A 110,636-nucleotide genomic window follows, 5' to 3' on the forward strand; every position below is an offset into this window, starting at 1 on the left:
CCGGAGCCGTCGTCGAGGACCTCCACGACCGCGTCGCCGCCCTCGCGCGCCACGGTCACCTCGATGCGCGACTCGGCGTGCCGCTCGGCGTTGCCCAGCAGGTTGCCGAGCACCCGGCTCAGCCGCACCGGGTTGGCGCGCACGACCACGCCGGGCTCCAGCCGCGTCCTGATCGGCACGTCGCCGGCCCGCAGGCCGACCTCCCGGCGGACGAGGCCGGCGAGGTCGACCGGCTCCACGGGCTTCGGGGTGCGGGCGTCGAGCCGGGACAGCTCCAGCAGGTCGGCGACGATGTCGTTCAGGCGCCGCGTGTCGCGGAGCGCGGCGCGGACCGCCGGCTTCCAGTCGGCGTCGTCCGGCTCGCCGAGGGCGACCTCCAGCCGCGTCTGGAGGCCCGCGATCGGGTTGCGCAGGTCGTGGGAGGCGTCGGAGACGAAGCGGCGCTCCCGGTTCACCGCCTCCTCCAGCCGGTCCAGGGTGGCGTTGACCGTCTCGGCGAGGCTCTGGATCCCCCCGGCGGCCCGCGGGACGGGCACCCGGTGGTCCAGGCCCCGGGCGTCCAGGTCGGCCATCTCGGAGCGGATGATGTCGACCGGGACGAACGCCTGCCCGATCGTGTGCCACGTCCACCACGCGATCAGGCTGAGCAGGGCGACCAGCAGGCCGAAGAGGGCGACGGGCAGCAGCCACACGTTCAGCAGGCCGGGCAGCGGCGCCGCGGCGATGACCATGACGTCCGGGCCCCACGGGGACGTGCGGATGCGGAGGCCGAACGCCCACACGCACCCCCTGGGGAAACGGGGGCAGACCCGCTGGTCGATCAGCAGTTCGCCCCTCGCCAGGTCGGCGGTCGCGAGCGCGCGACGTCCGCGGATCGCGTCGCTGGCGGCCACGACCCTTCCCCCCGGGGTGACCACCTGCACCAACTGCGCCTCGTTCGGGCGGACGTCGATGACGCCGGGGTTCCGGCCCCTGGAGAGGTCGAACGCGATCCGTTCGGCGGTCCGCTCCGTCTGGCGGCCGACCCTGTTCTCCGCCCAGTCCCGCGCCAGCAGCAGCATCAGGACCAGCGCCAGCACCAGGATCAGCGCGGACACCGCGACGGTGATGAGCGTCGCGCGTCCCCGCACCGAGAAGAGCAGCGGCGTGCCCCAGAGTCGGGCTTGACGCCGCTTCCCCATCGTCACAGTGGATTCCCGGAACCGTCCACACCGTCACTCTAAGTGACGTGACGTGAGATGCTCGCACCGCGTGCGGCGACGGTAGAGGCGCCATGAACAGGACAAGGGCCGCGATCCGTACTTCGAGGGTGACGGGCAGCCTTCCGGACGTGAGGGCGGCCGGGACGGGGAGGCGGTGCTGTGGTCGGGACGCGGGACCGTGTGGTGATCGGCGAGATCACGTTGCCGGGCGTGCGGCGGTCGGTCGGGTGCGCGCGGGGCTTCGTCCGGAACGCGGCGGCCGGTCATCCCGCCCTGGACGACATGGTGCTGGTGGTGAGCGAGACGGTCGCGAACGCGATCGCGCACACGGCGTCCGGGCTGGAGGGCGGGCTGGTGAGGGTCGCCGTCCTGGCCGGGCACGGCGCGTACAGGCTTGAGGTCGCCGACCAGGGCGCGGCCGGCGGGCGCCCCCGTGTGAAAGGCGGGGACGCCGACGAGCAGGCGGGGGAGGGCGCCGAGTCGGGACGCGGGATGCGGATCGTCGAGGCGCTCGCGTCGCGGTGGGGATTCCGCGCGGACGGCGTCCGGATGGTGGTGTGGGCGGAGTTCCCGGCCGGGGAGGCCCTGCCCGCCCCGGCGGCGCCGCAGGCCCCGGCCGCCGCGGTGCAGCGGGGCCGGGGCCGGGGGACGCCGGTCAGCGGCCCCGGTTGAGCTGCCGGGTCGGCATCTGCCGGGCGTTGCGGCGGTTGTTCGCGAAATTCGCCGACCTGAAGTCGGAGTTCTTCCGCCTGCCCTTCTTCCGGGATCTGGCGAAGGGGTCGCTGTTCATTTCCTGATTCATGGCACGCATGAAGGAATCACCTCCGGGCACGTCTGAATTCGGCCGTGAAAGGCCGCGAGAAGGTGTGGCAGGGCGCGCCGCGTCGCCGCAGGACACATGCGTGCCATGCGGAAGAGGGGCGCGATGGAGAGAGACGGGAGCGGGCCCGCGGCAACGCCGGGGGCGGCTCAACCGGAGAAGTATCAAAGCTTCATGCGGAACATTCAGCCATAACCCCGAGCGGTGTGTCAACCATTAATTCCCGCGGGCGTGAACTCGAAGGCGGGGGAGCGGCGATACATGGCGGGAGGGCTTCATGAAGCTGCTTGCTTGGATCGCCGTCGCTGCGGCCGCGGTGATGGTGACGGGCGGCCTGTCCGCGTACGGGTACTACTGGCGGCTGCAGAACGCCGTCCGGCATGAGGACGCGGACCGGTTGATCGGGGGAGACCGGCCCAGGAAGCTCAACGGCGCGATCAACATCTTCGTGCTGGGGTCGGACACGCGCGAGGGCGCCAACGCCCAGTACGGGCGGGGCCTGCGGGGCAAGCCGCCCGCGTCCGACACGATGGTGCTGCTGCACCTGTCGCCGGGCGGCGGCCAGGCGATCGCCGTCAGTTTCCCCCGCGACCTGATGGTGTCCATCCCGGCGTGCACCCGCCGGGACGGGACGAAGGCGCCGGGCAGCGCGGTCGCCCTGCTGAACGAGGCGATCGGCCGCGCGGGCCCCACGTGCACGGTCCACACCGTCGAGCGGCTCACGAAAATCCGCATCGACCATTTCGTCCAGGTGGACTTCACGGGCTTCAAGCGGATCGCGACGGCGGTCGGCGGGGTGCCCGTGTGCGTGACGGCCGACGTCCACGACAAGGACTCCGGGCTCACCCTCGCCAAGGGCAGTCACCGGTTGAAGGGCGAGGACGCCCTGGCCTACGTCCGCAGCCGCAAGGGCTTCGGAGACGGCAGCGACACCGAGCGCATCCGGCGGCAGCAGCACTTCTTCGGCGCGCTCGCCAAGGAGGCGATGAGCGCGGGCGTCCTCACCGATCCGGGCCGCCTGAACGCGCTGCTCAGGTCGACGGCCGAGTCGCTGACGACCGACAGGGGGCTGTCCGTCGCGGAGATGCTGAAGATCGCCCAGGGCATGCGCGACCTCGACGCGGGGAAGCTGCGCTTCGTCACCGTGCCGTCCGCGCCGTACCCGCTGGATCGCAACCGCGTGGCGCTCACCCGGCCCGCCGCGGACGAGTTCTTCGACGCGCTCCGCAAGGACGTGGTGGCGCCGGCTCCGGCGAAGGCCCCGGCCGTCCGGCCCGGGAAGGTGCGGGTGTTCAACGCGTCCGGGGTCGAGGGCCGCGCCGCGCAGGTGGCGGCGCAGCTCGGGGACGCCGGCTGGCAGGTCGCCGGGGTCGGCGACCTCCCTTCCCGTCCGCGGGCCACCGGCGTCCGCTACGGGACGGGCGCGGAGGCGCAGGCGAGGGCGCTCGCGGCCCTCCTGCCCGGCGCCCGGGTCGCGCCGCGCGCCGGGACGGCCCCCGGCGTCGTCGACCTCGTCATCGGGACGGGGTTCACCCGCGTCCGGACTTCCGGCGGCGTCCCGGTCCAGCGCGGCGAGAGCCGGGCGAGCGACGAAGGGTGCGAGCGGGTGGCGTGATGTGTGGGGTGCCCGTCGTGGACGCCATGGGGACCCCGGTGCCAGCCTGGAGCCATGCGCGTCGCCTTCGTGATCTATGACGGCTTCCAGATCCTGGACCTGACACCATCGCCGGCCTGGCCGAACGTTCCGGTCTCAGCACGCGGCACCTGCAACGCCGGTTCACCGCCGAGCTGGGCGTCCCGCCCGCCGCGTATGTGGAGCGCGTGCGGATCGAGGCGGCCCGGCGGGCGCTGGCGGAGGGGGACGAGCCGGTCGAGACGCTGCGCCGGGCGTTCCACCGGCATGTCGGCGTCGCGCCGTCGGACTACCGGGTTCGGTTCAGAGGAACGAGGGAGTACGCATGACCACGTATGGGCTGCTGGTGTTCGAGGACGCCGAGGAACTGGACTTCGTGGGCCCGTGGGAGGTGTTCACGGCATCGGCCATGGTGCGCGACCAGGGTGACAAAGCGGTGCTGGTCGCCGAACGGACGGAGCCCGTCCGCTGCAACAAGGGCATGAGGGTCGTGCCAGACCACACCTTGGACGACCACCCCGCGCTGGACGTCCTCCTGGTTCCCGGCGGGCGCGGCGCCAGGGAGACGCAGGTGAACAACCCGTCCGTCACCGGCTGGATAGCGAAGGTCGCCGAACAGGCCGATTGGGTGACGAGCGTATGCACCGGGTCTTTCCTGCTGCACGCCGCAGGTCCGGCCAAGGGACGCAGGGTCGCGACCCACTGGGCTTCCGAGGACGCTCTGGAGGCCCGCGGGAACGTGACCGTCGTCCGGGACGCGCGCTACGTCGTCGACGGCGACCTCGTCACGAGCCAAGGCGTGTCGGCCGGGATCGACATGGCCCTCTGGCTGGTCGGACGCATCCACGGCCGGGACCACGCGCGCGAGGTTCGCCGCTACATCCAGTACGAGCCCGCGCCCCCGTACCTGGCGGACGAGTAGAGGGCCGGGACGACCCGATCGGAACGAACATTCAGCCATACCGGTGATGATCTTCGCTTATCGGCATAATCACCCGAATGGCGATGTCGCTTCCGGTGCGGTTCCGCAGCGATGGGGTGCGGGTGGCGGTAGAAACCGACCCCCTGCACGCCCCGCTGCGCGACTTTCTCATCAACGACCTGGGCGAGGACGTCTCCGCGATAGCGCGCGCCCAGGGACGGCTGAGCGACGGCGCGGTCCGTCCCTGGCAGGAGCAGTACCGCTACCACCGCCTCGACTTCGACGGCACGACCGTGCACGTGCGCGACGTCGCCGGATGGGCGTCCTGCGACCTCGACCCGGCCGTCCTGCGACGGTGCCTGGACGAGTACCTCCACCAGGTCGGCGCCCTCAAGAGCCGCCGCAGCCTGGAGCGCGAACTCGGCGGGCAGGGCAACGGCGAGCCGATGGCGGCGTCCCTCGCCCTCGGGTCGGTGTCCCGGCGGACGCAGGGATGGGGCCTCGTCCAGACCCCGCGCGCCGTGCTGGAGGATCTGGCCGGGCTGACCCCGCACCCCGACGCCTGCCTCCCGCACGGCGTCATGGAGACCGGCTCCGGCGCCTGCTGGGCCGACCTCGCCGTCCTGGACGAGGCGGGCAAGCGCCTCCGCGGCGGCACCAAGACCTTCATGCCGAAGGGCGTCGAGGTGGAACGCGTCATGGGCGAACTGGGAAACGCCCTGACCCGGGCCCGCTTCCTCGACGGGATCCCCGGGGCGTGGGCGGGCACGGTGGCGGGGGTGCCGGTGCACGGCTATGTCGATCCGGATGCCGTCCTGCGGCTGCCCTGCCGGCCCATCGAGATCGGCGGCGTCGTCCGGCGCGTCCGGGTGTTCTTCCCCGAACTCGCCGATTCCGGTGTCGACCTGGCGGCCGCCGCGTCCAGTGCGAGCGCGTTCACGCCCTCGGTGCACGGACCACGGCACGTCCTCACGGCGTTCCTGCTCCACGACGTGCAGAGCCACCGCCACCATCTGGAGGTCGTCCGCGCGGCACGTCCCGGCTGGGAGCACACGGGGAACGCCTGCCACATCCGCATGGACGTCCAGACCGTCCGCCTGGAGCATCTCTGGCTGCCAGGACACACCTGCGAGCTGCCGACAGGCGAGTTCGCGAGCGTCCTCTACGAATACGAACGCCTGACGGCCCCTTGAGCCCGGCGGCGACCCGGCCTAGGAGAGCGCGGCGACGAGCGTGTCGGTGAGGGCCGCGCCGGCCATGCCGTCCGGGTCCCGTTCCGGGTCGTAGATGGCCACGTGCAGGCCGACCGCGCGCGGGCTCGCCGCCAGCGTCCGCAGGACGGAGGTCAGCTCCTCGAACGACAGGCCGTCCGGGTTGGGGGAGTCGACGGCCGGCATGACGCTCTTGTCGAGGATGTCGGCGTCCAGGTGGATCCAGTACCCCTCGATCGGGGCGGCCTCCAGATGCGCCCGGGCCCCCTCGGCGGCCGCGTCCGCGCCGTGCTCGCGGATGTACTCGATCGGGAAGCGCCGCACGCGCGAGGCCTCGAAGGCGTCCAGGTCGAACAGCTCGAAGTCCTCCGGTTCCCGCTGGACGCCGATGTGCGCGACGTGCTCCTCCTCCACGTAGGGGCGCAGCCCCCCGGCGTCGGTGAGGGCGGCGGGGCCGTGCCCGGTGACGAGGCCGAGCGCCGTCCCGCCGGCGACCAGCCGGCCCGCGGCGGCCGCGGGGTCGCGCCGCGGCGAGTAGTCGTCGTGCCCGTCCAGGTGCGCCAGCCCGTACACGCCGCGGCGGCGCAGCGCGAGCATCGGGCCGAGCAGGATGCCGCAGTCGCCGCCGAGCACGACCGGGAAGTCGCCGCGGTCCAGCACCTCGCCGACGCAGGCCGCGAGCCGCTCGGTGTAGTCGACGAGGCCGGGGCCGTTCAGGTAGCCGGTCTCGTGGTCCGGGCCGAACACGTAGGGCGGCGGGTCCACCCGGCCCGCGTCCTCGGCCCGCAGGCGGCCGACGACGCCGTGGCCGCGCAGCGCGCGGGCCAGCCGCCGCACGCCGGGCTCGTGCCCCTCGCGCGGCGGACGGAGCCCCAGGTTGGACGGTGCGTCGAGCACTGCGATCATTCTTGCAATCTAGAACACCGGAACACCCCGGCACATCGCCGGGCAGCCGGAACATCGGGAAAAGCCGGAACATCGGTGAACGGCCGGAACAACGGGAAGGTGTTCGATGACCGCATCGGGACGACTCGTCGACCGCCTCCTCGGTCTCCCGGAGTCGCCGTCCCCCCGCGTCGAGTCGGCGCGGAACCTGCGGGTGCCCATGCCGGACGGCGTCGTGCTCGTCGCCGACCTGCACCGGCCGCGCGGCGCGGGACCGCTGCCCGTCGTGCTGATGCGCACCCCGTACGGCAAGCGGCAGGCCGTGGTACGGCTGTTCACCGGGGTCCTGGTCCGGCGCGGGTTCCAGGTCGTCGTGCAGGACGTGCGCGGCGTCTTCGGCTCCGGCGGCGAGTTCCAAGCCTTCCACAACGAGAGGGACGACGGCCTGGCGACGCTCACGTGGCTCCGCGCGCAGCCCTGGTGCGACGGCAGGGTGGCGATGGTCGGCGCCAGCTACCTCGGGTTCACCGAGTGGGCCGTCGCGCCCTACGCGGACCCGCCGCTCACCGCGATGGGGGCGGGCATCACCGCGTCCGAGTTCGCCAGTTCGTTCTACCCCGGTGGTGCGCTCGCCCTGCACAACACGCTCGTCTGGTCATCGTTGATGGGGACGCAGGAGGAGAGAAGGCGGCCCTTCCACAACAGGCGCGTGAAGCACGCGATGCGGCACCTGCCGGTAGGGGAGGCCGACCTGGCGGCCATCGGCCGTCCCGAATCGTTCCTGCGCGAGGTCGCGGCCCATGCCGAGGCGGGCGACGACTTCTGGAAGGCCACCGACCACAGCGCCGCCGTTCCCGCGACCACCACGCCCACCACGATGGTCACGGGCTGGTGGGACCTCTTCCTGCGCGGCCAGCTCAGGGACTTCGCCGCCCTGCACGCGAAGGGACGGCAGGTCCGCATCACCATCGGGCCCTGGGGGCACGATGCCAAAGCCCTTCGCGCGACGCTCCACGACCAGGTCTCCTGGCTGAACGCCCACCTGAACGGTGACAAGGCCCAACTCCGCAGGGCGCCGGTAAGGCTGCACCTGCAACAGGCCAACACCTGGCTGGACTTCGACCAATGGCCCCCGCCCGAAACCAAGCCCACGCCGCTCTACCTCTCCCACGGCCTCGTTTGGGACGAGCCTGACGCGGCCCCTGCCACGTTCACCTACGACCCCTTCGACCCGACCCCGAACGTCGGCGGCCCGCTCCTGTCACCGGGCAAGGGACGGCAGCGCGACAACGCCCCACTCGAACGCCGCGACGACACGGTCGTCCTCACCGGCGCGCCGCTGCCGGAGGACCTCGACGTGATCGGACCCGTCTCGGCGACGATCCACGTGCGCACCAGCACCGGGCGAGGCGACCTGTTCGTCCGGCTCTGCGACGTCGACCGGAGCGGCGTCTCCCGCAACGTCACCGACGGCATCCTGCGCATCACGTCCACCGGGACCGTGCGCGCCGAGATCGAGATGCATCCGACCGCGTACCGCTTCCGGCGCGGCCACCGCCTGCGCGTCATGCTCGCGGGCGGCGCGTTCCCCCGATTCGCCCGCAACCACGGGACTCGGGAGCCCGCCGGGCAGGCCGTCGCGTCCCGCCGCACCCGCTTCGAGATCCTCCGCGACGCCGCCCACCCCTCCGCCGTCCACCTCCCTCTCTGGAGACCCTGAGCCGGGCGAGGGGCCGGGACCGCCTGACCGCCGCCCAGCGCGCCGAACGCTCAGCGTGTTCCGCTCATCGCACACGGTGGCCCACTCGTCGACAAGGCCGGGCAAAGCCCCGATGTGCCGACGACCCTCTCGCTACGTTCTTCACATCCGCCGAACGGCCGGCGCGAGCCGCTTCGGGGGGGAGCGGCCGGTTCTGCGTCCGTGCCGGGACCGCGACGGCGGAACGGGGGGAGAGGGGTCACTCGGGGGGAGTGGCCCCTCCGTCCGTTTTCAGGCTCTGAACCGGCAGCAGGCGGGCGCACCCCCCGGCGTGTCGGGAGCCGCGAGGTCCGGCGGCGCGGGGCGGGCGGCCGCCGAATAAATGGGGATCTCCCCTCGCGGGTCTCGCAGCGTCTTGTCGCCAATTCAGGTAAAGGAATCTTCACTTCCGTCCCAGCCATCCCGCTCAACGCTTCAAGGGAACTTAGATCGTTGGGTCCGGCGGACGTTTCCGATTTGACGGAGAACGGTGGCTCTGAGGGCTCGGACGGAAAAATTGACTCCCAGGGGTTCGACTTCCGGGCACGGCTGCGGAATGGTCTCCCGCATGGATTCAAGAATTCGAGCCGCCGGCAGGGCGTCGGGCCCCGTCAAGTGGCTGCTGGCCTTTCTCGGCGCCCGCGAGAAGGCCCTGCGCACGCACTCCGGGAACGCCTCCGGCCCGGCCGAGTGGCTGCTGGTCTTCCTGGAGGTCGAACGCGCCGGGCTCGCGGCCCGGCGGCGCCCCGCCGCCCTGCCGTCCCGGCGCGGCAGGACCGAGGAGCCACCGTTCGGCCGGCTGTCCGCCCGCAGCGCGTAAAGGAAGATCATGACCATCGAGATGCTCCTCGCCGCCCTCATCGGCGGCGCGATCGGCTTCGCCGAGCTCGTCGCGCGCTACCGCGACCGGCCCGCCGCGGCCCTGCTCTCCCCGGGCGGGCTGCTGTTCGTCTTCGTCAACGCCAGCGCGTCGACCGTCGCGCTGATCGCGGTTACCGCCTCCGGCTGGACGTTCGGGCTGCCTCCCACCACGCCCCCGGCGAGCCTCGTGGTCGTCCGGGTCATCGCCGCCGGACTCGGCTCCGCGGCGGTGCTGCGCATGTCGTTCGCCCCCGCGCAGGGCCGCGGCGCCGGCACCGGCCCCGTCGCCCTCCTCAACGGCATCCTGCGGATCGCCGACAGCGAGCTCGAACGCAAACGCGCGCTCAGCCGGCTGTCGCACGACGACCTGGCGGGGCTGTCGTTCGAACGCGACCACGCGGCCCTCGCGGAGCTGTGCTGCCACCTCATGCGGGAGTTCGACCTCGCCGAGGCGCAACGGCTCGGCGGCCTGGCGGCCGAGCTGAGCGGCCGCGAGGACCTCACCGACGCCGACAAGCTCGACTGCTGGGGGCTGGAGCTGGCGCGGCTCGTCGGCGAGCGCGCCCTCCGGCAGGCGGCCCGGCGGCTGCGGGACCGGCCCCGCGCAGAGGCCCGCCCGGCGGCCGAACCCGACCAGCGCCCCGCCGCCCCGGCGCCCGAGCACGACTACCTGGCCGAGACCGCGCCGCGACCCTCGGTCGCCAAGACCTCCCGCCTCGCGCCGAGCGCGAACGGCAGGACGGAACGCAAATCCTTCAGCGACGCCTGACGCCCCGTGAGGTACCGGTGCGCCCCCTGGCCGGGCGCACCGGTATTTTCTCCGGCGCGCCGCTATCTCGGCCGGACGGAAAGGGCCGCCTCGGAATCGTCGCGCGCCTCCAGCGCCGCCGCGATGCGGTGCAGCGCCTCCGCCACGGAGACGAGCGCCTGCACCTGCGCGGCGGCCATGAGATTCCCCGGCGAGGGATCGGCGGCCTGGGCCTCCGCGGCCGCCTCGCAGGCCTGCTGGTTCCACCAATGCACGTGCCGATTCTATTCGGTGCACGAATGCGGCCCATTGCGCCGCGCCGCCCCGCCGCCGGCACGGAAAAGGCTTTGCCGGCACCGGAATTGAAAGGACCCCGCCGTGACCACCGAACCCCGCGCCGCCCCGTCCGCCGGCCCTCCGCGCTGGACCGGGAAGCCGGTGCGGGGACTGACCGCCGCGGAACTCGCCGAGGCCCTCGAATACCTGGAAAGGCACCGCCCCGACGACGACGTCCTCGGCCGGGCCCTCGCCGGCGAGTTCGCCAGCCGGACGGCCGCCGCCGAGTTCGCCCGCCGCGCCGCCGCCGGCCGCGGACCGGCCGCCGGAGGGCCCCGGCCCGCCTCGCCGGATCTCGACGGGCCGCGCCGCCCGCCCCTGACGTCGCCGCCGGGACGCCCGCGAACCTCGCAGTGAGCCGGAACGCCCGGAAGGGGGCCCGCGCACGCACGGGGCCGTGGGGCCGAGCGTCACTTCCGTGACTCCGGGTATGGAAGCGCCATGGACGTACGGCTGCGCAGGGTCTACGAGGAGCCGTCGGCCGACGACGGCGCGCGGATCCTGGTCGACAGGGTGTGGCCCCGGGGCCTGTCGAAGGACAAGGCCCGCCTGGACGAGTGGGAGAAGGACGTCGCCCCCTCCACCGAACTCCGCAAGTGGTACGGCCACGACGCCGCCAGGTTCGAGGAGTTCACCCGCCGCTACGACGCCGAACTGGCCGAGCCGGAACGCGCCGCGGCCCTCGACCACCTGCGGGAACTCGCCCGGAAGGGCACGGTCACCCTGCTCACGGCGACCAAGGAGATCGACCGCAGCCAGGCGGCCGTCATCGCCGCCCGCCTCCGCGACTCCTCCTGACCGGCCCTCTTTCACGAAGCAGGGACCCGGCGGCGACGCCGGGCCCCTGCGACTGCCTCAGCCGCCGTCGAAGACGCGGACGTAGCGGCCCTCGACGATGCGGTTGTAGATGGCGGGACCTGTGAGGTAGCCGACGAGGCCGGCGGCCGCGGTGGCCCCGTCGATGACACCGGTGTCGATGGCGACAGCACCGATGATGCCGCTGCCGACGATGAACAGCGTGCTGATGGCATGGGCTCGGCGGACGGCCCGGTAGATCGCCTCCCTGGTCCGGGCGCTGATCCTGCGCTGGAACCAGAGGAGCTGCAAGGCCCCGATATGGCCGAGAGCGGCGCTGACGGCGAAGGCGAGGGTGCCGTCGATGCCGCGGCCGGCCCCGGTGAGGGCCTCGACGAGGACGCTGACGAGGATGCCGGCGGTGGTGCCGGCGACGCCTCCGGCGAGGCAAGCGGCGCCGAGGGCCGGTAAGGACACGCGTCTGCGCATGGCTGTCTTCTCCTTTTGGTTTGTGGTGGCGCCCTTGCCGGCGCGCCGTTACGGGCTTCGTGTCAGACCGTGTCGAGTCCGGGCGGTGAGGCATGCACCGCCAGAGCGGCGGCCGGAAGAGGCCCGCGTTCCCGCCATGAGGACGCGGCCCCGGCGCCGGCGGCGAGGGGTGCTGCGGCGGGGCGTCCTGGTGGAGTCCGGGACGGGTTCTAGAGTGAGGGGGTCTCAAGGAAGGATCCTCACCATGCCCCTCGCCTCACGCCTGCCGGCCCCGCCCGAGACCATGGCGGTCCTGGAGGAGACCTACGCGGGGGTGCTGCGCCGCGATCCCGGCGAGGCCGAGTTCCACCAGGCCGTGCACGAGGTGCTGGAGTCGCTCGGCCCGGTGCTGGCCGCCCGGCCGGGCCTCGCCACCGCCAAGCTGGTCGAGCGGGTGATCGAGCCGGAGCGCCAGATCATGTTCCGCGTCCCGTGGCAGGACGACAACGGCGAGATCCACGTCAACCGCGGCTTCCGCGTCGAGTACAACGGCGCGCTCGGGCCGTACAAGGGCGGGCTCCGCTTCCACCCCACGGTGAACCTCGGCATCGTCAAGTTCCTCGGCTTCGAGCAGATCTTCAAGAACGCGCTCACCGGGCTCGGTATCGGCGGCGGCAAGGGCGGCAGCGACTTCGACCCGCACGGACGCTCCGACGCGGAGGTCATGCGCTTCTGCCAGTCGTTCATGACCGAGCTGCACCGCCACGTCGGCGAGCACACCGACGTCCCGGCCGGTGACATCGGCGTCGGCGCCCGCGAGATCGGCTACCTGTTCGGCCAGTACCGCCGCGTCACGAACCGGTGGGAGGCCGGGATGCTGACCGGCAAGGGCATGCTGTGGGGCGGCTCCGCGGTCCGGACCGAGGCGACCGGCTACGGCAACGTGATGTTCACGGCCGAGATGCTGCGCCGCCGCGGCGAGGACCTGGACGGCCAGCAGATCGTCGTCTCCGGCTCCGGAAACGTCGCGATCTACACGATCGAGAAGGCGCAGCAGCTCGGCGCCAACGTCATCACCGTCTCCGACTCCGGCGGCTACGTCGTGGACGAGAAGGGCATCGACCTCGACCTGATCAAGCAGGTGAAGGAGGTCGACCGGGGCCGCGTCTCCGACTACGCCGACCTGCGCGGCTCCTCCGCCCGGTTCGTCCCGGGCGGCCGGGTGTGGGACGTCCCCGCCGACATCGCGCTGCCGTCGGCGACGCAGAACGAGCTCGACGCCGACGCCGCCGCGATCCTCGTCCGCAACGGCGTGAAGGCCGTGTCGGAGGGCGCCAACATGCCGACCACCCCCGACGCCGTGCGCGTCCTCCAGGAGGCGGGCGTCGCCTTCGGTCCCGGCAAGGCCGCCAACGCGGGCGGCGTCGCGGTGAGCGCACTGGAGATGCGGCAGAACGCGAGCCGCTCCTCCTGGCGCTTCTCCCAGGTGGAGGAGGAGCTGCTGGCCATCATGACGAGCATCCACGACACCTGCTACGAGACCGCCGACCGGTACGGCGCCCCCGGCGACTACGTGGTCGGCGCCAACATCGCCGGCTTCGAGCGCGTGGCCGACGCGATGCTCGCCCAGGGCCTCATCTAGGGAGCCACGGCCGCCCGGAGGCGCCCGCCGCCTCCGGGGCGGTCGTCTCCCGGCCCGCCGGAGGGCTCAGGGGCGCCGGTCCTGGGCATGGACGGAGAGTGACCGCGCGATCGCGAAGAGCCCGCTTCCGGCCCCTGGCCCGGGTGGCGGTGCGCATGACGCTGATCACGGTGGCTCTGATCGCCGTCTACTTCACGGCCCCGTTGAACAGGTCGTTCACGGTGGTGACGGGCGTGGTGCTGACCACGGCGCTGCTCTCCCTGGGAGTGCTCGTCGCGTGGCAGGCGAGGTCGATCGCGCGCTCGCGCTCCCCGAGGCTCCGCGCCGTCGAGGCCCTCGGGACGACCGTCGCGCTGTTCCTTCTGGTGTTCGCCTCCAGCTACCGCCTGATGAGCCACGACACGCCGCCCGGATTCTCCGAGCCCCTGACGCACATCGACGCCCTGTTCTTCACCATCACGATCTTCACTTCGGTCGGTTTCAGCGACATCGTCCCCGTCTCGCAGACGGCCCGCGCCCTGACGGCCGTCCAGATGCTCGGCGACCTGGCCTTCCTGGGCATCGTCGCCAAGGTCTTCCTTGAGGCGATGCAACGAGGCGTCGAACGCAAGACGGACGAATCCCCCGAGGGCGGCGAAGACCTCTGAGAGCCGCGGCGAAGGCTCCGTGAGCCCGCCGCCGGACGCCTTCACTGGCTCGGGGCCAGCCACGTGAGCCGGAGCTCGCGGGCCGTCCGCGCTGCCAGCTCGTTCAGCTGGTCGGCCTCGGCGCCCGGGGGAAGCTCGGAGGCGTACGCGGCCGCCGCTGCCGCGGTCTGGGGACGTGCGCCGAGCGCGGCGCGCAGGTGGTACGACCTGCGCAGCTGGTCGAGCCCGGTGCCGTCGCCCTCCTCCAGCGCCAGGGCCCCCAGGTGCCGGATCGCGTAGGACTCCAGCAGGAGGTCCGCGTCCTTCAGCGCGGAATCGAGGGCCTCGGTGTAGCGCGCCTTCGCCCGTTCCGAGTCGTCGTCGAACTTCTCGATGACGATGCCCGTCCAGAACGTCGCCCAGCTCGTGACGCGTTCGTCCTCCAGCGAGGCGGAGAACCCGGCACGCGCCCGCGCCTCGTCGTCGGGGCGGGGGTCGAGCTCGAAGAGCAGGCGGGTGTAGGCGAGCTGCGCGTCGTAGAAACCCCCGAGCGCAGGATCGTCCTGGGACAGCGCGGCGACGGCGTCCTCGGCCTCGGCCGCCTTGTCGAGCCGCCAGAAGAACCTGTCCGTCAGAACCTCCGCCCGGAGCGCCACCGTCTCGGCCGCCGGTGATTCCAGCGCCAGATCCCAGAGCCCGGCACGCGTCAACGACCGCGCGGCGCTCGCGGCGCCGTCAATGTAGGTGGTGTTCAGGTTCATGCCGCCTACTATGGGGATCGGCAAGGTAGGTAGTCAAGGTCCGTATGTCACCTACATCACCGCACCGCCATCGCGGGGGCCGGAGATCGCAACCGCCGTGGAGGCGGGATCGTTGGAGGAACGTGGCACTCATCGGCTTCATGACGATCCCCGGACTCGTTCTCGGACTGGTCGCCTTCGCCGCCCTCGATCGCGCGGGCCTGTGGGCGAACCGCAGGTTCCGCCTGCCCTGGAGAAGGGACGAGGTGGGGCGGCCGATCTCGGCGATCGCCGTCGGGGAACTCGACGCCTTCTTCCACGGCACGCACCGCCACCAGCAGGAGCAGCGCCGTTCCTCCCTGATGCTGCGGGACGAGGAGAACGACGGCGCGCCCCCGCGAAGCCGCGTCGATCTCGACGCCGGAACCGCCGTCGTGCGGCGTCCGCTCGACTCCGCCTGAGCGACCGCCGCTTCGGCCGGGCGGGGGTCAGCGGCCCTGTGGCGCGGGCCAGGCGGCGAGGGCCAGTTCGGCGATCTCGGTCAGCTCGGCCGCTGAGGCTCCGTCGCAGGCGCGCTGCGACATGCCCTGGATGACGGCGGCGAAGTACGAGGCCAGGGCGCCGGGATCCGTCGCGGCGGGCAGCTCGCCGGCCTGCCGGGCCGCCTGGAGGCGGGACCGGAAGACCTCCAGGTTCCTGTTCCGCAGATCGCGCAGGAAGGCCGCCACCTCGGCGTCCTGCGGGGTGACGTTGGTGGCCGCGCTGATCGTCAGGCAGCCGGCCGGGTGGGACGGGTCGGCGTAGTTGGCGGCCGCCTCGCGCAGGATCCGGGCGAAGGCGCCGTAGGCGGTGGGCTCCTCGTCGAGGGCCACGCCCATGAAGGCGCCCGCGGGGGATCGCCCGTAGCTGTGCACCACCTCCTCGAACAGCGACTTCTTGTCGCCGAAGGCCGCGTAGAGGCTGCCGGGCCTGATGCCCATCGCCTCGGTCAGCTCGCCGACGGAGGTGGCCTCGTAGCCGCGCTCCCAGAACAGCCGTGTGGCCGCGGTCAGCGCCGCGTCGCGGTCGAACGCCCTCGGCCGCCCTCGCTTCACCCGTGTGTCGCTCACCCCCACATTCTAGAGCGAACGCTCAAGAAGTCGTGCTACCTTCTTTTTTGAGTCATCGCTCAAGAATGTGGAGAGGGGTTCGCGACCATGGACGCACGCGCTCTTGAGGGCAAGGTCGCGCTGGTCACCGGTGGGAGCCGCGGCATCGGACGGGCCATCGCGCAACGCCTCGGCCGGGACGGAGCGGCCGTCGCCGTCGCCTATGCCCGCGACGAGGCGGCCGCGAACGAGGTGGTCGAGCGCATCCGCAAGGACGGCGGCCGAGCCTTCGCCCTGCGGGAGGAACTGGGGCGCCACGGCGACGCGGCCCGGCTGTGGGAGGCCTTCGACGCCCAGGCGGCCGAGCACGCGCCGGGCGGGGGCGTCGACATCATCGTCAACAACGCCGGCATCGGCCGCAGCTCCGACCTGGCCTCGCTGACCGAGCGCGAGTTCGACGAGGTCTTCGCCGTGAACGTCCGCGCACCGTTCTTCATCGTCCAGCAGGGGCTGCCGCGGCTGCGCGACGGGGGCCGGATCATCAACATCTCCAGCGGCGTGTCCCGCATCGCCATGCCGGAGATCATGGCTTACGGCGCCACCAAGGGCGCGCTCGACAACTTCACGCTCAACCTCGCCAAGGAACTGGGCCCCCGGGGCATCACGGCGAACTCGGTCGCGCCCGGCATCATCGACACCGACGTCAACGCGGGCTGGCTGCGCGGCGATCCGCAGGCCGAGGCCCGCGCGGCGTCGCTGGCCGCGCTCGGCCGGGTCGGACGGCCCGAGGACGTGGCCGACGTCGTGGCCTTCCTCGCCTCCGACGACGCGCGCTGGGTGACCGGACGGGTGATCGACGCGACGGGCGGGTCCTGCCTGTGAGCCCTCCGCCGGAGACGCGGCTCGACACCGCCCGGATCCGGGCGGCCCGCCGGGTGATCGACCCGGTCTTCCTCGACAGCCCCCAGTACCGCTGCGAGGCGCTGGAGCCCGACCTCGGGTGCGCGGTGACCGTCAAGCTGGAGACGGCGAACCCGGTCCGCAGCTTCAAGGGCCGCGGCACCGAGCTCGTCGCCGCCCTGCTCGACGAGAACGGTCCGCGCGCGGCGGTGTGCGCCAGCGCGGGCAACCTCGGCCAGGCCCTCGCCTGGTCCGGGCGCGCCCGGGGCCTCGACGTCACCGTCGTGGCCTCCCGCTTCGCGCCCGCGGCCAAGCTCGACCGCATCCGCGCGCTGGACGCGCGGCTGGAGCTGGTGGACGGCGACTTCGACACGGCGCGCGAGCGGGCGGCGGCCATCGCGCGGCACGACGGCGTCCGGCTGGTCGAGGACAGCCTGGACATCGAGACCTGCGAGGGCGCGGCGACCATCGGCCTGGAACTGGTGGAGGCCGCGCCGCCGTTCGACGCCGTTCTGATCGCTCTCGGCGGCGGGGCGATGGCCACCGGCGTCGGACACGTGCTCAGGACGCTCGCGCCCGGGGTCGAGGTGATCTGCGTCCAGCCGGCGGGCGCGCCGGCGATGACGCGTTCCTGGCACCGGCGGCGCGTCGTCACGACCGAGTCGACCGACACCATCGCCGACGGCGTCGCCGGACGGCGTCCCATCCCGGACGTCCTGGACGACCTCCTCCTGGTCGCCGACGACGCCGTCCTGGTCGAGGAGGCGTCGATCGTCGCCGGAATGCGGGGGCTCTTCGAGCATGCCGGTCTCGTGGTCGAGCCGTCGGCCGCGCTCGGCGTCGCGGCGATCCTCGAAGACCGCGACCGCTTCGCCGGCCGGCACGTCGTCACCATCGTGTGCGGCGGCAACGTCGACCCGGACGCCCATCGCCGCTGGGTCGGCGCGACCCCCGGCCCCGGGCCGTGACGTCCGCGGCCGGGGCCGCCGGGCCGGCGCGGCGGTCAGTCCCTCCGCAGCCAGGCGAGCATGATCTCCACCTCGCTGAACCGCCAGCCCTCCGGCGTGCGCGCGACGTCGTCGGTGAAGACGGTGGCCGCGTCCTCGTGCCGCGCCTTATACGGCATCTCGTTGGCGATGCCAACGAAACAGTGCCGGGGAAACCCGGAACGGCCGGAGCCGCCGGCCGCGAACCCTTCGAGGAGAACGGCGCATGACGCTTCAACGGATGGACCACATCGGCATCGTCGTCGACGACCTCGACGCCGCCGTCGCGTTCTTCACCGAACTCGGCATGGAGGCGGGAGGAAGAATGCCGGTCCAGGGGCAGTGGGTGGACCACGTCGTCGGGCTCGACGGCGTCGAGGTCGAGATCGTGATGATGCGGACCCCGGACGGCCACGGCGCCGTCGAGCTGACGAAGTTCCACGCGCCGGAGCCGATCGGACGGGAGGAGGAGGCGCCCCCGAACACGCTCGGCCTGCGCCGCGTCATGTTCGCCGTGGACGACATCAGGGACACCGTCGACCGCCTGCGCGCCCACGGCGGCGAACTCATCGGCGAGATCGACCGGTTCGAGGACCTCTTCCTGCTCTGCTATCTCCGCGGCCCGGCGGGCATCATCGTCGCCCTGGCCGAACAACTGAGGTGACGCCCGCCGAAGGCCGGTGGCCGGGCCGCTGACCCGCCCCGCCCGGCGGGTCAGCGGCGGGTGAGGCGGACGATGGGGTACTGGCGGTCCGACTTGCTCTGGTACTTCGCGTAGCGGGGCTGGGCGGCGGTGATGCGCTCCCACGCCTCGTCGCGGTCGGCGCCGTCGAGGCGGTGCGGCGTCACCGGCACCGCGCCGCCGCCGGCGGGCTCGATCGTCGCCCGCTCGGGATGCGCCATGAGGTTGGCGTACCAGTCCGGGTCCTGGCCGCCGCCGCCGGACGCGACGACCAGCCAGGCGTCGTCGCCGTCGGGGAACCACGACACGGGCGTCTCGCGCGCCCGCCCGCTCCGGCGGCCCACCGTGTTCAGGACCAGGACGTCCATGCCCATGAACGTCCCGCGGCCGCGCCGGATCTTGCGCGTGATGCGGGCGTTCATCGTCTGCTGCAACCACCGTGACACGGCCCCGGGCTTCCCGCTCCTGCGGGCTTTCACCTGCTGATTCTGTGCCATCGCCTGCCTCCGGTCGGCGGTGCTGGTATCCGTTGACTTCACGCTAGGCGCGGCCCGGTCAAGGGCGCTTCTCGATTCCTGACCGCTTGCCGCGGGACGGTTGGCGTGAGGGTTTCCTGGGGCATGCCATGGGCAGGGGGATGTCCGTTGTTATGACGTGTCCTTCGACTACCGGGGGGTTTTCGGAGATGACCGCGGGATGGTACGGGCCGGGGGGATCGGATCCGTTCGAGGAGATGCTCGCCCGCTTCTTCGGGTCGCGCGCGCAACGGCGGCCCATGGAGCGGATCAGCATCGCGCGGCTGATGAGCGAGCCCGCGCGGGAACTCGTGCGGGACGCGGCCGCGCAGGCGGCGCAGTGGGGCAGCGACGATCTGGACACCGATCACCTGCTGTGGGCGGCGACGCGCCAGCAGGGGACCCGGCAGTGGATGGTGCGGGCCGGTGCCGACCCGGACAAGATCCGGGACGAGATCGAGGACCACGCGCGGCGCGGAGAGCCCCGGGAGGTCCCGCCCGAGCTGACCCCGTCCGCCAAGCGGGCGCTGCTCGACTCGCACCAGGTGTCGCGGGCGCTCGGATCGTCCTACATCGGGCCCGAGCACCTGCTGTTCGCGCTGGCGCTGGACCGCGGGTCGAGCGCGGGACGGATCCTCGACCACGAGCACGTCACGCCCGACTCGCTGCAGCAGGCGGCGTCCGGCGGAGGCTCCGGGCAGCCGCCGGCCGGCGGCGGGCAGCCGAGCGGGACGCCCACGCTGGACGAGTTCGGACGCGACCTCACCGCCCTCGCCCGCGAGGGGCGCATCGACCCGGTGATCGGACGCGAGGACCAGATCGAGGAGACGGTCGAGGTCCTCTCGCGGCGCACCAAGAACAACCCGGTGCTGATCGGAGACCCGGGGGTCGGCAAGACCGCGATCGCCGAGGGGCTGGCCCAGCGGATCGTGGACGACGAGGTCCCCGAGACGCTGCGCGGCAAGCGCATCGTCCAGATCGACCTGGGCGGCGTCGTCGCGGGCACCCGCTACCGGGGCGACTTCGAGGAGCGGCTGAAGAAGCTCGTGGACGAGATCCGCGAGCACGCCGAGGGCCTGGTCGTGTTCATCGACGAGATCCACACGATCGTGGGCGCGGGCAGCGCGGAGGGCGCGATGTCGGCGGGGAACATGCTGAAGCCCCCGCTCGCCCGCGGCGAGCTGCACGTGGTCGGCGCGACGACGATCGACGAGTACCGCCGCAACATCGAGAAGGACGCGGCGCTGGAGCGGCGCTTCCAGCCGATCCTCGTGCCGGAGCCGAGCGCGGACGACAGCATCGAGATCCTGCGGGGCCTCCGCGACCGGTACGAGGCGCACCACCAGGTGCGCTTCACCGACGAGGCGCTCGTCGCGGCCGTCGACCTGTCCAGCCGCTACCTGACCGACCGGTTCCTTCCGGACAAGGCGATCGACCTCATCGACCAGGCGGGCGCCCGCGTCCGCCTGCGCAGCACGCGCAACGGCGGGCGCCGCGAGCTGGAGCAGCGCCTCGACCAGCGGCGCCGGGAGAAGGACCAGGCCGTCGCCGACGAGGACTACGAGCGCGCCTGCGAGCTGCGCGACGAGGTCTCCCGGCTGGAGAAGGACCTCACCGAGACGCGCGGGAACGGCGCGCCGGCCACGGTCCCGGAGGTGACCACGGAGGACATCGCCGAGGTGGTCTCCCGGATCTCCGGCGTCCCCGTCACCCAGCTCACCCAGGCCGAGCGGGAGCGCCTGGCGGACCTGGAGGGCCACCTGCACCAGCGCGTGGTCGGGCAGGAGGAGGCGGTCGCGGCGGTGGCGCGGGCCGTGCGGCGGTCCCGCGCCGGGATGGGCGATCCGAACCGGCCGATCGGCGGGTTCCTGTTCCTCGGCCCGACCGGCGTCGGCAAGACCGAACTGGCGAAGGCGCTGGCGGAGGCCCTGTTCGGCAGCCAGGACCGGATGATCCGGTTCGACATGAGCGAGTTCCAGGAGCGGCACACCGTCAGCCGCCTGATGGGCGCTCCGCCCGGATACGTCGGCTACGAGGAGGCGGGGCAGCTCACCGACGCCGTCCGCCGCCAGCCGTACTCGGTGATCCTGCTGGACGAGATCGAGAAGGCGCACCAGGACGTGTTCAACGTCCTGCTCCAGCTCCTCGACGACGGCCGCCTCACCGACGCGCAGGGCCGCACGGTCGACTTCCGCAACACCGTCGTGATCATGACGAGCAACCTTGGCTCGGAACTGATCACCGGCACGACCGAGATCGGCTTCGGCGCGTCCGGCGACGGCGGCGGCGCGCTGCGCGACCGGATCATGCGGCGGCTGCGCGAGTCGTTCCGGCCCGAGTTCCTCAACCGGATCGACGAGATCATCGTCTTCCGGCGGCTGGAGCAGGGCCAGCTCCGCCAGATCACCGACCTGCTGCTGGACGAGACGCGCCGCCGCCTGCGCGCCCAGGACGTCTCCGTCTCCTTCAGCACCGAGGCCGTGGACTGGCTCGCCGAGCGCGGCTACCAGCCCGAGTTCGGCGCCCGTCCGCTGCGCCGCACGATCCAGCGGGAGGTGGACGACCGGCTCTCCGACCTGCTCCTGTCCGGCGACCTGGGCCCCGGCGGACACGTCGACGTGTCCGTGGTGAACGGCGGCCTCCAGTTCGACGTCGCGACTCGGTAAGGTCTACAGTCCTCCTATAACCCTTACTGACGCGGGTGCGGGAGGACGTGTGCTCATTCCGATGGCCGACTACGCGGCGGGCGTCGAGGTCGCGAACGACCTCGTCGCCACGTCGCCGGACGTGCGGGGGGCCGAGGCGCTCTCCGGACCCGGCGACCTGGCCGCGCTGCTCTCCGGATACGACTTCGCCGCCTATGACGTGGTGCCCCTTGAGCCCGCCGCCGGCGGGGCCGGGGCGCCGAGCGCGGAGGACGTGGAGAAGGTCCGCTTCCTGCGCCGCGAGGTGCGGGCCGTGCTGGAGTCCGGGACGGAGGACGAGGCGGTGGAGCGCGCGGCGATGCTGGCCGGGCACGTCGGGCTCGCGCCGGTGCTGCGCCGCGACCCCTCCGGCCGGTGGCAGTGGCACGTCCCGACGGCGCGGGACGCGTCCCTCGTCGCCGAACTGGCCGCCGTCGTCGGCGTCTCGCTGCTCGGCCTCGTCAGGGCGCTCGGCCACGGCCGTTTCCGCGCGTGCGCCGCCCCCGGCTGCGGCGGAGTGTTCGCCGACGCCAGCCGCGCCGGGCGCCGCCGCTACTGCATGCCCGAGGTGTGCGGGAACAGGGTCAACGTCGCCAACCACCGCGCGCGCCGCCGGGCGGTGACCCGATGACGCTCGACGGTGCGATCCCGCTTCCCGACGGGACCCTGATCCGCGGGCGCGGCCTGCGGCGACCGCTCCCCGACGGGCCCATGCCCGACTTCGGGCTCTACCTGGGCTCCGGCCGCCTCCGCCGCAGGCACGCGCCGGAGCTGGACTGGCCGTCCGCATGGATCGACTGGCCGGACTTCCTGCTGCCCCGTGACCGGGACGAGGCCGTGCGGCAGATCCGCGCCCTGCACGAACGGGCCCGCTCCGGCGCCGCCGTCGAGGTCGCCTGCGGAGGCGGCGTCGGCCGCACCGGAACGGTCATCGCGTGCCTGGCCGTCCTGTCCGGGACGGCCCCGTCCGAGGCCGTCGCCTGGACGCGTCAGCACCATCATCCCCGCGCCGTCGAAACCCCCTGGCAGCGCCGCTGGGTCATGGCCTTCCCGTCCTGAACCGCCGGTCCAGGACGGGAACGCCTCCGGCTCGCCGGGGGGTCAGCCCGCGTCGAGGATCAGCTTCGCGGCGTGCTCGCCGATCATCATGCTGGGGGCGTTGGTGTTGCCGCCGATGATGCTCGGCATGATCGACGCGTCCGCCACGCGGAGGCCCTCGACGCCCCGCACGCGCAGCCTGGGGTCGACGACGGCCCGCTCGTCGGCGCCCATCCGGCACGACCCCACCGGGTGGTAGACGGTCGTGGCGCGGTTCGGCAGCTCCCTGGCCAGCGCCTTCCGGTCGGCGTACCGCGGCCCGGGGGAGAGCTCCTCCTTGACGTCCCCGGCGATGGCCTGGTTCGCCATGACCTCGCGGACGAGCTCCATGCCGTCCAGCAGCAGCCGGGCGTCGTCGGGCTCGGTGAGGTATCCGGGGTCGATGACCGGCGCGGCGGACGGGTCCGCCGAGCCCAGCCGGAGCGTGCCGCGGCTCTTCGGGTAGATCAGCGTCGGCATGATCGTGAGCGCGGAGCGCTTGTCGACGGCGTGCCGCACCGGCGCGTCCTGGTTCGGGAACGGGTACGACCACGGCAACGCGTGCAACTGGATGTCGGGGATGGCGCCCGCCTGCCCGCTGCGGACGAAGCCGACCGCCTCGAACACGCTGCGGGCCACCCACGTCCCGCCCCGCGTCCACTCCTTGGCGACGCCCCTGGCGAAGTAGGGCGCGGTGCCCTTGTGGCGGGCCGTGTCCATGACGAACGTCATCGGCACGAACATGTGGTCGTGCAGGTTGTCGCCCACGGGAAGGTCGGCGCGCACCTCGATGCCGTGGTCCTTCAGGTGGGCGGCCGGGCCGACGCCGGACAGCATCAGCAGGTGCGGGGAGCCGAACGCCCCCGCCGAGAGGACGACCTCCCGGGACGCCCGGATCGTCGCGGTGCCCTTCTTGCCGGCGACCTCGACGCCCGTGGCCCGCCCCTTCTCGATCACGACCCGCCGCACGGTCACGTTCGTCAGGACCGTCAGGTTCGCCAGGCCGTGGTCGTCCAGGTAGCCGACGGACGAGCTGTAGCGCAGGCCGTCCGCGACGCTCTGCTGGAAGACCCCCACGCCCTCCTGCTCGGCGCCGTTGTAGTCGTCGTTGCGCTTGACGCCCGCCGTCTGGACGACCGCCTCGATGAACGCTTCGGAGGCGGGAGTGAGGTCACGCTGCCGTGTCACCTGGATGGGGCCACCTGAACCACGCAGGTCGGAAGCCCCGTCCTCCCAGTTCTCCAACCGCCGGTAGCTGTCGAGGACGTCGTCGAAGCCCCACCCGGTGCAGCCCTCGGCGGCCCAGTCGTCGTAGTTCCTGCGGTGGCCGCGCACGAACAGCATGCCGTTGATCGACCCCGAACCCCCGAGGACGCGCCCCCTGACCTGCGGGATCTTCCGGTCGAGCGCGTTCTTCTGCGGGGCGCTGTAGAAGCCCCAGTCCAGCCGCTTCTTCAGCTGCGGGACGTTGTGGAAGACGGCGATCAGCCCCGGCTTGCGGACCAGCGGCGTGCGGTCCGGACCGCCCGCCTCCACCAGGACGACGCTCGCCCCGGACTCGGCCAGCCGCTTGGCCAGCACGCAGCCGGCGCTGCCGGCCCCCACCACGACGTAATCAGCGCTCCGGTCCATGTGTTCCTCTCAGCGGACGCCGTGCAGCGAGGCGACCGCTAACGAGGGCCCGCGCCTGGCCCTTGTCGGCGCCGCCGTCCCGGCCGGACGCGGGAGTTCCCGCCGGTCGGGCGACAGAAATGGGTGGCCCGATCGTAGAAGGGCGGGGACGGGCCTCCAAGTGGTGTCCCGGTGACCGGAACCTCACCGTCGCCGACGCCCTTTCCCGGGCCTCCGGCGGTCCGTTGGCAGAAGTCGCCGACCCCAGGCGTCCGGTTGCGGGGAATGGTGCCGAATCTCCCGACCGGAATCGGGTGGTTCGCTTCCCTGCCTGCACTGGTCCGGCCGGGCCGCCGCGGCGCCGTTCCGGCTGTTTCCGGCGGGCTCTTGCCCGCGATCGGGCACGGGGTTAGCGTTCGCTCAATCCGATAGGAAAGTTTCCTATCCGATGGAGTGTTCATGCCCCGCCCCCGCGCCCCGCCACCGCGTTCGTCGACTGCTCCCCCCGCGGCAGGCCCTGCCGCGACGACGTCCCATGACCACCCCCATCACGCGAGGACCCCCGCATGGAAACCACCCCCCGCACGAAGAAGACCCCCCGCACGAAGCGCTCGCGCAGAATCGCCGCCGTCACGGCGGGCGTCGGAATCGCCCCCCTCGTCGCCGTGGTGATCCCGGCGACCTCGGCCTGGGCCCACGGGTACGTGTCGGCGCCGATGAGCCGGCAGGCCCAGTGCGCGCAGCGCATCGTCCAGTGCGGCTCCATCCAGTGGGAGCCGCAGAGCGTCGAGGGCCCGAAGGGCCTGCGCAGCTGCAGCGGAGGCAACGCGCGGTTCGCCGAGCTCGACGACGACGGCAAGGGCTGGAGGGCCACGACGGTCGGCCAGACGGTGACCTTCACCTGGACGTTCACCGCCCGGCACCGCACGTCGAACTACGAGTACTACGTCGGCGGCAGGCGCGTCGCCGTGGTCGACGGCAACAACCAGCAGCCCCCGTCCACCGTCTCGCACTCGGTCAACCTCGGCGGCGTCACCGGGCGGCAGAAGGTGCTGGCGATCTGGAACATCGCCGACACGGCGAACGCCTTCTACGCCTGCGTCGACGTGAACGTCCAGTGACGCCGGCACGCAAGGCGCGGCGCGTCCCCCTGCCGGCGGGCGCCCGGCTGACCGGTGCGCTCCTGCTCGCGGCGGGGACGCTGTCGGCCGTCCTGCCGGCGGCGCCCGCCTCCGCCGCGGCCTGCGCGGCGGCGTGGAGCTCCTCCGCCGTCTACACCGGCGGCGCCGCGGTGTCCTACAACGGGCACAACTGGTCGGCGAAGTGGTGGACGCAGAACGAGACCCCGGGCCGCGCCGACGTGTGGGCCGACAAGGGAGCCTGCGGGTCGTCCGACCCCGGCGATCCGCCCGGCCAGGGCGGGTTCGTGGTGAGCGAGTCGCAGTTCAACCAGATGTTCCCGAGCCGCAACTCGTTCTACGGCTACAGCGGTCTGACCGCGGCCATGGCCGCGTTCCCCGCGTTCGCCGCCACCGGAAGCGACACGGTGAAGAAGCAGGAGGCCGCCGCCTTCCTGGCCAACGTCAACCACGAGACCGGCGGGCTGGTCTACATCGTCGAGCAGAACACTGGGAACTACCCGCACTACTGCGACGCGAGCCAGCCTTACGGGTGCCCGGCGGGGCAGGCGGCCTACTACGGGCGCGGTCCCATCCAGCTGAGCTGGAACTTCAACTACAAGGCGGCGGGCGACGCCCTCGGCATCGACCTGCTGAACAACCCGTGGCTCGTGGAGCGGGACGCGTCGGTCTCGTGGCGGACCGGGCTCTGGTACTGGATGACCCAGAACGGCCCGGGCACCATGACCGGCCACAGCGCCATGGTCAACGGCCGCGGGTTCGGCGAGACGATCCGCAGCATCAACGGCGCCCTGGAATGCGACGGCCGGAATCCGGCCCAGGTGCAGAGCCGGGTGAACGCCTACCAGCGCTTCACCCAGATCCTCGGCGTCCCCGCGGGGAGCAACCTGACCTGCTGAAACGACCCCGCACGCAGGACACGGCCCGCCGGTGAGACCCAGCCCGCCGTCGGCCGGGACCCCTGACGGCGGCCCGCGCCCGGAACCCCGGGTGCGGGCCGTCCGCCGTGCCCGGATCCGCGAAGGCTGGTGGGCCGTGCGGTGAAAGAGTTGTTGACGGCCGTGGCGGGCCCGGTCACTCGTAGGGGTCGCCGGGCCTGCCGATCCGCTGGAGGGACCGCCCGCGCAGCGTCTGGACGACGGTCGCCCGCCGCCCGGTCGCGGGCGGCACCCACACCCCGTCGACCCGCACCCACGTGTCGGCGGGCGGTCGCGGCAGGCCCCGCACGATGACGGGGAACGGGATGGCGTCGCCCGCGCAGCACGCGACCTTCAGGCGGGTGAGGCGCCAGCCGCGCTCGCCCTTCGCCGGCGGGGTCACGAAGCCCGTCAGCCGCACCGGGACCCCTTCGAACGAGGCGGGGTCGCCGGTCTGCGCCAGGTAGGCGCGTCCGATGAACTCGCCCATGCTCATCGGGACGGGCGCCCCCGTCCTCGGCAGCGGGGCGAAGCCCTCGGCGGGGGACGGCGGGGACGGTGCGGCGCGACCGGCGCCGCGCGCGGCGGTGAACGAGCCGAGCGCGGGCGGCGCGATCACGAAGATCGCCAGCACCGGCGCGCAGAGCAGCCACGCCACGCCCGGACCGTGCGCATGACCGCCGCCGTGCTCGCCGTGGTGTTCGCCGCCGTGCCCGTCGTCGCCGGTGTCCCGCCATTCCCGGCGCAGGCCGGCGGCGCCCAGCACGACCAGCGCGATGGCCGCGGCCACCAGCGGATAGCGGAATCCGGGCCGCACGTAGTTGACGTACTCGCCGCTGCCCAGCGTGATCCACAGCATCGCGCCGCCGAGCAGGACCAGCAGCAGGTTCTGGGCGGGCCTGCTCATGACACCAGCCCTCCCACCAGCGCGCTGACGCCCACCGCCAGGCAGAACGTCAGCGGGACGAACCGGACCGCGAAGCTCCGGCCGAAGAACCCCGCCTGGAGGGCGATCAGCTTCAGGTCCACCATCGGGCCGACCACCAGGAACGTCAGCCGCGCGGTGGTGGAGAACTGCGACAGGCTGGCCGCCACGAACGCGTCGGCCTCCGAGCAGATGGACATCAGGACGGCCAGCACCGCCAGGAGCAGGACCGACACCACGGCATCGCCCGCCGCCGACGAGACCCAGGACGAGGGCACCGCGGCGTTGATGGTCGCGGCCGCCGCGGCGCCCACGACCAGGAACCCTCCGGCGTGCATGATGTCGTGCCGCATGGCCTGCCGGAACGCGTCGAGGCGTCCGGCCGCCCCGTGCGCGTGGGGACGGGACGGCACCTTGAGCCATTCGCGCCTGCCCAGCAGCAGCCACGCCCATCCGGCCAGCACGGCGACCAGCAGGGAGGCGGCGAACCGTCCCGCCACCATCTCCGGCCGTCCCGGGAAGGCGACCGCGGTGGCGACCAGCACGACCGGGTTGATGGCCGGGGCGGCGAGCAGGAACGTGAGCGCGGCGGCGGGTGCCACCCCGCGCGCCATCAGCCCGCCTGCGACCGGCACCGACGCGCACTCGCACCCCGGCAGGACCGCCCCCATCGCGCCCGCGACCGGCACCGCCGCGCCCGGCCGGCGCGGCAGCACCCGCCGCCACACCGAGGCCGGGACGAACGCGGTGATCGCGGCCGACAGCGCGACGCCGAACACCAGGAACGGCAGCGCCTGCACGCACACCGCCACGAAGATCGTCGCCCATGCGTCCAGGGCCCGCGCGCCGATGTGCGGCGCCGCCCACGCCCGGCCGAGCACGAGCGCCGCCGCCAGCGCGCCGAACGCCCAGGCCGCACGGGCGCCGGGCGCCGCGCCCCGCCCGCGCCCCCATTCCGCCGGAGGAAGCACCTCCTCCTCGGCCAACCGCGGGCCGGTGCGTTCGATCATGCGGTCCATCGTCCCAGAGCCCGCCCCCGCGGGGCTCGGGATCCAGGCTGCGCCGCATAGTCCCGGCCCACTTCACCGGCCAGGTCACGCGTTCGCGCGCGCGGCCGAGGCCACTTCGAGACAGCCCTGGACCGCGCCCGGCCGCGCCGGCGGCCTGCGGCCGCCGGTCACCGCGCGGGCGCTAGCGCATCGCGTGGGACGCGCGGCCTCCGACTCTCTCGTCCATCTCGCCGCGCTGCATCGGGATCTCCGTGCTCTCCTCGCGCATCTCCTCCAGGCGCATGGCGACGCCGATGGCGAAGAAGGTCGGGGCCCATTCGCCGACGAAGATGCCCCAGCGGTCGGCGCGGTCCATGCCCCTCTCCTCCAGCTGGTTGGAGAGCGCCCACGACGCGAACGCCAGGGCGATCGAGCCGAGTCCGGCCGTGTACATGTGGTGCGACTTCAGGCCCCGCTTGTGCAGTGTCTTGATCATTTTCCCCCCTTGGTCGGTCGGGCCGTACCCGGGCGTTCACCGGCACAAGCGCGCATTGACCGGTTTTTGCCCACTCCGGACGCGGGGGTATCCGTCGCCGCGGACCGGTGGCCGAACCGTAGGAGGCGGGGGGAGTACCCGCCCGCCCGCTGGGTACCGCGAGGTGCGTCGACGACCGACCTCCCCTCACCTGACGTGCAGGGCCGCCCCTCCGGCGGCCGGAAGGACCCGTATGGAGAAGACGGCCGGACCATTCCTGGCGATCTATCTGAACGACCATCTCGCGGGCGCGGCGGCCGGAGTGGGACGCTCTCGCGCGCTCGCCCAGGCGCACCGGGGCAGGCCCGAGGAGGAGCGGCTGCGGCGGCTGGCGGACGAGATCGCCGCCGACCGGGGAGCGCTGCTGTCCATCATGGCGTCGCTCGGCGTCCCCGTCCGCCACTACAAGAGCATCGCGGTGTCCGTGGCCGAGATGGCGGGACGGCTCAAGCTCAACGGCCGCCTCAGGGAGCGTTCCCCGCTGACCGACCTGGTGGAGTACGAGTTCCTGCGGCTGGCCGTCGAGGGCAAGGCCGCCGGATGGCGCACGCTGCTCATCCTCGCCGACCGGACGCCGGAGCTGGACGCGGCCGAGCTGGAGAAACTCCACGACCGCGCCCAGGCGCAGATCGATCTCCTCGAAGACCTCCGCAAGAGCGCCGTCAAGGACGTCTTCATCGCCGGCTGACCCGCCCGGTCGCCTGCGCCCCCGCGAAAGCGCGGGCGTGCTCGGCCGACCCTTCGCGACCTGTGACGGCATGAAGCCGGCCTTCCCCCAGCATCACGTTGGGGGAAGGCCGGGCGCGTCAGACGCGCTGCCAGAGCGCCGGGACGTTCTCCGGCGTCCAGCCGGGCTGCGCCTGGTGCGACTGGATGCACCTGTAGCTGGAGCCGTTGTAGGTCACGACGTCGCCGACCTGGTAGACGGTCCCCGCCGCCCAGCTGCCGCTCGGCGGGTCGTCGGGTGGGTTGGACGTGCCGGTGTAGAGCGTCAGGCCGTAGGCCTGGAGCCCCTCGTTGACCGGCTGGAAGAACGTCGTCCCGCCGCTGCGGCAGTCGCCGGAGCCGCCGGACGTCGTCCCCTGCGCCTGGGTGCCCGAGATGAACGAGCCGCCCGAGTCGCCGGGCTCGGCGCACACGTTCGTCTGGGTGACCCCGGAGACGGTGCCCTGCGGGTAGGTGACGCTGGTGTTGAGCTGCTGGACGGTTCCGCAGTGCCAGCCGGTGGTGGAGCCGGAGCGGCACACCGGGGAGCCCGTCTGCGCCACCGTCGAACCGGAGACGGCCGGGTCCTGGACGGAGCCGTAGCCGTTCACGCGCGCGACCGGCGACCAGTTGCCGTTCGCAGCGACCCAGGCGTAGTCGTTGCCGGGGAACGAGGAGCCCTGGAAACTGCCCTGCTGGACCTGGTTGTACCCGCTGGTGGACGTGCCCGGCTGCCCGCAGTGGCCCGCGGTGATGAAGCCGGGCGTCCCGCCACGGGTGACCGAGAAGCCGATCGAGCAGCGTCCCGAGCCGTTCATGGAGTAGGCGTCGCCGCCGCGCAGGTCGTAGTAGGTGCGCGGCTTGATCTTCGAGCGCCTGACGGCGACCTCGGCGAGGTCGACCCCGGCGGCCTTCGCGAAGGCGCGGGCCTCGGCGGGCGCGGAGCTCAGGACCACGACGCGGTTGGCCTGGACGTCCACGTACCAGACGGGAGAGTGGGACGGGGCCCTGCGCGCGGCGGCACGGTCGAGCCTCGCCTTCGCGGCGGTGAGGTCGGCCAGGCTGCGGCCGACGACGGTGGCCCGCGCGCCCTGGGCGGTGATCTCGGCTGTGCGGGCGGGGTCGGTGGTCGCGACGTGCAGCGTCTCGGCGGTCCTGCCGCTGACCCAGCTGCCGGCGAAGGCGCCGCCGAGCCTCAGCCGCAGCTTCCCGGCGGTGACGCCGGAGTCGAACTGGTTGACCAGCGCCTGCTTCGCCTGCGCCGCGGTGAGGCCGAGGTCGCGCTGCATCGCCTTCAGCATGGCCTGCGGCACGTTCGCCGCCGTCGCCGCGGAGTAGGGGGCCGGACGGGCGGGCCCGGCGGGGTCCGGCTGGGCGACGGCGACGCCCTGCGCGCCGGCCAGACCCAGCGCGCCGGCCGCGAGCACGGCGACGCGCATGCCGCGTCTGTGAGACATGGTCTCTCCTCGGGGGTGGGGGTGCGGCAAACGTAGATGTCCTCGCGCGCGACGAGAAAGGCTCTCCGCCCCCACGTTCTGGCGAGTTATCGCCGCTGTCGGAATGCGCCACCGATCCGTTCGCCGCGCACGGCCTGGAAGTCACGCTCCATCGGCCATAATCCGGGTCATGTTCCCCGTGACCGCAGAAGATGAGAATCCATTCGCGGCTCTCGGTGTCACCGCCTCTCAGCAGACCCTTTACGTCGTCCTGCTGTACAACCCCGGCAGCACGCTGAGCGAGTTGGCGGGGATGTCGGAGGCGCCGCCGGCTCGCCTGGCGGCGCTCCTCCTGGAAATGGAGGCGCTCGGCATGATCAGCGCGGAGGGCGCCGCGGGGGCGGACGCCGCGGCGGACCGTGCGTACTCCGCCCATCCTCCGGACGCCGTGGTCGAGACGCTCATCCGCAGGCGGGAGGCGGAGTTCATCCGCGCGCGGATCGAGGCCAAGCGGATCAGCGGCGACCTGCTGGCCGCCGAGCAGCGGTCGAACCCGGAGAGGCTGGTGGAGGTCGTCGACGGGCTGGACGCGGTGATCCAGCGCTACGAGCAGGTGCAGCGCGCCGCGGTCAGGCAGGTGAAGGCCATCGACAAGCCGCCCTACGCGGTCGACCCGGTCAGCCCGAACGAGATCGAGCGCGAGCGCCTCGCGGAAGGCGTGGAGTACCGCGCCATTTACACGCCCGAGGCCCTCGCCATCCCCGCGCGGATGGAACTGGCCCGCCGGGATTCCGGCTTCGGCGAGCGATCCCGCATCCTGGAGAATCCGCCCGCCAAACTCGTCATCGTGGACGACGAAATGGCGCTGATGCCGCTGCGGGGCGACGATCCCAGCATCACCGCCCTCATCCGCCCGTCGACCCTGCTCGACATTCTCATCGACGTTTTCGACACCTGCTGGGAACAGGCGACGCCGCTGCGTTTCGACGGCGAGCCGGGCTCGGCCGGCGTCCGGCCCCGGTTGTCCGAGGCGGACCGGCATCTGCTCACCCTCCTCGCCGCCGGGCTCAAGGACGAGGCGGTGGCCCGCCACACCGGAATGGGCGCGCGCACGGTCAGCCGGCACGTCGCCCGTCTCCTGCGCACCCTCAACGCCCGCACCAGGTTCCAGGCGGGCGTCCACGCCGCCCGCCGCGGTCTGGTCTGACGGCCGCAGGGCTCACCCCTCGGCCCGCGATCCGAACACCCGCGCCCGGCGTCACCTGCCCGGTCTCGGGCGTGCGCGCCGGGGGTCGACGTTGGCGGTCAGGGTTCCGAGCACGCCGGGCAGGTCCGCCACGGTCTGCTCGGGCAGGCCGGCCACGGTCTCCTCCGCCAGGGCGCACCACAGCTCCCTGACCCGTTCCGCCAGGGCCGCGCCCGAGTCGGTGAGCTCCACGATGCTGGCGCGCTTGTCGGAGGGCGCGGGCCTGCGCCGGACGTGCCCGGACGCCTCCAGCTTGCGGGTCATGAGCGTGACGCTGGGCGGCTCGCAGCCGAGCGCCTCGCTGAGCTGGGCCTGGATCCGCGGGCCGGTCCGCGCGAGTTCGAGCAGCAGCGCCTCCTGCCCGGGATGGAGGCCGAGCGGGGTCAGCAGCGCCGCGGCCCGGGCCCGGTGGCGCAGGCTCAGCAGGCGGATGGCCTGGTTGATCGCGTCGGCTCGGTCGAAGTCCACGGCCCCTCCTTGACGGATTAGTTATGCGCATAACATTATGCGCATAACTAATCCTACCGCGAGGCCGAGGAGCCGACATGTCCGTGAAGGTCGCCGTCATCCACTACAGCTCGACGGGCGCCGTGCACGCGCTCGCCGAGGCCGTCGCCGAGGGCGCCGCCACCGCCGGCGCCGAGGTCAGGCTGCGGCGGGTCGCCGAGCTGGCGACCGACGCCGCGATCGACGAGAACCCGCGGTGGCGGCGGCACCTGGACGCGGTCGCCGCGGTCCCGGAGGCCGCCGTCGAGGACCTCGCGTGGGCCGACGCGTACGCGTTCGGCACGCCGACCCGCTTCGGCGCGCCCGCCGCGCAGCTCAAGCAGTTCCTCGACCAGAGCGTCGGACTGTGGCGGGAGGGCGCGCTGGCCGACAAGCCGGTGACGGCGTTCACCGCGGCCTTCAACCGCCACGGCGGCGCCGAGGCCACGATCATCTCGCTGGCCAACGTCTTCTACCACTGGGGCGCGCTGATCGTCCCGCCCGGCTACACCGACCCGGCCGTCTACGCGGCCGGAGGCAACCCCTACGGGACCTCGGCGGTGACCGGCCCGTCCGGCGACGGGCCCGACGCCGCCTCCCTCGACGCGGCCCGCTACCAGGGCCGCCGCCTCGCCCGGACCGCGATCCAACTGCGGGCGGGCGCCCGCGCCGCCGAAGAGGACGCCCGCGTCCTGACGTGAACGGCCGCCGAGCCGTGTCAGAGGCGATCTCACCCCGGCACCGCCGGGACGGTGCGGGCATCGGGCGGCTTCGCCCACCGGGCCCCGCCGCATTCCACTCGATCGAGGAGGCGCTTGTGTCGTCCGAGTTGTCGGCGAAGGTTGCGGACCGCGGGTCCGGGAGGGCGGGGAGCGGGCCCGGCCGGGTGGTGCTGGCGCTGGTGTGCGCGTGCCAGTTCATGGTGATCCTGGACGCGTCCATCGTCAACGTCGCCCTGCCCTCCGTCGACCGGGACCTCGGCTTCACCGCCGCGGGACTGGCCTGGGTGGTGAACGGCTACCTGCTCACGTTCGCCGGGTTCATGCTGCTGGGCGGACGCGCCGCCGACCTGTTCGGCCACCGCCGGACGCTGGCCGCCGGACTGCTGCTGTTCTCCGCCGCCAGCCTGGTCGGCGGCCTGGCGACCGCACCGCAGATCCTGGTGGCGGCCCGCGCCGTCCAGGGCGTGGGAGCCGCCGTGCTGGCCCCGGCGACGCTGGCCGTGATCAACACCGGCTTCACCGGGGACCGCGAGCGGGCGCGGGCGTTCGGCGCGTGGTCCGCCGCGGGCGGCGTGGGCGGGATGGCGGGCGCGGTCGCGGGCGGGGCCCTCACGACCGGCCTGTCCTGGCGGTGGGTCTTCCTGGTCAACGTGCCGATCGGCGCGGTGCTGATCGTGGTGGCCCTGGCGTCGCTGCCCGGCGCGCGGACCGTCCGGCGGGAGCCGCTCGACCTGCCCGGCGCCGTCACCGGGACGGCGGGGCTGGCCGCGCTGATCTACGGGGTGATGCAGAGCACCGGCCACGGCTGGACGTCCGCGCGGGTCGCGGGCCCGGCCGCGGCGGGCCTGCTCCTGCTCGCCGCCTTCCTCGTGGTGGAGGGGCGCTTCGCCGCCCGGCCGCTGATGCCGCCGCGGCTGTTCGGGATCCGGGGGGTGGCCGCGGGCGGCGGCATGCTGCTGCTCTTCGGAGGGATCACCGTCGCGATGTGGTACTTCACGTCGCTGTTCCTGCAGAACGTCCTGGGGTACGGCGCGCTCCGGGCCGGGCTCGGGCAGACGCCCGCGGCCGTGGTGTTCATGGTGGTCGCGCGCTTCGCCGCCGGGCTGCTGCCGCGAGCGGGCGCCCGCCTCCTGGTGCCGGCGGGCTGCGGCTTCCTCCTCGCCGGGTTCGGCTGGCTCTCGCAGGCCGGAGCCGGCAGCGGCTACGTCACCGGGGTGCTCGGGCCCACGCTGCTCGTCGCGGTCGGGATCGGCCTGACGTTCCCCACGCTCATGGCCGCGACGACCGCGGGGGTGCCCGAGGGCGACGCGGGGGTGGTCGGCGGGCTGGCCAACACCGCCGTGCAGGCGGGCGGGGCCGTGGGCCTCGCGGTGCTGGCGGCGGCCGCCGCCGCGCGGACGCGGGCGGCGTCCGGTTCGCCGACGGCGGCCGCCGCCCTCGCCGCCGGTTACGACCGGGTCTTCCTCATGGCGGCCGGGCTGGCCCTGCTCATCGCCGCGGCGGCTCTGCTGCTGCCCCGCGGGCGGACCGCGTCCTGATGATCGATGCATCCGCCCGGCCGCCTCGGTACGAAGGGGTCGTGTGGGCTTTGTGCGCAGAATGCGGCTCGGCTGGGACACGCCGGCGTCGCGACCCCTCGGACTGCTCGGCGCCGGGCTGCTGGCCGCGATGGTGGTCGCCCAGGTCGCGTCCGGGCTGAGGCCCGAGCCGGTCCGGCTGACCAGCGTGGTCGTGGTGCTGCTGGCGGCGAGCGCCGTGGCGTTCCTCGCCGACCGGCGGGGCCCCGGGCGCGCGGCCGGGGCCTTCGCCGCGACGGTGGCCATCGGATTCGCGGCCGAATGGGTCGGCATCCGCACGGGCCTGCCGTTCGGCGAGTACTCCTACACCTCGGTGCTGCGGCCGCAGGCGGGCGGCGTGCCGGTCGTCGTGGCGGCGGCGTGGGGCGGCATGGGGCTGGCCGCGCACGCCGTCGCGACCGCGATCGCGCCGGGGAACCGGGTCGCGCGGTGGGCGGCGGGGGCCGCGGCGCTGACGGCATGGGACCTGTTCCTGGACCCGCAGATGCTCCGGCTCGGCCTGTGGACGTGGGCGGACGGCGGCCCCTACCGGGGGGTGCCGCTCAGCAACTTCGCCGGATGGCTGGCGGTGTCCTTCCTGGTCATGATGGCGATCGACCTGACAGTGGGACGGGAGGACACCCCCGTCCCGGCGCTCGGACCCGGCCCGGCTCGCGGCCAGGGCCCGTCCCGGGGGCTCGTCACGCTCTACTCGGTGATGGCGGGCATGGAGACGCTGGCGTTCGCGGCGGTGTTCGAGCCGCGGGACCCGCTGGTCGCGGCGGCGGGCGGGGTGGCGATGGGGGCGTTCGCCGTCCCGGCGTGGAGGCGCGCATGGCGGAAGTGATCGTGGTCGGCGGCGGGGTCGGTGGCATGACCGCCGCGCTGCGGCTGGCGCGCGGCGGCCACGAGGTCCGGCTGTACGAGCGGCTGGACCGGCTCGGCGGGAAGCTGGCGGAGTACGAGCGGGACGGGTTCGCCTTCTCGCTCGGGCCGTCCCTTCTGACCATGCCGCGCCTGTTCCAGGAACTCGGCGTGGACGTCCCGCTGGTGGAGCTGGACGAGCTGTGCCGCTACCGCTTCGCCGACGGGTCGCGGCTCCGTGCGTTCCGCGACCCCGACCGGATGGAGCGGGAGGTCGACCGCCTGAGCCCCGGGCAGGGCGCGGCCTGGCGGTCCTTCTACCGCTGGGCGGAGAAGTGCTACGCCGCGTCGGAGCGGACCTTCTTCGCCGGGCCCCTGGGCCGTCCTCCCGAGAAGCCCCGGATCCGCGACCTGTTCTCGGTCGCGCCGGGCCGGACGCTGGACGGCCTGGCGCGGCGCTTCTTCGACGACCCGCGGATGCGCCAGTACGCCGGCCGGTACGCCACGTACGCGGGGTCGAGCCCGTACCAGGCGCCGGCGGCCCTCGGCTGCGTCCCGGCCATCGAGCACGGGGACGGCGGCTGGTACGTGTCGGGCGGCCTTCCCCGGATCGCCGACGCCCTCGCCCGGCTCCTGACCGATGCCGGCGTCGAGGTCCGCACGGGCACCGAGGTGGCGGAGGTCATCGCCGGCCGTTCGGCGGTCTCGGGCGTGGTGCTGGCGTCGGGGGAGCGGGTGGGCGCCGACGCCGTGATCGTCAACGCCGACGCCGCCGCGCTGTACGGCTGGCTGCTGCCCGACCGGCGGCGGCTGCGCAGGCTCGCCGGGCTCGGCCTGTCGTCGTCGGCGTTCCTGCTGCTCGCGGGGGTGGACGGCCGCACAGAGGACATGCCACACCATTCCGTCGTCTTCTCGGCGGACTACCGGAAGGAGTTCGACGACATCTTCCGCCGGAACGTGCCGCCGGACGACCCGACCGTCTACGTCGGCTGCTCGGCGGTGGACGACCCGACGCAGGCCCCGTACGGGGCGGAGAACTGGGTGATGCTGGTGAACGTCCCGGCGCGCGACCCCGGCCGGTGGCCGATGTCCCGCGAGTCCTACCGGGACCTCGTGCTGGAGCGGCTGGCGAAACGCGGGCACGACCTCTCGGGACGGCTCCGCTTCGTCGACATGTTCACGCCCGCCGACCTGCGCGACCGGTACGGCGCGTGGGGCGGCGCCATCTACGGCACCGCCTACCAGGGACGTTTCGCGCCGTTCCGCAGGCCGGGCAACCGGGGACCGCGGCGCGGCCTCTACCTGGTGGGCGGGTCGGCGCATCCGGGCGGCGGCCTCCCGCTCGTCGCGATGGGCGGGCGGATCGTCGCCTCCCTGGTGAACCAGGACTTCGGCGGCGCCCGCCGCACCGCGTCCCACGAAAGGCCGGAAACGCGATGAGGCCGCTGACCGTCCTCCAGGCGGCCGCCGCCGCGGTCGTCGCGGCGCGGCTCGCCCGGGGGCGCCGCCGTCGCGCGCCGCTGGGGCCGGGGGCGGCCGGACCGCCGCCGGAGCGGGTGTCGGTGGTGATCCCCGCCCGCGACGAGGAGTCCCGCCTCGAAGGGTGCCTGGCCCCGCTGCTCGCCGACCCGGTCGTGGACGAGGTGATCGTCGTGGACGACGAGTCCCGCGACGGCACCGCGCGGCTGGCCAAGAGGCTCGGCGCCACCGTCGTCCCCGGCGCGCCGCTGCCGGACGGGTGGGTCGGCAAGCAGTGGGCCCTGCACCAGGGCGTGCAGGCCGCGACCGGCCCGATCGTCGTCCTCCTGGACGCCGACATGCGTCCCAAGGCGGGCCTCTGCGCGGCACTGGCGGCGCTCTTGGACGGCCACGACCTGGTGAGCGCGGGTCCTCGCTTCATCTGCGACAACGCGGTGGAGCAGGCGCTGCACGCCTCGCTGCTGGCCACGCTCGTCTACCGTTTCGGCCCGATCGGGTCGACCGGACCGGGGGCGCCTGCGGAGCGCCTGCTCGTCAACGGCCAGTGCATGGCCTTCCGCAAGGCGAGCATGCGGGAGGCCGACGGGTTCGCGCGGGTCAGGCGCCATCTCACCGACGACGTCGCGCTCGGGCGGCTGCTCGCCCGCGACGGCTGGCGGGTCGCGTTCGTGGACGCGGGCCCGCTGCTGGAGGCGGACATGCACAGCTCCGCCGCGGACGTGTGGCGCGCGTGGGGAAGGTCGATCGCGCTGCGGGACGTCACCCCCGCGGCCCACATGGCGGGCGACCTGGCCGTGGTCTGGCTGACCGCCGCGCTCCCCGTCCTGCGGCTCGCGGCGGGACGGCCCACGCCCCTCGACCTCGTCCTGCTGGCGCAGCGGCTCCTGCTCGTGACGGCGCTGCGCGGCAGCTACGCGCGGGCGAGCCCCGGCCTGGCGGCCTCCCCGCTCCTGGACGTGGCGACGGCCGTCCGGCTCACCTGGTCGGCGCTGCTGCCGACGCGCACCTGGCGCGGCCGGGACTACGGCCCGGCGTCGGTCAGGCCCGCCGCCCCGCCAGCGCGGCCTGCCCGAACCGCAGCCCGATGAGGCACATCAGCGCCCCGGTCCCGGCGACCTGCCCGACCGGCGCGAAGAACAGCTGCAGCACCGGCAGCGAGAACACCGCGAGGCGGGTGCCCCACGCGAACGAGAAGGCGGCGGTGCCCGCGAAGAGCAGGAGGAGGCCGAGCGCGAACGCCGCCGGGCAGATCACCGCGAACCCTCCCGCGAAGGTGAGGATCGAGCGGCCGCCCCGCCGTCCGGCGAACACCGGCCAGGCGTGGCCGGCCATCGCCGCGCCGACCGCCGCGTACACCGGCAGGACGCTCGCCCCGGCCACCGAGCCGAAGCGGCCCGTGTCGGCCCCGCTCACGAGGAGGCCGACCAGCCCGGCCGCCGTCCCCTTGAGCATGTCGCCGGCGAAGACGGGCACGGAGGCCTTCCGGCCGAGCTGCTCCATGACGTTCCAGAAGCCGGGGTTGCGGTCGCCGACCTCGCGCGGGTCGAGGCCGTGGGCGCGGCCGACGAGCACCGCGACCGGCACCGAACCGAGCAGGTAGCCGCCGACGACCGACACGACCACGGGAATCACCGCCGTGAACACCGGAACCACCTCATGAACACCGGAACCACCTCATGAACACGCAGATCATCGCCTCGTTCCACCTCGCCAGGTACGCGGGAACGGACGCCATGCGGCACATGGCGTTCGACCGTCCGGTGCTGCGCGGCACCGGCGGGCTGCGGTTCTGGCGGCTGCTCGGGACGGGGAAGGGCCCGTCCATGAGCCTCGGCGCCGACCTGCGCCGCTGGGCCCTGTTCGCGGTGTGGGACGGCGAACCGGCGCTGGAGCGCTTCCTCGCGCGTTCGCCGATCGGGGCGCGGTGGCGGGAGGAGGCCGAGGAGGCCTGGCACGTGCGGCTCGCGCCGCTGGCGTCCCGGGGCCGGTGGGGAGGGGCCGACCCGCTCGCCGGAGCGGCGGTCCACCCTGCGCCGCACGGCCCGGTGGCCGTGCTGACCAGGGCTTCCATCCGTCCTGGACGGCTCGTGGCGTTCTACCGTTCCGTGCCGGACGTGGACCGCCTGCTGCGCGGCCAGGACGGCTGCCTCGCCTCGGTCGGGATCGGGGAGTGGCCGCTCGCCCGGCAGGCGACGTTCTCGCTGTGGCGGGACGAGGCCGCCGTCCACCGCTACGCCTACCAGGGGAGCGCCCACCGGGCCGTCATCGGGCGCGTCCGCCGCGAGGACTGGTACAGCGAGGAGATGTTCGCCCGCTTCGTTCCTTACGGCAGCGAGGGCGCGTGGGACGGTCGCGACCCGCTGCGCCCCGCCGACCCCGAAGCCGACGGTCACGGCCCCGGCCCCGTGGCCCACTGACCCTCCGCGGCCAGGTCGCGGGCCACCACGCAGGCGCGGGTGACGGCCGCCGCGCTCGACGAGCCGTGCGCGACGACGACCGTCCCGGTCAGGCCCAGGAGCGCGGCGCCTCCGTGGGTGTCGGCCGCGTACAGCCGTGCGACCGCCTCCAGCGGCCCGGCGTCGACGGTCCCGGCGCGGGCGACGAGGCCCAGCGTCGTGCGGACGCAGCCCTCGATGTTCTTCAGCACGACGTTCCCGGTGAACCCGTCGGTGACGACCACGTCGACGGTTCCGGCCAGCACGTCGTGGCCCTCGACGTTGCCGTGGAAGCGCACCGGCGTCTCCGGCAGCAGCCGCGCCGCGTCCCGGACGAGCCGGTTGCCCTTGCCGGGCTCCGCACCGATCGACAGCAGCCCCACCGACGGATCGGCCACGCCCAGGACGCTCCGCGCGTACTCCGCGCCGAGCGTCGCGAACTGCGCCACCATCTCCGCCGACGGGTCGGCGGTGCCGCCCGCGTCGACCAGGACGGTGAACCCCGACAGGGCGGGCAGGGCCACGGCCAGCGCCGGGCGCAGCACGCCCTCGCGCCGCCCGAAGGCGCGGACCGCGCAGGTCACCACCGCGCCGGTGGACCCGGCCGACACGAACGCCGCCCCCTCGCGCCGCGCCAGCTCGCAGCCCACCATCAGGCTGGACTTCGACTGGAACGCGGCGTTCGAGCCCCGCTCGGCCATGGGGATCACGTCGTCGGCGTGCCGCACCTCCAGCTCGCCGACGCCGCCGTGCCGCCGCAGCTCCTCGTCGATCTCGTCGGCCCGTCCGACCAGCAGGACGGGGACCGCGTGCTCGCGACGCGCCGCCAGCGCGCCCGGCACCGTCGCGGCGGGCCCATGATCGCCGCCCATCGCGTCCAGCACGACCCGCGCCGCGCCGCCCGCCCCCGCCGCGCCGCCCGCTCCCGCAGGGCCGCCTGCCATGTCAGACCATCCCGGCGGGGACGCGCCGCTCGGCCCGGCCCGCGGCCGACGCCGCCAGCAGGTGCCGCGCGTAGATCACGGCGCGGCGGCGGCGGGGCACCCGGGCCCGCGCGGCCAGCACGTCGTGGCCGGAAGCGGCGATCTCGTCCAGGATCCCGCCGTAGAGCTCGTGCGCCGCGCGGATGCAGGGCCGCGAGGACGGCACCAGCAGCTTCACCCCCTCCAGCGCGCGGCCGTAGTGCTCCCGCGCCCGGCCGGCCTCGAACTCCACCAGCTCGCGGACGCCGGGCGTGCACTCCCCGGAGGCGAGGTCCTCCTCGGTCACGCCGAACCTCTTCAGGTCGTTCGTCGGGAGGTAGACGCGGCCGCGGCCGAGGTCCTCGGCCACGTCCCGCAGGAAGTTGGTCAGCTGGAACGCCCGGCCGAGCTCCCGGGCGGGCTCGCGCGCGGTCCGCGCGGCGCCGGGCAGGGTCTCCAGGACGGGCAGCATCATCAGGCCGATCGCCGCGGCCGACCCCTCCATGTAGTCCAGCAGGTCGTCGTAGGTCGCGTACCGGGTGACGGTCAGGTCGGCGCGCATCGACTCCAGGAACGCGTCGATGTCCTCGCGCTCGACGTCGAACGACCGGACGGTGTGCACGAACGCGGGCAGCACCGGGTCGCGGACGTGCTCGCCTGCCAGCGCCGCGTCGAGCCGCTCCCTGACCCGGTCGAGTGCCGCGGCGCGTCCCTCCGCGCCGGCGGCCTTGTACTCGTCGACGATGTCGTCCACGTGGCGGGCGAACCCGTACAGGGCGTGCACGTGCCGGCGTTTCCACGCGGGCAGCAGCAGCGTCGCGAGGTAGAAGGAGCGCCCGTGCCGGGAGTTCAGGCGGCGGCAGTGCTCGTAGCTCGCGGTCAGCGTCATCGGGCGCCCTCCAGGATCCGGGCGGCGGCCAGCCTCCCGGAGATCAGCGCCGGCGGGACCCCCACGCCCGGCGCGGTGTACATCCCGGCGAAGTGCAGCCCCGGGACGCGGCGGCTCCGGCCCGACGGGCGGAACCACGCCGTCTGCCGGAAGCGGTGGTCGAGGGCGAAGGGCGTGCCCGCCGAGTGGCCGAGCCGCTCCCACGCCGGCGGGTCGAACGTCTCCCTGGGCGCCGCCGACAGGTCGCCGTACCCGAGGTCGGCGAGGCGGCCCAGCAGGCGGTCTTGCAGGGAGGGGGCGAGGCGGCCCCAGTCGGCCCCGCCCGCCAGGTTGGGCGCCGGCTCCAGGACGCTCAACGTCGAGTGCCCGGCGGGTGCGGCGGTGTCGTCGGACTCGGGATACGTCACGAGGAGGCTCGGGTCGGGCTGGGGACGTCCGGCCGCCAGGGCGGAGAAGACGCCGCCCCATTCGCGGCCGAAGTGCAGGGTGTGGTGGGACTGCCGGGGCAGCCGCCGATCCAGCCCGAAGTGCATGACCAGGCAGGACGGCGAGTACCGCGGCCTGCGCAGCCGCCAGTCGCCGGCCCCTTCCGGGAGCAGGCCGGCGTGCGCCCTCGGCAGGTCGCAGGCGACGACGACGCCGCTCGCGGGGATGCGCTCACCGGTGTCCAGCCGGACCGCCGTCACCCCGTCCGCGCCGGTCTCGACGCGTTCGGCGCGGACGCCGTACCGGATCGAGGCGCCGGCCTTCTCCGCGACGGCCGCCAGCGCCTGCGGCACGGCGTGCATGCCGCCCCGGGCCGGGAAGTAGACGCCGCCGACGGTGTCCATGTGCGCGACGACCGCGTAGATCGCCAGCGCCTTGTGCGGCGGCAGCCCCACGTAGAGCGCCTGGAAGGTGTGGGCCCTGACGAGCCGCTCGTCCTTCAGATGACCGGCCACGAAGCGGTCCAGGCGCCGGAACCCGCCCGCGGCCGCCAGCCTGAGCAGCGCGTAGGGGCGCGCCATGCCGCGCAGCCGGGTCATGTCCGCGTCGATGAACGACGACCACTCCGCCTCGAACATCTCCCCGAGCCGCCGCCGGAACCGCAGGTACCGCGCCGCCTCGTCGGGGCCGCACAGCTCCCGGACGCCCGCGGCCATCCGCTCGGCGCCGCCCACCACGTCCAGCCGGGACCCGTCGTGGAACGCCAGCCGGTAGAACGGGTCCAGGCGCCGCAGCGGCAGCACGCTCTCCAGGTCAGCGCCCGCCGCGCCGAACGTCTCGGCGAGCACCTCCGGCATCGTGAGCACCGAGGGGCCGGTGTCGAACCGGTACTCGCCGGCCGGCCCGGCGTTCACGGTGCCGCAGCAGCCGCCCGGCACGTCACGGGCCTCGACCAGCACGACCTCGCGGCCGCGCGCCGCCAGATGGATCGCGGCGGACAGGCCGCCGAGACCCGCCCCGACCACGACGACGGGGCCCCGCCCGCCCATCAGCCCGCCCTGTGACGGCCGCCGTGCGGGCGCGCCGCACGATGTCGGGTTCGCACTTTTCTCTCCATCATCGTCCCGGGTGAGTTCTGCACGGTTCTTCAGGTCTGCACAGTTCTTCGGGACGCGGGGACCGGTCGGTTGCATCACCCCGCGGGCGGCCCGGCCTCAGCGGGCCCGCACCGCCGCGCGCGGCCTCGGCGCCTCGCCCCGCTCGGCCGCGCGGACGATGCCCGAGCACATCCCCCCGAAGATCCGGTCGTGGAACGGGCGGAACGCCCACCAGTACGCGTGCCCGGCGAGTCCCCGGGGATGGAACAGGGCCCGCTGCGTGAGGGACGTGCGGGAGCCGTCGCGGCGCACGACGAACTCCAGCCAGGCCAGCCCCGGGAGCCGCATCTCGGCCCGCAGCCGCAGCAGCCGCCCCGGCTCGATCTCCTCCACGCGCCAGAAGTCCACGGCCTCCCCGATCCGCAGCCGGCGCGGGTCGCGGCGGCCGCGCCGCAGGCCGACCCCGCCGACCAGCCGGTCGAGGACGCCCCGGGCCTGCCAGGCGACGGGGAAGGAGTACCAGCCGCGATCCCCGCCGATCCCCTCGACCACCTCCCACAGCCGCTCGGGCGGCGCGTCCGTCCAGCGGACCTGCTCGTCGGTGTAGAGGCTGCCGCCCGCCCAGTCAGGGTCGGTCGGCAGGGGGTCGCTGGGCGCGCCGGGCGTGCTCGCCGACGACCAGCGGGTCGCGACGTCCGCCTCCCGGACGCGGCGCAGCGCCAGCTCGACCGAGCGCTCGAACCCGACCGGCCCGCCCGGCGGCGGCGGCACGTACTCGGCGAGGTCGTTCTCCCTGCACACGACCTCGTTGCGCAGCGACTCCACCAGCGGCCGCGCCAGCGCTCCGGGGACGGGCGTGATGCCGCCCACCCACAGGCTCGACAGCCGCGGGCTCAGCACCGGGACCGGCAGGATGATCCGCTGCTTGAGCCCCGCCGCGCGCGCGTAGCCGCGGATCATCTCGACGTAGGTGAGCACGTCCGGCCCGCCGATGTCGAACCCCCGGTTCACGTCCTCGGGCAGGTCGGCGGCCGCCACCAGGTAGTACAGGACGTCCCGGATCGCGATCGGCTGGATGCGGGTGCGGACCCAGCGCGGCGTGACCATCACCGGCAGCCGCTCGGTCAGGTAGCGCAGCATCTCGAACGACGCCGAGCCCGAACCGATGATCACCGCGGCGCGCAGCCACGCGGTCGGCACCCCGCTCTCCAGCAGGATGCGGCCGACCTCGGCGCGGGACCGCAGGTGCGCCGACAGCTCCTCCTCCGGCTCCATCCCGCCGAGGTAGACCAGCCGCCCGACCCCCGCCTCCCGCGCCGCGCCGGAGAACGTGCGGGCCGCGCGCCGGTCGGCCTCGGCGAAGCCGCCGCGGCCGCCGATCGCGTGGATCAGGTAGTAGGCGACGTCCACGCCCTCCAGGGCCCGCCGGGACGACTCGGGATCGGTCGCGTCGGCCTCCACGATCTCCACCCGGTCGGCCCACGGGTGGTCGCGCAGCCGCCGGGCGGAGCGCGCCATGCACCGCACCCGGTGGCCGGCGTCCAGGAGTTCCGGCACGAGGCGGCCTCCGATGTAGCCGCTGGCCCCGGTGACGAGACAGGTTCGCCCATTGCCGGCGTTCATGTGGTCCTCCATGGTCGGTTCTCGCTGGGACGGGTAACGCCACCCGTACGACCGAACGGGGGGACGAAGTGAGCAAGCGGGGGAGAGCCGGCAAGCGGGGGAAAGAGCCGGAGCCGGGGGACGAGGTCGGCTGGCGCAGTCACGGGTCCACGACCGAGGGACGCGTGGAGAAGAAGATCACTGACAGGCGGGAGGAGGCGGGGCGCACGGTGGCCGCCTCGCCGGAGGAGCCGCAGTACGTCGTCCGCAGCGGGAAGAGCGGGAAGAAGGCCGTCCACAAAGGCTCGGCGCTGCACCAACGGAAGGGGGACGAGGGCAAGGGGAGCGGCGGCGAGGGCAACGGCCGCGAAGGGAAGAAGTCCGGATGAGCGACGAGGAGACGGCCGACGAGTTCGGCCGGGTCGCCCACCGCCATCTCGCGCGGCGCCCGTCGGGCGAGGCCGCCGAGACCCGCTGGCGGTACTCGCTCATGAACCGGGGGCACGATCCGCTGAAGTGACCCGGGAGCGAGGGGCGCGGGCACGGGGCTCGCCTACCGGTCGTCGGGGTCGATGATCGGCGGCGGGTAGCCGAGCTCCCGCCGGCGCTCCTCGTCCAGCGTCCAGGGGCGGTGGACGCGCGAGCCCTCGACGCCGGCCAGTTCGGGGACGTACCTGCGCACGTAGTCGCCGCGCGGGTCGAAGCGCGCCGCCTGCCGGAGCGGGTTCATCACCTGGTCGGGCCGGGTGCTGTTCCCCGTCCCGGCGACCCACTGCCAGTTCCCCGCGTTGTCGGCGACGTCACCGTCGACGAGCCACTCGTTGAAGTGGCCGAGGCCCCTGCGCCAGTCGACGCCGAGGTCGCGGGTCAGGAACGAGGCGGTGATGAGCCGGGCGCGGTTGTGCATGAACCCCTCACGGTGGAGCTGGCGCATCCCCGCGTCCACGATCGGGACGCCGGTCGTGCCGCCGCACCAGGCGGCGAAGGCGTCCTCGTCGTCCTTCCACCGCCGGTCCCGCGCCCGGTAGTCGCGCCGCGGGAGGTCGGGGAAGGCGGCGGCGACCTGGTGGTGGAAGTCCCGCCACGCCAGCTGGCGCCGGTAGGCGTCCGGCGCGGCCTCCGCCAGTTCCCGCGGCGAGACGCAGCCGAACTTCACGTAGGGGCTGAGCCGCGACGTGCGGTCGGCGGCGAGATCGTCGCGGACGTCGTCGTACGCGGCGGCGTCGTCGCGCAGCCACGCCCTCATGCGTTCGCGTCCCGCGCTCTCCCCACCGGGCGCGAGGTCGGGGGACGGGGAGCCGGAGGTCAGGTCGGCGAGCCGGGGCAGCGCGCCCGGCTTCACACCGGACGGCAGCCGGACCTTCGCGGGCGCGTCCGCGGCCGGGCGCCACCGGGCCGCCTCCCAGGCCCGCCAGTACGGGGTGAACACCTTGTAGTGGTCGCCGCTGCCCGGGGTGAGGTCGCCGGGCGTGACCACCGTGATGCCGGGGTGTACCGATATGTCCAGGTCGAGGCCGTCCGCGCGCACGGCCTCGCGGAGGCGGTCGAGGCGCCGGGCCCCGTACGCCGTCCGCTCGTCGGCGAGCATCAGCGAGCGGGCGCCGGTCTCCCGGGCCAGCCGGACCGCCTCCCCGGCCGGGTCGCCGCGCCGCACCACCAGGTCGCCGCCGCGCTCGCTGAGCGACTCCCGCAGGTCGGCAAGGCTTTCGAGGAGGAACCGGACGCGGTTGGGCGCGGCGAACGGACCGTCCAGGATCGCGTCGTCGAAGACGAAGACCGGGACGACCCGTCCGGCCTCGCAGGCCGCGGCCAGTGCGGGATTGTCGCGTACCCGGAGGTCGCGGGTGAACAGCATCAGCGAGGTTTCCATCACCTGAGTCTTCGGAGCCGCGGGCGCGAACGGTTGCGGTAGGCGATGTCGCCGTTCAGCGCGGTGGCGAACCCGCACCATGCCGCGTAGGGGAGCAGCGCGGCGGCGGCGACGCGATCGGTGCGGGCCGTGCGGCGGATCAGCTCGGCGTTGCTGACGTCCAGCAGCAGCGTGCCCGCCACCCCCGCGTTCGGGCTGCGGCGGCCGAAGAACAGGTGGTTCCAGCCGGCGTTCAGCACCAGGTTGACGCCGAGGCTCGCGGCCAGGGCGCGGCGCCGGCGGCCCCGGGCCCTCAGCAGCGCGCGCCCGCCCGCCCAGGCGACCGTCGCGTACAGCGGCGTCCACACGGCCCCGAAGGCCCAGGAAGGCGGCTGCCACGGCGGCTTGTCCAGTGCGCGGTACCAGTGGCTGTCCGGGTCGACCGCCCTGGCCCCGGCCGCAGCGGTCGCCGCCACCGCCGCCGCGGTGGCCCCGTAGACGGCCCACCGGCCGCGCGCCCGGACGCGATGCCCCTCGCTCGTCGCAGTCATGGCCGTGACCCTTCCCGCTCCGGCGGTGTCCGCACGTCCGCCTCCGGCGGTGTCCGCACGTCCGCCTCCAGCGGTGTCCGCACGTCCGCGCCCGCGCGGGCTCTCGCGCAGGTCAGCGCCGAGGCGGGCGCCGCCGCGATGCAACCGGAGGAACCGGCTCCGGCGAAGACCAGTCAGACCGCACGACCGTTGGGACCGCACGACCGGGAAGACGGCACGACCGGTGGCATCGGCCCACCGGGGACGTCGTACGCTGTGCCGTCGGAGTAGCACAGGAGACCGAACGCATGCGTGGGGAGACGGACCGGGAACCGGGACTGGGCGTCGGCGCGGTGGCGCGGCGCCTGGGCTTGGCGGCCGCCACCCTGCGCACGTGGGACCGCAGGTACGGCATCGGTCCGAGCGGGCGCAGCCCCGGCGGCCACCGCCGCTACACCCCCGCGGACGTGGCGCGGCTCGAAGCGATGCAGCGGCTGATCCTCGCGGGCGCCCCGCCGGGCGAGGCCGCCCACGCCGCGCTGCGCGAGCCGCCCGGCGCGCCGCGCCGGCCGCGCGGGCACGGCGCCGGCGGCAACCGCGTGCCCGTCGGGGAGGCGCCCGCCGGAGCGGACACCGCCGAGGTGCGCGGCCTGGCCCGCGCGGCGATGTCGCTGGACGTCCCCGCCATGACCGACGCGGTCCGGACCGCGATCGCGCGGGACGGGGTCGTGCGGGCCTGGGACGGGCTGATGGCCCCGGTCCTGGTCGGCATCGGCCGCAAGCACGCGGCGGGCGGCGGCTGCGTCGAGGTGGAGCACCTGCTGTCCACGGTGGTGCTCGGCGGCCTCGCGGAGGTGCCGCCGCCCGCGCGGCCGGTGAACGTCCGGCCCGTCCTGCTCGCCTGCGCGCCGGAGGAGCAGCACAGCCTGCCCCTGTACGCGCTGACCGCCGCGCTGGCGCAGGGCGGCGTCGCGGCGAGCCTGCTGGGGGCGCGGGTCCCCGCGAGCGCCCTCGCCGCCGCGATCCGGCGCACGGGGCCGGGCGCCGTCCTCGTCTGGTCGCAGATCGCCGAGACCGGCGACCCGGACTGGCTGGCCGATCTTCCGGGCACCCGTCCCGCGGTGCGGCTCCTGGTCGGCGGGCCGGGCTGGAGGCGGGACCGGCTGCCGGACGCCGCCCGCCTCGTGACAAGCCTTTCCCAAGCCGTCACCGAGATTTTGGACGGCCCCGCGGCGCCCTGACAGGCCGCGAAAGCCGCGTCCCCGCATCGCCCCTCGCCGTGTCGGGCTCGACGCCGCCCACGGAATCGACTATGAACAAGTTTTGAAACGATTCCCTCGGGAAAGGCCCAGCTCATGAACCTGGGAGAGCGGCTCGCACGCGGGGACGAGACCGCGCTGGCCGAGTGCTACACCTCGCTCGGCCCGCTCGTCCGCCGCCACGTCGTCCGGCTCGTGCCCCGGCACGCCGTGGACGACGTCGTCCAGCTGGTCTTTCTGGAGGTCTGGCGGTCGCGCCGCCGCTTCGACACCGCGCGCGCCCTGGAGCCCTGGGTCCTCGCCATCGCCCGCAGGCGCGCCATCGACCAGCTCCGCGCCGAGGCCCGCCACTACCGCCGGACGCTCCCCCTGGAGGACCACGCGGAGCTGCCGGCCGCGCGGACGCCCGACGCCTCGCCGTCCGTGGAGACCGCCTGCGACGTCCGGGACGCCCTCGCGGTCCTGCCGCTGCCGCAGCGGCAGGCGATCGTGATGGCCCACTTCGGGCAGCTGACGCAGACGGAGATCGCCGACCGGCTGGCCGTCCCGCTGGGCACCGTCAAGGCGCGCACGGCCCGCGGCCTGCGCCGGATGCGAGAGCTCCTGTGACCGCCGCCGGCCCGTACCCGCGCCCCCGCCTCGCGGTGTCGAGCTGCCTGATGGGCGCCCCGGTCCGCTACAACGGCGGCCACAGCCGCGACCGGTTCCTCACCGACGTCCTGGACCCGCACGTCGACTGGGTCCCGGTCTGCCCGGAGATGGAGATCGGCCTCGGCGCGCCGCGTCCCACGCTGCGGCTTCTCACCGACGGGCACCTCGTCGCCAAGGACGGCTCCGCCGACCACACCGCGGCGATGACCGCGCTCGCCGAGACCCGCGTCCCCCAGCTGGAGGTCCTGGACGGCTACGTGCTGAAGTCGCGCTCGCCCTCCTGCGGGCTGTTCCGCCTGCCGCGCTACTCCTCCGGCAAGCCCGGTGAGCGCACCGACGACCAGCCCGTCGACCGCCAGGGCCGCGGGGTGTTCGCCGACCTCGTCCGCGAGGCGCTCCCGGACCTGCCCGCCGAGGAGGACGGCCGGCTGCGCGACCCCGTCCTGCGCGAGCACTTCATCGAGCGGATCTTCGCGCACGCCCGGCTCCGCGAGCTCTTCGGCGCCGACTGGCGGCCCCGCGACCTCGTCGCCTTCCACAGCCGCCACAAGCTCCAGATCCTCGCCCACGACCCGTCCGCCTACCAGGCGCTCGGACGGATCGTCGCCCAGGCGGGGACCCGTTCGCGCGACGAGCTGGAGGCCGAGTACCGGCACGCGTTCAGCGCGGCGTTCGCCGTCCGTCCCAAGCGCGGCCGCCACATGAACGCGCTCCAGCACGTCTTCGGGATGCTCAGCGACCACCTCGACGACACCCGCCGCCACGACCTCCTGGCCGCCATCGACACCTACCGCCGGGGACAGGCGCCCCTCAGCGTCCCCATCGCCCTCCTGCGCCACCACGCCATGGGCGAGGGCCTCGACTACCTGACCCAGCAGACCTACCTGGACCCCTATCCCGCCGACCTGGTCCTGCGCCACTACCTGTGAGGCGGCCCCACGCCGAACGGGCCGAGGCGAGAGCAAGGCTCACCATCGGCCCGTTCGGCAGGCGTTGTCCGTCGCGCAGGCGCCACCCGCTCAGAGGGCGGCGGGCTCCAGGACGCGGTCGGCGGCTTCCGGCGCTTCCGGCGCCTCGGGCGCCTTCACCCGCTTGGGCAGCAGGAACGCGACCCCCACCATCGCCAGGGACAGTGCGGCGCTGATGACGAACGCCAGCCGCATCCCGTCGAGCTGGGCGAGCGCGGCGGCGACCCCGTCGGCCATCCGGCTCTCGGCGCGCCCCGCCATCACGGTCACCACCAGTGCCGTGCCGAAGGCCGCGGAGACCTGCTGGAGGGTGCCCAGCATCGAGCTGCCGTGCGAGTAGAGCGGGGCGGGAAGCGCCCCGAGGCCGAGGGTGAACACCGGCGTGAACGCCGCCGCCAGCGACACCATGAGCAGCGAGTGCAGGCCGAGCACCTGCCAGTACGGCATCGTCGCCGAGATCTGGGTGAACCCGCCCAGGGCGAGCACGATGCCCACCGCCCCGGGGATGATCAGAACCCGCCCGCCGAAGCGGTCGAAGAGCCGGCCCACCGCCGGGCCGAGCAGCCCCATCGCCAGCCCGCCGGGCATCATCAGCAGGCCCGTCTCCAGCGGCGTGAGGCCGCGCAGGTTCTGCAGGTAGATCGGCAGCAGGATCATCGACCCCATCATCGCCATGAAGCCCAGGGCCATCAGCAGCAGCGAGAGGGCGTAGACGGGGTGCCGCAGGACGCGCAGGTCCAGCAGGGGGACGTCGCGGCGCTGCAACCGGAGCTGGCGGAAGGCGAACACCGCGATCGCGACCGCCCCGAACGCGACGATCGACGCGGGGACCAGCGCGCCGCCCTGCCCGAACCTGCTCAGCCCGTACACCAGGGAGCCGAACCCGAGGGCGGCGGCCGCGACGCTGAACCAGTCGATGGTGCCGGCCTGCGGCTCCCCGACGTTCTCCAGCCGCGCCAGGCCGCGCCAGGCGATCAGCGCCGCGACCGGCAGCACCGCCGCGAACAGCAGCCGCCACGAGCCGAGCTGCAGGATCAGGCCCGACACCGCCGGGCCCATCGCCGGCGCGACCGAGATCGCCATGGTCACGTTGCCCATCACGCGGCCGCGGTCCTCCTCGGGCACCACGGTCATCAGCGTCGTCATCAGCAGCGGCATCATCACCGCCGTGCCGGTCGCCTGGACGACCCGCGCGAGCAGCAGCACCTCGAACACCGGGGCGACCGAGGCCAGCGCCGTCCCGGCGAGGAAGACGCCCATCGCGGTGGCGTAGGCGCGGCGGGTGGTGACCCGCTGCAGGAACCACCCCGTCACCGGGATCACCGCGGCCATGGTCAGCATGAAGGCGGTCGAGAGCCACTGCGCCGCCTGCTCGGTGACGTCCATGTCCGCCATCAGCCGCGGGATCGCGTTGATCATGACCGTCTCGTTGAGGATCACCACGAAGGTGGCCAGCACCAGCAGCCGGATCACGGCGGGCGTCCGGGAACGGCCGGGCGCGGTCTCCGGCAGCCCGCCGCTTGCGTGCTCTCGCATCGTCGTCATGCCGGGGTAGACCCGCGCCGCCCGGAGAACTCATCGCTCGACTCGATAATTCTTTCGACCGGTCGAGGGCGACTGCCCGCGACCTGCGAGAACGACGGAACCGGATGATCGCGTACGGCGTCGGACCGGTACGCGGGAACGCCCCTCCGGCCCGCGGACGGGCGCACCTCCCGCGAGAGGGGAACACGGTGCCCAGCTATCTGCAGACTCTTCCGCTCCACACGATCACCGAGGTGTACGGCGAGGCCGGACTCCGCGACCGGTTCTCCCGCGAGATCCTGCGGTTCCGGGAACCCGACTGGCGGCGGCTGAGCACGGCGCTCGCGCTGGCCGGCGACCTGCACCGGCAGGACCGCCGCGTCCGCGAGCCCGTGGTCAACCACCTGCTCCGGGTGACGCTGCGCATCATGTGCCATTACGAGACGGACGACGCGGACCTCCTCGTCGCCGCGCTCATGCACGACTCCGTCGAGGACCACCCCGCCGACCTGGCGGGAGACGGCCACGCCGACCCGGCGGAGGCCGCGCTCGGCGTCCTGTCCGCCGAGTTCGGTCCGCGCGTCGCCGAACTCGTCGGCGCCGTGACCAACCCCGTCTACGACCGGGGCGGGGACGTCCACGCCCAGTACCGGGCCCACGTCGTCGAGAGCCTGGAACGCCACCCGGCCGCCCGCATCATCAAGGTCTCCGACTTCACCGACAACGGCGTCGGCCTGATCCACACCACCGGCCCCAAGCTCCGCAAGCTGGCCCGCAAGTACCGCCCGCTGGTCCCGGAGCTCAAGGACCTGATCAACCGCCCCGACACCCCGCTCAAGGAGCGGATCAAACAGCACATCACCGGCCAGCTCGACCGCGCCGACGAGCGCTTCGCGGCCATCCTGCAGGGGCACGCCGTCGCCGCCCGGGCGTCCTGACCGCCTCCCGCCACACCGAGCACCCCGGTCACCGCGACCGGCCCGCCCTTGCCGGGCGGGCCGGGGTGGGGTCAGCCGGTGGTGCCGGTCCAGGTGGACGGGATGTGGGCCAGGCGGACGCGCTGCGGGTGGTCGCCGACGGGGACCGAGGTGATCTTCTGGCCGGTGCCGAAGTCGATGGCGGTGACCTGGTCGGCGCCGCTCTCGGAGATGACGCAGGCGCGGCCGTCGCCGCTGACGGTGGCCCAGTACGGCTTGGACGCGGTGACGAGGGGGCCTTCCTGGAGGGTGGAGCGGTTGACGACGGTGGCGTAGTCGTCCATGGTCCCGGCGACGCAGAGCCTGCTCCCGTCGGGGCTCATCGACAGGCCGTGGTGGCGGGAGTCGTTGACGAAGGTGGTGCGGTCGTCGCCGGTGGCCGGGTTCTTCGGCAGGGTCTTCACGCGCGTGATCTTGTCGGTGGCCATGTCGTACTCCACGAGGCCGTTGAAGAACGAGACCTGGAAGTACAGCTTCGACTCGTCGGGGGACAGCACCGCGGGCCGGATCGCGTTCGAGAGGTCCTTGCGGCCGAAGGCGTCCAGGCGCGAGCGCATGTCGATGGTCTTGACGACCTTGTAGGTGGAGGCGTCGGCGACGGTGATGTGCCGGTCGCCCTTGGTCCAGTCCTGGGACGGGTCGTCGAGGTCGGTCTCGACGTTCCCGATGGACATGTTGAGGATGTACCGGCCGTCCCTGGTGAAGATGTTCTCGTGGGGCTTGTCGCCGGTGGCGAACGAGCCGAGCTGCTTGCCGGTGGTGATGTCCAGGACGTGGACGACCTTGCCGAGCGAGGCCGACACCGCGACCTTGGTGCCGTCGGGGGAGACCGACATGTGGTCGGCGCGGTAGCCGGAGACGGCGAAGCGCCACCGGACCTTCCCGGTGGTCAGGTCGATGGAGACGACGTCGCCGAAGCTGGGCCGCGAGGCGACCAGGGCGGAGCCGTCGGGGGTGGAGTACAGGTCGTCGACGAGCTGGTCGTGGCCCTCGCCTGCGGTGGCCCGGATGCCCAGGAACACAGCCAGGTTGATCGGGTTGAGGTAGATCGCGGTGAGGCGCTGGCTCTTGTCGGGGACGACGTTCACCCGGCCGATCCTGGCGAAGTCGCCGCTGGACTTGATGACGTCGGCGGTGCCCTCCCAGTTGTTGCCGACGAACATCACCTCGCGCAGGGGGGCGGCGGCGTGCGCGGCGGTCGCGCCGGCGGCGGCGGGGGCGAGGGCGCTGGCGGCCAGGACGGCCGCGGCGGCGATGCTCCGCAGGCGACGGTGCGGTCTGGGGCGGGCGGGGGTGGTCGCAGCGTGCATGCTTGCTCTCCCGGGGGGGTGGGGGTAGCCCAGAGGGGCGGGGGTGCGGAACTCTTCCGCGTGCCTTGCGGGCCGCTGAGGAATCCGCCCAAATCCGAACATCACCGTATTCAGATTTTGGTTACTGGATAGTAGGCAGGGGTGGTGGGCGCCGCAAGACCCGATGGCGGGGGATTTTCGGCCACCTGGTGGGCGCCCGCGCTACGCGGGGACGATCAGCCCGTAGTGCCCGTCGTAGCGGTGGTAGAGGACGTTGCCCCGCCCGGTCTCGGCGTCGCGGAAGAACACCCAGCGCCGGCCGGTCGCCTCCAGATGCTCGATCGCCCCCTCGGCGGTCAGCGTGGGCGCGGGGCGCGGGCTGATCGTCAGCGGGATGGCGCGGGGCGCGCCCGTCCGCTCGCGCGGCGTCGCCTGCGCCAGCCGGTAGCCGTGGTCGGCGGGGTAGATCACGCTGTCCTCGCCGGTCTCGATGTCGGTGAACAGCAGGAACCCGTAGTCGAGCACCTCCATGTCGAAGGCCGCCTCGTCGGGCGTCTCGGCGGTCAGCGTGAACGACTTGTGCCGGATCACCTCCCGCTCCTCCGGGGGGCGCGGGTAGTAGTCCGGACGGTGCGTCGGCTCGGCGCCGTGGCGCCACTCGTGCGGGCCCGTCGCAGGGCTCGTGGGGTAGGCGCCGCGGCGGGCCTCCCAGTGCCGGGAGATCCGGTCGAGCCGGTTCAGCAGCCGGTCGCGGAGCCGGTCGACGGCCTCGGTCATGCTCGGCGCCGCCACCTGCGCCCGGACCAGCCGCCCGTTGAGGTCCAGGTTGGCCTGGGCCGTCGCCGGACGCGGCCCCGCCGGTTCCGGCGACATGATCAGCTTCACGCGCGCGAACAGCACCGGCTCCGGCGCGTGCCGGAACACGGCGCTCACCTTGGAGCGCGCGTAGTCGGCGGCGCCCTCCGGCACCTTCCCCCGGCGTTCCACGGTCACCTCGGGAGCGGTCGTCGCCCCGTCCATGGCGTCCCCCCGTCGTTCTAGCGCTTCGCCCACTCGGCCGGCTGGTGCTCGATGGTGGAGTCCGAGGACGGGAAGAACGTGCTCTCGTGGCCGTCGTCCCACCGCACCAGGTAGGGCGGCTCCCCGTCCCGCCCGTGCACTTCGAGGATCTCGGCCCTGCGGGCCGCCTCGCCCACGTGGTGTCCGTGAACGATCAACCGGTCGCCTTCGCTGGCTCGCATCGTGTCCCCCTCACGTCGCGTCGATTCCATCGTGCGAGGGGGCCTCGGGACGCCACCAGGGCCAAAGGTCCATATTCCTGCAGGTCGGCCGGTATGTGGTGAGTTGGGCTATCCGGTCGAGGGAGGGGAAGAACCGGGACGAGCGGCCGACGACGGGAGGGCGATGTCCGACGGGAGGGCGATGTCCGACAGGAGCACGATGCCGACCCGGATCGTGGCGGGGACGGCCCATCCGGGCCTCGCCGCCGCCGTCGCGGCCGTGCTGGGCCTCCGGCCGGCGCCCTGCGACGTGGAGAGGTTCCCGGACGGCGAGCTGCGGCCGGTCGTGCACGGCGTCCAGGGCGGGGACGTCTACGTGGTGCAGCCCACCGGCCCCGCCGTCGACGACCATCTGGTCGAGCTGCTGCTTCTCGTGGACGCGTGCCGCCGGGCCGGCGCCGGGGCGGTCACCGCGGTCGTCCCGTACTTCGGGTACGCCCGGCAGGACCGCCGGGGCCGGGCGGGGCAGGCGGTGGGCGCCAGGGTGGCGCTCGGCGCGCTGGCCTCGGCCGGGGCGGACCGGCTCGTCGTGGTGGAGCCGCACACCGTCGCCCTGGAGGCCATGAGCCCGGTTCCGGTGGAGATGCTGACGGCCGTCCCGCTCCTGGCGGACGGGCTGGCGGAGCTGACGCCGGACGAGGCCGTGCTCGTGGCGCCCGACCTCGGCGCGGTCAAGCCGGCCGAGCACTACGCGCGGCTGCTGGGGCGTCCGGTCGCCGTGGTGCGCAAGACGCGGCTGAGCGGCGAGAGCGTCCACGCGGAGGAACTGGTCGGCGACGTGGAGGGCCGGCCCGCGGTCATCGTGGACGACATGATCAGCACCGGCGGGACGATCGAGGCGGCCGTGCGCGTCCTGCTGGCGCACGGCGCCGCGCCCGACATCGCCGTGGCCGCGGCGCACGGGCCGCTCGTGGAGGCCGCGTGGGACCGGCTCGGCCGGCTCCCGATCCGGTGCCTGCTGGTCACCGACACGCTCCCGGCGGGCGGGGCGCGGGCGGCGCCGCTCCGGGTGCGGTCCGTGGGCCCCCTGATCGCCGACGCCGTCGCCCGCCTGCACCACGGGCGGTCCCTGGAGGCCCTGCTGATGCGCGGGTGAGGCGCCGGGTCCCTCGCCGGGGGCCGCACAGACGCCGGGCGGGCCGGGCCCCGCAGGACCCGGCCCGCCCGCGGACCCTAGTGACCCGGCCCGAGCGGGATCCCCGGGATCAGGTTGGACGGTGTGGTGTCGCGCAGCTCCACCAGGAGGCCGTAGGTGAGCCCCAACGACTGCGTGATGTCGTTCTCCTCCACGGCCGTCGGCGAGTACACCGCCGTGATGTACCGGACCTGGTGTTCCTGCCTCAGCCACGAGCGCGCCGGCTGGTCCACGGTGCGCATGTCGAGGTAGTACTTGGGGAAGGGCACGCGGTTCAGCACCTGCTCGGCGTTGATCGGCGGCGGCGGGCCCACGGTGAACCTCCGGATGAAACCGGTGGTCTCGTCGAGCGCCGTGAACGTCCCCTTGTAGAAGCTGCCGCCGATGGCGAGGTAGCGGGAGCCGAGGATCCGGCGCAGCCAGGTTCCCTGCCGCTTGAACGTGTGCGGCGGGAACTCACCCAGGTACCCGACATGGGCGTTGTGGGCGGAGAGCAGGGTCTTGCTCTTCATGTGGCGGTACCACCACACGGTGTTCAGCGCCATGGCCTCGTCGCGCGGTCCCGAAAAGTCCTCGGCGGCGTGCGTCTTGGCGATCCAGAACGCGACGTTCGCCTGCTGCTCGGCCCATTCCGCGGCCTCCCGGGGCGCGCCCAGGCGCAGGCTCTCGACCAGCCGCAGGGCCTGCGCCGCCTGGCGCTGCACCCTCAGGCGCTCCCGCCTGGGCTTGGCGTCGTACCGCCGCTCCCAGGTGTTGAGGTCGGTGGTCGGGATCAGCCCGTCGTAGAGGGCCCTGAGCTTCGGGATGAGATCGGGGCGGCCGCGCTCGCGCACATACCGGAAGATCTCCTGGAAGATCACGATGTTCGTGAAGTAGACGTCGTCGCCCATGAACCGCACGGGCCGCTTCGGGTGCTCGGTGTTGTAGTGCCGCATCCACCTGATGAGCCGCAGGTAGTCCTCGTTGGCGAACAGGCGGTAGTTCTGCTGGAACTCCTGCCGCATGATCGCGGCCGGATCGCCCTTGCCGCGCAGGACGTACTCGTTGAGCCGGAGCCCGGTGCCCCAGTTCAGCTCCAGCATGAACGTCGTGAATCCCTTTTCCTTGACCAGGTATTCGAAGACGCGTTGCTTGAGGCTGAAGAACTCGTGCGTTCCGTGGGTGGCCTCGCCCAGCCCCACCACGGGGGTGTCGCCGATCATCCGGCCGAGCGCGTGCAGGTCGCGCGTGTCGTCGGTCGGCTCGGTGGTCAGCAGGGGATGCGCGCCCCGGTCGAGCGCCCGCACCACCGCCCGCTCGTTCCCGGGGACGGACGGCCGGGCGGACGCGGGCGACGGCGTGAGCGAGCCCACGCCGAGCGCCAGCGCGGCGACGAATGCCGGGAGTTTACCGGCGCGGAGAATTAACATATCTGCCGACCTCGCAAAAGGTGGAACGATGCGGGCCCCACGATGTGCGGCCTGAGGTGATCTTTCCATTCGTGATCTCTGGTCACCGCCCGGAAAAGGTAAACCTTGCATCGAAGTCGGTCGAATGGCGTTTATCCGGCCCATATCCCTAATCTGCGGGCCTTCCGCCGACGCCGGGTCCGGAGGGGAATCCGCGGTCACTCCGCGCACGGCAGGTCACCATGTCATCACTTAGAGTGACAACATGATGACTCTAAGGACATGCACGCGTGCCGGGAGCATCGCCTCCGCCGCCCTGGCCCTCACGGTCGCGGTGAGCGCCGCCGGCAACGCGGCGGCGGTCCAGCCGACGGGCGAGACCGGTGGCGGCGGGTCAGGTAGGGCCCTCCAGGCCGTTCTGGACGAGGCCGTGCGGGAGGGGGCCCCGGGCGCGCTCGCGCAGTCGCGCACGCCGCACCGGATCCTGAACCTCTCCAGCGGGGTGGCCGACCTCACGACCCGGCGCCCGCCGCGGGCGTACATGAAGTTCCGGGTCGGCAGCATCACCAAGATCTTCGTGGCGACCGTGGTGCTGCAGCTCGTCGTCGAACGGCGGCTGCGCCTGAGCGACACCGTCGACCAGGTGATCCCCGGCGTCGTCGAGGGCAACGGCTACCAGGGCGACAAGATCACTGTGCGGATGCTGCTCGACCACACGAGCGGCATCGCCGACTACACCGACAACCCCCGCATCGAGGAGATCGCGGTCACCGACCCGCGGCACGACTTCACCCTGCGCGAACTGGCGGAGGCGGGGCTGGACCTCCCGCCCGACTTCCCGCCCGGGACCTCCTGGCACTACTCCGACACCAACTACGTGCTGCTCGGCATGATCATCCAGCGCGTCACCCGGCGGACGTACGTCCGCGAGATCAACAGGCGGATCATCCGGCCGCTGCACCTGCGCAGCACCTACTTCCCGGGCACGAACCCGCGGATCCGCGGCCCGCACCTGCACGGGTACACGCCCGTGGCGGACGATCCGGCGGAGCTGAGGGACACCACCGAGGTCAACACCACCTTCGCGCGCGCCACGGGCGACATGATCTCCACGGTGGGCGACCTCGACCGGTTCGACTCCGCCCTGCTCGGCGGACGGCTCCTGCCCGGACGGCTCCTGCGGGCGATGCTGCGCCCCGTCCCCGGGTCGCAGCCCTACCCCGGCAGCGACATGTTCCGCTACGGACTCGGGGCGGTCATCCCCACGCCGCCGTGCGGTGTGAAGGTGTACGGCAACGGCGGCACCCTGGACGGCTGGGAGACCTGGACGGGCAGCACGCGAGGCGGCCGGCACTCGATGTCGTTCGTCTTCACCACCGACGCCGTCAACCAGGTCCGGCTCACCGAGCAGGCGGTGACCGCCGAATACTGCTCCGCTAGGGCTCACGCCGCGCCGTAGCCGCCGCCGCCGGGCGTCTCGATGACGAAGACGTCCCCGGCGCCGACGGGCAGCGAGTCGCGGCCCCTCATCGGCGCCACGGAGCCGTCGGCGCGCTGGACCCACTGCCGGCCCAGCGCGCCAGGCCCGCCGCCGGCCATCCCGTACGGCGGGACCCGCCGGTGGCTGCACAGCGTGGTGACCGTCATCGGTTCGAGGAAGCGGATGCGCCGCCGTCCGCCGTCGCCGCCGTGCCACCGCCCCGCGCCGCCGCTCCCGCGCCGGATCTCGAAGCCCTCCAGCAGGACGGGGTAGCGCCACTCCAGCACCTCGGGGTCGGTGAGCCGGGAGTTGGTCATGTGGGTCTGGACGACGTCGGCGCCGTCGAAGCCGTCGCCGGCGCCGGACCCGCCGGCCACCGTCTCGTAGTACTGGTGGCGCTCGTTGCCGAAGGTGACGTTGTTCATCGTGCCGGAGCCCTCGGCCATCACCCCCAGCGCGGCGTACAGGGCGCCGGTCACGGCCTGGGAGGTCTCGACGTTGCCCGCCGCCACGGCCGCCGGATACCGCGGCGCGAGCATCGAGCCCGGCGGGATCGTGACGCGCAGCGGCGTGAGGCACCCCGCGTTCAGCGGGATGTCCTCGGCCACCAGCGTGCGGAACACGTACAGCACCGCGGCCATCGCCACCGACGAGGGCGCGTTGGCGTTCCCCGCCGACTGGGGCGAGGTGCCGGTGAAGTCGATCTCCGCCGTCCGGGCGCCGCGGTCGACCCGGACCGCGACCTCGATCATCGCGCCGTCGTCCAGCTCGTAGGCGCACGAGCCGTCCCGCAGCGCGGTGATCACCTGCCGGACCGCCTCCTCCGCGTTGTCCTGGACGTGGCGCATGTAGGCGTGCACGACGTCCAGGCCGAAGTGGCGGACCATGTCGCGCAGCTCGCCGACGCCCTTCTCGTTGGCGGCGATCTGGGCGCGCAGGTCGGCGAGGTTGTCGAGCGGGTTGCGGGACGGGTGGGGCGCCGAGGTCAGCAGCCCGACCGTCGCGTCCTCCCGCAGCCGGCCGCCCTCGACCAGCAGCCAGTTGTCGATCAGGACGCCCTCCTCCTCCACCCGCGTGCTGAAGGCCGGCATCGATCCCGGCGTGATGCCGCCGATCTCGGCGTGGTGGCCCCGGGACGCGACGAAGAAGGAGATCTCGGCGGCCTCGTCCGCGGCCGCCCCGGACTCGACGTCCCCGAGGAAGACCGGCGTGACGACGGTGACGTCCGGCAGGTGGGTGCCGCCGTGGTAGGGGTCGTTGAGCACGTAGACCTCGCCCGGACGCATGCCCCCGGCGGCGCGGCGGCGCTCGACGAGCTCCCTGATGGACGCCCCCATCGAGCCGAGGTGGACGGGGATGTGCGGCGCGTTGGCGATGAGCCCCCCGCCCGCGTCGAAGACCGCGCAGGAGAAGTCCAGCCGCTCCTTGATGTTGACCGAGTGCGCGGTGGCGCGCAGCCGGACGCCCATCTGCTCCGCGATCGACATGAACAGGCTGTTGAAGATCTCCAGCATGACGGGGTCGGCCCCGGTGCCGACGGCGCGCCCGCCGGGCCGGGCCGCCACCCGGTCCAGGAGCAGGTGCCCGAGGTCGTTCACCGCGGCCCGCCACCCCCGGTCGACGACCGTCGTGGCGTTGGCCTCCACGATGATCGCCGGGCCCCGGACCGCGTCGCCGGGCCGCAGCCGCTCCCGCCGGTACAGGTCGACGTCGCGCCATGCGCCGTCGACGTGCATCGGGACGCGCTCCGCCTCGGCCGGACCTTCGCCGGCCCCGGCGACCGGCGTCTCGGCCGCCCGGTCGCCGTCGCTCACCGCCTCGACCGACACCGCCTCCACGACGATCGGCTTGTCGCGCATGAGGAAGGAGAAGCGGCGCCGGTAGACCTCCTCGAACTCGGCGACCATCGCCTCCACCGTCCCGGCCCGCACCGGCAGGGCGGTGTCGGTGCCCGCGTAGCGCAGGTGGGCGCGGTGGGCCACGTGCCCGGCGTCCGTCCCCTCGCCCCGCAGCTCATCGCGCGCGTCGCGCTCCAGGCTCCCGAGGATCGCGTCCAGCTCGGGCAGCAGGTCCTCGCCCAGCGGCTCCTCCACCGCGTGCTCCCGCATGGCCGTGACGTCGGCCAGGCCCATCCCGTACGCCGACAGCACCCCCGCCAGCGGATGGACGAGCACCCGGCGCATGCCGAGGGCGTCGGCGACCGCGCAGGCGTGCTGGCCGCCCGCCCCGCCGAAGGTGGCCAGCACGTACCCGGTGACGTCGTAGCCGCGCTGGACGGAGATCTTCTTGATGGCGTTGGCCATGTTCGCGACCGCGATGCGCAGGAACCCGGCGGCGACGTCCTCGGGCGGGCGGCCGTCGCCGATCCCGCCGGCCAGGGCGGCGAAGCGGTCCCGCACGACCGCGGCGTCGAGGGGCCGGTCGCCGTCCGGGCCGAAGACGCGCGGGAAGTGCTCGGGCCGGATCCGTCCCAGCATCACGTTGGCGTCGGTGACGGTGAGCGGGCCGCCGCGCCGGTAGCAGGCGGGCCCGGGGTCGGCGCCTGCGGAGTCGGGGCCCACCCGGTACCGGCCGCCGTCGAAGCGCAGCACCGAGCCGCCGCCGGCCGCGACCGTGTGGATGCTCAGCATCGGCGCCCGTATCCGCACCCCCGCCACCTGCGTCTCGTACCGGCGCTCGAACTCGCCCGCGTAGTGCGAGACGTCGGTGGACGTGCCGCCCATGTCGAAGCCGATGACGCGGTGGAAGCCCGCCGCGGCCGACGTGCGCGCCATGCCGACGATGCCGCCCGCCGGACCCGACAGGATCGAGTCCTTGCCGCGGAACGCGTGCGCCTCCGTGAGCCCGCCGCTGGACCGCATGAACATGATCGGTGCGCCCTCCAGCTCCGCGGACACCTGGTCCACGTACCGGCGCAGGATGGGGGAGAGGTAGGCGTCGACGACGGTGGTGTCGCCGCGCGAGACCAGCTTCATCAGCGGGCTCGTCGCGTGCGACTCCGAGACCTGGGGGAAGCCGATCCGGCGCGCGATCAGCCCGATGGCGATCTCGTGGAGGGGCTGCCGGTAGGCGTGCATCGACACGATCGCGACCGAACGGAACCCGTCGTCGTAGGCGGCGCGCAGCTCGCGCTCGACCGCGGCCTCGTCCAGCGGCACCAGGACCCGCCCGTGCGCGTCGATCCGCTCCCTCGCCTCGATGACCCGCGCGTAGAGGAGCTCGGGCAGGATGATCTCCCGGGCGAAGATGCGCGGCCGGTTCTGGTAGGCGATCCGCAGCGCGTCGCGGAAGCCCTCGGTGATGACCAGGACGGTCGGCTCGCCCGTCCGTTCGAGCAGGGCGTTCGTCGCCACCGTCGTGCCGAGCCGCACGCCCGCGATCAGCTCCGCCGGGACGCGCGCGCCGGGCGCGACCCCGAGGAGGTGCCTGATCCCGGCGACGGCGGCGTCCTGGTAGCGGTCCCTGTCCTCGGAGAGGAGCTTGTGGGTGACGAGCGCGCCGTCCGGCCGCCGGGCGACCACGTCGGTGAACGTGCCGCCGCGATCGATCCAGAACTCCCAGCGCGCCGCCATCGCGACCTCCGAAACCGCTTCTACCTGGGCGTTTCCGTTCGGTGAGGATGGAAACACCCTCGCGGTAGAGGAGGGAGACGGCCGATGGAGGACCACAACCGGATGCGCTCCATCCTGATCGGCTACGACGGGTCGCCCGCCGCGGAGCACGCGCTCCGGTGGGCGGCGGGAGAGGCCCGGCTCCGCGGCCTCGCCCTCACCGTCTGCCACGTGTGGCACTGGCCCTACCCGATGCGTCCGGCGGACGAGGAGACCCTGGAGGTCGTCCGGAGCGAGGGCGCGATCGTGGCCGACGAGGGCGTGCGCAAGGCCCGCGCCCTCGCCGGCGACCTGGAGGTCCGCTGGTGCCTGGAGCAGGGGTCGGCCGCGGGCTCGCTGCTGAGGGCGTCCCGCGGCGCCGTCATGGTCGTGGTCGGCTCGCGCGGCCACGGCGGGTTCCAGGGGCTCCCGGTGGGCTCCACCGCGGTCCAGGTGGCGGCCCAGGCGTCCTGCCCGGTCGTCGTCGTGCGTTCGCCCGCGCGGCTGGACGGCGGGCGGATCGTGGCAGGCGTGGACGGTTCGCCGGCCGGCGACGCTGCGCTCGGCTTCGCCGTCGAGGAGGCCGCGCTGCACCACGACCCGGTGACGGCGGTCTGCTCCTGGTGGGACCCGGCCACCCTGCCCGGACCCGACCGGGTGCCCTTCATCGATCCGCAGGCCATCAGGCACGAGGCGATCGCGCGCTTCGAGCGGGCCGTCGCGCCGTGGCGGACCGGGCATCCCGAGGTGCTGATCGAGACCAGGTTCGTCCTGGACTCCCCGCGGCGGGCCCTGGTCAGCGCCACCCACGGCGCCGCCATGCTGGTCGTCGGCGTCCGGGGGATCGGCTCGCCGCCCCCGATGCTCCTGGGACCGGTGCCCCAGGTCGCGCTCCACGAGGCCCGCTGCCCGGTGGCGGTGGTGCCCGCACCCGAACCCGGGAGGTGACGATGCTGGACTTCGACGACCGCGCCGACGCCGGACGGCGCCTGGCCGAGCGGCTGGACGATCTGCGCGACTCGGACGCCGTCGTGCTGGGGCTGCCGCGCGGCGGGGTGCCCGTCGCGTTCGAGGTCGCGCGGGGGCTGCGCGCGCCGCTGGACGTGATCGTCGTCCGCAAGCTGGGCGTGCCGTTCCAGCCCGAGCTGGCCATGGGCGCCATCGGCGAGGGCGGCGTTCTGATCGTCAACGACGAGATCGTCCGTCTCACGGGCCTCGGCGAGGCCGACCTGGCCGACGCGCGACGGCGCGAGCAGGCCGAACTGGACGTCCGCGTCGAACGCTTCCGCCGCGGCCGCCCCCGTGCCGAGGTGAGCGGCCGCACGGCCGTCGTCGTGGACGACGGCGTCGCCACCGGCGCCACCGCGCGCGCCGCCTGCCAGGTCGCCCGCGCCCAGGGCGCCCGCCGCGTGGTCCTGGCGGTCCCCGTCGGCTCGCCCGACACTCTCGCCGGTCTGCGCCGGGTCGCCGACGACGTGGTGTGCCTCCTGGAGCCGGACCTCTTCCACGCCGTCGGCCAGTGGTACCGCGAGTTCGGCCAGACGTCCGACGGCGAGGTGGTCGAGCTCCTGGAACGCGCCGCGACACCGCCGCCCAACGCCCGGAACGACTCCGACCCGGCCGGAAACGCCGAGCCTCCCGGAACCGCGAACCCCTCCGGCGCCTCCCACCCCGGCGGAGCCACCAACCCCGGGGCAGCCTCGGAGCTCGGTTGGGTCAGCCCGTACGGAGCGGGCGGCTCAGGCGGGGCCGCCGACGCTGGCGGGGCCGTCCATCCGGGCGGGGCGACCAACCCCGGCGGCGGCGCCGAGCCCGGTGGAGGCACCGGCTCGTCCCGGGCATCCGATCCTGATGCGGACGATCCGCCGGCCGTCGACGAGGAGGTGTGGATCGACGGCGGGTTCGTGGAGCTCACCGGGCATCTCACCGTCCCCGAGGGGGCCGGGGGCGTCGTGGCGTTCGCGCACGGCAGCGGGAGCAGCAGGCACAGTCCGCGGAACCGGCTGGTCGCCTCCGGGCTCAACCGGGCGGGCCTCGGCACGCTGCTGTTCGATCTGCTGACCGGCGGGGAGGAACTCGACCGCGGCAACGTCTTCGACATCGGCATGCTCGCCGCCCGGCTCGTCGCCGCCACCGGCTGGCTCCGCGACCGGCCGGAGACCGCCGGCGCCCGCGTCGGCTACTTCGGCGCGAGCACCGGCGCGGCGGCGGCGCTGTGGGCCGCCGCCGAGCCCGGCGCCGACGTCTTCGCCGTCGTCTCCCGCGGCGGGCGCCCGGACCTGGCCGAACGCCGCCTCCGCGACGTCCGCGCCCCCACGCTGCTGATCGTGGGCGGTGAGGACCGGCAGGTGCTCGGCCTCAACCAGCGGGCCCAGCGGCGCATGCGCTGCCAGAACCGGCTGACGGTCGTGCCGGGCGCCACCCACCTGTTCGAGGAGCCGGGCGCCCTCCAGGCAGTGACCGCGCACGCCACGGACTGGTTCCTCGCCTCCCTGCGCTGACCGGCCTCACATGACCGCCCGGGGCGCCGACGCGCGGGCCCCGGAACGTGCCGCGGCGCGCTCCTCGGGCTCGCCGCCCGGCTGGAACAGCCTGCGGAGTTCCTCGGGCAGCTTCCACAGCGCCTGCTCGACGCCTCCCGGCGCCATCTTGGAGGACACGACCTCGGTGACGACCGCCGCCGTCTTGGGCACGTCGTCGCGTCCGATGCGCGCCTGCTCGGCGTAGTGGACGATGACCTCGCGCAGGTCGTACTTGCGGGGCACGTGGCCTGGGCTCCACCCGTCGTAGTACACCCCGCGCAGCAGTTCCGGCAGCTGGGCGGCCAGATGCGCCGCCGACTCGACCGTCAGCCGGTCGCGCAGCGTGTGCATCCAGGCGCGGAGCGCCCGGTAGGCGAACCGGCGGTCCTCGGTACCGAACGCTTCGGCCACATCGGCGATCCACCGGTTGGTGGTGTCGATGCTCCGATCCAGCCCCTGTATCCCTGTGAACGTCATCGCAACGGCTCCAGAGCGGTCTCGGCGAACACGGACCATTCCAGCGTGCCGCCGCCCGAGCGCGCCGCGGCAGGGACGAAGGTCCCCAGGTGGGACGTGTTTCCGCAGGTCCGGCGGCTACGAGGGCGGGCGGTGCGCCCGCAGGAAGGCGATCAGCTCGGCCGCGGGCCAGGTGTTGACGACCTCGCCCGCGGTGAGCCAGCCGCGCTGCGCCGTGCCGATGCCGTAGCGCAGGTGCGCCAGGTGGGGGACGGCGTGGGCGTCGGTGTCGACGGCGAACCTGACGCCGTGGCGGCGGGCGCGGCGGACGTGCTCGGCGGGCAGGTCGAGCCGGTCGGGAGACGAGTCGATCTCCAGGACGGTGCCGGTGCGCGCGCACGCGGCGAACACCTCGTCCCAGTCGGCCTCGACCGGCGGGCGCCGGCCGATCTGCCGGGCGGTGGGATGGCCGATGACGTCGACGAAGGGGTTCTCGCAGGCGCGCACCAGCCGCCGCGTCATCCGCTCGCTCGGCTGGTCGAAGTGGGAGTGAACCGAGGCGACGCACACGTCGAACCCGGCGAGGAAGCCGGCGGGCCAGTCCACGCCGCCGTCGGGGTCGATGTTGAGCTCGGTGCCGTGCAGCACCCGCATGCCGCCGCACCGGCCGTCCAGCGCGCGGACCTCCTCGCGCTGCGCCAGCGTCTTCTCGTCGGTCATCCGCTGCATGGCCAGGCCCGGCGCGTGGTCGGTGACGGCGTAGTAGGAGTACCCGCGCGCCGCCGCGGCGGCGACCATGTCCGGCAGGCCGGCCAGCCCGTCGGACAGGTCGGTGTGGGTGTGCAGGTCTCCGCGGACGTCGGTCTCGGCGACCAGGTCGGGCAGCTCCCCGCGCAGCGCCGCCTCGATCTCCCCGCCGTCCTCGCGCAGCGGCGGCGGGATCCACGGCAGGCCGAGCCTGGCGTACACCTCCTCCTCCGCCGCTGACACGATCTTGGCTCCGCTCTCGACGTCGAACAGCCCGTACTCCGACAGCTTGAGCCCGGAGTGGACGGCGATCTCCCGGGTGCGGATGTTGTGCGCCCGGGACCCGGTGAAGTACTGCAGGGCCGCGCCCCAGTCCTCGGGCGGCACCACCCGCAGGTCCACCTGGAGGCCGGAGCCGGTCCTGATGGAGGTCTTGGTGTCCCCGGCCGCGATGACCTGCTCGACCAGCGGCAGCCCCGTGAAGGACCGCATCAGCTCCGCCGGGCGGTCGGACGTGGCGAGCACGTCGATGTCCCCGACCGTGTCCTTCATGCGCCGCAGGGACCCGGCGAACGCGCAGCTCTCGCAGCCGGCGACCGCCGCCAGGCCGGCGACGATGGTCTCGGCCAGCTCCATCGCCGTCCCGAGCGGCACCCGCTGCCCCGCCTTGTCCAGGATCTCGATCCCGTGCCGCAGGTTCTCCTCGGTCCTGGCTCCGAAGCCGGCCAGGCCGTGCAGGCGCCCGGTGTCGAGGGCCCGTGCCAGCGCCTCCACCGAGTCGATGCCGCGCTCGTGGTAGAGGACCATCGCCTTCTTCGGGCCGAGCGTCGGTACCAGCGTCAGCTGCCGGACGCCCGCCGGGATCCGCGCCCGCAGCTCCTCCAGCTCGTGGATGCTCCCGGTGGACAGGTACTCCTCGATCTTCGTCGCGATCGATCTCCCCACGTTCGGGATGCCCCGCAGGCCCGCGTCGTCCAGGCGCGCGAGGTCCGCGGGGTCGCCCGCCACCGACCGGGCCGCCTTCTGGTAGACGCGCACCTTGAACGCCTCCCCGCCGGTGATCGCCAGCAGGTCGGCGTACTCGTCCAGGAGGGCTCCCACCTCGTCGTTGACGCGCATGGCACATCCGTCCCCTCACCCTGGCCGCGGAGCCTCGGAGGTCCCGGCAGTTCAGGCATAGCGGCACAGGGCGCCGATGCCCTGCGCGGGAAGGTCCGGCGCCCCGGGTTCGAGGACGCGCACCTCGGCTCCGGTGAGCACCGCGGCGCGGACGGCGACGTCCACCAGCCGGCCGTGCTCCACCGGCCCCCCGCCCGACTCGGCGAAGGTCGCCCGCCGGTCGGACACCTGCGTCGGCGCGGGGCCGAACCAGGCCGTCCGCCGGTCGGCGGGGTCGTCGGCGACCAGCAGCGTGCCGACCCGGCCGCGGGCCAGCGCCCGCAGGGTGGCGGCCGCGCCCTCCACCGCGAGGCCGGACGGGCCCCGCGCCTCGTCCAGCCGTTCGAGCAGCCCGCGGGTCTCGTCGTCCGCCCACCGGGTCACGTGGTCCCGGACCTGCGTCTGGCGGCGCCGCCGCGCGCCGTCCCGGTTCCGCCCTCCGGAGACGTGGCCGACGGACACCTCATGGCGGACGCCCTCGGGAAGGTGCTTGGTGAGGTACTGCACGGCGCGCACGTCGCCGCCGACGAGCAGCACGTGGGCGCCGGTCTCGGCGAGGTCGTCCGCGAGCGCGTGCGCCACCCTGGTCGCGTTGTGCTCCCAGGAGTCCTCGGCGCGGTGCTGGTGGCGCGACTGGGACCAGCCGCCCGGCGCGTTGCGCACGATCTCGTCGTCGGGGCCGTCGATCGTCCTCGTGGTCGCGGTCCTCGTCCCGCCCCGGCACGTCTCGATGTCGGCGCCCTTGCGGTCGACGAGGGTGAGCACGTACGGCGGACGCTCCTGGAGCCACGCCAGCAGCGGCAGGAGCCGCGGCACGGGCCCGCGGACGGCGAGATCGGGCTGCCGCGCGTCCGCCATCTCGACCACGACGGGCTCCGGGTCGCCGTCGGAGGCGAACGCGGCGAGCGTTCCGGACCCCGGCTCCACCCTCGCGACCAGCCGGCCCAGCGCCTCCACGACGGCGCCGTCGGCCCCCTGCGCGCGGAGCCGTCTGGCCAGGCGTTCCCAGCGCAGCGCGGCGTCCTCCTCCCCGGGAGGCGCGGTCAGGTTGAAGTAGACCGAGGTCACCGGCCCTTCGGAGCAGAGCCGACGCAGGGTCTCGCTGGCGATTGTCTCGTCCGGCTTCATGTAGACAGCCTGTACAGCGGGCCTGCGTCCGATTAGGGACGAAAGTCCGCAGGTCGCCGGACCTTCGTGAGTCCGCCCGTAACGGACGGCGTCGCGCGCCGCCTTCGTCCGCGACGGGCCGTGCACCACACTGAGCGGGAGTCCGGGCGTCCAGGGGGAGGATCCGCGTGGCCCACGACCGCTCGAAGGACCGCTCGGCCGCCCGCTTCCACTGGCTGTTCGGTGACCAGCTGGGCCCGCACTTCCTGCGGCCGGACGCCGAGATCGTCATGATCGAGTCGCGGGCGGTCCTCCGGCGGCGCCGCTTCCACCGCGCCAAGGCGCACCTGGTCCTGTCCGCGATGCGGCACCGCGCGGCCGAACTCGGGGACCGCGTCCGCTACGTCCAGGCGGAGACGTACCGCGACGGCTTGGAACGAGCCGTGGGCGGCGCCCCGGTGACCGTCCACCACCCCACGTCCCACGCGGCCCTCGCCTTCGTGCGGGGCCTCCGGCAGGTGGAGGTCCTTCCGCCGCGCGGTTTCCTCGTCCAGCCGGACGCGTTCGGCCGGTGGGCGGAGTCCGCCGGCGGGCGGCTGCGGATGGAGGGCTTCTACCGGCAGGTGCGCCAGGACCACGACCTGCTGATGGACGGCGATCAGCCCGTCGGCGGGAAATGGAACCTGGACAGGGAGAACCGCGAGCCCCCGCCCAAGGGCGAGGCGAGGCTGCCGGTGCCCGCCCCCTACCGCCCGCGCGAAGACGAGATCGACGAGCGGGTCAGGGCCGATCTGGACCGCTGGGAGCGGAGCGGGGACGTCTCGTTCGTCGGCCGGGACGGCCCGAGGCTCTTCCCGGCCGCCCGCGCCGAGGCCCGGCGCGCCCTCCGCGCCTTCGTGGAGAAGCGCCTTCCCACCTTCGGCCTGTGGGAGGACGCGGTGCTGGCCGAGGACTGGGCCATGAGCCACAGCCTGCTGTCCGCGTCGCTCAACCTCGGGCTGCTCGACCCGGCCGAGTGCGTCGAGGCCGCCGAGGCCGCCTTCCGCGCGGGCGACGCGCCGCTCAACTCCGTCGAGGGCTATGTCCGGCAGGTCGCCGGGTGGCGCGAGTACATGTGGAACCTCTACTGGCACTTCGGCCCCCGCTACCGCGAGTCCAACGCCCTGGGCCACGACGCGCCGCTGCCGGGCTGGTTCGCCGAACTGGACGCCGGCGCCGTCCGGGCCCGCTGCCTCTCGACGACCCTGGCGCAGGTCCGCGACCGGGGCTGGGTGCACCACATCCCCCGGCTGATGATCCTGGGCAACCACGCCCTCCAGCGCGGCTGGGACCCGGCGGCGGTGACGGACTGGTTCCACCGCTGCTTCGTGGACGGCTACGACTGGGTGATGCTGACCAACGTGATCGGCATGTCGCAGTACGCCGACGGCGGCCGGATCACCACAAAGCCGTACACCTCGGGCGGCGCCTACATCAACACCATGAGCGACCTGTGCGGCCCCTGCGTGTACCGGCCCACCGAACGCACGGGGGAGCGTGCCTGCCCCTACACCGCCGGGTACTGGGAGTTCGTCCACCGCCACCGCGAGCGGCTGGCTCACAACCACCGCACCGCCCGCGCCGTCAAGCAGCTGGACCGCCTCGGCGACCTGGACGAGGTGCTGAGCGACGCTCGGCGGCGCGACCCCGGCGCCGCACCCTGACTACGGGTCCTCTCCTCCGGCGCCCGCCTCCTGGAGGCGGCCCGACCGCAGGTGCAGGACCCGGTCCGCGGTTCCGGGCGGCGGCGGTGTGTGGGTGATGAGCAGGATCCCCGTCCCGGACGTGTCACGCAGAACGTCGGTGAGCAGGTCGCGGGCGGTCGCGGGGTCGAGGTGGGCGGTCGGCTCGTCCAGGACCAGCAGCCGCGCGCCGGACAGGAAGGCGCGGGCCAGCGCGATCCGCTGGCGCTGGCCGCCGGAGACGCGGGCGCCGTGCTCGCCCACGTGGGCGTCCAGGCCGCCGGGGAGGCCGGAGACCCAGTCCCAGACGCGGGCGCGGCGCAGCGCGTCGACGATCTCGGGTTCGGCGGCGTCCGGCCGGGCGAGCGCGACGTTGGCGCGGATCGTGGTGCCGAACAGGTGGGCGTGCTGGTCGACCAGGCAGACCGCGCGCCGGACGTCGTCCTGCGCGTAGTCGCGCAGGTCGTGGCCGTCGAGGGTGACGGCGCCCTCGTCGGGGTCGCGGAACCGGACGAGCAGGTGCGCGAGCGTGCTCTTGCCCGCGCCGCTCGGACCGAGCAGCGCGACCCGCTCGCCGGGGCGCAGATCGAGGTCGACGCCGTCCAGCACCCAGGGCGACCCGGCGTGGCGGGCGCGCACGCCGCGCATCCGGAGCAGGTCTCCGCGCGGCGCGGGAAGCGGGCGGGGCGGGTCGGCGGCGGGCGCCGGACGGGCGGTCAGCGCGCCCAGCCGGGCGGCGGCGCCGTGCGCGGTGAGCAGGTCGCGGGCCGCCTCCGGCAGCGGCCGGACGGCCTCGAACGCCGCGGCGGCCGCCAGCGCGAGGGCGGCGAGCAGGACTCCGGGCAGCGCGCCCCGATGGGCGGCGTTCAGCCCCACGACGAGGACGGCGAGCGTCGCCGCGGCGGTGAGCAGGGTGACCGACGCCGAGGTGAAGCCCGCGGTGCGGGCGTCGCGGCGCGCGATCCCGGCCAGGGCGGCGTCGGCGGCGCCGATCCGGCCGAGCTGCTCGTCCACCCGCTCGAAGGCGACCAGGTCGGGGGCGCCGTGCAGCAGCTCCACGGTCTCGGCGGCGCGCACCGCCCGCGCCTCGGTCCGCCGGGACGCGGCGGTGCGCATGAGCGCGGCGGCGGCGGCGGGCAGGACGAGCGCGGCCGGCAGCAGCCCCAGCGCGAGCCAGAACCCGGCGGCGGGAAGCAGCCACGCGAGGGCGGCGACCGTCCCGGCGCCGACGGTCAGCGCGACGAGCGGCGGGGCGAACCCGCGCAGGTACAGATGCTGGACGGCTTCGACGTCGGCGACGAACCCGCTGAGCAGGTCGCCCGACCGGGCGCCCGGCAGACCGCCGGGGACGAGCGGCTCCAGCCGCCGGAACCACCGCACCCGCAGCTCCCGCAGCAGCCGCAGGGACGCGTCGTGCGAGACCAGGCGCTCGGCGTACCGGAACGCGGCCCGCGCCAGGCTGAACGCGCGCACCGCCGTGATCGCCACGGCCAGCGCGACGACCTGCGGGCGGAGCGCGGCCCGGGAGATGAGGTAACCGGAGGTCGCCATCAGGGCGACGCCCGACCCGAAGGCGAGCGCGCCGCACAGCGCGGCCCCGGCGAACCGGTGCGCGACCGGCCGCGCGGCCGCCACCGACTCCGCCAACGGCGCCCGGCTCATGTGAGGGCCTCCGCGCGGGAGACGGGCAGGTCGATCACGTGGTCGGCGCCTGCGGCGAGCCGCGGGTCGTGGGTGGCGACCACGACCGTCCGGCCGCTCAGGGCCAGTACGGCGTCGGTCACCTGCCGGGCGGTGGCCTGGTCGAGGTGGGCGGTGGGCTCGTCCAGCAGGAGGAGCGGCGCGGGACGGGCCAGTGCCCGCGCCAGGGCGACGCGCCGCACCTCTCCGGCGGAGAGCCCGTCGCCCGCTTCGCCCACCGTGCGGTGCACCAGCGACCCGGCTCCGGCGAGTTCGGCCGCGGCGACCGGGCTCATCCCGCCGGGCCCGGCCGGGGCGATCGCCTCCAGCACCGGCCCGGGGCGCAGGCGCGGGCGCTGCGGAAGCCAGGCGATCAGGCGCCGCCATTCGTCCGGGTCGAAGCCGGCGAGGTCCGCGCCGTCCACGGTGATGAGCCCGGACGCCGGCTCGACGAAGCGCATGAGCAGCGCGAGCAGGGTGCTCTTGCCCGCGCCGCTGTCTCCGACGAGCGCGGTGAACCCGCCGGGGCGGATCTCCAGCGAGAGCCCGGACAGCACGGGCGGGCCGTCGTACGCGGCGGTGACGTCCTCCAGCCGGACGGTCCCGAACACGGCCGGGCGGGGGCGCGCCGGGGGCGGCACGGCGGGAGGCAGCGCGAGCAGCGCGGACAGCCGCCGCGACGCGGTCAGGCCGTCCGCGCCGGCGTGGAAGTCGGCCGCGAGCGCGCGCAGCGGCCCGTACAGCTCCGGCGCGAGGACGAGGACGGCGAGGCCCGCCTCCAGGCCGATGCCGCCGGTCGTCAGCCGGAGGCCGACGCCGACCGCGACCAGCGCCGTGCCGAGGGTGGCGGCCAGCTCCAGGACGAACGCCGACAGGAAGGCCGTGCGCAGGACGCGCATCGTCTCCCGCCGGTAGCGGTCGCCGGTAGCGGCGATCGCGGTCGCCTGGGCACGGCCCCGGCGGTGCGCGCGCAGGGTCGTCAGCCCGCTCACCACGTCCAGGAAGTGCCCGCTCATCAGGGCGAGGGCCCGCCACCGCTCCCGGGTCCGCGCCCTGGTCGACGCGCCGATCAACGCCCCGAACAGCGGCACGAGCGGCAGGGTGGCGGCCATGACCAGCGCCGACGGGGCGTCCCGGAAGGCGGCCCACGCGAGGATCGCGGGCGGTGCGAGCGCGGCGGTCGCCAGCGACGGCAGGACCCGGGCGACGTAGACCTCCAGCGCCTCGACGCCGTCCGTGGTGACGGTCACCGCCTCGCCGGACGGCACGCTCCCCGGGCGCGCCCGGACGATCCGGCGCAGCACCCGCCCGCGCAGCTCGCCGACCATCCGGGACGCGGCCGTGCGGGCGCCGGTCTCCGCCGCCCAGCCGAGAGCGGCGCGCGCCGCGCCCACCCCCGCGAAGCCGAGCAGGGCGGGCAGGACGTCCCGGGCGTCGCGGCCCCCGAGGAAACCGGCGACGACGAGGTGGGAGAACAGCGCGGCCTGCGCGACGGTGAGCGCCGCCGAGCACGCGGCGGCCGCCCCCGCCGCCGCCAGGAACCGGCGGACGCCGGGGACGTCCCGGGGCAGCCAGGGATCGAGCGCCCGCATCCGCGCCCTACTCCCCGCCCTCGGCGGGCGCGCCCCCCGACGACGACCCGGGCCCCTTCGCCCCCCGCGTGATCATGTGCAGCGGGGTCGGCGGGCGCGCGAAGTCCTCCCGCGAGAGCCGCGCCCGGAAGACCCACAGCGCCCAGGCCTGGTAGACGAGCACGACGGGCACGAACACGCCGGCGATGATCGTCATCGCCACCAGCGAGTAGTGGTTGGACGCGGTGCCGTAGATCGTCAGGCTGGGCGAACCGGCCGTGGACGACACCATGACCCGCGGGTACAGCCGGGCGAACAGGGCGGCGACCAGCAGCACGGTCGCGGCGGACGTCCCGGCGAACGCGGCCAGCGGACGCCTCACCAGGGCCAGCGGCCCGGACGCGGCGGCCGCGACCAGGCCCAGCCCGAGCAGCGCGTAGACCGGTACGGGATAGGGCGCCGACGACGACGCCTGCACCGCCGTCCACACCGTGAACCCGATCAGCAGCACCGCCGCGACCGGGTAGAGCGCCAGCGCGAAGCCGCGCGCCCGCTCCTCGAGGCCGCCGTGGGTGCGGACGGCGAGGAACAGCGCGCCGTGCAGCGCGAACGCCGCCACGAGCGCGCACCCGGCCAGCACCGGGTAGCCGCCGAACAGCACGCCCTGCCCGCCGGTGACCTCGCCGCGCGGGTCCATCGGCACGCCGCGCGTGATCGAGGCGAACACGACGCCGAGCAGGAACGGGATGGCCAGGCTGGAGACCGGCATCGCGACGTCCCAGCGCCGGCGCCAGGCAGGCGCGTCATGCTTGTTGCGGTACTCGATCGCGACGCCGCGCACGATGAGCGCGACGAGGATCCCGAAGAACACCAGGTAGAAGCCGGAGAACATGCTCGCGTACCAGCCGGGGAACGCCGCGAAGGTCGCGCCGCCCGCCACGATGATCCACACCTCGTAGCTGTCCCACACGGGCAGGATCGTGGCGAGCAGCGCGTGCCGCTCCGGGTCGTCGCGGCCGAGGAACGGGTAGAGCATCCCGACGCCGAAGTCGAAGCCGTCCAGCAGGAAGAACCCCATCCAGAGCACCGCGATCAGCACGAACCACAGCGTCTGGAGATCGAGATGCCCTGCGGTCTCCATGGTGAGTGCACCCTCCGGATGGCAGGTCAGTGGAGCATGGGCGGGAGCGCGTCCTCGCGGGTCACCTCCGGGGCGGGGCGTTCCGGGCCGGCGCGGACCGCCCGGACCATCAGCCAGCCCATGATCGCGGCGAGCACCCCGTAGAGGGCGGCGAAGCCGGCCAGCGTGGCGATCACGTGGCCGGTGCCGACCGTCGGGGAGATCGCGTCGTGCGTCCTCAGCAGCCCGTGGACGATCCACGGCTGGCGTCCCATCTCGGTGACCAGCCAGCCGGCCGTGTTGGCGAGGAACGGCAGCGCGAGGAACGCGTAGGCCGTCCACGCGAACCAGCGGGGCGACGCCCACCCGCGCCGATGGATGATCCACAGCCACGCGGCGCTGTACAGCAGCACGAGGAACCCGACGGTGAGCATCACCCGCCACGACCAGTAGACGCTGCCGATGACCGGCGTGTAGTCGCCGGGGCCGTACCGCCGCTCGTACTCGCGCTGGATGTCGTTGATCCCGCGGATCTCCCCGTTCCAGTCGTTGGTGGACAGCACCGACAGGCCGTGCGGGATGACGATGTCGACGTTGGTGCGATCGGGGTGCTTCTCCCAGGGCCCGATCGCCAGCAGGGACAGCGGCGCCGGCGCCTGCGTCTCGTACAGGGCCTCGGCCGCGGCCATCTTCATCGGCTGGTACCTGACCAGGAGCTGCGCCTGGAAGTGCCCCACGCCGATCACCACGACGGACGCCACCGCCGTCACCCAGAGCGCCCCGTGCGCGGCGGCCCGGAACAGCGTCACGTCCGGGTCGTCCGGCCCGGCGTCCTCCCGCCGGGCCTTGCGGAGCCGGTACGCGGCCACGGCGACGACCAGGAGCCCGGCCGTCACCAGCGAGGCGGCGATCGTGTGGAAGAAGTGGGTGATCTGCAGCGGCTGGAGGAGGACGTCGCCGAGCGACGTCATCTCGGCGCGCCCGCCCTTCATCGCGTAGCCGACAGGGTGCTGCATCCAGCTGTTCGCGGCCAGGATGAAGTACGCGGACGACGACGTGCCCGCCACCACGAGCCAGATCATCGCGAGGTGGACGCGCGGGGACAGCCGGTTCCAGCCGAACAGCCACAGCCCGATGAAGGTGGACTCCAGGAAGAACGCCACCAGGCCCTCGATCGCCAGCGGCGCCCCGAACACCGATCCGACGAACCTGGAGTAGACCGACCAGTTCATGCCGAACTGGAACTCCTGCACGATCCCGGTGACGACCCCCAGCGCGAAGTTGATCAGGAAGAGCTTCCCGAAGAACCGCGTCATCCGCAGGTGGTGCTCCCGGCCGGTGCGGTACCAGGCGGTCTGCATGCCCGCGATGAACCAGGCCAGGCCGATGGTGAGCGGCACGAACAGGAAGTGGTACACGATGGTGACCGCGAACTGCCACCGGTCGAGCACCGCTGTCGTCTCCACCCCGCTTCCTTCCCATCGTCGGAGATCTCGGCGGCGGAGCGCCGTCGGGAGGCGGCCCCCGGCGGGCGCGCACTGGGCAGGTTTCCCGGCCGTCCGGCCGGAGAAAGGCAGTCCGCGGTCAATCGTTGATCAAGTTGTCGCGTCGAGGCGCCGGGCCCGGAGCCTGCGGGTGCGCAGCGCGGCCTCGATGGCGAACCGGGTGCCGGGGTCGGCGAGCTCGTCGCCGAGAAGGTGTTCGAGCACGCGCATCCGGTACCGGACGGTCTGCACGTGCACACCGAGCTCCTCGCTGATCCGCGTCGCGGGCGCGCGGGTCCGCAGCCAGACGGCGAGCGTGTCGACGAGCGGCAGCCTGCGCCGCTCGCTGAGCGGGGCGAGGGGCGCCAGGCCGCGGCGCGTGATCTGCTCCATCAGCGCGCCGTCGGCCAGCAGCCACAGGCTCATCAGATGGTCCTCGCACAGGGTGAGGGTGCCGTCGTGCAGGACGTCCTTCAGGTCGAGGAGGCGCTTGGCCCAGCGGAGCGAGTCGGCGGCGCGGGCGCGCGGGACGGTCAGGCCCACCGCGGCGCGCTCCCCGGCCAGCGCCGCTTCGAGCATCGCCCGCCGGTCGCCGGTGAGCGGGCCGGGGACGAGGAGGTAGGGCGCCGGTTCCGCCGGGTCGAGCAGGACGTCGGCGTCCAGCAGGGGGCAGACGGGCAGCGTCCCGGAGGGCAGGGCGACGAGCGTGACCTCGTCCGGGAGCGGCCAGTCGGCGGCCGGGTCGGGCTCGACCGGCGACGCGGAGCCGGCGAGCGCGCGCAGGAGGGCCAGCCGGGCGTCGTCGCGCGCCTGGCACGCTTCCGCCTTGGCCCGCTCGTAGCCCTCCCGGGACAGGGCCGCCGCGTCGTCCATGTAGGCGATCACGGCCTCGGCGAGGGCCGAGACCGCCAGGACGGACGCGACCCGGTCGTCCAGCATCGCCCGGATCCGGGACCAGGCCACCTGCATCGCGGCACGGTAGGCCGACTGGAGCACCGTGAGCGGGCGCCCCTCCATCACCTCGAACGCGCCCATCTTGCGGCACAGCTCGTCGCGGCGGTCGAGCGGCTGCGCCGGGTCGGCCAGCCAGTCCAGGAAGCCCAGCACGTTGTGTTCGACGGCCATGCGGATGACGCGGTTGTAGGCGCTTCCGGGCGGCCGGGCGTAGGCGGGGATCGCGGCACGGATCCTCTCCACGATCTCGTCGACCAGGCCCGGGACGACGGTCGTCCGGACGTCCGGCGACAGCGCCGCGACGAGCTCGCGCAGCTCGGCGGACTCCTGCGGCGACAAGCCGCCCGGAGAGAACGGCCTCGGCATCGCACACGCTCCGTGGGGGTGGTGTCAGGAGGCGGGGTTTCAGGAGGCAGGGCGGCCCGGCGGCGTCCGCCGGCGGGCCTTCAGGACCGCCTCCAGGACGAAGCGCGTCTCGGGGTCGTCGAGCCGGCCGCCGATCTCCTTCCTGATCTGGCGGAGCCGGTACCGGACGGTCTGGGGGTGCAGGTGCAGCCGGCGTCCGACGTCCGCGGCCGTGCTCCACTGCTCCAGCCAGACCCGCAGCGTCTCGGTGAGCGCGCGCCGCTTGCCCTCGGGCAGGCCGGCCAGGCCGCCGAGCCGGCGCCGCGCGATCTCCTCCACGAGGGGCGGGTCGCACGTCAGCCACAGGTCCAGCAGGTGGTCCTCGGCGCGGATCAGCGGCGCGGGGTCGATCACGCCGTCCTCGGCGAGGGCGAGCACGCCGCGCGCCCAGCGCAGCGCGTCGGGGATCTCGCCGAGCGGCACGGTCAGGCCGACCACGACCGGCCCGCGGTCGAGCGCCGCGCCGAGCAGGGCGCGCCGGGCCTCGTCCACCCCGCCGGGCACGAGCAGCCAGGGCGCGGTCCCGCCGAGGGCCGACAGGACGTCGCGGCGCGCGGCGGCGGGCCGCCACCGCGTGCCGCGGCGGACCGCGACCGGCGTCGCGGTCTCCGGCACGTTCCAGCCGAGTTTCGCAGCGAGGTGCTCGATCGCCTCGCGGGAGGCGACCGGGCGTGTGGAAAGGCCCCGCATCAGCAGCCTGCGCGAATGGACGAGGTCGACCGGCGCCTTCAGTCCCTGGTCCAGATAAGCCTCGACTATCGGGTCGATTATCTGGTCCATGAAGGCCATTTGGAATTCCGCGACGCGGGCCAGGTCGGCGCCCGACACCTTGTTGCGGACGCACACCTCGGTGATCCGGTGCCAGGAGGTGTCGAAGGCGATGTGGATCGCGGCGTGCAGGGTCTCCAGGCTCCGGTTGCCCGTGACCTCCCTGCGGCCGAACGAGTGCAGCAGCTCCAGCAGCCCGTCCAGCGGCTCCGCGGGATCGGCGAAGCGCGCCACGTAGGTGCGCATGGCCTCCCGCACGACCCGTTCCGGGCTGGGCGGTCCGCCGTCGGCGACCGCGAAGTCGGGGACGGTGGCGCGGACGGCCGTGTAGATCTCCTCGGCCAGTCCGGGGAGCCCGGACCGCAGGACCTCCACGAGTTCGGGAGGCGCCGGCTCGGGTGGCACGAGCGCGCCCTCCCGCCCGAGCGCCGAAGCGGGCTGCCCCACCGGAAGCGACATGCCGTTCAAAATACCCATGGGCCCCTAGTCGGAAAAGGCCCCGGAACGGCGGCGTGAAAGGTCATAGGGTCACTCACAGGCATTTGTTGCGGAAAGTCAACGGCGTCGCCAGTATCGGTGAGGCTCCATGGTGTATTCCGGTCCGACCGCTTCGAGGGCCCCGGCGCCTCCTCATTGGCGCACAAACTCCGCGAAGCGATTTACTCATCCGTTGACAGACCTTGCCGGAATCGGCGTCGACCCCGCGTCCGAACCTTGTCCGCCGTGAAAATCTCCGCTTACCGTACCGGCTAGTAGGTGAATGGTGAGCTCACACCCACCCACGCAGGAAGGCCCGTGCCTCTCCCCAGGCACCCGGTCCCACCCCCAGGAAAGGTCATTCCCGTGCGCAAGATCACCTCTGCGGCCCTCGCCGCCACGAGCGCCTCCGCCCTCGCCCTGTTCCTCGCCGCCCCGGCCCACGCGGCCAACCTCACCGCGACCGTGACGAACGGCGGCTCGGTGACCGCCACGAACTCCGGCAACCTCGTCATCACCGACACCAGCACCGGCATCGCGGTGACCTGCACCACGTCCACCGGCTCCGGCAGCATCCCGAACGGGACCAAGAGCGGCGCCTCGCCGCTCCAGGTCGGAACGATCAGCGCGATCTCGTTCACCAACTGCAACGGCGGCGGGTTCTCCTTCACCGTGACGCCGAAGGCCCTCCCCTGGAAGGTGAACGTCACCGGCGCCACGTCGGGCGGCGTCACCCCGGGCAGCCTGAGCGGCATCTCCGCGCACGCCTCGGCGGCGGGCGGGCTCTGCCAGCTGGACATCGCCGGCACGGCCGCCGGCACCTACACCAACAGCACCGGCAAGCTGACGGCCACCGGCAGCGGGCTCACGGTCAGCAACGTCACCTCGGGCTGCCTCGGCATCGCGCACAACGGGGACTCCGCCTCGCTGAACGGCGCCTACATCGTCAAGAACAGCGGCGGCACCTTCCCGCAGATCAACGTCACCTCCCCGTGACGCCCTGATCCGCGCACGACCGCGGGGGTCGCCCACCCCCTAGGCCTCCGCACCGCACAGGCGAGCCGGAAACGCGTCGGCGTTTCCGGCTCGCCGCCTGTCCGGGGGGACGCCTCCGAGCGCGGGCGTGGCCCGCGCCCGGCGGTGCGGCCGGGAACGTTCCGGTGGACCGGTTGGCCGGTAGCGGCCCGTTCCGACGATCTTGCTTGACTCTGGACACTCCAGCGTTTCTATTGGCCCCCGTGGTCGTTCACGATCACCGTGGTCCCTCGCGGCCACCGTGCTCCTTCGCGACCACCGCTACTCCTGTCGGCTTTCGGGGATGAGGAACCATGGGAGGCGATGGCATGCGCCATCGACGTACACGGGCGGGATCGCTCGCCCTCACCGCGGTGCTGGGCCTGAGCCCGCTCGCGGCGGTGCCGCCGGCGTCGGCCGACGGCCAGGTGACCGAGGTGGCGCTGCCGGTGCCCGACGTCGCGCCGGTCGGGCTCGCCGCCGGACCGTCCGGCACCCTCTGGTACGCCGCGAACGCCGGCGGCATCGGCCGCGTCGGCGCCGACGGCAAGGTCACCGAGTTCACGATCAGTGAGAACTCGCAGCACCAGGCCGGCGTCCCCGACGCGATGACGGCCGCGAGCGACGGCGCGCTCTGGTTCACCGACATGTCCTACAGCGTCCCGCGGGTGGGGCGCGTGAACCCGGCGAACGGCGCCGCGACGCTCTTCGAGCTGCCGGTGACGGGCGACGTGAACTTCGCCAACGCCCAGGTCAACGGTGTCGCGCCGGGCCCGGACGGATCGGTGTGGATCACCGGCGGGTACTCCGGCACGATCGGCCGGGTCGACCCGTCCGGGAACGTCACGGCGTACGCCACGGGCCTGTCCCCGTACGCGGTCACCGTGGGCCCGGACCAGGCGGTGTGGTTCACCGACACCAGCGGCCGGATCGGCCGGCTCGACCCCGCCACCGGCCAGGTCACCCCCTACGACACGCCGTTCACCTTCCAGGGCTACCCGGGCATGGGCGACATCGTGTCCGGCCCGGACGGCAAGCTGTGGTTCACGCAGCCCGGCGTCAGCCGGATCGGCAGCCTCGACCCGGCCACCGGCGAGGTCGCCGAGTACGCCACGCCACGCCCCGACTCCGACCCGACCGGCATCGTCGCGCGGGACGGCAAGCTGTGGTTCACCGAGGCCGCCGCCAGCAACATCGGCAGCCTCGACCCCGCCACCGGCGAGATCGCCGAGTACCCGCTGCCGGCGACCCTCTCGGCGCCGACCCGCATCGTCAACGGCCCCGGCGGCCACCTGTGGTTCACCGAGCCGGGCCGCGGCCTGATCGGGCACTTCGACCCGGCCGCCCCGCCGTCCGGCACGTCCCACCCGGCGCTTCCGGCCGCGGCCCCGGGCAGCAGCCCCACCCCCGCCGCGCGCTTCCAGAACCAGTGCGCGGTGGAGTCCCTCTGCCAGACGCAGGTCACCACCGGCGGCGACGTCAAGATCGGCACCTTCCGGCAGAGCCTGCCGAGCGGCGCCATCCGCATCACCGGCTCCCTCGGGGCGCCCGACGAGACCGGCGACTTCGTCCTCGACCCGCCCGTGGTCGGCGAGCAGCTCATCTCCAAGCAGGTGGAGGTGCCGGGCGGCCTCATCGCGCAGCTGCCGCTGATCGGCCCGATCCTCGGCAAGTCGCCCGCCGCGATGTGGGACGTCAACCGCCTCACGATCAGCCAGACGCTGGCCGGCAAGGTGCACGCCTACCTCACCGACACCGGGCTCGGCGTCCGTGTGCCGCTCAACGTCCACCTGAACAACCAGCTGCTCGGCACGACCTGCGTCATCGGCCCGATCACCGCGAGCCTGCCGACCACCTTCCTGGCCGGCTCCCCGAACGGCGACCCGCACCTCGGCTTCGTCCCGGCGGCCGTCTCCCTGGAGGCGCCGATCGAGGTCCCCGCCGCCAAGGGCTGCGGCCCGTTCGGCATGCTCGACGGCGTCATCAACCAGCTCATGGGGCTGCCGTCGCCCGCCTCGCAGAACTCCATGAAGCTGACCGGCGTCCTCAACCTGGGCAACGGGATCAACGCGAGCAACACCCCGCAGAGCCTGGCGTCCGGCCCGGTCGCCGCCAAGCTCAAGCAGATCCTCAAGTCCGGCAAGACCCCGCGCAAGACGGCCAAGGCCCCGACCCCGGCCCCGAAGAAGGCCACCTACAGGATGAAGGCCCGCCGCTAGCGGCGGAGCACCGGGCGGAGGCGCCTCCGAAGGCCCGTCCTTCGGAGGCGCCTCCACACCGTCCACACCCTGTGGACAGAAAACCCGGCGCCGTCATCGCCGCCTGACGCGATCGCCCCACGGACTGGCGTTGGGCGGCGCGCTTCAGGGCGCGACCGCGAGCTCCTTGGAGTTGGGACGGGACGGATGGCTGCGCGCGAGCGGTCCGGCGGCCATCGCCCGGACGAGCGTGTCGGTCACCCGCGTGACGAAGGCGCGGCCCGCCTCGTCGACGCCGTGGCCGCAGGCGCGTCCCCGCATCGCGCACACCCAGCGCATGGTGCCGGTGGCGAAGACCCCGGCCCCGCTGCGGGTCGTGTAGTAGGACGCGTGCGCGACGGCGCTCCCGGTCCCGCAGCTGATCGGGGACCGTCCGACGATCTCCAGTGTCGGCGGCGTCGGGCCGCCGGGGGCGATCGCGTCGGCCTCGGGGCCGACCATGCCGGGGAACCGGGTTCCCGCACGCACGCCGGTGCCGCGGAACAGCCAGAAATCGGGCCGGTAGACGGTGAACGCGCCTTCCGCCGGAAAGCACATGTACTGGATGCCGATGATGTCGCTCTCCGGGCGCGGCTTCGGCGGGAGCCGCCAGTCCTGCGTCGACTCGGCCGGGTTCGTCCGGGCGACGGGGTCGGCGGAGGAGTCCTTGTAGCAGACCACCAGCCGGTCGGCCCCCAGTGCCGTCGCCTCGAACCGGATGTGCCGGTTCACCGCGTTGGCGCCGAGGAACGCGATGTTGACGCCGTGGTCGCGGGCCTCCGTGGCGCGCTGGCGCATGGCCGACGACCAGTACTCGTCATGCCCCAGCGTGAGCAGGCCGCGCGCCTTGCTCAGCAGAGCGGGATCGCTGTGCAGGTCGTTGTCGGTGGCGTACGCCAGCGGCACGCCCGCCTTCTCGGCCAGGGCGATCGCGGGCTGCTCGTAGGTCAGGAACTTGCCCGCGCCGGTCTTGTCGTAGGGGCGGTCGAAGCTGACCGCGTAGGACCGGTCGTCGTACCCGGACGGCCCCTCGTACAGGTCGTGGCCGCCCCACATGTTGTACGCCTGCCAGGTGGTGGTCGCGTTCAGCACCACGACCCGTCCGGCGGTGTCCGGCGAGCGGACGGTCACCGGCACGTACCGCTGGGCGCCCGACACGGCGGTCAGCCTGATCAGGTAGCTGCCCGCGGGCCAGCCGGACGTGGCGACCGTCATCGACGGCCGCCACGGCGCCGAGACGGTGCGCGTCTTCCGGTCGATCCGGGCCGCCGCCTGCCGCACCCCGGCGACCTGCCCCGACCGCCACACGCGGCGCGCGTTCGCGCCCCCGTACCAGCCCATCCGGAACGCCTCCGCGCTGAACCCGGAGGTCGTGGTCGAGACGAACAGCCGGAACGACTGGCCCGGCAGCACGCTCACGCGATCGGCGTACCCCTCGATCTCGTGCTCGGCCCCCCTGCGGCGGACCTGCCAGTCCGTCGTGCCGGGCTTGGCGTTCTCGGGCGTCTCCACGGTCGCCGCGCCCGCCTTGCCCGGCCGGTCGGCGGACGAGCGGCGGGACGTCGAGCACGCGCCGACCAGAACGAGCGCCGAGACCAGCGCCAGCACGACCGGACCCCGGAGTACGCGCGGAGACACGCGTCCGTCTAAGGGACGTCCCTCTTCTGCTTCCGTCACGGCGGACCACCCTCCCCTGAACTCCCCTGCGGGCAACCCGTCCACCGCCACGTACCAGAGATCGTCTTCCCGCCCCGCGCCCGCATAACCGCCGGCCCTGAACGAGTCCGGGGGACGCACCTGTTACATGACAGTTCGCGCCATTATGTCGCCGAGCCGGTCGCCCAGGAGGCCGGATACGGCGCCGACCCGGGCCGCCGCCCCCGCGCGCCGGTGCGGCTCGCCCAGGCGACCGGAGTCACCGTGGCCATGGGATGTGGCGGCTCCGCGGCCGTGGCGCCCGAGCGCCGTCCCCCTGGCCGACGGCCGCGGCCTTCTGCCGCGGGCCCTCATTCAGGGTCCGCGGCGCCGTACCGGACGGCCGCCCGCCTCTCGAAGGCGACCAGGCCGAGGAGCAGCCCGCTCACCAGGCCGAGTGCGGCGAGCGCGGGCAGGAGCCGGGCGGCGGGGATCAGCAGGAAGAACGCCGCGGCGACGACCAGCGGCGCCGCCGGAACGGAACGGACGGTGAGCCTGGCGAAGGCGGCCCGCCCCAGGAGGAACACGGCGGCCCCCGCGTACAAGGCGGTCAGGACGGGCCACTCCAGGGCCCGACCGTGGTCGGCGGCGTCGCCGGACAACTCTGCCAGGACTTCGTGGGCGCCGAGGGCGATGTAGAGGGCGCCGGCGATGAGCGGGAAGTGGACCATGGTGTAGGCGTCGCGGGCGATCTGAGCACGGCGCAGGCCGGACGCGCGTTCCAGGACGCCCTCGGCGGCGTCCGCCAGGCCGCGGAAGTACAGCAGCCACAGGCACACGACGGCGACGAACCCGACCAGCGCCGCCAGGAGCACCATGGCACCGGCGATCGAGTCGCCCGCCCCCGCGCCGGCGGAGATCAGGGACTCGCCCAGCGCGATGATCAGCACCATGCGGTGCCGTTCGGCGAAGTGGCCGGCGCTGCGGACCGTCCAGCCGCCGAGGCCGGAGGCGATCCGGCCCCCACCGAAGTCGACGGCGAACGCGGCGGCCCACAGCACGGTCTGCCAGGTCCCGCCGAGCACCGCCCCCGCGATGAGGGCGGACAGGGAGATCGTCTGGGGGACCGCGTCGAGGAGCAGTTGGTCGCGCAGCCCGCGGTCGCCCGCCACCGACGACAGGTACAGCCCGAAGTAGACCACCCGGACGACGCAGAAGGCGCCCGCCAGGACGAGCGGGGCGTCGACCCCCGCGGCGTGGCGGCCGAAGGCGTCCGGCATGACCAGGGCCGCGACGAACAGGGCCGCCATCACCGCCAGCATCCCGGTCCGGACCACGCCGCGATCGGCGCGCACCCGGTTGCCCAGCCAGGCGTACGCCGCCCAGGACCACCAGAGCAGCAGGAGGAGGATCAGCCCGCGCACCAGGGACAGGGCGGACGGGGAGTGCGCCATGAACGAGACGACCCGGGTGATCGCGAACACGAAGACGAGGTCGAAGAAGATCTCGAAGGAGGTCGCCCGGTGGGTTTCGGGCGTGATCGCCGGGCGCTGCCACGGGAGGTCTGCCACCGGCACAGGTTACCCGCCTGGCGATCAACGTCGCCGCTGGTCAGCGGGCGTCGGAGCGTGTCGCCCCCGGTCCGGCGGCGTCGGGCTCGAGCGGCCCCTGCCGCCGGTCGCCGGCACCGGCTTCCGGTTCGACCCTCGTGAACCTGCCCCCTGCCGCGTGGCGGGTCGGCGCGGCCGGCCGCCTGGAGCAGGCCCGCCTGCACGCCGAAACCGCGCTCGGCGCGGGCCTGCCCGGCATCTCGCCGCGCCTCGCGCTGATCACCTACGGCGCGCTCGCGATGACCGCGTCCGGCGAGAAGGAGGCGGAGGACATGTACGCGCGGGCGGAGTCCGCTCCGGCGGCGGCGGGCTTCCCGTTCGAGCCGGCCCGCGTCCGCCTCGCCCGCGGCGTCCGGCTGAGGCACGTCCAGGGGCCGAGACGGGCGGCCCTGCGCGACGCCCTGGCGAGGGCCGGCGACAGCTGACCCCTAACGACTCACATCGGGTCTCACCATCAAATGACGGGTGTGGCCGCTCTCCCTTCGGGCGAGAGTCGATGACGACGCACGGAATCGGCACGGAGGGGCAACATGATCAACAGACGCGCGTCCGGCAAGGGATCGGCCAGGTCGCGGGCGGGGCCGCCGCCTCCCCGGCCGGCCTGCCGGACGCCGCGGCCTTCGCCCAGGCCGTCACCGGCGCACACCGCCTCTGACCGCGAACCGCACCCGACCGAACGGAGGAACCACTCATGGCAAGGACATGGCTGATCACCGGAGCGTCGCGAGGACTCGGACGCCACCTCACCGAGGCGGTCCTGGACGCCGGTGACCAGGTCGTCGCGACCGCCCGGCGTCCGCAGCAGTTGGACGACCTGGCGGCCAGGCACGACCAACGGATCCGGGCGGTCGCGCTGGACGTCACCGACCCCGCCGCGGCCGCCCGTGCCGTGGAGGAGGCCACCGTCGCCTTCGGCCGTCTCGACGTCGTCGTCAACAACGCCGGCTACGCCAACAGCGCGCCCATTGAGGAGATGGCCGAGGACGACTTCCGCGCCCAGATCGAGACCGACTTCTTCGGCGTCGTGAACGTGACGCGGGCCGCGCTGCCCGTCCTGCGCGCCCAGCGCTCGGGGACCTTCGTGCAGGTCTCCTCCATCGGCGGACGCGTGGGCGGCACCCCCGGGATGGGCGCCTACCAGGCCGCGAAGTTCGCCGTCGAAGGGTTCTCCGAGGTGCTCGCGGCCGAGGTTGCGCCGTTCGGCGTGAAGGTCCTCATCGTCGAGCCGGGCGCGTTCCGCACCGACTGGCAGGGCTCGTCCATGGAACTCCACCCGGTCGGCCCCGACTACGAGGAGACGGTCGGCGCCATCAACAGCTACCGGCAGGCCAACGACGGCACCCAGCAAGGCGACCCGGCCCGCGCCGCCAAGGCCGTCATCGACGTGGTCGCCGCCGACGATCCGCCCCGCCGCCTCATCCTCGGTGGCGACGCCCTCGCCCTGGCCCGCAGGTCCGCCGAGGCCCGCGCCGCCGAGGCCGAGCAGTGGGCCGCCGTGACGCGCTCGACCGACTTCCCCTCGGACGAGCCCTAGCCGCGGGCGATGTAGAGATTCATGCCGGTGAAGTCGAGGGTGACGGTGTACGGCTTGAAGAAGGGGTGGAAGAACGCCCCCAGCGAGTCGAACCCGGCGCGAGGGGGTCTACCGGAGGGATTCGCCAAGCAGTAGACCTCCCTGGCGACGGCGTCGCCAAGGCGGATCTCGTCCGGGTAGCAGGGATAGGTGACGACCGGGTGGCTGTGCGCGAAAGTCTCCAGCGGGCGGTCGTAGTCGGTACGGATCCGCAGACGCTTGGCCGTCTCCTCGGGCATGGCCACGGCGCTCTCGCTGGTTCCACCGATCGACAGTCCCACCAATCGCGATCCGGAATCGCCGATGCTGCCCCTGCTGTACAGGCCGTGCTCATCGGCCAGCCACAGCGGCAGGGGCCTGGCGCCCGCCCGCGCGGCGTCGCGCCGTACCCGGCGGACGGCTTCGGGAGTGGGACGGCGCAGGATCAGCGACCGGCCCGCGTAGTCGAAGGTGGTCAGCAGGTGGTAGAAGACCCACGTGCCGATGATGCCGTCGCTGGGCCCCCCGGGCGAAGCCTGGTCCGTCTCCGACCACTCCACGGGGATGTTGCGCAGTTCGACGTCGCCCAGCCTGAAGGATTCCAGCACCCCGAAGTACTGCCACGCGGTGCCGTCCAGGTAGTCGATCTGCTGCTCGGCCACGGCGGTCAGCCCGGCCTCCCTCGCCACCCCCGCGGACATGCCCAGCCATGGGGCGCCGGTGTAGAGCATGAAGCGCTTGGGCGGTCCGCCGTTGACCGACCCCTCGACCTGTGGTGACGGGTCCATCTGCTGCCACGGCAGCCGGGCGGCGTCGCCGTGGACCTGGTACGGCTCGCCCTGAACCGCCCCGAACCACGTGGCGAAGACGTCCTTGCCGGCCGCTCGCCAGTGCGGCACGGACTGGGAGAGTTTGTCCTGACGGATGTAGCAATCGCCCAGAAGTCGATTGGTCTCCTTGTCGCTGGGCGCCAGTCTCAGAGCCATGGCGAGATAGTGCTCAGCGTCGGAGAACTGGTTGGTCAGTAGCGCGACCTGGCCGCGCCGACGGGCCGCGTGCACGTTGGCGGGGTCTCTTTTCAGGATCGCCTCGTAGGCGCGGCCGGCCTGTTCGAACTTCCCGGCCTTGAACAGCGCGTCCGCGTCACCACCGTCGGCGTGGGCCGCGACCGCGACGCCCGCCGGCGTCGCGGTCGCGGATGCGCCGGCCACCACGGCGGCGCCTCGCAGCAGCGAACGTCGCTCCCACTTCCCGTCATCAGCCACGGCTTTCTCCTTTCGTGGCCCCTTCCGCCGCGATGTCGGACGGCGATGCCTGCCGCGATCGCTCAAAGGGAAAGGAGCATCGCGCACGGCCTCCCTCGTTCGGGGACCTTGCTCGGCGATCAGATTGGGCAGGCTCGAACGCTACGACTCGGCACCTATCGTCGGCGTATCGAAAACGCCCCCGGGTATGGGGAGGCGTGCCCAGGGCGTGATCGCTACGGTGCCTCGCCGTGCCGGGGCGGATGAGCGGCGTACGGCCGGTTCACCGGTCCTCCTCCGCCCCGAGAGCCGCCTTCACCAGGACGACGGCGTTCATGGGGCTGTCGGCCTCGCACATCCAGATACCGTGCTGGACGAACCACCAGCGATCGCCGTCGTTCGCACGGCGCCGGCACTCGACCTCCACGCCGGGCGCCTCCGGCTCCTTCGCCACACGCAGGCGCAGAGCGTCGAGGTTCTCGACCGCGAGCTTGTGGCCTCGCAGCAGATTCCCGAGCGTGGTCGTGAACTCCGCGCCCTTCGAGCCCTCGCCGACGCCGTCTGGAACCGATGGAGTCATGCCGCCGCCGCTTTCGATCCCGCGTTGCGGGATCACGCTCCGGGCGCCCGGCGGGAGCCGTCCGGGGAACGTCGGTTGTTTTTCATGATCGGCCTCTTCTGGTGCGGGGGACTGGTTTTCCTGTTGATATGGCGATGTGCGCGGAACGGGCGCCATGTCCAGCTCGCCGTGATCGCGGATTATCGCGTTTCACTCCCGTGCTGACTCCGAGTAGAGCACCATGAAAGCAAGGTCTGCAAGCGGTCGGATCGATTCTCCTGGCGAGAATTTTCGCAGGTCAGAGACCTGTTGCGGACCGGGCGAGGGGATGCTTTCATTCCGGGTGAAAGGCGGCCCCGAGATGCGAGAGGGAGGTGATGTGAGTGTCGGAAGCGACCACGGGTTCGACCGTCCCCCGGCGGCAACTCGGCCGGTATCTCCGAGAACTTCGTATAAATGCGCGCTTAACCGTACAAGCTGCGGCGAAAGCGCTTGAATGGTCCGAAGCAAAGATGTGGAGGATCGAGACAGGCCAAACGTCCCTGCGATCTCACGACGTGGAGACCATGTGCCGCGTGTACGGCGCAACCGAGGAACTGAAGACCGCCCTGATGGGCTTGGCCAAGGAGACCAAGGGAAAGGGATGGTGGCACGCCTACGGCGACGTGATCCCTGAGGGATTCGATCTCTTCATCGGCCTGGAGGAGGCTGCGAGCAGCCGAGAGGAGTACTCGCCGGAGCTGGTCCCGGGCCTCTTCCAGACCCCCGACTACCTCTACGCGCTCTTCAAGAAGAACCGACCAGATCTGCAAGCCGAAGAGGTCGAACGACGGGTCCGGCTGCGAATGCAACGGCAGGCGCTGGTCACGCGCGTCACGGCCCCGCCTGACCTGAAGGTCGTCCTGAGCGAGGCGGTCGTCCGCCGGGTCATCGGCGGGCCCGCGGTCATGGCGGCCCAGCTCGACCGGCTGGCACAACTGAACGACTGCCCCAACGTGGCCATCCGCCTCGTGCCGTTCGCGGCGGGCTCGCACCGCGGCCTCGACACGGGGGCGTTCATCATCCTGCGGTTCCCGACCAAGGAGGACGGGCGCGATCACGAACCGCCGACGGTGTTTGTACAAGGCTTCACCGGCGCTCTATATCTGGATAAACCCCGCGAGATCGACCGCTACGCCGGGGCGTTCACGGTCATCTGGGACAACGCTCTGCCCCAGGAGGACAGTTCGGCGTTGTTCCGGCAGGTAGCAAGGGAGATGAACGGACGATGAGCACCGACGTCGCCGCTGCGGCCATCTGGCGCAAGAGCAGCCGCAGCAACACCGAACAAGAGTGCGTGGAGGTCGCGATGCTTCCGACCTCCATCGGTATCCGGGACAGCAAGAACCCCGAAGGCGGTCACCTCCCCCTCGACCACACCACGTTCACCGGTCTCCTCGCTCGGGTGAAGGCCGGGACGTTCGACCTCTAGGCATGAGAAAGGGCCCCGGTGGAGACAAGCCGCCGGGGCCCTTCTTGCGGTCGGCGGGGGAAGGCGACGCCGGTTCGCTCCAGCGGCAAAGCAGCGGGCTTTCCTCAGCGGTCGATCCGCCTCGCTCCAACGTGCTGTAATCGTCCAATGACTTGCGGTGTTCTTCAAATCCCGGGGCGCAGACGCCCCGTCTTCACATTCACGCTGGTCCTGGCGGCCGGGATGGCTGCGGGCTGTGGTGACGGCGGCGAAAAGCCCGGCATCCGCGTCCCGAAGACGGGCACCTTCGCAGTGCCGCAGCCCCTTACCTCCGCCCCGCCTGTCGGTGCCCCGCGCATAGAACGGCTCATGCATGAGATGGAAAAGGCCACCGTCAGGGCCGGGGGCGTGGCCGCGGAGACCAAGACCCGATGCGACACCAACACGAGCCGAATCGGCACGCGCCCGGAAACCTTCACGTGCACGGTGTCCTACAGAGGCAAGACCGCCGAGTTCCGCACCAGTGTCTCCATAGTGTCGAAGCGGCTGACGGCCAAGCCCGGGGAAGACTTCCCAAGCGGCACCGAATACCGGTACAGGCTGTCGGCCGTCGCGACGAAGCTCGTGCTCACCCGGGAAGGCGTCCACCGTCAGTGGGGCTACCACCCGTCCGGCGGCGACGACGAGTACCGCTGCGACGCCGACATCCCTGAGGTGGCCGTCATGCCCCCGGGGCCTACGCCCTACCGCTGCTACAGCCTCTACCGCCCGGGCTTCAAAACCAGAGTCGCCTCCTACCGCGTGGTCCTATCCGCAGAAGACGGGGAACACCCCGACGGAAGCCTCTCCTTCAAGCCGGCCAATTCCCAATCCTCCGCCTGAAAACCCAACGCCGCGGCAGGCCGTGCCGCCCGTCAGGACGTCGTGGGCGTCGCGCTCATGCGCGACCTGGTCCCTGCCCCGCCCGTGCGCATGGATCATTGACGCTATGCCGCACCTCGCATGCGCCCACTGCACCCGAAGGCTCACCACCGAGATCGAACTGACCGAAGCCGCCCGCGGAGACGTTCCCGGGCAGCCCTATCTTCCGCGAGGTGCTTACGTCTCCAGTTGGGAAGGCGGTTTCGTGGTCAACTGCGACGACATCGTCGGAGCGGTCCGTCACCCCGACCAAGCGCGTTCGGCCGGCTGTTGCGGGCCCACCGGACTCGACGGACCGAACCTCGTCTGCTCAGGATGCGGACGGGAGGTCGGGACCGAAGAGTCGGACTGCTGGAAGCCCCACCTGGTCGTCACTCGACCCGGCGCCACGAGCCTGATCGTGAGCGCGCACGAGCGATCCGCGTAGTTCAACGAATGCGCCAGAGCGCCGGTCAGATGAACGGCCTGATCCAGGTCTCGAAGCGTGCCCCGAATTGGTCTCGGGCCGCTTTGATCAGGTCGTTGGGGTCGCTCACCGGATCCAGGCCGAAGTGCTGCTTCAGCCATGCGACATAAGCCGCGTGCGCCTCGGGGGCGCCGTCGCGTTCGCGGTGGTAGCCCTCGTACTCGGCGAAGTAGGCGTCGCCCCAGTCGACCGACAGCGGCCGGTCGCTCGCGAGTTGGCGGAACAGGTCCCGAAGGTCGCGCGCGGTGAGATGGATCCCCCCTTCGTCGCCGAACGCCGCGATCGGCAAGGCGGCGAGGTCCGCGCGGTCGTCCACCCGCCACAAGGCATAGAACGAGCCTGAGCCGGTGGCGGCCGCGAAGGGGAGGAACGCCTCGACGAACTCTGGGGCGTCCGACCACGAATCGTGCTGCGGCTCTCCGAATTCGAGCATCTCGAAACCGTCCGAGATGAACTCTCCGCCGAGGCTCTTCTCAAGTTCGCTGAGCAGGTTCAGCTCCGGCACGGGGGAGTAGGCACTGTCCATCGGGGCGTCCGATCGGCTGGAAGCGAAAGGCGAGATCGTCCGCGAGAACATACCTGCTCCCGCCATTGGCCGCACCAGCGCATCAGCACGAGTCGTCATAGCGCGCGGCGATGGCGGCGGCGCGGTCGCGCAGCGAGGTGCGCAACCATTGCGGGGCGAGAACCTCCGCGTTGTCGGCGACCTGCCACAGCGCCCAGACGGCGTGCCTCGAATCCTGGAAGGTCACCTCCAGCCGCAGCCAGCCGTCCGCGTCGTCCTCCTCGGCGAGGACGGCCAGCGCGGTGCCGACCAGATCCTTGCGCCGCGCCGGGTGCACCCGTGCGAGGACGGCGACCTGGTCGCCGCCCGTCCGGAACCGCGTGCTGCGCTCCTGCCACGCCCGGTCCAGATCGACCCGTTCCCTACGCTCGGCGGGTTCGTCCAGTTCCTCGGCGGCCACGATCCGCGACAGCCGGTACGTCCGGTCCTCGCCGGACCTCGTGGCCAGCAGGTAGCCCAGGCCGCGGACGGTGACGAGGCCGACCGGGTCCACCGTGCGCCACTTCGGGCTCTGATCCACCGCCGCGTAGTGGATGCGCAGCTTGTGCCCGGCGAACACCGCGCGCCTGACCTCGGCCACCACCGCCTCAGGCACTTCCTCGGCGACCAGCCGCCGCGCGAGAAGGTCGGCGTCGGGTTCGATGAGCAGCCGCTGGGCCGCGTCGGCCGCGGTGTCCCGATAGCTCTCGGGCAGCGCGTCCACCACCTTGAGCATGGCCGATGCGAGCGCCGAGCCGAGGCCGAACGCCTGCGCACCGCGCCGCGATCCGGCGACCAGCAGCGCGAGCGCCTCCTCGTGGTTCAGCCCGGTGAGCTCGGTCCGAAAACCGGGCAGCAACGCGAAACCGCCGTGCCGACCGCGTTCGGCGTAGACCGGGACCCCCGCTGCGGACAACGCCTCGATGTCGCGCAGCACCGTACGCGTCGACACCTCCAACTCCCGGGCCAGTGCCGTCGCAGACAGCCGACCATGCTGACGCAGCAACAACACCAGCGAGACCAACCGGTCAGCACGCACACCAAGAACCTACTCAAATACATGACACAGGATGTCGTGATTCGTTGGAAGGCTCTTCCCAACGCCAGAGGGCGGCCATCGAGCCGCCCGATGACGCACTTCCAACGAATCGAATGGAGCTAAAGGCAATGGAGCGTACGACGGTCAACCCGTGGACGTGGTCGGTGGACCTGGGCTACAACCAGGGCGAGGTCGTCTCCGGACACACCCGAACCCTGTACTGCTCAGGCCAGACCGCGATGAGCGGCGACGGCAAGCCCCAGCATGCCGGCGACATGGCGGCCCAGCTCGCACTGAGCATCGACAACCTGGAGGCCGTACTCGCCGAGGCCGGCATGTCGCTGGCGAACCTCGTCCGCCTCAACGTCTACACCACCGACGTCGACCTCCTCTTCCAGCACTACGGCATCCTGGCCTCCCGCTTGGCCGCCGCCAACGCAGCCACCAGCACCACAATGCTGGGCGTAACCCGCCTAGCAATCCCCACCCTGACAGTAGAACTAGAAGCCACCGCCGCAGCCTGACCCACCCTCCCCGCCACCGCCGTGGTGTGGGTGGTGGGGGTGGCGGGGGCCGGGTGGCCGTTTGAGGTCAGGGGGTGGTGGGGGGTGATCTTGCCAGCGAATACTGGCGTTGTTGGTCGGTTGTTCGAGGAGGCGTTGTGGATCGAAGCCCGCTTAATCCGCTGATGTCGCGTCGGGTGTTCGGGGTGGGGGGTGCTGCGCTGGTCGGGGCCGCCTGTGCCGGGCCGCTGGGTGGGGTCGCGCGGGCCGTGGCGCCGGCGGCGGGGGAGTGGGTGGATGTGCCCGCGCCGCCGCTGGCTGGGCGGAGCCATCTGCTCGGGATCGCCGCGCCGGACCCGTGGCACGTCTTCGCCGGGGGCGCCGAGAACGTGTACCAGCCGGACTCGCGGGCCGTCATGCTGCATCGGAACCCGCGCGGCTGGACGCGCGTCGCGATGCCTGAGGGGTTGGCTGTCGTCAACGATGTCCGCGCGCACCACGCCGCGGACGTGTGGGCCCTTGCCGCAGGTCAGAATGCCAAGGAGCGCACCGACCTGCTGCACTGGAACGGGCGCCGCTGGACGACGGTGGCAGGTCCCGTCGGCGAGCAGCTCCAGGCCATCGACGTCGACCGGACGGGCGGACTGTGGGCGACCGGGATCCACGGGGACGCCACGACGGTGTCGGTGCGGCGGCACGGCCAGTGGACGAGGGCGCTCACCCTTCCGCAACCCTCGGGGCTCAACGCCATCGCCGCCGGAAGCGCCTCGGACGTCTGGGCCGCGGGATTCGGCGAGTCGCAGATCGGCCCGACCCCGCTGTGGCACTTCGACGGCACTGACTGGACGCGTACACCGTGGGGATCGGAATGGGCCCACTGGATCCTGCAGATCGAGTACGTCGCTCCGGACGACGTCTGGTTCTACGCCCTTGAGCAGAGCCCGTTGTTCCCGCCGCCGACGCTGCACCACTGGGACGGCTCCGCGTTCACCGTGCATCGGCTTCCGAATCCGTCCGATCCGCTCGGCGAGGTGCGGCCGAAGTCCGTGGTGGGGTTCCTCGGCTCGATCGCCTCCGATGGACGGGGCGGCGTCTGGGTGTCCAGCCCGTTCGATCCCGCGCGTCTGCTGCACTTCGACGGTGCTTCCTGGACCAGTGCCACCCCGCCTATCGCGGTGACCGCGTACTCGATGACGCGGGTGCCGCACACCAGGGCCGTCTGGGCCGGTACTCAGGTGGGCACCGTCTGGCGTTGTTCCTGAGGGCGGGTCGTTCGTGCCCGGCCGGGCTGGTTTGCTTGGGCGATGATCTCTGACGACGGTGCGGTCGACTACGCGGACCTGGCCCGCGAGCTCGCCAACATGGCTCATGGCTACCCCTACTGCGATCCTTTCGCGCTGCTCGGTTCGATCGCCGCGGAGGTGAGGTCCGACCCCGGCTCGCGGCACGGGCGGGCGATGACCGCGGCGCTCTGGGCGAGCCGCTGGTACGCCAGGTGGAAGGTCACCGACCCCGCGCTCGTCGACGACCTGATCGAGGCGGCCGGACGTGCCGGGACGGTGCTGGAGGCCGCGGGCTGCGCGGCGCCCGGCGAGCACGAGCACCCGCTGGTCGCCGACGACCCCGAGGAGGCGGGCGACGTCGTGGCGCGCATCGGGGATCCGGAGGGGTGGCTCGCAAGCCACCCGGACGACGAGGACATCGAGGCGTACGCGTGTCCCGGTTACCTCGCGGGGCTGGCCGCCGAGGCGGAACAGGTCTTCAAGGACGCGCGGGCGGAGCGCTTCGACGCCCCGGACACCGGGCACCTGGACGAGCGCTTCCTGACGGGGGACGGCCGGCTCGACATCGACGCGCTGATGACCGACATCGAGCGGCAGAAGGGCAGCAGGGCCGATCCCACGGCCGAGGCCGCGGCGCTGTGGGCGGCACGCCGGCTGCTCGGCGACGCGCGTCCCGGGGAGCGGGCGTCGCTGGCACTGGCCGTGAGCCACCTGGCACAGCACTGCGCCTGGGGCGTCGCAGCCCCCGGCGTGGTCGCGCTCTACCGCGACGGCCTCCAGACGTTCGATCTCTCGGTCCTCGATCGGCCGTGCCCGCACCCGGAGGGGCACCGTGGGATCAGTCTCCGCGACGTGCCGCCTCTTGCCCGGGCGGTGGCGCCGGACGCCGCGGGGGCGGACGACCGCGAGGGATGTCCCCACCGCATCGCCGCGCATGTCCGGAAGATGATCGACTACACGGGCGGATACCTGGGTGTCGAGGGCTGACGCGCTCCGCCGCCGCGGGCGCGGAAGGCTCGGCGGTAGGCGTGGGGGCTGACGCCGGTGGTGCGCTTGAAGCGGTCGCGGAAGGCGGTCGGCGAGCCGAAGCCGACCTGGGCGGCGATCCGTTCGACGGTGTGCTCGGTGGTCTCCAGCCGGTGCTGCGCCTGGTGGACGCGGGCCCGGTGGAGCCACTGGAGAGGCGTGGTGCCGGTCTGCTCGCGGAAGTGGCGCGTGAGGGAGCGGGCGCTCATGCCGGCGCGCGCGGCCATGTCGGCGACGGTGAGGGGACGGGACAGGTCGTCCTGGAGCCAGGCGAGCAGGGGTTCGAGGACGGAGCCGCGCGGCGTGGCCGGGCACGGCTGCGCGATGAACTGGGCCTGCTCGCCCTCCCGTTCGAGCGGCATGACCGACAGCCGGGCCGCGTCGGCGGCGACCGCCGAGCCGTGGTCCCGGCGGATCATGTGCAGGCACAGGTCGAGCCCGGCGGCGGCCCCGGCCGAGGTGAGGATCCGCCCGTTGTCGACGTAGAGGACGTCCGGATCCACCTCGATCCCGGGATGGGCGGAGGCCAGCAGGGCGGCGGCTGACCAGTGCGTCGTCGCCCGCAGGCCGTCGAGCAGCCCGGTCGCGGCGAGGGGGAACGCGCCGGTGCAGATGGAGGCGATCCGGGTGCCTCGGGCGGCGGCCGCCGTCAGCGCGTCGTGCACGGCGGGCGGCAGGGGCGCCGTCGGGTCCGCGGCGCCGGGGACGATGACGGTGTCGGCGTCCCGGAGCCCGTCCAGTCCCCAGGGCGCGCGGAGCGTGAACGCCCCGGCGTCGACCTCGGGCGTCTCGGCGCAGACGCGGACCCGGTAGGCGGGGCGGCCGTCCGGCAGGCGGGTCCGGGTGAAGACCTCGATCGGGGTCGACAGGTCGAACGGGATCACGCCGGGGAACGCGAGGACGGCGACGGTGTGCATGGCGAGAACGTAGCCGACCACAGCGCCGCCGCCACGGGTGTCTCCGGCCGTTCGGCTCTGTCAGGGGGGTGCCGGGCGGCTTGGCGGTATTCCGCTGGGAGGTGGCATTTCCGCCACTGGGCGGTGTGATCGCGGACGGTTAGCTTCGGTCCCGCATGACCGGGCCCACCGAGGAGAGCCGATGCTGATGACCGTCCTGGCGCCGATCCTGATCGGCGCCGCCTACGCCGCCGGGATGTCGTTGATCAGGGAGCCGCACCGGCGCCGGTTCAACGCGGTCATGGTCGCCGGAGCGGGCGCCGCCTACCTCAGCGGCGGCGGTCTCGGCGGCTGGGAGTTCCTCTTCACCGCCGCCGTGACCTACTGCGCCTACCGCGGGCTCGAATCGTGGACGTTCATCGGCGTCGGATGGCTGCTCCACACGGCCTGGGACGTGGTGCACCACGTGAAGGGCAACCCGATCGTCCCGTTCGCGCACGGATCCTCGCTCGGCTGCGCCATCTGCGACCCGGTCATCGCCCTCTGGTGCTTGGCGGGCGGGCCGTCCCTCATCGCGCCGTCCGTCCGCCGGCTGTGGCGGCGGACGACGGCCGGCGAGGCCTGAGCGCCCCGGGTCAGCTGTTGAGCGAGGACGTGCGCCGTCGCGGCCTGCGAGAGGGGGCGGCCGTGTGGGAGTTCCCGCGCTGGGAGCCGGCGGCGGGACGCGGCTTGCGGGGCGGGGCGGCGTTCGGAGCGGCGGCGGCGCGGGCCGGCGGGCGGGCGCCGGTGATGCGGGCCAGGTCGGCGTCGCCGGGGCGGACGCGGGAGACGCGGGGGGTGATGCCCGCCTTGGCCATCATGGCGTCCATCTCGCGGCGCTGCTCGGGCAGGACGAGGGTGACCACGGTCCCCGCGTTCCCGGCGCGGGCGGTGCGGCCGCCGCGGTGGAGGTAGTCCTTGTGGTCGGCGGGCGGATCGACGTTGACGACGAGATCGAGCTCGTCGATGTGGATGCCGCGGGCGGCGACGTTGGTGGCGACCAGCACGGTGACGTCCTTGCTGTGGAAGCCGTTCAGCGCGCGGTTGCGCTGCGACTGCGTCTTCCCGCCGTGCATCGCCGCGGCGCTGATCCCGCGGGCGGTCAGCTTGCGGACGAGGCGGTCCGCCTGGTGCTTCTTGCCGACGAACATGATGACGCGGCTCTCGCGGGCCGCGATGTGCACGGTCGTCTCGTGCTTGTCCTCGTCGGCGACGTGCAGCAGGTGGTGCTCCATGGCGGTGACCGCTCCGGCCGGAGGGTCGACCGAGTGGGTGACCGGGTCGCTGAGGAACCGGCGGACGAGCCGGTCGACGCCGCCGTCGAGCGTGGCGGAGAACAGCATCCGCTGCCCGTCCTGCGGGGTCTGCTCCATGAGCCGGGTGACCTGCGGCAGGAAGCCGAGGTCGGTCATCTGGTCGGCCTCGTCCAGCACGGTGGTCCGCACGGCGTCGAGCCGGCAGTCGCCGCGCTCGATCAGGTCGGCGAGGCGCCCGGGCGTGGCGATCAGGACGTCGGCGCCCCGCGCGAGCGCGTTCGCCTGCCGCGCGATCGGCAGGCCGCCGACCACGGTGGTCGTCCGCAGGTCCACGGCGTCCGCGTACGGTTCGAGCGCGGCGGTGACCTGCTGGGCGAGCTCCCGGGTGGGGACCAGGACCAGGGCGAGGGGACGGCGGGGCTGGGCGCGGAGGCCGGCGGTGCGGGCCAGCAGCGCGAGGCCGAACGTGAGCGTCTTGCCCGAGCCGGTGCGTCCCCGGCCGAGGACGTCGCGTCCGGCGAGGGCGTTCGGGAGGGCCGCGGCCTGGATGGGGAACGGCGCGGTCACGCCCTGGCGGACCAGCGTCTCCTGGATCGGGGCGGGCAGCGCCAGCTCGGCGAACGACGCCACAGCGGGGGCCGGGGGCGTGGACTTGGCGGCGGGGGCGGGCGCGGGCTCGGATGCGGGCCTTCGCTGCCCGTCCGCCGGACGGCGGGCGGGACGAGACCGGGAGCCTCGGGCGCTCGATCGAGGGGTGCGGGGCATGGTGAAGCCTTCCTTGGGAGCGGTGCGTGTCAGGGAAGTGCTCCGTCATGCAAGACCCCGGACTCGACGCGAGCCCGGGGGGAGGATTCTCAAGAACGAACCGGGTGCGGCCCAGCGGGGGGTTCCGCCGCGGGCCGGGAGAGAGAGGGCGCGGACCAGGGGCCCGACGCAGAGCGGTGCGCGACCCTCGGGGCCGCGCACCGCCGATACCGCTATCAGGCGGGGACGATGTTCTCCGCCTGCAGGCCCTTCTGGCCCTGCGTGATGTCGAAGGACACCTTCTGGCCCTCCTGGAGCTCACGGAAGCCCTGGGCCGCGATGTTGGAGTAGTGGGCGAAGACGTCGGCGCCGCCGCCGTCCTGCTCGATGAAGCCGAAGCCCTTTTCCGCGTTGAACCACTTGACGGTGCCGGTGGCCATGGTCGTCTCCTTCAGGGTGTGCCCCGTCCGCACACCGTGTGCGGGCGAGGACGCCGCGATGGCCCATCCGGAAGATCCAGAAAAAACAAAAGTGCGCCTGAGGTCACTTCCAACAGGCGCACGCACATGTCTATGGGAACCGCAACTGCCATCTACTGTACCACACGATTTCGGGCGGCCGATCGAGGCGGTGTCCGGCGCGATAATTTACCAGCCTGGTCTGCGAGAAGGCTTCAGGGAACCGCCCGGTACGCGCATAATGAGGTAATGAAACCCACCGGTCCCGCCAGACGGCGACACCTGCCCACCAGCCCCTTCGCGCCTCCGCCCGCCGCCCCGCCGGCCAAGGAGTTCACCCTCGACGACCAGGTCACGCACGACAAGTACGGGCTCGGGCGCGTCCTGGAGGTCGAGCCGGGCAACGCCGTCCTGGTCGACTTCGGGACGCGGAAAGTAAAGATCCTCTCCCCGTTCACGAAGCTTTTCCGGCTCTAGGAAGACCGCCGGAGCCCCCGGCGCGCCAGGGCCCGAAACCACGGGACGGGCGCCGTCGGCCGGGCCCGGACAGGCCTGCGGAGGCCGTTCCCCAGGCGGCGAAGGAGCCGCCGCCGCGTCGGACTCAGCCGGACGACCGCGGTCGCAGGGGCGGCTCGGTGACTCCCGGCGGGGCGCCCGGGAGGCGCGCCCCCGCCACCTCGATCAGCCGGGCGGCCATGTCGGAGAACAGGAGCATCTGGCGCGCGGTCGCCGGGCTGAAGGGCTCCGCGCCGACCCGTCCGAGGACGGCGAGCACTCCCCGCGTGGCCTCCCCCGTCTCCAGCGGCAGGATCAGGATGGGGCCGGCCGGAAGGCCGGTGAGCGTCTGATCGGCGGCGATCCGCGCGGACACGGCCCGGCGGGACGTGAACGCCCGGCCGAGCATCGACCGGCCCCGCCGCACCGTCAACCCGCGGATCCGTTCGCCGCCGGGTCCGTCCGCGACCTCGACCCGCAGCGTGTTGCCGTCCTCGCCCGGTAGGGCGACGAACGCCAGCGGCACCCGCGCCAGTTCCCGGGCCTGCGCCGCCACGAGGGCCAGCATGCCCGGCACGCCGGTTCCGTCCAGGACCACCGCGCTCATCAGCTCGAACGTGGCCGCGAGGCGCCGGCGGTCCGTCTCGCTGGGTGCGGTGCCGGCGGCGCCCCACCCGATCGATCCCGGGTCGCCCGTCATGTCGTCCTCCCGTCCGCCCGCTACGCCCGGGCCTGGCCGCGCGTTCAGGCCGCGGCCGATCGAAGGCGCGCGGCGTCGACGGTGGGGCGGACGGCGAAGACCCGGGCCAGGCCGCTGACCCGCAGGAGCCTGGCCATGTGCGGGCGGGGCGCGGCGAGGACGAGCGCGACGCCCCCCGGTTCCGTGAGGCGGCGGGCGCCGGTGAGCAGAGCCAGCCCGGCGGCGTCGCAGAACGTCACCTCGGACAGGTCGATGACCACGTGGGGTCCCGCGTCGCGCAGTGCGATCTCCAGGGGCTCGCGCAGGGACGGCGCGGAGGAGACGTCGAGGTCGCCGGTGATGGTGATGACGGTGTGTTCCGCGAGCGTCTCGCGGCGCAGCCCGGCCTCAGGGAAGGCGGTGCCTGCGGTATCCATCTGGGGCTCCGATCAGGAGTGTGCGTGTGGCCGGGACCGCTCAGAGACCCGCGGTCGCCGCTCCGCGGCCCGGCCGGGCGGCGGATCCGGCGCCGGAAACGGGCGTCCGTGTTCGAGAGGGACGGTGGAGCGGCGTCATGCGCGCCGGCCTGTCTGGCCTCGGGGAGACCGATCGTCGGAACCAGGGGGACGCCGGCTTGGCCGCCCGCATCGGGAACCTCTGGCTCAACCAGAGTCTACGCCTTCCGGCCCGAGCCCGCCGGAGTCCGCCGCCCGGCCGCCTCGCCGGACGGCCCTTGGGGCGGCACAAGCGAACGGCGCCGCGCTGACCAGCGCCGACGCCGGTGAGCCGCACCCGCCCGCCTGGACGAGCGCGCGGAACGCGCGGCAGGGGAGACAGGGCGTGCGGGCACGGGACACAGGGCGTACGAGGCCCTCGATCCGGGCAGGGGACGCACATGAGCGAAGTGTGGATCTCCGCCGCCGAGGGTGACGACCTGATCCGTGCCGACGCGATCGTGATCATGCGCATGGACAGGACGGGCCGGCTGACCGCGCAGCTCCGCGACGAGGCGAAGGTCAGCGTGACGCTCCTGGAAGGCTCGCCGGGCGGCACCCGCCCGCCCGCGGACTTCCACCGCCAGTTGATCCGGCTGATCGCCGAACTCGCGGACGCCAGCGGTACGCAACTGGTCCGCGCGCGGCACGAGAACGGCGCGTGGCGCTGGACGAGCGAGAGCCTGTAGCCCCGGCGCGGACCCGTCCGGATGCCATCGGCCGGTGGAGAGAAACCAGGAATGTGATCTACGAAACTCTGTAGCAGCCGATGTAGATTTTCGAGCCGGGACCGGGTAGTGTTCCTTCCATCGAAGAGAGACGGGTCCATGAGAAGCGGCAGAGGACGAACTGCCGGTACGGATGGATGACACCGGCCGGGCGTGCCGGGGCCAGCGCAGTGGAAGGGGCCTCGGCAGCCGGTCGGACCGGTGGCGGACGAGCCGCCGGCTGTAGTGGTGAACAGCAAGAACGCAGTACCGCAACACAAGGAAGTACCGCAACACAACGAAGTACCCGAACACGCAGTACAGGTAGTGATGTCGAGGAAAGGAGGGATCGGCGCCATCGGGATCGCCCGCAGCAGGCTCCAGTCACGCCGCGCGGGTACCGCAGTTCCCCGGATTGGACGGTGGTCTACGGTCACGCATACGCGATCCCCGCGTCCCCGCCTCTTGTGCGGCCGACGCGGAAGACCGGCTCAGCAAGGCCGGTAGATGGTGTTGTACCTCTGGGCCCCGGCGCCGCAGTCTGGCGTCGGGGCCCCTTGCCGTCGCCGCCTTCCGATTTCCCGGCAGTACGGAAGGTTTTGTGAAAGCACTCCACATGACTCAGACCGGCGACCAGCCCGGCGGCCCCGACCGGCCCGACGACTCCGCGGCGCTTGAGGACAAGTTCGACGACGAGGACTACCCCGCCTACAGCATGGGCCGCGCCGCCGAGATGCTGGGCGTGACCCCGGCGTTCCTCCGCAGTCTCGACACCGCCCGGTTGATCGTCCCGCAGCGCTCGTCCGGCGGGCACCGCCGCTACTCCCGCTACCAGCTGCGCCTGGCGCAGCGCGCCCGCGACCTGATCGACCAGGGCACCCCCCTGGAGGCGGCCTGCCGCATCATCATCCTCGAAGACCAGCTCGCCGAGGCCCAGCGCATCAACGCCCGGCTGCGGGAGGGCCGGCCCGAGGGCGGGACGCCGCGCCCGCCGGCCTAGGGACGGACGACCGCCCGAGCCGCGGGGGCGTGATCGCAGGCGCTCTCGCCGCGACGTGACGCAGACCGGACGCATGCGCGAGATGCGCCCTGTTCCGGAGGTGTGCCGGTCGGAGGGCTTCCCCTCCGGCCCGCCCCGGATCGTCCGTATGCCCATGCATTGGCATTCGCAATTTGTGATGCACAAATTCGCTATCTCGACGTACTTCAGATTCGTCACCCGGTATGCGTCACCTGACACGATTGAACAAATCTGAACGCGTGCGAACTTGTTTGTTTTCGCAGGTCATTCGGGTGTGATGTTTAGTTTGGTGTAGGCGTTCCGACATGCACCACTTCGTCCGAGTTGAGATGCGGGTGAGATGTGCTGCTTGTCGGTCGCGCGGTCTATGCTCCCGATACCGAGGCGGATCAATGCCCGTGGTGAACCGGATGTCGGCGCCACCGGCCCGCTCTTCGGAAATCACGCTCGGCCACCGACGAAGACAAGGATGTGTAATGGAGCTCATCCAGCCAACGCTCGCGAGTTCGGCACGGGCCCCGCGGAATCCGGCAGGGGCAAGGCCGGCGGGAGGTCGATGACAGACGCGCCGGTTCACACCCGACCTGCTCATGAGCCGCTTGCTACGGGCGCCGGGCAAGAGCCCTCGCGATGTCGAGGCGTTCCTGGCGGAGACCCATCCCGGCGCGGACGCCCACACCCGGCTGCACGCTCTGATCTGCTGCGTCTACCACGCTCCCCTCTTCGAGGGGCGGGGCAGCAGGCAGACGGTCGCCGGCAAGGCGGCGGCGCGAGGCGTCACCTCCGCCAAGCTCCGCCAGATCGTCGCCGGTGACCTCACCGGCATCACGTGGTCGGCGCTGGAGGCCGTCCTGACGGCGTGCGGTGCCTTCCAGGCCGACATCGCGGTCGCCCAGGAGCTGTTCAACCAGGTCCAGACCGCCGATCCGCACACGATCCCGCCGGCCAAGGCCGCGCCCCTGGTCGATCCGCTGGACGACTGGGCCCCCGTCCAGCCTCCTCGCCGGCCCCGTTCCTCCCGCACCGAACCGGTCGGCCCGCCACCGTGGGCCTGGCCGGAGGAGAACCCCCGGCCGGACACCCCGGCCGAAGCGGTGCCGAACGGACCGGCCCCCGCCAAGACATCCGTTCGCACACCAGCGCAGGACGCGGCGCCCGACGCAGAGAGCACAGGTACAGGGAGCACGGGCTCCGGAGGCGCGAGTGCCGGGTCGTCGGTGCGATGCGGTCCGGACGTGCCGGGGTGCATCGCCGCCGCCGGAGGCACGACCGCAGGCGGCGCGGACGTCGAATGCCAGGACGCGACCGAGGCGGCGACCCCGGCGGCGCAGGCCCCCGTCTCTTCGGCGGGAACCGCGAAGGCCGATCACGCAGAGATAGAGGTCGACCCGTGGACGGCCGGTGACCCCGGCGGGTTCGTGGCGTTGATGCGGAAGTTCCGCCTGCTCAAGGGCGAGCGGCCCTACCGCGAGATGGCCAAGGTCTGCGCCCGGCATCCGGCGGTGCCGCGGCCCTACGCGTTCGCCAGCTTCTGCACCATCGGCAAGAACGGGAAGCTGCCGCGTCACGACCTGGTCCGCGCCTACATCGCCGGGGCCGGAGGCACCGACGCCGAGATCGACCAATGGCTCAAGGCCCACGCCCGGCTGGCGATCCGGCCGGGCGGCGCCTCCTCCGCGGACGAGGCATGACCGGCCGTTCGCCAGTCCCGAGATAGACGGGAGCCTTCTCGCGCCCACAAGCGCAGCGAGAAGGCCCCGCCCGGATCGCCGCCTCGTCGCACCGAGGCGACGGCTCCTTTTCATCGAGAAACCCACCGCATGCCAGAAAGGCAGGTTCTCTTCATGCCCACCCTAATCCCGCGACTCCGCGAACCAATGACCACCGTCGGACACTTCGCACCACCGCCGGTCTGGCGTAAGAGCAGCCGCTCGTTGGGCGGCACCGACTGCGTCGAGACCGCGCGTCTGGACTCGATCGGCCACACGGTCGGGATCCGCGACAGCAAGGACCCGTCCGGCCCGCACATCGCCATCACCTCTGCCCGGTGGCGGCTTCTGGCCGAGCAGATCAAGCAAGGCCGGCACGACATTCCCTAGAACGACACCACCTGGCTTTCCACCGGGTCCCTACGCCCGGCCCCGGTGGAAAGCCGTCGGGCGAAGCGCGCACCGCGGCTCGCCCGCCGGAAAGGGAGGTCAGGGGAGGCGGGTGAAGCGGTGGGCGGCGTGGAGGAGGGCCGCGGTCGTCAGGGCGGCCATCAGGGCGCATTCGAGGGCGAGCGGCGGATGCCAGGAGCCCAGGGCCAGGGGGCGGAACAGGTGGTGCGGGGCGTCCGGCAGGTAGGCGGTGATGGTACGGCGCATCACGTCGACGGCGTAGGTGAGCGGGTTCGCCAGCGCCAGGGCCTTCATCCAGACGGGCATCGCGCTCAGCGGGAAGAACGCGCCGGACAGGAACACCATCGGGGCCATGATCACGGTCAGGACGGTCCCGAAGGTCTGCGGTCGGCGGAGGATGGTGGACAGCAGGACGCTCAGGACGGTCATGGCCAGCGAGACCAGGACCAGTTCGCCCAGCAGGAGGGCGATCAGGGCGCCGTCGAGCGGGACGCCGACCGGGGCGGCGGCGGCCAGGAGGATGGCGGCCTGGCAGGTGGCCACCGTGGTCCCTCCCAGGCACTTGCCGACCAGGAGCGACGCGCGGCTGACCGGGCCCGCGAGCATCTCGCGCAGGAAGCCGCCCTGCCGGTCCCACATGATCGAGGTGCCGGTGGCGAGCGCGGGCCCCTGCGCGGCCGTCACCAGCGCGCCCGAGAAGAGGAAGAGCTGGTAGGCGTCGCCGCTCGGGCCGGGCATCAGGTTCGACAGGCCGGTGCCGAGGACGAACAGGAAGATCAGCGGCTGGACCAGGGAGAGGGCGGCTCCGACGCGGTCGCGCCGGAAGTGCAGCATCTCGCGCCGCCACACCATCCCCAGGGCGCGCAGCTCGGCGCGGAGCCCGCCCCTGCCCGGCTCGGCCGCCGACGGGACCCGCATCGGGCGGGCGGACGGCTCCGGCGGGGCCTCGTCGCGGATCCGGTGCCCGGTGTGGTGCAGGAAGACGTCGTCCAGGCTGGGCGGGGTGACCCGCGCCTCGTACACGGGGACGTCGAGCTCGGTGAGCAGCCGCGGCAGCACCCGGGCGCCGTCGGGGACCTGGAGGCGCAGCCCGTGGCGGTCGCGGGTCACGTCCAGGCCGAGGCGCTCGGCGATCAGCGCCGCCGCGGCCGCGTCGTCGCCGGTGCGCAGCTGCACCCGGTCGGCGCCCAGCACCGACTTCAGCTCGGCGGGGCTGCCCTGCGCGACGATCCGGCCCGCGTCGATGATCGCGATGCGGTCGCACTGCTCGGCCTCTTCGAGGTGGTGGGTCGTCAGGAAGAGGGTGACGGACTCGGTCTCGCACACGTGCCGCAGGTGGCGCCAGACCTGGGCGCGGGCGTTCGGGTCCAGCCCGATCGTCGGCTCGTCCAGGAAGAGGATCTGCGGGCGGTGCAGCAGCGCGCGGGCGATCTCCAGGCGGCGGCGCATGCCGCCGGAGAAGGTGTGCACGGCGCGGTCGCGGCAGTCGGTCAGCCCGACCAGGGCGAGCGTCTCCTCGATGCGCGCCGCCACCTGCCCGGGCGGGACGTTGTACAGGTCGGCGTGGAACCGCAGGTTCTCGGCCGCGGTCAGCTGGACGTCCAGGGTCGACTCCTGGAAGATCAGCCCGATCCGGCGGCGCGCCGCGGCGGCGTCGGTCCGCGTGTCATGGCCGGCGATCTCGATCCGGCCGGACGTGGGCACCGCCAGCGTGCACAGCATCGCGATCGTGGTGGTCTTGCCCGCCCCGTTGGGGCCGAGGAAGCCGAAGCTCTCGCCGGGAGGGATCGTCAGGTCGAGGCCGGCCACCGCCTCGACGCCGGGGTACCGCTTGCGCAGCCCGACCGCCCGGATCGCGGGCGTCGCCGCGGCGGGTGCGGCCGAACCGGGCGCGGCGGTGGCGGGACGCGCCGTCACGACCGGCCCGCGATGGCGTCGAGCCAGGTGTCGGGGACGTGGCAGCCGAAGCTCCACCGGTGCCGGGGCGTCGGGTTGACGATGCAGTGCCAGAAAAGGCGCTCCGGGTCCTGCTCCACCTTGAAGAACCGCGCCAGCCGGGGACGTTCCCGCAGGGTGACCAGCTCGGCGGTCTCCGGGTGCTGGTAGCGGAAGAACGAGGTGTGCTCGGCGTCGGGGAAGGGCTCGTCGAAGTCGATCAGGTACATGCGCCAGCCCGGCTGGTCCTCGTTGGTGTGCCACAGCCGGTAGCTGGACGGCGGGTACCACAGGTTGCCGGACAGCCTGACCTCGCCGCCGAAGACCTTCTCCAGCGCGTCCACCAGCCGGATCTTGGCCGCGTAGTAGTCCTCGTAGTCCGCGTGGTCGGTGTGGGAGTCCAGGTTGACGAGGTGGAAGTCGCGCCGGCGCCGGGTGTCCAGCGCGGCGCGCCACCGCCGGTACTCCGGGCTGTTCGGGGCCAGGGAGGTGGAGCGCAGGTCGTCCGCGCTGAACTCGGCGTCGAACTCCGCGAGGTCGACCGTGGACGGCTTGATCTTCAGCGCGGGCAGCACGTCGAGCACGGCGTCGAACCCGGGAAGGTCGGCCATGTCGTACTCGTAGTGGTAGAACGCGGTCGCTTCCGTGGTGGGCGCCGCCGTGGTGGGCGCCGCCTCCGATGCGGCCGCGCCGGGCTTCGGGCCGGCCGTCTTCTCGGACGCCGCCTCGGGCGCGGCCTCGGAGAAGTCCGGCGAGGACGACGCCGCCGCGAGGTCCCGGGCGTCGAACAGGTAGCCGTGCGCCCGGCCGAGTCGGACCATCTCCGCGACCGCGGTCATGGCCTTCATCTGCTGCCTGATCCCGGTGTCGTGGACGGCGAACCGCAGGAACGCCGCGCAGGATTCGACGGACATAGGTCAGTTCACTCCTCAGATCGACGCGGGCGGGGGGTCCAGCAGGAGCGCCGAGGGGATCCGCTCCGGATGGGCCAGCCGCAGGAAGTGCATTCCGAACCCGGACATGCCGAGCATCAGCCCGGGGAAGAACCCGGTGGCGGACGCGGGCGGGGCGTCCTCCAGGTTGCGCCACTGCGCCTGCACCTGGACGTTGGCCTCCAGGCGGAACGCGGGCTCGTCCGCCAGCAGGGCGAACCGCAGGAACAGCTCGGCGTTGCCGGACCGGCCATGGCACAGCGAGTCGTTCATGAGGCGGGGGAAGTTGCGCATCGTCGCCGTGAGCGCGCTCCTCGCCTCGGTGAGCACCGCGTCGTCGTCCTTGCCGAGCGCCGCCCAGCTCTGGATGCGGCTCAGGCCGATGCCCGCCGCGCCGTTGCACCAGGCGTTGGCGTAGTGGCGTCCCTCCCAGAGCATTCCGCCGGGGAACTCGCGCAGGTCGTACCAGTCCTGCGCGCTCTGGTCGAAGTGGAGCGCCTCGTAGGCGAAGGCGCGCCGCCCCGCCGAGACGTACTCGGCCCGGTCCGTGAGCCGGCCCAGCGTGATCAGCGCCCAGCCGACGCCGCCGGCGCCGTGGGACAGCCCGGTCAGGTTGGCCCCGGCGGCGCCGAGGTCGGAGCCGGGCCAGGACAGGGTGTCGCCCTCGGCCTCCGCGCGGCGCAGCAGGTGCGCGGCGCAGTGGTGCGCCTGCTCCAGGCCCCGCCCGTCCGCCACGCCGGCCAGGCCGATCAGCACCGGGATGAGTCCGGCCGCGCCGTGGAAGACGTCCAGGTGGTGGTCCCCGTCGATGCGCCCGGCCAGCTCGTCGCTGAGTTCGAGGGCGTGGTCGAGCAGGGGGCGCTCGCCCCATAGGCGGTACAGGTGCGTGAGGACGTAGATCATGCCGCCGAGGCCGGTGAAGGCCCCGATGCGCCGCCGCTCCCAGGCGGCGACGGCGTGGTCGAGCGCCCGCCGCGCCGCCGCGCGGAACTCGGGACGCGGGTCGAGGGCGTCGAGGTAGGCGAGGAACAGGGCGATGCCGCCCGAGCCGTTGTAGAGGTCGCCCTCGATGTCGACCTCGTCCCGCCCGTCGGGAGTGATCACGAAGGACGTCCAGGGGGCGGCGGCGCCCGGCTCGCGGAGCATCGCGCAGAGCTGCTCCCCGAGCGCGGCCGCGCGCCCGACGCACGTCTCGGCGAAGTCGGCGCTGGTGACGTCGCCGCCGGACAGCCCGGCGGCGATGTACTGGCGCTGCTGGGCGCGGTTCCGCGCGGACAGGCCCCTGATCCGCGAAGCGGCGTGGTCGAGCGGGCTCGTCTCCAGGTCCGCGCCGACCGCGGACGCGTGGTCGTGGACGAGCCCGGTGCTCCCCGCCTCGACGCTGAACAGCGGGACGTCCCGGCGCCACATCGACGCGACCTCCCAGTCGGGGAGGGCCGCGTCCTGGTCCCACTTGCGCGGGAAGGTGCGCACGGTCTCGATCAGCAGGTCGGCCTCCAGCGGCTCCAGCAGGCAGCGGGGGTGCAGGGCGGCCGCGAGCAGCTGCGAGTAGACCTGGGTGCTCCAGTTGACGAAGCGCACGCCCGAGCCGGAGAACAGCTCGCGGACGCAGTCGGTCGCCTCGTCGGGCCGCCGCCGGAACCACTCGTAGACCTGGTCGAACCCGGCCCCGATGGCGTCGACGAAGTCCTCGGCGTGCGTCAGCTCGTCCCCGACGAAGATCCGGTTCGAGGCCCCCGGGTCGACGCGCACCCCTTCGCGGTAGCTGACGGACGAGGCGAACGACACGGCGCGGTCGACCTGCGGCACCGGCATCGGCATCTCGTAACCGCCGCCGCCGGTGTACCCGCTGATCCGCATCTCGCCCTCGGGCGCCGCGCCGCTCCTCGGCCACTCGATCAGGCCGGTCCTGAAGACCGAGTCCATCAGGGTCCCGGACGGGCGCGGCCACCCCTTGGGCAGCGCCCCGAGCACCGTCTCGCAGTCGCAGATGAAGGCGTGGCCGTCCGCGACGAGGACGTTCTCGAAGTGCAGGTCGCCGCCGCCCAGCACGTAGAAGATCGCCAGGTAGCCGCCGAGTTCGGCGTAGACGCGCTCGGCCTCCTCACGGATGGCGACCCGGTTGCGCCCCGGCGGGATCAGCGCCTCGAAGCCGTAGCCGTCCTTGGGGAGCACGGCCCGCTCGGCGTAGTCGAGGACGCCGTCGTCGCGCAGCCGCGCCAGCAGCCCCTGGAACCCGGCCTCGCCCTCAAGGCCGCGGGGCTTGTAGACCACGGACTCGTGCGCGCCGTCCGCGAGCTCGACCTCGACGATCGCGACGCTGCGGCCCCCGGCGTGGTGGTCGGAGCGGCCGAGCCGCGCGGTGCGCACGGCCGCGACGGGCCGCCCGAAGAACGCCTCGGACAGCTCGGCGGCGCCGTCGCGAAGCCTGCCGATCATCTGGGCGCCGTGCTCGGCGAGCTGCCCGGTCGTCTGGGCGAGCCAGCGGCCCAGCAGGGGGAACTCCAGGTAGAAGCGGTGGTAGGCGGCGGCGTCGGCGAACGTCTTGTCGAGGTAGGCGAGGTAGGCGTCGCGGGTGGCGGCCGCCGGGTCGATCCCGTGCAGCCGGCAGTGCACCTTCGCGTCGGTCTCCACCGCCCAGGCCAGCGCCAGCTCGAACCGGTCGAGCAGGTAACCCTGGAAGTCGGCCACCAGCCGGGAGTCGACGCGGACCGCGGACGCGCCGGCGTCGATCGCCCGGGTCAGGCGGTGGCCGAGCTCCACCAGGAAGGGCTCGCAGGCGGTGGCGAGCCGGCCGTGGTAGACGTCGTCCGCGCGCCAGTCCGCCGCCGCGAACGCCTCGTCGCCGGGGTCGAACCCCTCCAGCGTCTCCCGGTAGACGGGCAGCCAGCCCTGGTGCAGGTCGGCCAGCATCCGGCCCAGCGGGCTCCCGGGGTCGGCGAGACCGAGTTCGTGCGCGCGGTAGGCCCGCAGGTTCTCGCGCAGCGACTCCTCGGTGTGGCGCTCCGGTCGCGGGCTGGTCTCCGCGCCGAACTTGGCGGCCAGCTTGGCGGCCAGCCGGTCGATCCTCCAGGCGTCGAAGGCCTCCAGCGGCTCCGCGCCGGACG

General features: G+C 73.3%; 107 protein-coding genes (2 of these 107 cut by a window edge). 57 read left to right on the forward strand and 50 right to left on the reverse strand.

The genetic code is table 11. The features are described 5' to 3' along the window. Nucleotides 1–1,181, reverse strand: the 5' portion of a protein-coding gene (locus AB0C87_RS07065) for a HAMP domain-containing sensor histidine kinase (protein ID WP_360576790.1). The gene continues 214 nt to the left of window position 1, outside the view; only the first 1,181 of its 1,395 coding nucleotides appear in the window; it begins with the start codon at nt 1,179–1,181; its stop codon lies beyond the left edge, outside the window. 180 nt (nt 1,182–1,361) lie between these two features. Here AB0C87_RS07065 and AB0C87_RS07070 point away from each other — a divergent pair, with 180 nt between their 5' ends. The 5 genes from AB0C87_RS07070 (at nt 1,362) to AB0C87_RS07090 (ending at nt 5,770) form a co-directional block, all read left to right on the forward strand. Then, nucleotides 1,362–1,874 carry an ATP-binding protein gene (locus AB0C87_RS07070; RefSeq protein WP_360576791.1) on the forward strand — a complete coding sequence of 171 codons (513 nt, stop codon included), beginning with the start codon at nt 1,362–1,364 and terminating at the stop codon, nt 1,872–1,874. Between the two features lie 425 nt (nt 1,875–2,299). Further along, on the forward strand, nt 2,300–3,637 hold the full coding sequence (locus tag AB0C87_RS07075; protein ID WP_360576792.1) for an LCP family protein: 1,338 nt from the start codon (nt 2,300–2,302) through the stop codon (nt 3,635–3,637). 116 nt (nt 3,638–3,753) lie between these two features. Continuing rightward, entirely contained in the window at nt 3,754–3,984 is a 231-nt protein-coding gene (locus tag AB0C87_RS07080) for a helix-turn-helix domain-containing protein (protein WP_353833504.1), read from the forward strand. Further along, nucleotides 3,981–4,577: a DJ-1/PfpI family protein gene (locus AB0C87_RS07085; protein WP_360576793.1), complete on the forward strand. Its 597-nt coding sequence runs from the start codon at nt 3,981–3,983 to the stop codon at nt 4,575–4,577. Before AB0C87_RS07080 ends, AB0C87_RS07085 begins: the two co-directional genes overlap by 4 nt. 77 nt (nt 4,578–4,654) lie before the next feature. Beyond that, the gene (locus AB0C87_RS07090) at nt 4,655–5,770 is read left to right on the forward strand and encodes a hypothetical protein (protein WP_360576794.1); all 1,116 of its coding nucleotides are present in this window, start codon (nt 4,655–4,657) and stop codon (nt 5,768–5,770) included. Between the two features lie 18 nt (nt 5,771–5,788). Here AB0C87_RS07090 and AB0C87_RS07095 read toward each other — a convergent pair whose 3' ends face one another. Beyond that, a complete protein-coding gene (locus AB0C87_RS07095) occupies nt 5,789–6,694 on the reverse strand; it encodes an arginase family protein (protein ID WP_360357518.1) in 906 nt (301 codons plus the stop codon). A gap of 106 nt (nt 6,695–6,800) precedes the next feature. On the opposite strand from AB0C87_RS07095, the gene AB0C87_RS07100 reads away from it, so the two are divergent. The 3 genes from AB0C87_RS07100 to AB0C87_RS07110 all read left to right on the forward strand — a co-directional run bounded on the left by AB0C87_RS07100 (nt 6,801) and on the right by AB0C87_RS07110 (nt 10,041). After that, nucleotides 6,801–8,393 carry a CocE/NonD family hydrolase gene (locus AB0C87_RS07100; RefSeq protein WP_353833490.1) on the forward strand — a complete coding sequence of 531 codons (1,593 nt, stop codon included), beginning with the start codon at nt 6,801–6,803 and terminating at the stop codon, nt 8,391–8,393. 586 nt (nt 8,394–8,979) lie between these two features. Next, nucleotides 8,980–9,231 (forward strand): hypothetical protein, encoded by a 252-nt coding sequence (locus AB0C87_RS07105; protein WP_345185484.1) that lies wholly within the window; start codon nt 8,980–8,982, stop codon nt 9,229–9,231. Nucleotides 9,232–9,240: 9 nt separating this feature from the next. After that, on the forward strand, nt 9,241–10,041 hold the full coding sequence (locus AB0C87_RS07110) for a hypothetical protein (protein ID WP_345185481.1): 801 nt from the start codon (nt 9,241–9,243) through the stop codon (nt 10,039–10,041). Nucleotides 10,042–10,103: 62 nt separating this feature from the next. Here AB0C87_RS07110 and AB0C87_RS07115 read toward each other — a convergent pair whose 3' ends face one another. Further along, nucleotides 10,104–10,295, reverse strand: coding sequence for a hypothetical protein (locus AB0C87_RS07115; RefSeq protein ID WP_345185478.1), 192 nt, complete (start codon nt 10,293–10,295; stop codon nt 10,104–10,106). A 103-nt stretch (nt 10,296–10,398) separates the two neighbouring features. Between AB0C87_RS07115 and AB0C87_RS07120 the strand changes: the two genes are divergently transcribed. After that, nucleotides 10,399–10,713, forward strand: a complete 315-nt coding sequence (locus AB0C87_RS07120; protein ID WP_345185473.1) for a hypothetical protein — start codon at nt 10,399–10,401, stop codon at nt 10,711–10,713. 84 nt (nt 10,714–10,797) lie between these two features. Continuing rightward, nucleotides 10,798–11,154 (forward strand): DUF488 family protein, encoded by a 357-nt coding sequence (locus AB0C87_RS07125; RefSeq protein WP_353833491.1) that lies wholly within the window; start codon nt 10,798–10,800, stop codon nt 11,152–11,154. Between the two features lie 57 nt (nt 11,155–11,211). On the opposite strand, the gene AB0C87_RS07130 is transcribed toward AB0C87_RS07125, so the two are convergent. Then, nucleotides 11,212–11,640, reverse strand: a complete 429-nt coding sequence (locus tag AB0C87_RS07130) for a hypothetical protein (RefSeq protein ID WP_360576795.1) — start codon at nt 11,638–11,640, stop codon at nt 11,212–11,214. A gap of 283 nt (nt 11,641–11,923) precedes the next feature. On the opposite strand from AB0C87_RS07130, the gene gdhA reads away from it, so the two are divergent. Next, nucleotides 11,924–13,261 carry an NADP-specific glutamate dehydrogenase gene (gene gdhA / locus AB0C87_RS07135; protein ID WP_345185531.1) on the forward strand — a complete coding sequence of 446 codons (1,338 nt, stop codon included), beginning with the start codon at nt 11,924–11,926 and terminating at the stop codon, nt 13,259–13,261. 155 nt (nt 13,262–13,416) lie between these two features. Beyond that, nucleotides 13,417–13,908 carry a potassium channel family protein gene (locus tag AB0C87_RS07140; RefSeq protein WP_345185466.1) on the forward strand — a complete coding sequence of 164 codons (492 nt, stop codon included), beginning with the start codon at nt 13,417–13,419 and terminating at the stop codon, nt 13,906–13,908. A gap of 41 nt (nt 13,909–13,949) precedes the next feature. Here the strand turns inward: AB0C87_RS07140 and AB0C87_RS07145 are convergent, their stop codons facing one another. Continuing rightward, the gene (locus AB0C87_RS07145) at nt 13,950–14,648 is read right to left on the reverse strand and encodes a hypothetical protein (RefSeq protein ID WP_360576796.1); all 699 of its coding nucleotides are present in this window, start codon (nt 14,646–14,648) and stop codon (nt 13,950–13,952) included. A 122-nt stretch (nt 14,649–14,770) separates the two neighbouring features. On the opposite strand from AB0C87_RS07145, the gene AB0C87_RS07150 reads away from it, so the two are divergent. After that, complete coding sequence (locus AB0C87_RS07150) at nt 14,771–15,088, forward strand: DUF6191 domain-containing protein (RefSeq protein ID WP_360576797.1); 318 nt, start codon at nt 14,771–14,773, stop codon at nt 15,086–15,088. Between the two features lie 27 nt (nt 15,089–15,115). Here AB0C87_RS07150 and AB0C87_RS07155 read toward each other — a convergent pair whose 3' ends face one another. Next, nucleotides 15,116–15,736 carry a TetR/AcrR family transcriptional regulator gene (locus AB0C87_RS07155; protein ID WP_360576798.1) on the reverse strand — a complete coding sequence of 207 codons (621 nt, stop codon included), beginning with the start codon at nt 15,734–15,736 and terminating at the stop codon, nt 15,116–15,118. Nucleotides 15,737–15,823: 87 nt separating this feature from the next. Here AB0C87_RS07155 and AB0C87_RS07160 point away from each other — a divergent pair, with 87 nt between their 5' ends. Continuing rightward, entirely contained in the window at nt 15,824–16,597 is a 774-nt protein-coding gene (locus tag AB0C87_RS07160) for an SDR family oxidoreductase (protein ID WP_360576799.1), read from the forward strand. Continuing rightward, nucleotides 16,594–17,583: a pyridoxal-phosphate dependent enzyme gene (locus AB0C87_RS07165; RefSeq protein WP_345185448.1), complete on the forward strand. Its 990-nt coding sequence runs from the start codon at nt 16,594–16,596 to the stop codon at nt 17,581–17,583. Before AB0C87_RS07160 ends, AB0C87_RS07165 begins: the two co-directional genes overlap by 4 nt. 35 nt (nt 17,584–17,618) lie before the next feature. Here the strand turns inward: AB0C87_RS07165 and AB0C87_RS07170 are convergent, their stop codons facing one another. Continuing rightward, nucleotides 17,619–17,741, reverse strand: a complete 123-nt coding sequence (locus AB0C87_RS07170) for a hypothetical protein (protein WP_345185442.1) — start codon at nt 17,739–17,741, stop codon at nt 17,619–17,621. Between the two features lie 101 nt (nt 17,742–17,842). Between AB0C87_RS07170 and AB0C87_RS07175 the strand changes: the two genes are divergently transcribed. Continuing rightward, on the forward strand, nt 17,843–18,265 hold the full coding sequence (locus tag AB0C87_RS07175; protein WP_345185528.1) for a VOC family protein: 423 nt from the start codon (nt 17,843–17,845) through the stop codon (nt 18,263–18,265). 50 nt (nt 18,266–18,315) lie between these two features. On the opposite strand, the gene AB0C87_RS07180 is transcribed toward AB0C87_RS07175, so the two are convergent. Beyond that, nucleotides 18,316–18,762: a nitroreductase family deazaflavin-dependent oxidoreductase gene (locus AB0C87_RS07180; RefSeq protein ID WP_345185440.1), complete on the reverse strand. Its 447-nt coding sequence runs from the start codon at nt 18,760–18,762 to the stop codon at nt 18,316–18,318. A 206-nt stretch (nt 18,763–18,968) separates the two neighbouring features. Between AB0C87_RS07180 and AB0C87_RS07185 the strand changes: the two genes are divergently transcribed. The 3 genes from AB0C87_RS07185 to AB0C87_RS07195 are packed head-to-tail and all read left to right on the forward strand — an operon-like array spanning nt 18,969 to nt 22,541. Continuing rightward, the gene (locus AB0C87_RS07185) at nt 18,969–21,464 is read left to right on the forward strand and encodes an AAA family ATPase (RefSeq protein ID WP_353833498.1); all 2,496 of its coding nucleotides are present in this window, start codon (nt 18,969–18,971) and stop codon (nt 21,462–21,464) included. A gap of 49 nt (nt 21,465–21,513) precedes the next feature. Then, nucleotides 21,514–22,113, forward strand: coding sequence for a CGNR zinc finger domain-containing protein (locus AB0C87_RS07190; protein ID WP_345185426.1), 600 nt, complete (start codon nt 21,514–21,516; stop codon nt 22,111–22,113). After that, nucleotides 22,110–22,541, forward strand: a complete 432-nt coding sequence (locus tag AB0C87_RS07195) for a protein-tyrosine phosphatase family protein (protein ID WP_360576800.1) — start codon at nt 22,110–22,112, stop codon at nt 22,539–22,541. The genes AB0C87_RS07190 and AB0C87_RS07195 overlap by 4 nt, the downstream gene beginning before the upstream one ends. A gap of 42 nt (nt 22,542–22,583) precedes the next feature. On the opposite strand, the gene AB0C87_RS07200 is transcribed toward AB0C87_RS07195, so the two are convergent. Further along, the gene (locus AB0C87_RS07200; protein WP_345185421.1) at nt 22,584–24,191 is read right to left on the reverse strand and encodes an FAD-dependent oxidoreductase; all 1,608 of its coding nucleotides are present in this window, start codon (nt 24,189–24,191) and stop codon (nt 22,584–22,586) included. Nucleotides 24,192–24,736: 545 nt separating this feature from the next. Here AB0C87_RS07200 and AB0C87_RS07205 point away from each other — a divergent pair. Together AB0C87_RS07205 and AB0C87_RS07210 are read left to right on the forward strand one after the other, a co-directional pair. Next, complete coding sequence (locus tag AB0C87_RS07205; protein WP_345185418.1) at nt 24,737–25,291, forward strand: lytic polysaccharide monooxygenase auxiliary activity family 9 protein; 555 nt, start codon at nt 24,737–24,739, stop codon at nt 25,289–25,291. Then, nucleotides 25,288–26,208, forward strand: coding sequence for a glycoside hydrolase family 19 protein (locus AB0C87_RS07210; protein WP_360355325.1), 921 nt, complete (start codon nt 25,288–25,290; stop codon nt 26,206–26,208). The genes AB0C87_RS07205 and AB0C87_RS07210 overlap by 4 nt, the downstream gene beginning before the upstream one ends. Before the next feature lie 175 nt (nt 26,209–26,383). Here AB0C87_RS07210 and AB0C87_RS07215 read toward each other — a convergent pair whose 3' ends face one another. The 3 genes from AB0C87_RS07215 to AB0C87_RS07225 all read right to left on the reverse strand — a co-directional run bounded on the left by AB0C87_RS07215 (nt 26,384) and on the right by AB0C87_RS07225 (nt 28,636). Beyond that, the gene (locus tag AB0C87_RS07215) at nt 26,384–27,133 is read right to left on the reverse strand and encodes a TIGR03943 family protein (RefSeq protein ID WP_360576801.1); all 750 of its coding nucleotides are present in this window, start codon (nt 27,131–27,133) and stop codon (nt 26,384–26,386) included. Beyond that, nucleotides 27,130–28,170, reverse strand: a complete 1,041-nt coding sequence (locus tag AB0C87_RS07220; RefSeq protein WP_345185408.1) for a permease — start codon at nt 28,168–28,170, stop codon at nt 27,130–27,132. Before AB0C87_RS07220 ends, AB0C87_RS07215 begins: the two co-directional genes overlap by 4 nt. A 172-nt stretch (nt 28,171–28,342) precedes the next feature. Further along, nucleotides 28,343–28,636 (reverse strand): hypothetical protein, encoded by a 294-nt coding sequence (locus AB0C87_RS07225; RefSeq protein WP_345185404.1) that lies wholly within the window; start codon nt 28,634–28,636, stop codon nt 28,343–28,345. Nucleotides 28,637–28,868: 232 nt separating this feature from the next. On the opposite strand from AB0C87_RS07225, the gene AB0C87_RS07230 reads away from it, so the two are divergent. Next, on the forward strand, nt 28,869–29,363 hold the full coding sequence (locus AB0C87_RS07230; RefSeq protein ID WP_360576802.1) for a hypothetical protein: 495 nt from the start codon (nt 28,869–28,871) through the stop codon (nt 29,361–29,363). A gap of 118 nt (nt 29,364–29,481) precedes the next feature. Here the strand turns inward: AB0C87_RS07230 and AB0C87_RS07235 are convergent, their stop codons facing one another. Then, the gene (locus AB0C87_RS07235) at nt 29,482–30,837 is read right to left on the reverse strand and encodes a carbohydrate-binding protein (RefSeq protein WP_360576803.1); all 1,356 of its coding nucleotides are present in this window, start codon (nt 30,835–30,837) and stop codon (nt 29,482–29,484) included. A 169-nt stretch (nt 30,838–31,006) separates the two neighbouring features. Between AB0C87_RS07235 and AB0C87_RS07240 the strand changes: the two genes are divergently transcribed. Next, nucleotides 31,007–32,023, forward strand: coding sequence for a helix-turn-helix transcriptional regulator (locus AB0C87_RS07240; protein ID WP_360576804.1), 1,017 nt, complete (start codon nt 31,007–31,009; stop codon nt 32,021–32,023). A gap of 51 nt (nt 32,024–32,074) precedes the next feature. Here the strand turns inward: AB0C87_RS07240 and AB0C87_RS07245 are convergent, their stop codons facing one another. Beyond that, a complete protein-coding gene (locus tag AB0C87_RS07245) occupies nt 32,075–32,530 on the reverse strand; it encodes a MarR family winged helix-turn-helix transcriptional regulator (RefSeq protein WP_345185391.1) in 456 nt (151 codons plus the stop codon). A 77-nt stretch (nt 32,531–32,607) separates the two neighbouring features. Here AB0C87_RS07245 and wrbA point away from each other — a divergent pair, with 77 nt between their 5' ends. From wrbA to AB0C87_RS07270, 5 genes are all read left to right on the forward strand, one after another. Then, the gene (gene wrbA / locus AB0C87_RS07250; RefSeq protein ID WP_345185379.1) at nt 32,608–33,249 is read left to right on the forward strand and encodes an NAD(P)H:quinone oxidoreductase; all 642 of its coding nucleotides are present in this window, start codon (nt 32,608–32,610) and stop codon (nt 33,247–33,249) included. Between the two features lie 116 nt (nt 33,250–33,365). Next, nucleotides 33,366–34,808, forward strand: a complete 1,443-nt coding sequence (locus AB0C87_RS07255; RefSeq protein ID WP_345185372.1) for an MFS transporter — start codon at nt 33,366–33,368, stop codon at nt 34,806–34,808. 61 nt (nt 34,809–34,869) lie between these two features. After that, nucleotides 34,870–35,673: a carotenoid biosynthesis protein gene (locus AB0C87_RS07260; RefSeq protein WP_345185525.1), complete on the forward strand. Its 804-nt coding sequence runs from the start codon at nt 34,870–34,872 to the stop codon at nt 35,671–35,673. Next, nucleotides 35,661–37,130, forward strand: a complete 1,470-nt coding sequence (crtI, locus tag AB0C87_RS07265) for a phytoene desaturase family protein (RefSeq protein ID WP_360576805.1) — start codon at nt 35,661–35,663, stop codon at nt 37,128–37,130. The genes AB0C87_RS07260 and crtI (AB0C87_RS07265) overlap by 13 nt, the downstream gene beginning before the upstream one ends. Beyond that, nucleotides 37,127–38,257 carry a glycosyltransferase gene (locus AB0C87_RS07270; RefSeq protein WP_353835475.1) on the forward strand — a complete coding sequence of 377 codons (1,131 nt, stop codon included), beginning with the start codon at nt 37,127–37,129 and terminating at the stop codon, nt 38,255–38,257. The genes crtI (AB0C87_RS07265) and AB0C87_RS07270 overlap by 4 nt, the downstream gene beginning before the upstream one ends. Here the strand turns inward: AB0C87_RS07270 and AB0C87_RS07275 are convergent. Continuing rightward, the gene (locus tag AB0C87_RS07275; protein ID WP_345185360.1) at nt 38,208–38,813 is read right to left on the reverse strand and encodes a glycerol-3-phosphate acyltransferase; all 606 of its coding nucleotides are present in this window, start codon (nt 38,811–38,813) and stop codon (nt 38,208–38,210) included. The genes AB0C87_RS07270 and AB0C87_RS07275 overlap by 50 nt on opposite strands. 32 nt (nt 38,814–38,845) lie before the next feature. On the opposite strand from AB0C87_RS07275, the gene AB0C87_RS07280 reads away from it, so the two are divergent. Then, nucleotides 38,846–39,586 carry a spheroidene monooxygenase gene (locus AB0C87_RS07280; protein WP_345185358.1) on the forward strand — a complete coding sequence of 247 codons (741 nt, stop codon included), beginning with the start codon at nt 38,846–38,848 and terminating at the stop codon, nt 39,584–39,586. On the opposite strand, the gene AB0C87_RS07285 is transcribed toward AB0C87_RS07280, so the two are convergent. From AB0C87_RS07285 to AB0C87_RS07300, 4 genes are all read right to left on the reverse strand, one after another. Next, nucleotides 39,559–40,548, reverse strand: a complete 990-nt coding sequence (locus tag AB0C87_RS07285; protein WP_360576806.1) for a phosphate acyltransferase PlsX — start codon at nt 40,546–40,548, stop codon at nt 39,559–39,561. The two genes, AB0C87_RS07280 and AB0C87_RS07285, sit on opposite strands and share 28 nt — an antisense overlap. A gap of 1 nt (nt 40,549) precedes the next feature. Beyond that, entirely contained in the window at nt 40,550–41,455 is a 906-nt protein-coding gene (locus tag AB0C87_RS07290; protein ID WP_345185353.1) for a phytoene/squalene synthase family protein, read from the reverse strand. Further along, nucleotides 41,452–42,930: a phytoene desaturase family protein gene (gene crtI, locus AB0C87_RS07295; protein WP_345185351.1), complete on the reverse strand. Its 1,479-nt coding sequence runs from the start codon at nt 42,928–42,930 to the stop codon at nt 41,452–41,454. Before crtI (AB0C87_RS07295) ends, AB0C87_RS07290 begins: the two co-directional genes overlap by 4 nt. A 165-nt stretch (nt 42,931–43,095) precedes the next feature. Further along, nucleotides 43,096–44,601: an SDR family oxidoreductase gene (locus AB0C87_RS07300; protein ID WP_345185348.1), complete on the reverse strand. Its 1,506-nt coding sequence runs from the start codon at nt 44,599–44,601 to the stop codon at nt 43,096–43,098. Nucleotides 44,602–44,669: 68 nt separating this feature from the next. On the opposite strand from AB0C87_RS07300, the gene AB0C87_RS07305 reads away from it, so the two are divergent. Both AB0C87_RS07305 and AB0C87_RS07310 read left to right on the forward strand, forming a co-directional pair. Then, nucleotides 44,670–44,969: a DUF2945 domain-containing protein gene (locus tag AB0C87_RS07305; protein WP_345185345.1), complete on the forward strand. Its 300-nt coding sequence runs from the start codon at nt 44,670–44,672 to the stop codon at nt 44,967–44,969. Continuing rightward, nucleotides 44,966–45,100, forward strand: a complete 135-nt coding sequence (locus tag AB0C87_RS07310) for a hypothetical protein (protein ID WP_353835479.1) — start codon at nt 44,966–44,968, stop codon at nt 45,098–45,100. Before AB0C87_RS07305 ends, AB0C87_RS07310 begins: the two co-directional genes overlap by 4 nt. A 33-nt stretch (nt 45,101–45,133) precedes the next feature. Here the strand turns inward: AB0C87_RS07310 and AB0C87_RS07315 are convergent, their stop codons facing one another. Together AB0C87_RS07315 and AB0C87_RS07320 are read right to left on the reverse strand one after the other, a co-directional pair. Then, entirely contained in the window at nt 45,134–46,450 is a 1,317-nt protein-coding gene (locus AB0C87_RS07315; RefSeq protein ID WP_360576807.1) for a deoxyribodipyrimidine photo-lyase, read from the reverse strand. After that, a complete protein-coding gene (locus AB0C87_RS07320) occupies nt 46,450–46,980 on the reverse strand; it encodes a TspO/MBR family protein (RefSeq protein ID WP_360576808.1) in 531 nt (176 codons plus the stop codon). Before AB0C87_RS07320 ends, AB0C87_RS07315 begins: the two co-directional genes overlap by 1 nt. Before the next feature lie 287 nt (nt 46,981–47,267). On the opposite strand from AB0C87_RS07320, the gene AB0C87_RS07325 reads away from it, so the two are divergent. From AB0C87_RS07325 to AB0C87_RS07335, 3 genes are all read left to right on the forward strand, one after another. Next, complete coding sequence (locus AB0C87_RS07325; protein WP_360354296.1) at nt 47,268–48,200, forward strand: MerR family transcriptional regulator; 933 nt, start codon at nt 47,268–47,270, stop codon at nt 48,198–48,200. A 114-nt stretch (nt 48,201–48,314) separates the two neighbouring features. Further along, entirely contained in the window at nt 48,315–48,827 is a 513-nt protein-coding gene (locus tag AB0C87_RS07330) for an RNA polymerase sigma factor (RefSeq protein ID WP_345183522.1), read from the forward strand. Continuing rightward, the gene (locus AB0C87_RS07335; RefSeq protein WP_345183520.1) at nt 48,824–49,798 is read left to right on the forward strand and encodes a DUF523 and DUF1722 domain-containing protein; all 975 of its coding nucleotides are present in this window, start codon (nt 48,824–48,826) and stop codon (nt 49,796–49,798) included. Before AB0C87_RS07330 ends, AB0C87_RS07335 begins: the two co-directional genes overlap by 4 nt. Nucleotides 49,799–49,888: 90 nt before the next feature. Here the strand turns inward: AB0C87_RS07335 and AB0C87_RS07340 are convergent, their stop codons facing one another. Further along, nucleotides 49,889–51,373, reverse strand: a complete 1,485-nt coding sequence (locus AB0C87_RS07340) for an MDR family MFS transporter (RefSeq protein WP_345183518.1) — start codon at nt 51,371–51,373, stop codon at nt 49,889–49,891. A 197-nt stretch (nt 51,374–51,570) separates the two neighbouring features. Between AB0C87_RS07340 and AB0C87_RS07345 the strand changes: the two genes are divergently transcribed. After that, complete coding sequence (locus AB0C87_RS07345; protein WP_345183516.1) at nt 51,571–52,299, forward strand: HD domain-containing protein; 729 nt, start codon at nt 51,571–51,573, stop codon at nt 52,297–52,299. A gap of 71 nt (nt 52,300–52,370) precedes the next feature. Here the strand turns inward: AB0C87_RS07345 and AB0C87_RS07350 are convergent, their stop codons facing one another. The 3 genes from AB0C87_RS07350 to AB0C87_RS07360 form a co-directional block, all read right to left on the reverse strand. After that, nucleotides 52,371–53,648, reverse strand: coding sequence for a YncE family protein (locus AB0C87_RS07350; protein ID WP_345183513.1), 1,278 nt, complete (start codon nt 53,646–53,648; stop codon nt 52,371–52,373). A 201-nt stretch (nt 53,649–53,849) separates the two neighbouring features. After that, nucleotides 53,850–54,647, reverse strand: a complete 798-nt coding sequence (locus AB0C87_RS07355; RefSeq protein ID WP_345183510.1) for a sigma 54 modulation/S30EA ribosomal C-terminal domain-containing protein — start codon at nt 54,645–54,647, stop codon at nt 53,850–53,852. Nucleotides 54,648–54,664: 17 nt separating this feature from the next. Beyond that, nucleotides 54,665–54,868, reverse strand: coding sequence for a DUF1918 domain-containing protein (locus AB0C87_RS07360; protein WP_179845602.1), 204 nt, complete (start codon nt 54,866–54,868; stop codon nt 54,665–54,667). 181 nt (nt 54,869–55,049) lie between these two features. Between AB0C87_RS07360 and prs the strand changes: the two genes are divergently transcribed. Further along, the gene (gene prs / locus AB0C87_RS07365; RefSeq protein ID WP_345183507.1) at nt 55,050–56,003 is read left to right on the forward strand and encodes a ribose-phosphate diphosphokinase; all 954 of its coding nucleotides are present in this window, start codon (nt 55,050–55,052) and stop codon (nt 56,001–56,003) included. Between the two features lie 77 nt (nt 56,004–56,080). Here the strand turns inward: prs and AB0C87_RS07370 are convergent, their stop codons facing one another. Beyond that, on the reverse strand, nt 56,081–57,451 hold the full coding sequence (locus AB0C87_RS07370) for an erythromycin esterase family protein (RefSeq protein ID WP_360576809.1): 1,371 nt from the start codon (nt 57,449–57,451) through the stop codon (nt 56,081–56,083). Nucleotides 57,452–57,695: 244 nt separating this feature from the next. Between AB0C87_RS07370 and AB0C87_RS07375 the strand changes: the two genes are divergently transcribed. Next, a complete protein-coding gene (locus tag AB0C87_RS07375; RefSeq protein WP_360576810.1) occupies nt 57,696–58,889 on the forward strand; it encodes a serine hydrolase domain-containing protein in 1,194 nt (397 codons plus the stop codon). Here the strand turns inward: AB0C87_RS07375 and AB0C87_RS07380 are convergent. After that, entirely contained in the window at nt 58,874–62,482 is a 3,609-nt protein-coding gene (locus AB0C87_RS07380; RefSeq protein WP_360576811.1) for a hydantoinase B/oxoprolinase family protein, read from the reverse strand. The two genes, AB0C87_RS07375 and AB0C87_RS07380, sit on opposite strands and share 16 nt — an antisense overlap. Nucleotides 62,483–62,566: 84 nt before the next feature. Between AB0C87_RS07380 and AB0C87_RS07385 the strand changes: the two genes are divergently transcribed. After that, nucleotides 62,567–63,448 carry a universal stress protein gene (locus AB0C87_RS07385; protein WP_360576812.1) on the forward strand — a complete coding sequence of 294 codons (882 nt, stop codon included), beginning with the start codon at nt 62,567–62,569 and terminating at the stop codon, nt 63,446–63,448. A 2-nt stretch (nt 63,449–63,450) separates the two neighbouring features. Next, nucleotides 63,451–65,001: a phosphoribosyltransferase gene (locus AB0C87_RS07390; protein ID WP_345183495.1), complete on the forward strand. Its 1,551-nt coding sequence runs from the start codon at nt 63,451–63,453 to the stop codon at nt 64,999–65,001. Between the two features lie 6 nt (nt 65,002–65,007). On the opposite strand, the gene AB0C87_RS07395 is transcribed toward AB0C87_RS07390, so the two are convergent. The 3 genes from AB0C87_RS07395 to AB0C87_RS07405 all read right to left on the reverse strand — a co-directional run bounded on the left by AB0C87_RS07395 (nt 65,008) and on the right by AB0C87_RS07405 (nt 68,511). Beyond that, complete coding sequence (locus AB0C87_RS07395) at nt 65,008–65,499, reverse strand: DUF2267 domain-containing protein (RefSeq protein WP_345183493.1); 492 nt, start codon at nt 65,497–65,499, stop codon at nt 65,008–65,010. 117 nt (nt 65,500–65,616) lie between these two features. Beyond that, entirely contained in the window at nt 65,617–67,344 is a 1,728-nt protein-coding gene (gene polX, locus AB0C87_RS07400; RefSeq protein ID WP_360576813.1) for a DNA polymerase/3'-5' exonuclease PolX, read from the reverse strand. 51 nt (nt 67,345–67,395) lie between these two features. After that, nucleotides 67,396–68,511, reverse strand: a complete 1,116-nt coding sequence (locus AB0C87_RS07405) for a Vms1/Ankzf1 family peptidyl-tRNA hydrolase (RefSeq protein WP_345183489.1) — start codon at nt 68,509–68,511, stop codon at nt 67,396–67,398. A gap of 167 nt (nt 68,512–68,678) precedes the next feature. Here AB0C87_RS07405 and AB0C87_RS07410 point away from each other — a divergent pair, with 167 nt between their 5' ends. After that, nucleotides 68,679–70,193 (forward strand): cryptochrome/photolyase family protein, encoded by a 1,515-nt coding sequence (locus AB0C87_RS07410; RefSeq protein ID WP_360576814.1) that lies wholly within the window; start codon nt 68,679–68,681, stop codon nt 70,191–70,193. Here the strand turns inward: AB0C87_RS07410 and cydC are convergent, their stop codons facing one another. The 6 genes from cydC to AB0C87_RS07440 form a co-directional block, all read right to left on the reverse strand. Further along, nucleotides 70,194–71,873: a thiol reductant ABC exporter subunit CydC gene (gene cydC / locus AB0C87_RS07415; protein ID WP_360576815.1), complete on the reverse strand. Its 1,680-nt coding sequence runs from the start codon at nt 71,871–71,873 to the stop codon at nt 70,194–70,196. Next, nucleotides 71,870–73,483 (reverse strand): thiol reductant ABC exporter subunit CydD, encoded by a 1,614-nt coding sequence (cydD, locus tag AB0C87_RS07420; RefSeq protein WP_360576816.1) that lies wholly within the window; start codon nt 73,481–73,483, stop codon nt 71,870–71,872. Before cydD ends, cydC begins: the two co-directional genes overlap by 4 nt. A 7-nt stretch (nt 73,484–73,490) precedes the next feature. Further along, the gene (cydB, locus tag AB0C87_RS07425) at nt 73,491–74,603 is read right to left on the reverse strand and encodes a cytochrome d ubiquinol oxidase subunit II (RefSeq protein WP_360576817.1); all 1,113 of its coding nucleotides are present in this window, start codon (nt 74,601–74,603) and stop codon (nt 73,491–73,493) included. Between the two features lie 26 nt (nt 74,604–74,629). Next, nucleotides 74,630–76,048 carry a cytochrome ubiquinol oxidase subunit I gene (locus AB0C87_RS07430; protein ID WP_353833254.1) on the reverse strand — a complete coding sequence of 473 codons (1,419 nt, stop codon included), beginning with the start codon at nt 76,046–76,048 and terminating at the stop codon, nt 74,630–74,632. Between the two features lie 129 nt (nt 76,049–76,177). Further along, nucleotides 76,178–77,386, reverse strand: coding sequence for a helix-turn-helix domain-containing protein (locus AB0C87_RS07435; protein ID WP_360576818.1), 1,209 nt, complete (start codon nt 77,384–77,386; stop codon nt 76,178–76,180). A 39-nt stretch (nt 77,387–77,425) separates the two neighbouring features. After that, the gene (locus AB0C87_RS07440) at nt 77,426–78,652 is read right to left on the reverse strand and encodes a helix-turn-helix domain-containing protein (RefSeq protein ID WP_360576819.1); all 1,227 of its coding nucleotides are present in this window, start codon (nt 78,650–78,652) and stop codon (nt 77,426–77,428) included. A 384-nt stretch (nt 78,653–79,036) separates the two neighbouring features. Here AB0C87_RS07440 and AB0C87_RS07445 point away from each other — a divergent pair, with 384 nt between their 5' ends. Both AB0C87_RS07445 and AB0C87_RS07450 read left to right on the forward strand, forming a co-directional pair. Then, the gene (locus tag AB0C87_RS07445; RefSeq protein ID WP_360576820.1) at nt 79,037–79,666 is read left to right on the forward strand and encodes a hypothetical protein; all 630 of its coding nucleotides are present in this window, start codon (nt 79,037–79,039) and stop codon (nt 79,664–79,666) included. Nucleotides 79,667–80,013: 347 nt separating this feature from the next. Beyond that, the gene (locus tag AB0C87_RS07450; RefSeq protein ID WP_353833257.1) at nt 80,014–81,903 is read left to right on the forward strand and encodes a hypothetical protein; all 1,890 of its coding nucleotides are present in this window, start codon (nt 80,014–80,016) and stop codon (nt 81,901–81,903) included. A gap of 144 nt (nt 81,904–82,047) precedes the next feature. Here AB0C87_RS07450 and AB0C87_RS07455 read toward each other — a convergent pair whose 3' ends face one another. Together AB0C87_RS07455 and AB0C87_RS07460 are read right to left on the reverse strand one after the other, a co-directional pair. Next, nucleotides 82,048–83,529, reverse strand: coding sequence for a N,N-dimethylformamidase beta subunit family domain-containing protein (locus AB0C87_RS07455; protein WP_360576821.1), 1,482 nt, complete (start codon nt 83,527–83,529; stop codon nt 82,048–82,050). A 398-nt stretch (nt 83,530–83,927) separates the two neighbouring features. Continuing rightward, nucleotides 83,928–85,127, reverse strand: a complete 1,200-nt coding sequence (locus AB0C87_RS07460; protein ID WP_345183459.1) for a low temperature requirement protein A — start codon at nt 85,125–85,127, stop codon at nt 83,928–83,930. 137 nt (nt 85,128–85,264) lie between these two features. On the opposite strand from AB0C87_RS07460, the gene AB0C87_RS07465 reads away from it, so the two are divergent. The 3 genes from AB0C87_RS07465 to AB0C87_RS07475 all read left to right on the forward strand — a co-directional run bounded on the left by AB0C87_RS07465 (nt 85,265) and on the right by AB0C87_RS07475 (nt 86,700). Continuing rightward, nucleotides 85,265–85,591 carry a hypothetical protein gene (locus tag AB0C87_RS07465; RefSeq protein ID WP_345183457.1) on the forward strand — a complete coding sequence of 109 codons (327 nt, stop codon included), beginning with the start codon at nt 85,265–85,267 and terminating at the stop codon, nt 85,589–85,591. Between the two features lie 71 nt (nt 85,592–85,662). Further along, nucleotides 85,663–85,821 (forward strand): hypothetical protein, encoded by a 159-nt coding sequence (locus AB0C87_RS07470; RefSeq protein ID WP_345183454.1) that lies wholly within the window; start codon nt 85,663–85,665, stop codon nt 85,819–85,821. A 36-nt stretch (nt 85,822–85,857) separates the two neighbouring features. Then, complete coding sequence (locus tag AB0C87_RS07475) at nt 85,858–86,700, forward strand: oxidoreductase (RefSeq protein ID WP_353833260.1); 843 nt, start codon at nt 85,858–85,860, stop codon at nt 86,698–86,700. Here the strand turns inward: AB0C87_RS07475 and AB0C87_RS07480 are convergent. Then, the gene (locus AB0C87_RS07480) at nt 86,697–87,983 is read right to left on the reverse strand and encodes an aspartyl protease family protein (protein WP_360576822.1); all 1,287 of its coding nucleotides are present in this window, start codon (nt 87,981–87,983) and stop codon (nt 86,697–86,699) included. The two genes, AB0C87_RS07475 and AB0C87_RS07480, sit on opposite strands and share 4 nt — an antisense overlap. 262 nt (nt 87,984–88,245) lie before the next feature. After that, nucleotides 88,246–88,542 carry a hypothetical protein gene (locus AB0C87_RS07485; RefSeq protein WP_360576823.1) on the reverse strand — a complete coding sequence of 99 codons (297 nt, stop codon included), beginning with the start codon at nt 88,540–88,542 and terminating at the stop codon, nt 88,246–88,248. A gap of 362 nt (nt 88,543–88,904) precedes the next feature. On the opposite strand from AB0C87_RS07485, the gene AB0C87_RS07490 reads away from it, so the two are divergent. The 3 genes from AB0C87_RS07490 (at nt 88,905) to AB0C87_RS07500 (ending at nt 90,853) form a co-directional block, all read left to right on the forward strand. Beyond that, entirely contained in the window at nt 88,905–89,792 is an 888-nt protein-coding gene (locus AB0C87_RS07490; protein WP_353833263.1) for a Scr1 family TA system antitoxin-like transcriptional regulator, read from the forward strand. Then, nucleotides 89,789–89,992, forward strand: a complete 204-nt coding sequence (locus AB0C87_RS07495) for a DUF397 domain-containing protein (RefSeq protein WP_353833264.1) — start codon at nt 89,789–89,791, stop codon at nt 89,990–89,992. Before AB0C87_RS07490 ends, AB0C87_RS07495 begins: the two co-directional genes overlap by 4 nt. Before the next feature lie 348 nt (nt 89,993–90,340). Continuing rightward, entirely contained in the window at nt 90,341–90,853 is a 513-nt protein-coding gene (locus tag AB0C87_RS07500; RefSeq protein WP_345183440.1) for a hypothetical protein, read from the forward strand. Between the two features lie 491 nt (nt 90,854–91,344). Here AB0C87_RS07500 and AB0C87_RS07505 read toward each other — a convergent pair whose 3' ends face one another. Then, complete coding sequence (locus tag AB0C87_RS07505) at nt 91,345–91,884, reverse strand: hypothetical protein (protein ID WP_360576824.1); 540 nt, start codon at nt 91,882–91,884, stop codon at nt 91,345–91,347. An 82-nt stretch (nt 91,885–91,966) separates the two neighbouring features. Continuing rightward, on the reverse strand, nt 91,967–92,941 hold the full coding sequence (locus AB0C87_RS07510; protein WP_360576825.1) for a WYL domain-containing protein: 975 nt from the start codon (nt 92,939–92,941) through the stop codon (nt 91,967–91,969). Between the two features lie 128 nt (nt 92,942–93,069). Here AB0C87_RS07510 and AB0C87_RS07515 point away from each other — a divergent pair, with 128 nt between their 5' ends. The 3 genes from AB0C87_RS07515 (at nt 93,070) to AB0C87_RS07525 (ending at nt 95,714) form a co-directional block, all read left to right on the forward strand. Next, the gene (locus AB0C87_RS07515; protein ID WP_345183434.1) at nt 93,070–93,465 is read left to right on the forward strand and encodes a RidA family protein; all 396 of its coding nucleotides are present in this window, start codon (nt 93,070–93,072) and stop codon (nt 93,463–93,465) included. 164 nt (nt 93,466–93,629) lie between these two features. Further along, a complete protein-coding gene (locus AB0C87_RS07520; RefSeq protein ID WP_360576826.1) occupies nt 93,630–94,706 on the forward strand; it encodes a hypothetical protein in 1,077 nt (358 codons plus the stop codon). A gap of 42 nt (nt 94,707–94,748) precedes the next feature. Continuing rightward, complete coding sequence (locus AB0C87_RS07525; protein ID WP_360576827.1) at nt 94,749–95,714, forward strand: hypothetical protein; 966 nt, start codon at nt 94,749–94,751, stop codon at nt 95,712–95,714. Here AB0C87_RS07525 and AB0C87_RS07530 read toward each other — a convergent pair. Next, a complete protein-coding gene (locus tag AB0C87_RS07530; protein ID WP_360576828.1) occupies nt 95,681–96,670 on the reverse strand; it encodes a helix-turn-helix domain-containing protein in 990 nt (329 codons plus the stop codon). The genes AB0C87_RS07525 and AB0C87_RS07530 overlap by 34 nt on opposite strands. 181 nt (nt 96,671–96,851) lie before the next feature. Here AB0C87_RS07530 and AB0C87_RS07535 point away from each other — a divergent pair, with 181 nt between their 5' ends. Then, on the forward strand, nt 96,852–97,274 hold the full coding sequence (locus tag AB0C87_RS07535) for a DUF6010 family protein (protein ID WP_345183421.1): 423 nt from the start codon (nt 96,852–96,854) through the stop codon (nt 97,272–97,274). Nucleotides 97,275–97,284: 10 nt separating this feature from the next. Here the strand turns inward: AB0C87_RS07535 and AB0C87_RS07540 are convergent, their stop codons facing one another. Continuing rightward, entirely contained in the window at nt 97,285–98,709 is a 1,425-nt protein-coding gene (locus AB0C87_RS07540) for a DEAD/DEAH box helicase (protein WP_360576829.1), read from the reverse strand. Nucleotides 98,710–98,924: 215 nt separating this feature from the next. Continuing rightward, on the reverse strand, nt 98,925–99,128 hold the full coding sequence (locus tag AB0C87_RS07545; protein ID WP_024936225.1) for a cold-shock protein: 204 nt from the start codon (nt 99,126–99,128) through the stop codon (nt 98,925–98,927). 267 nt (nt 99,129–99,395) lie between these two features. Here AB0C87_RS07545 and AB0C87_RS07550 point away from each other — a divergent pair, with 267 nt between their 5' ends. Further along, entirely contained in the window at nt 99,396–99,623 is a 228-nt protein-coding gene (locus tag AB0C87_RS07550) for a hypothetical protein (RefSeq protein WP_345183416.1), read from the forward strand. Nucleotides 99,624–99,747: 124 nt separating this feature from the next. On the opposite strand, the gene AB0C87_RS07555 is transcribed toward AB0C87_RS07550, so the two are convergent. Next, the gene (locus AB0C87_RS07555; protein WP_360576830.1) at nt 99,748–100,341 is read right to left on the reverse strand and encodes a GAF domain-containing protein; all 594 of its coding nucleotides are present in this window, start codon (nt 100,339–100,341) and stop codon (nt 99,748–99,750) included. A 44-nt stretch (nt 100,342–100,385) separates the two neighbouring features. Then, a complete protein-coding gene (locus tag AB0C87_RS07560; RefSeq protein ID WP_345183411.1) occupies nt 100,386–100,757 on the reverse strand; it encodes an STAS domain-containing protein in 372 nt (123 codons plus the stop codon). Nucleotides 100,758–101,215: 458 nt separating this feature from the next. On the opposite strand from AB0C87_RS07560, the gene AB0C87_RS07565 reads away from it, so the two are divergent. The 4 genes from AB0C87_RS07565 (at nt 101,216) to AB0C87_RS07580 (ending at nt 104,641) form a co-directional block, all read left to right on the forward strand. Continuing rightward, nucleotides 101,216–101,503 carry a hypothetical protein gene (locus AB0C87_RS07565; RefSeq protein ID WP_345183408.1) on the forward strand — a complete coding sequence of 96 codons (288 nt, stop codon included), beginning with the start codon at nt 101,216–101,218 and terminating at the stop codon, nt 101,501–101,503. 634 nt (nt 101,504–102,137) lie between these two features. Next, on the forward strand, nt 102,138–102,521 hold the full coding sequence (locus AB0C87_RS07570; RefSeq protein WP_345183405.1) for a MerR family transcriptional regulator: 384 nt from the start codon (nt 102,138–102,140) through the stop codon (nt 102,519–102,521). A gap of 611 nt (nt 102,522–103,132) precedes the next feature. Next, the gene (locus AB0C87_RS07575) at nt 103,133–104,233 is read left to right on the forward strand and encodes a hypothetical protein (protein ID WP_360576831.1); all 1,101 of its coding nucleotides are present in this window, start codon (nt 103,133–103,135) and stop codon (nt 104,231–104,233) included. Nucleotides 104,234–104,419: 186 nt separating this feature from the next. Beyond that, nucleotides 104,420–104,641 (forward strand): DUF397 domain-containing protein, encoded by a 222-nt coding sequence (locus tag AB0C87_RS07580; RefSeq protein WP_345183399.1) that lies wholly within the window; start codon nt 104,420–104,422, stop codon nt 104,639–104,641. A 99-nt stretch (nt 104,642–104,740) separates the two neighbouring features. On the opposite strand, the gene AB0C87_RS07585 is transcribed toward AB0C87_RS07580, so the two are convergent. The 3 genes in view from AB0C87_RS07585 to AB0C87_RS07595 are tightly spaced (at most 15 nt apart) and all read right to left on the reverse strand, a layout consistent with a single transcriptional unit that may run on beyond the window. Continuing rightward, nucleotides 104,741–106,579: an ATP-binding cassette domain-containing protein gene (locus AB0C87_RS07585; protein WP_360576832.1), complete on the reverse strand. Its 1,839-nt coding sequence runs from the start codon at nt 106,577–106,579 to the stop codon at nt 104,741–104,743. Next, nucleotides 106,576–107,511 (reverse strand): Nif11-like leader peptide family natural product precursor, encoded by a 936-nt coding sequence (locus AB0C87_RS07590; protein WP_360576833.1) that lies wholly within the window; start codon nt 107,509–107,511, stop codon nt 106,576–106,578. Before AB0C87_RS07590 ends, AB0C87_RS07585 begins: the two co-directional genes overlap by 4 nt. Before the next feature lie 15 nt (nt 107,512–107,526). Then, a protein-coding gene (locus tag AB0C87_RS07595) for a type 2 lanthipeptide synthetase LanM family protein (RefSeq protein WP_360576834.1) crosses the window boundary here: on the reverse strand, nt 107,527–110,636 show its 3' portion. The gene runs 85 nt beyond the window's last position; the window shows 3,110 of its 3,195 coding nt (coding positions 86–3,195); its start codon lies off the right edge, out of view; it ends in the stop codon at nt 107,527–107,529.

Origin of the sequence: Actinomadura sp. NPDC048021, assembly GCF_040653135.1 — a bacterium.
Classification (GTDB): Bacteria; Actinomycetota; Actinomycetes; order Streptosporangiales; family Streptosporangiaceae; genus Spirillospora; species Spirillospora verrucosospora.

Excerpts from the sequence above, each read along its gene's own strand:
- AB0C87_RS07590 (WP_360576833.1), bottom strand. The coding sequence starts at position 107,511 with ATGTCCGTCGAATCCTGCGCGGCGTTCCTGCGGTTCGCCGTCCACGAC.
- AB0C87_RS07185 (WP_353833498.1), top strand. The coding sequence starts at position 18,969 with ATGACCGCGGGATGGTACGGGCCGGGGGGATCGGATCCGTTCGAGGAG.
- AB0C87_RS07300 (WP_345185348.1), bottom strand. The coding sequence starts at position 44,601 with ATGAACGCCGGCAATGGGCGAACCTGTCTCGTCACCGGGGCCAGCGGC.
- cydC (WP_360576815.1), bottom strand. The coding sequence starts at position 71,873 with ATGAGCCGGGCGCCGTTGGCGGAGTCGGTGGCGGCCGCGCGGCCGGTC.
- crtI (WP_360576805.1), top strand. The coding sequence starts at position 35,661 with ATGGCGGAAGTGATCGTGGTCGGCGGCGGGGTCGGTGGCATGACCGCC.
- AB0C87_RS07195 (WP_360576800.1), top strand. The coding sequence starts at position 22,110 with ATGACGCTCGACGGTGCGATCCCGCTTCCCGACGGGACCCTGATCCGC.
- AB0C87_RS07550 (WP_345183416.1), top strand. The coding sequence starts at position 99,396 with ATGAAACCCACCGGTCCCGCCAGACGGCGACACCTGCCCACCAGCCCC.
- AB0C87_RS07145 (WP_360576796.1), bottom strand. The coding sequence starts at position 14,648 with ATGAACCTGAACACCACCTACATTGACGGCGCCGCGAGCGCCGCGCGG.
- AB0C87_RS07560 (WP_345183411.1), bottom strand. The coding sequence starts at position 100,757 with ATGGATACCGCAGGCACCGCCTTCCCTGAGGCCGGGCTGCGCCGCGAG.
- AB0C87_RS07555 (WP_360576830.1), bottom strand. The coding sequence starts at position 100,341 with ATGACGGGCGACCCGGGATCGATCGGGTGGGGCGCCGCCGGCACCGCA.
- AB0C87_RS07570 (WP_345183405.1), top strand. The coding sequence starts at position 102,138 with ATGACTCAGACCGGCGACCAGCCCGGCGGCCCCGACCGGCCCGACGAC.
- AB0C87_RS07220 (WP_345185408.1), bottom strand. The coding sequence starts at position 28,170 with ATGGACCGCATGATCGAACGCACCGGCCCGCGGTTGGCCGAGGAGGAG.
- AB0C87_RS07225 (WP_345185404.1), bottom strand. The coding sequence starts at position 28,636 with ATGATCAAGACACTGCACAAGCGGGGCCTGAAGTCGCACCACATGTAC.
- wrbA (WP_345185379.1), top strand. The coding sequence starts at position 32,608 with ATGTCCGTGAAGGTCGCCGTCATCCACTACAGCTCGACGGGCGCCGTG.
- AB0C87_RS07350 (WP_345183513.1), bottom strand. The coding sequence starts at position 53,648 with ATGCACGCTGCGACCACCCCCGCCCGCCCCAGACCGCACCGTCGCCTG.
- AB0C87_RS07310 (WP_353835479.1), top strand. The coding sequence starts at position 44,966 with ATGAGCGACGAGGAGACGGCCGACGAGTTCGGCCGGGTCGCCCACCGC.
- AB0C87_RS07525 (WP_360576827.1), top strand. The coding sequence starts at position 94,749 with ATGATCTCTGACGACGGTGCGGTCGACTACGCGGACCTGGCCCGCGAG.
- gdhA (WP_345185531.1), top strand. The coding sequence starts at position 11,924 with ATGGCGGTCCTGGAGGAGACCTACGCGGGGGTGCTGCGCCGCGATCCC.
- cydB (WP_360576817.1), bottom strand. The coding sequence starts at position 74,603 with ATGGAGACCGCAGGGCATCTCGATCTCCAGACGCTGTGGTTCGTGCTG.
- AB0C87_RS07285 (WP_360576806.1), bottom strand. The coding sequence starts at position 40,548 with ATGGCAGGCGGCCCTGCGGGAGCGGGCGGCGCGGCGGGGGCGGGCGGC.
- AB0C87_RS07380 (WP_360576811.1), bottom strand. The coding sequence starts at position 62,482 with ATGGCGGCGCGCTGGGAGTTCTGGATCGATCGCGGCGGCACGTTCACC.
- AB0C87_RS07475 (WP_353833260.1), top strand. The coding sequence starts at position 85,858 with ATGGCAAGGACATGGCTGATCACCGGAGCGTCGCGAGGACTCGGACGC.
- AB0C87_RS07175 (WP_345185528.1), top strand. The coding sequence starts at position 17,843 with ATGGACCACATCGGCATCGTCGTCGACGACCTCGACGCCGCCGTCGCG.
- AB0C87_RS07505 (WP_360576824.1), bottom strand. The coding sequence starts at position 91,884 with ATGGACAGTGCCTACTCCCCCGTGCCGGAGCTGAACCTGCTCAGCGAA.
- AB0C87_RS07240 (WP_360576804.1), top strand. The coding sequence starts at position 31,007 with ATGTTCCCCGTGACCGCAGAAGATGAGAATCCATTCGCGGCTCTCGGT.
- AB0C87_RS07385 (WP_360576812.1), top strand. The coding sequence starts at position 62,567 with ATGGAGGACCACAACCGGATGCGCTCCATCCTGATCGGCTACGACGGG.
- AB0C87_RS07290 (WP_345185353.1), bottom strand. The coding sequence starts at position 41,455 with ATGACGCTGACCGCGAGCTACGAGCACTGCCGCCGCCTGAACTCCCGG.
- AB0C87_RS07485 (WP_360576823.1), bottom strand. The coding sequence starts at position 88,542 with ATGACTCCATCGGTTCCAGACGGCGTCGGCGAGGGCTCGAAGGGCGCG.
- polX (WP_360576813.1), bottom strand. The coding sequence starts at position 67,344 with ATGCGCGTCAACGACGAGGTGGGAGCCCTCCTGGACGAGTACGCCGAC.
- AB0C87_RS07545 (WP_024936225.1), bottom strand. The coding sequence starts at position 99,128 with ATGGCCACCGGCACCGTCAAGTGGTTCAACGCGGAAAAGGGCTTCGGC.
- AB0C87_RS07235 (WP_360576803.1), bottom strand. The coding sequence starts at position 30,837 with ATGTCTCACAGACGCGGCATGCGCGTCGCCGTGCTCGCGGCCGGCGCG.
- crtI (WP_345185351.1), bottom strand. The coding sequence starts at position 42,930 with ATGGGCGGGCGGGGCCCCGTCGTCGTGGTCGGGGCGGGTCTCGGCGGC.
- prs (WP_345183507.1), top strand. The coding sequence starts at position 55,050 with ATGTCCGACAGGAGCACGATGCCGACCCGGATCGTGGCGGGGACGGCC.
- AB0C87_RS07515 (WP_345183434.1), top strand. The coding sequence starts at position 93,070 with ATGGAGCGTACGACGGTCAACCCGTGGACGTGGTCGGTGGACCTGGGC.
- AB0C87_RS07270 (WP_353835475.1), top strand. The coding sequence starts at position 37,127 with ATGAGGCCGCTGACCGTCCTCCAGGCGGCCGCCGCCGCGGTCGTCGCG.
- AB0C87_RS07095 (WP_360357518.1), bottom strand. The coding sequence starts at position 6,694 with ATGATCGCAGTGCTCGACGCACCGTCCAACCTGGGGCTCCGTCCGCCG.
- AB0C87_RS07360 (WP_179845602.1), bottom strand. The coding sequence starts at position 54,868 with ATGCGAGCCAGCGAAGGCGACCGGTTGATCGTTCACGGACACCACGTG.
- AB0C87_RS07140 (WP_345185466.1), top strand. The coding sequence starts at position 13,417 with ATGACGCTGATCACGGTGGCTCTGATCGCCGTCTACTTCACGGCCCCG.
- AB0C87_RS07575 (WP_360576831.1), top strand. The coding sequence starts at position 103,133 with ATGAGCCGCTTGCTACGGGCGCCGGGCAAGAGCCCTCGCGATGTCGAG.
- AB0C87_RS07330 (WP_345183522.1), top strand. The coding sequence starts at position 48,315 with ATGAACCTGGGAGAGCGGCTCGCACGCGGGGACGAGACCGCGCTGGCC.
- AB0C87_RS07260 (WP_345185525.1), top strand. The coding sequence starts at position 34,870 with ATGCGGCTCGGCTGGGACACGCCGGCGTCGCGACCCCTCGGACTGCTC.
- AB0C87_RS07160 (WP_360576799.1), top strand. The coding sequence starts at position 15,824 with ATGGACGCACGCGCTCTTGAGGGCAAGGTCGCGCTGGTCACCGGTGGG.
- AB0C87_RS07100 (WP_353833490.1), top strand. The coding sequence starts at position 6,801 with ATGACCGCATCGGGACGACTCGTCGACCGCCTCCTCGGTCTCCCGGAG.
- AB0C87_RS07520 (WP_360576826.1), top strand. The coding sequence starts at position 93,630 with ATGTCGCGTCGGGTGTTCGGGGTGGGGGGTGCTGCGCTGGTCGGGGCC.
- AB0C87_RS07110 (WP_345185481.1), top strand. The coding sequence starts at position 9,241 with ATGACCATCGAGATGCTCCTCGCCGCCCTCATCGGCGGCGCGATCGGC.
- AB0C87_RS07215 (WP_360576801.1), bottom strand. The coding sequence starts at position 27,133 with ATGAGCAGGCCCGCCCAGAACCTGCTGCTGGTCCTGCTCGGCGGCGCG.
- AB0C87_RS07320 (WP_360576808.1), bottom strand. The coding sequence starts at position 46,980 with ATGACTGCGACGAGCGAGGGGCATCGCGTCCGGGCGCGCGGCCGGTGG.
- AB0C87_RS07450 (WP_353833257.1), top strand. The coding sequence starts at position 80,014 with ATGCGCCATCGACGTACACGGGCGGGATCGCTCGCCCTCACCGCGGTG.
- AB0C87_RS07280 (WP_345185358.1), top strand. The coding sequence starts at position 38,846 with ATGAACACGCAGATCATCGCCTCGTTCCACCTCGCCAGGTACGCGGGA.
- AB0C87_RS07075 (WP_360576792.1), top strand. The coding sequence starts at position 2,300 with ATGAAGCTGCTTGCTTGGATCGCCGTCGCTGCGGCCGCGGTGATGGTG.
- AB0C87_RS07085 (WP_360576793.1), top strand. The coding sequence starts at position 3,981 with ATGACCACGTATGGGCTGCTGGTGTTCGAGGACGCCGAGGAACTGGAC.
- AB0C87_RS07130 (WP_360576795.1), bottom strand. The coding sequence starts at position 11,640 with ATGCGCAGACGCGTGTCCTTACCGGCCCTCGGCGCCGCTTGCCTCGCC.
- AB0C87_RS07565 (WP_345183408.1), top strand. The coding sequence starts at position 101,216 with ATGAGCGAAGTGTGGATCTCCGCCGCCGAGGGTGACGACCTGATCCGT.
- AB0C87_RS07530 (WP_360576828.1), bottom strand. The coding sequence starts at position 96,670 with ATGCACACCGTCGCCGTCCTCGCGTTCCCCGGCGTGATCCCGTTCGAC.
- AB0C87_RS07495 (WP_353833264.1), top strand. The coding sequence starts at position 89,789 with ATGAGCACCGACGTCGCCGCTGCGGCCATCTGGCGCAAGAGCAGCCGC.
- AB0C87_RS07535 (WP_345183421.1), top strand. The coding sequence starts at position 96,852 with ATGCTGATGACCGTCCTGGCGCCGATCCTGATCGGCGCCGCCTACGCC.
- AB0C87_RS07325 (WP_360354296.1), top strand. The coding sequence starts at position 47,268 with ATGCGTGGGGAGACGGACCGGGAACCGGGACTGGGCGTCGGCGCGGTG.
- AB0C87_RS07540 (WP_360576829.1), bottom strand. The coding sequence starts at position 98,709 with ATGCCCCGCACCCCTCGATCGAGCGCCCGAGGCTCCCGGTCTCGTCCC.
- AB0C87_RS07105 (WP_345185484.1), top strand. The coding sequence starts at position 8,980 with ATGGATTCAAGAATTCGAGCCGCCGGCAGGGCGTCGGGCCCCGTCAAG.
- AB0C87_RS07440 (WP_360576819.1), bottom strand. The coding sequence starts at position 78,652 with ATGTCGCTTCCGGTGGGGCAGCCCGCTTCGGCGCTCGGGCGGGAGGGC.
- AB0C87_RS07090 (WP_360576794.1), top strand. The coding sequence starts at position 4,655 with ATGGCGATGTCGCTTCCGGTGCGGTTCCGCAGCGATGGGGTGCGGGTG.
- AB0C87_RS07390 (WP_345183495.1), top strand. The coding sequence starts at position 63,451 with ATGCTGGACTTCGACGACCGCGCCGACGCCGGACGGCGCCTGGCCGAG.
- AB0C87_RS07470 (WP_345183454.1), top strand. The coding sequence starts at position 85,663 with ATGACGACGCACGGAATCGGCACGGAGGGGCAACATGATCAACAGACG.
- AB0C87_RS07580 (WP_345183399.1), top strand. The coding sequence starts at position 104,420 with ATGACCACCGTCGGACACTTCGCACCACCGCCGGTCTGGCGTAAGAGC.
- AB0C87_RS07340 (WP_345183518.1), bottom strand. The coding sequence starts at position 51,373 with ATGCGAGAGCACGCAAGCGGCGGGCTGCCGGAGACCGCGCCCGGCCGT.
- AB0C87_RS07170 (WP_345185442.1), bottom strand. The coding sequence starts at position 17,741 with ATGCCGTATAAGGCGCGGCACGAGGACGCGGCCACCGTCTTCACCGAC.
- AB0C87_RS07125 (WP_353833491.1), top strand. The coding sequence starts at position 10,798 with ATGGACGTACGGCTGCGCAGGGTCTACGAGGAGCCGTCGGCCGACGAC.
- AB0C87_RS07395 (WP_345183493.1), bottom strand. The coding sequence starts at position 65,499 with ATGACGTTCACAGGGATACAGGGGCTGGATCGGAGCATCGACACCACC.
- AB0C87_RS07375 (WP_360576810.1), top strand. The coding sequence starts at position 57,696 with ATGATGACTCTAAGGACATGCACGCGTGCCGGGAGCATCGCCTCCGCC.
- cydD (WP_360576816.1), bottom strand. The coding sequence starts at position 73,483 with ATGCGGGCGCTCGATCCCTGGCTGCCCCGGGACGTCCCCGGCGTCCGC.
- AB0C87_RS07230 (WP_360576802.1), top strand. The coding sequence starts at position 28,869 with ATGGAGAAGACGGCCGGACCATTCCTGGCGATCTATCTGAACGACCAT.
- AB0C87_RS07405 (WP_345183489.1), bottom strand. The coding sequence starts at position 68,511 with ATGAAGCCGGACGAGACAATCGCCAGCGAGACCCTGCGTCGGCTCTGC.
- AB0C87_RS07205 (WP_345185418.1), top strand. The coding sequence starts at position 24,737 with ATGGAAACCACCCCCCGCACGAAGAAGACCCCCCGCACGAAGCGCTCG.
- AB0C87_RS07315 (WP_360576807.1), bottom strand. The coding sequence starts at position 46,450 with ATGGAAACCTCGCTGATGCTGTTCACCCGCGACCTCCGGGTACGCGAC.
- AB0C87_RS07370 (WP_360576809.1), bottom strand. The coding sequence starts at position 57,451 with ATGTTAATTCTCCGCGCCGGTAAACTCCCGGCATTCGTCGCCGCGCTG.
- AB0C87_RS07355 (WP_345183510.1), bottom strand. The coding sequence starts at position 54,647 with ATGGACGGGGCGACGACCGCTCCCGAGGTGACCGTGGAACGCCGGGGG.
- AB0C87_RS07435 (WP_360576818.1), bottom strand. The coding sequence starts at position 77,386 with ATGCCGAGGCCGTTCTCTCCGGGCGGCTTGTCGCCGCAGGAGTCCGCC.
- AB0C87_RS07500 (WP_345183440.1), top strand. The coding sequence starts at position 90,341 with ATGCATGAGATGGAAAAGGCCACCGTCAGGGCCGGGGGCGTGGCCGCG.
- AB0C87_RS07200 (WP_345185421.1), bottom strand. The coding sequence starts at position 24,191 with ATGGACCGGAGCGCTGATTACGTCGTGGTGGGGGCCGGCAGCGCCGGC.